Below are 109,922 nucleotides of genomic sequence, written 5' to 3'. Positions count from 1 at the left end.
AGCTTTTCGTCGGTGCGTGACAGCTCGGCGCCACCCTTGCGTATCAGTGCGGCATCGATGTTCACATCGCTCATGTCGTTGACGATCACCGCGACTCGCCGGCCTTCGCGGTTGTTCAGAATATGGTTGAGCAAGGTAGTCTTGCCGGCTCCGAGGAAGCCGGAAAGTACAGTGACGGGCAGCCGCGCGGCTTCGTTGGTATGGGGGGCAGGTGTGCTCATCGGGAAGCTTCATGATAAAGGGTGGTGCGCATGCGTGCGGCTCTGCTCAGTCCTCGCCTGCATCACGGCGAGTACAGGCGGCGCATTTACCGTGCAGCTCATCCTGGAGGCATTGATGGCGTTCAAACGTGCGGGGATCCAGCCAGCCATGATTGATCGCTGCCTTGAGCATCGAGTATTCACCGCTGACCTGGTAGGCGAATGTCGGCACGGCAAAGGTTGCCTTGACCCTTTGAATGATGTCCAGATAGGGCATGCCGGGCTTGACCATCACCATGTCGGCGCCTTCTTGCAGGTCCAGCGCTACTTCGCGCAGGGCTTCGTCGCTGTTGGCCGGGTCCATCTGGTACGTGCGCTTGTCGCATTTGAGCGCGGCCGCCGAACCCAGCGCGTCGCGGAACGGGCCGTAGAAGCCGGACGCGTACTTGGCGGCGTAGGACATCAGACGCACATCGCTGAACCCGGCCAGGTCCAGCGCGGACCTGAGCGCGCCAATGCGCCCGTCCATCATGTCCGAAGGTGCCAAGGTGTCGATGCCGGCCTGGGCCTGGACCACAGCCTGGGCCGCCAGTACCTGCAAGGTCTCGTCATTGGCCACGCGGCCTTGGCGCAGCACGCCGTCGTGGCCATGGTCGGTGTAGGGGTCCAGTGCGACGTCGCCGATCAAGCCAAGGTTGGGGAACGTGGCCTTGAGCAACCTGGCGGCGCGGCAGATCAGGTTGTCCGCGTCGAGGGCGTGGGTGCCCTCACTGTCTTTGCGCTGCACTGGAGTGGCGGGAAACAGGGCAATGGCCGGAATGCCCAGTTCGACCGCCCGGCCTACGTGATCCGGCAGTTCGGCCAGGCTGACGCGTACCTGGCCCGGCATGGCGGTGATCGCCTCGCGTGTACCTGAGCCTTCCTTGAGAAAAACCGGCCAGATCAGGTCATCGCGAGACAGGCTGTTTTCAGCGACCAGACGACGCGTCCATTCGTCAGCGCGATTACGGCGCAAACGCGTGGCCGGGAACGCGCCCGTTGAGCTCGCGAAGTAGGTCATGCCTCTCATGCCTCGATGGAGGAATGGTGGCCAGTGATCAACCACTGCTGGTCGATCCGCTCGAAGGTGAACAGGAAGCGCGCTGGCACTACCCGCTGCTCGCCGTCGTCACGAAAGACGAAGGTGTACTGGCCTCCAACGACCACGGTCCCCAGCTTGCGGCTGACGCGCTTCTTGAACAACTGGATGTCACAGACCAGCCCGTCGTTAGCGAGGAAATTCTCGAAATAGTTGCGACGGCTGTCGTCGCAGTCACGCACTTGGTTGGACAGGGTCGGAACCAGGATCGCATCAGGTGCGTACAACGCCAGCACCTGATCCACATCGCGTGTGGCCACGGTCGCGGCCCAACGGTAGAGCGCCGCTTTGGCACCTGCCAGGCAGGCCAGTTCGGTGTCGGCGTAGGTTTCGATGGTCGGGTTCTGGCATGTTTCGGTCATGGCGTCTCTCCTGCGCAAGTGGAAAAGATGAACAGTAGCGGCGTAATCTGCTAAGTTGTAAGTGTTATAACATAACATCTATCGCAGGTTGCAAATCATGTTCCTTACCCTTGAGCAGGCACAGGCGGGAAGCCGCTTCGCCTTGACCGATGTGCTTCGCCACATACCCTGGAACCCCCTGGGGCTGATCCCCGCCATCACCCAGTAGCATGACAGCGGCGAAGTCCTGATGCTGGCCTGGATGAACGAAAAGGCGCTGCTTCAGTACATTGCTGGTGCTCAGCAACTCTGGGCGCTTGTTACGTTATGACGAGCGGGATATGGAGAAGAGGGAAATGTCAGCATATTGTGCTGGCATCCAACGCTGACGCCTATAACGCGGGCATGCAGGTGGGGGCTGCCCCCAACTGTCACAGCGCCGGCAACGATGGGCATCGCTTACAAAGCAGCACGAAAATATCAACCCGGCGAGCCGAGGACATCACCATGGCGGTGGACTAGTCGGCCAAGAAAGTCCTGAGCGCCTCATGCGACATGGGTCTCGCAAAGTAATAGCCTTGGAGAATATCGCAGCGCTCCCTTTCCAGGAAGTTCACCTGAGGCGCAGTTTCCACACCTTCAGCGACTACTGACAGGCTGAGATGATGGGCCATCGAAATGATGCCTTGAGTGATTGCTGCATCGTGTGGGTTCGTCGAGATGTCCTGGATAAAGGAGCGGTCAATCTTGATTTTGTCTATTGGCAAGCACTTGAGATAACTCAGGCTGGAGAACCCCGTACCGAAATCATCCAGCGCAATGCGTACACCCAAGTCTTTGAGGCGGTGCAAGGTTGCGATTGCTTGTTCAACGTTATGCAGCAAGAGTGACTCGGTTATCTCCAGCTCCAATTGTCCGGCGCTGAGCCCATGCTTGCTCAACACTGCCTGGATACATTCAACGAACTGACCGCACTGGAAATGCATCGGCGAAATATTCACGGCCATCGAGATACCGTTGAAGCCCTGATCACATAGGTTGCGCAACTGCGCGCACGCCGTATCGAGTACCCAAAGGCTCAGAGGGATAATTTGACCACTGTCCTCTGCCACCGGTATGAAAACCGCTGGAGAGATCAACCCTCTAACCGGATGCTCCCAGCGCAACAACGCTTCGATCCCGACCACCCGACGCGTGCGCGCTTCTATTTGCGGTTGATAATGCAGGCTGAACGATTGAGTTTTGATAGCCTTTTGCAGGTCATTACGTAGGCTTCTGTGCTCGCAAACGCGGTGGTTAAGATCGCTGGTGTACCATTGAAAGTTGTTCCGACCTTGTTGCTTGGCTTTGTACATGGCCATGTCAGCCTGCTGGATCAACTTCATCGGCTGCTCGATGTGACCATCGCTTACCGTAATACCGATACTGGTACTCACGTGCAGGTCAATACCCTGGATACAGTAGGGTTTGCCAATGCTGGCCAGCAGTCGCTCGGCCACCGGGACAGCGTCTTCGTCACGAAGCAGGTCCGTCAGCAGAACGACAAACTCATCGCCGCCCATACGCACGACGGTATCAGCCGGACGGACCTGCTGGGTCAAGCGCTGTGCCACCTCGATCAGCACTTGATCGCCGAAGTAGTGCCCGATGGAGTCGTTGATGGATTTGAATCCATCCAGGTCGATGTACATGACCGCCTGGACAAGCCGGTCTTCCAGAGACAGGCGGTTAAGCAAACCCGTCAGCCCGTCATGGCTGGCATTGATACTCAACTGGCGCTCGTAATGCTTCTGTTTGCTGATATCCCGCGCGATGCCGAATACCCCGACGATCTCGCCATTGACCATGATTGGCAGGTTAGCGATATCCATGATCAACTGCTTGTCGTCGCTCTCGTCGCGCACCCTTGCCTCGAATCGCTGCGGCTCACCGGCGCGGGCCGCGAAAAAATGCTGATTCACTTTCGGCAGGTCTTCTTCGAACACGAGGTGGGAGAAATGATGGCCGACAAGATCAGTTGCCGCGCCAGCTTTAAGCTTCAGGCCAGCTGGGTTCACACTCTGGATGTTGCCCGCCCTGTCAAGGGCGAAAACCGGGTTGGGGTTGTAGGTAAACAATGAGCGAAACCGTTGTTCGCTTTCCTCCAGACGTTGGCCGTCACGCTCATGCCGGATCGCAATGGCAGCCAGTTGCGCCGCGCAGGTCAGCCGATGGATCTGCACCTCGCTTGGCGCAATCGCTTGATCCTGGTATAGCGCAAATGTCCCAAGAACGGAGCCCTCATGCGAGAGTAATGGCAACGACCAGCAGGAGCGTAGATTGTACCCTAGCGCCAGACTGCGAAAACGCTCCCAGCTCGGATCCCGGGCTATATCCGCTGTCACCACCAGCTCGCGGCGGAATGCAGCTGTGCCACACGTACCTTCCTGAGGCCCGATGGGCAAGCCATGGATTGCATCGCTGTAGGCAGGCGGCAGGCCAGGCGCGGCGCCCTTCAGCAAATGCTTGCCTTGCGCATCGGTGAGCAGTATCGAACACAGCGTGCCGGGATCCTGGGCGTCGATCATCAAGCAGATGGCGGTGAGGATGTCGTGCAGTTGATGATTGGTCGCAATCATACCGAGTATGTCGCGCTGAGACTCGGAAAGCGCCATGCTGTGATAGCTCGTGCAGGAGGTGTTCATGGGAGTTCCTGAGTACTTGCGAGGCCTTCCGGTTCCCTGAACGGCTGGAGAATTGAGTGCCCGGGTACAGTCCGATCGCACCCCGATCGCGAAAACTTATAAAGCAGTGGGCCTTCCACGAAAAAGACTCAGGTGGATGATAAAAGAACGTATCAGATGGAGCGCGTGCGCCTAAACTCGGCTCGCCTCGGCCTGCCCGCTGACTGTTTCTGAACCGATCGCAGATACTGCTTGACTTTCGGACTACCAGGCGCAGACTTTAGCCAGCATTGCGAAAGTTCCTTGGGCCTGGGCGCATCTGTTTTCGTCGCTCGCCAACCCGCGCTTGCCTACCAGGCGTGCTGAAGCTGGCGCTGGACATCACGGATGCAGTACTGGCTTTCCTTCGAATGGCCCCATCTCAAGGAAAGAACATCCCGATCACGCCCGACTGCTGCGAGAGCAGCAGAAGTGCGCCTTCCCTCGTGCCGAACGCTCTACGGCTGTTGCCCGCCACCCTTGAACCTGCCTGACGATGCCGATCAGGTTTTGATCAAGCGCCCATTCGACAATGGGCTGTTGACGATCATCCTCGAGGAGCGCGAAGCGGGTGCATCGAAGCACAGCCGTTCGACTCCGAATTGAAGCTGACTCGGAGATTTCGTTGAAGTCGTCACGAAGGCCCACCAGCAGACGAGGTGCTGCGGCAGGCTCCATCTCGTCATCTCAATGACTCAAGGAGCGCCCGCATGGCCAGCAAACAATGCCAGGTCTGTGGCCAACCCGCCACGACACGGGTGGAGGCCAAGGTCAATGGCCGCCACAGCATCATGCTGTTGTGTGATGATCACTACCGCCAATTGGTGCGCCAGCAAAAACGCACCCTTTCCCCACTGGAAGCCCTTTTCGGCTCGCGCAGCGGTTTGTTCGAAGAGTTCATGGGCAGCGATTTGCTGCGCATCGGAGAAGACTCGGCATCCGTTGCCACGGATGCCGATGAAGTGGCTGAAGCGTCGTCTGGGGAACCTGGCCGCGCAGCGTCCGGCACGCCACGCCGCCGCAGCAGCGGGCTGGCCAGCCGCATCAGCGAACACTCCGAGGCCCTGTTGCAGGAAGCCGCCAAGCGTGCCACGGAGTTCGGTCGGTCCGAAGTCGATACCGAACACCTGCTATTGGCGCTGGCCGACAGCGACGTTGTGAAGACCATCCTTAGCCAGTTCAAGATCAAGGTTGATGAGCTCAAGCGCCAGATCGAAGCCGAAGCCAAGCGCGGCGACAAGCCATTTGAAGGCGAAGTCGGCGTGTCGCCTCGGGTCAAGGATGCGCTCAGTCGCGCCTTCGTCGCCTCCAATGAGTTGGGGCACGCATACGTAGGCCCCGAGCACTTCTTGATCGGGCTGGCCGAAGAGGGCGAAGGGCTGGCCGCCAACTTGCTGCGCCGCTATGGCCTTATGCCGCAGGCCCTGCGCCAGTGCGTCAGCAAGGTGGTTGGCAAGGGTGCAGAGGATGGCCGCGCCGAGGCACCGACCGAAACGCCGGAGCTCGACAAGTACTCGCGCGATCTCACCAGGATGGCGCGCGATGGCAAGCTGGACCCGGTCATCGGGCGGGCACAGGAAATCGAAACCACCATTGAGGTACTGGCGCGGCGCAAGAAGAACAACCCGGTGTTGATCGGCGAGCCTGGCGTGGGCAAGACGGCTATCGTCGAGGGGCTGGCGCAGCGCATGGTGGCCGGCGAGGTGCCCGAGACGCTGCGCGACAAACGCCTGGTCGAACTGAACATCAATTCCTTGGTGGCTGGCGCGAAGTACCGAGGCGAGTTCGAGGAGCGCGTGCAGAAGGTGCTGAAGGAAATCGCCGAGCATCAGGGCGAGCTGATTCTCTTCATCGACGAAGTGCACACCATCGTCGGGGCAGGCCAGGGCGGTGGAGAAGGCGGCTTGGACGTGGCCAACGTCTTCAAGCCGATGATGGCGCGTGGTGAGCTGAACCTGATTGGCGCGACGACGCTCAACGAGTACCAGAAGTACATCGAGCAGGACGCTGCGCTGGAGCGGCGTTTCCAACCGGTCGTGGTGCCCGAGCCAACGGTGGCGCAGACCATCATGATCCTGCGCGGCCTGCGCGACACCTTCGAAGCGCACCACAAGGTCAGCATCACCGAGGAGGCGATCATCGCTGCCGCCGAACTGTCCGACCGCTACGTCAGCGCGCGCTTTCTGCCGGACAAGGCCATCGATCTGCTCGATCAGGCTGCCGCCCGCGTCAAGTTATCGGCGACGGCGCGTCCGGTTGCGGTGCAGGAAATGGAGTCGGAGTTGCACCAGTTGCGCCGCGAGCAGGACTACGCGGCTTCGCGCAAGCAATATGACAATGCGGCGCAGATCAGCAAGCGCGTCGAAACCACGGAGGCCGAACTCAAGCAGCGGGTCGAGGAGTGGGAGCGCGAGCGCGGCTCGGGCAGCACCGAGGTCAAGGCGGAACATGTGGCGCAAATCGTCTCGCGGCTAACCGGCATTCCGGTCAATGAACTGACGGTGGAGGAGCGCGAGAAGCTGTTGCACCTGGAGCAGCGGCTGCATGAGCGCCTGGTGGGGCAGGACGAGGCGGTGCGTGCGGTGGCGGACGCGGTTCGGCTGTCGCGCGCTGGGCTGCGCGAAGGCAGCAAGCCCGTTGCCACGTTCCTGTTCCTGGGCTCCACCGGTGTCGGCAAGACCGAGCTGGCCAAGGCGCTGGCCGAAACCATCTACGGCGACGAGAGCGCCCTGTTGCGTATCGACATGTCAGAGTATGGCGAGCGCCATTCCGTGGCTCGGCTGGTGGGCGCGCCTCCGGGTTACGTTGGTTATGACGAAGGCGGCCAGCTTACCGAAAAGGTCCGGCGCAAGCCCTATAGCGTGCTGCTGCTCGACGAAATCGAGAAGGCCCACGCCGACGTCTACAACATCCTGCTGCAGGTGTTCGACGACGGGCGACTGACCGATGGCAAGGGGCGCGTGGTGGACTTCACCAACACCATTATCATCGCCACGTCCAACCTGGGCTCCGACATTATTCAGCGGCGGCTGAAGGCGCCTGGAGCGGCTGGTGAGGAGTACGAGAAGACCAAGGTCGAGGTGATGGAAGTGCTGCGCGGGCACTTTCGCCCCGAGTTCCTCAACCGAATCGATGAGATCATCGTCTTCCATGCGCTGGGCAAGCAGGAGATCCGCCACATTGTTGGCCTGCAACTCGAGCGCGTAGCCCGCAATGCCGCGAGCCAGGGCGTGACGCTGACGTTCGACGAGACACTGGTCGATCACTTGGCGCAAGTCGGCTACAAGCCCGAATTCGGTGCCCGCGAGCTCAAGCGACTGATCCGCAGCGAGCTGGAGACGGCACTGGCACGTGAAATGCTCGGCGGCGGCATTGGCAAGGGTGATCACGCCCATGTGCGCTGGGACGACAAGGCGGAGCGGGTCGGGTTCGACCGCCGGCAAGCCGCGCCGGCCAAAGAGCTCGACAGTGAAAATGCGTGAAGCGCAGGCCGAAGGCTGCGGTTTCTCGTTGCAATGATCTTGCTGCTGAAGAGGTGAGGCATGAAGGACAGCGATGAGCCCGAGACCACGCGCATGCGACTGCGTCGCGAGTGGGCGGTGTTGACGTTTTACGAGCGTTTCGAGCAGATCGTCGCTCACATTCTTTCGCTGGTGATCGCGGTGGTTATCGTGGTGTCGCTGGTACAGCTGATCCAGATAGTCTTCAGCCTGCTGATCATCGATGCGTTCAATCCGCTGGACCACCGGATCTTCCAGAATGTGTTCGGTATGGTCATGACGCTGCTGATCGCGATGGAATTCAAGCATTCCATCGTGCGCGTTGTCTTGCGCCATGGCAGCATCATTCAGGTCAAGACGGTCCTCTTGATCGGGTTGATCGCGCTGTCGCGCAAGATCGTGATCCTTGATCCCGATGTCGGCCCGGCCAAAGTCGCGGCGCTCGCTGGCGCCACCCTGGCCCTGGGGCTGACCTACTGGCTGTTGCGTGAGCGAGATGATCGAGTTGCCTAGGCCCTGTGTGAATGGCGCCAAGGCAAAGATTGAACGGGAAAAAGAGCGCGGATGTGTAATTCCATATCCGTTCAAACCGGGGCTTGAAAACCTCCAGATTGCTCACATAATTCCGTCATCAGGGGCCGAAACCCGGCGCTTCGCGCCTCCTGTTCGAGATCATTTCAGTCAGCTGGAAGGAGGATTGTCATGTACGAGTCCCTTCTTAATCTGTCGAGCGATCCGATTGCCGAGTTCGAGAAGCTCCAGCGCGAACTGCAACATGTGCTGGGAACGGGGCTCGGGCGCCCAGGCAGCATTCGTGCCTTGGCCAGTGGTGCTTTTCCTGCCATCAATGTCGCGAGCACGCCATCGAGCATGGAGGTCTACGCCTTCGTTCCCGGCGTTGACCCGAGCGACATCGATCTGCAGATTCACCGAGGCCTGCTATCGATTTCCGGCGAGCGCCGGCCCGCGCGCAGCACGCAGGAGGGCAATTGCTCCGTGTACGCCAACGAGCGCTATGCAGGTCCCTTCAAGCGTACCGTGAGCCTCAATGATCAGGTCGATACCGACAAGGTCGAGGCCCACTACCGCGACGGCGTCCTGCGCATTTCCCTGCCGCGGCGGGAAGCGCTGCAGCCCAAGCGTATAGTCATCCAGTAACAGCAAAGGTTTGAAGGAGGAATCACCATGAACGACAAGCAAGCAGTCGTGCGCGGCGAAACTGAAACCCAAACACTGCTGCCGCGCGTCGATGTCTTCGAAGACGAAAACGGAATCCAGCTGTTTGCCGACTTTCCCGGGGTGCCCAAGGATCATCTCGTGGTCAATGTGGAGGGTGACACGCTGGTGCTGGAAGGGGAGATCATGCCGCAGTTGTCCGAACAGCTGGAGGCCGTCTACGCTGAAGTCCAGCTGTCGCGATTCAGACGAGCCTTCACCTTGAGCTCCGAGCTGGATACGACCCGAATCGACGCTGAGCTACGGGACGGCGTGCTGAACGTGCGTGTTCCCAAACATGCACATGCCCAGCCGCGCAAGATCGTCGTGAAAAGCGCGTAGGGCCTTGAGCGTGTGGAGGACGACCCATGGACAAACTAGCTGAACTCAGACATGGCCTGGAGGAAACCTGGCATTCGCTGGGCGAGGGCTGGCGTCAGCTTCGCGATCGCACCAGCGAGGCCTTGACGCGCTTCACGCCAGTGAAGCGGAGCAGGGGCGAGTCGCAGGATGCGACCTCATCACCGGCGCTTGCCTCGAACTGGGGGCTGCTGGCCGGCGATCTTTACGAGGATGGTGAGCGGATCGTCGTTCGCCTTGAGATACCTGGAATGGTCAAGGAGGACCTGAACCTGGAGGTGCGGGGCGATACGCTGATCATTCGCGGTGAAAAGCGCATCGAGCAGGAGCAGGGCAATGGGCATTATCGCGTCCGGCAATGCACCTTTGGCAGTTTCCGGCGCACCTTCCGGCTTCCTGCCGAGGTCATTGCCGAGCAGGCCAGCGCCAGATGCAACAACGGTGTGCTGCGTATCGAATTGCCCAAGCAAGCGCGTGCGAGTGGCAGGCGCATCGAGGTTCGCGAAGGCTAGGGGACAGCCCCTCGTCACCAGTATTACCCGCCCGCGACCTACCTGCGGGCGGGTGTTTCTTCAGTTGCTCCACCGGAAGCTGCCGCTTCCCATGCAGTGGATATTGCACATCCCAGGCGAACTGAGACGCCCAGCGATAATTCGTCCGGTACTTTCTCCATAACCGGTCCTGACAGGGGCTGAGGGTCGAAGCCATGGCCGCTGAAGGCAACGCAGGACTGTTGTTGGGTGTCATCACGTTGCTCAGCGCTGCCGTGGTGGCCGTGCCACTGCTCAAGCGCATCGGTTTCGGCTCGGTGCTGGGTTACCTGCTGGCGGGGATGATGATCGGGCCCTTCGGGCTGCAACTGGTCAATGACCCTCACACCATCATCGATGTGGGCGAATTGGGCGTGGTTATGTTTCTCTTCGTGATTGGCCTGGAGCTCAATCCCTCGCATCTGTGGGCGCTGCGGGCGCAGATCTTTGGGCTGGGCAGCCTGCAGGTGTTGATCTGTGCCGTTCTGCTCACCGTCGTCGGCAAGGCCTTTGGTTTCCCTTGGCAGGTGTCATTCGTCTGCGCGGCCGGTTTTGTACTCACATCCACTGCCATCGTCATGCAAGTTCTCTCGGAGCGGGGTGACTTGACCGAGCCGAGGGGCCAACGCATCGTGTCCATTCTGCTGTTTGAAGATCTGCTGATAGTGCCCTTGCTGGCGGTGGTGGCATTTCTGGCGCCGACTGCAGCGGTGCCCGAACCCACCTCACCCCTGTGGCAGCGCATGGCTATCGCAGCCGTGTCCCTCAGCGCACTGGTAATCATCGGGTTGTGGTTGCTCAACCCCCTGTTTCGGGTACTGGCCCAAGCCAGGGCGCGCGAGGTGATGACTGCTGCGGCGCTGCTGGTGGTGCTAGGAGCAGCGCTGCTGATGGAAATCGGCGGCCTGTCGATGGCGATGGGAGCTTTTGTTGCCGGTGTGCTGCTGTCGGAGTCCACCTTCCGCCACCAGCTGGAGGTTGACATAGAACCGTTTCGCGGACTGTTACTGGGGCTGTTCTTTCTCGGCGTCGGCATGGCGCTGGACCTGCAGGTGGTGGCCAGGAACTGGCTGCTCATCAGCTCTGGCGTGCTGGCGCTGATGGTGGTCAAGGCGCTGTGCATCTATGGGGTCGCGCGCCTAGCGAAAAGCCAGCATGGCGATGCGCTGGACCGCGCCGTGCTGATGGCGCAGGGGGGCGAATTTGCGTTTGTGCTGTTTACCGAAGCGCTGAAACTCAAGGTCGTCAGTGCCGAAATCAACGCCAACATGACGGCTATCGTGGTGCTGTCCATGGCCCTCACGCCGGTGAACCTTCTGTTGCTCAAGCGTTTCGCGCGGCCCCGGGCGGTTTCCATGGACGGTGTGGAGCCGGCACAGAATCTCCAAGGCCATGTACTCATCATAGGGTTTGGCCGTGTCGGCCAGATCGCTTGTCAGGCACCGCTCGCTCATGGCGCCAAGCTTTCAATCATCGACATGGACCCCGAGGTGATCCGCGCCGTGGAGCCTTATGGTTTCAAGGTCTATTACGGTGATGGTGCCCGGCATGACCTGTTGCATGCTGCCGGGGCCCGTCACGCCCGCACCATCATTGTGTGCGTGAATGACAAGAAGGCCGCGACACGCATCGTCGAAAGCACGCGGCAGTATTGCCCGCATGTGAAGGTGCTGGTACGCGCCTTTGACCGCGAGCACGCGCTGGAACTGGTCAAGCACGATGCCGACTACATCGTGCGGGAAACCTTTGAATCCTCCTTGCTGCTTGGCCGCCAGGCCGTGCTGACCTTGGGAGCCTCGAGCGTTGAAGCTGACGCGGTGACCGACGAGGTGCGCACACGCGATGCCGCACGTTTTGCCCTGGAAACATCCGGCGGTCTATTTGCCGGGCGAGCGTTGGTTCTGGGAAATATCGAGCGCATTGATCCGCCTGCGCCTGAAGCCACCGACGCCCAGTGAGCGGGAATCCGACGGCGATGCAGGCGCAAACCTCATGCACAGATATTACTCATACCTGACTGTTGTCTTTCAGCAGTTTGTCGAGCGTGATCGGAAACTCCCTCACACGCTTGCCCGTGGCATGGTAGACCGCGTTGGCCACCGCGGCTGCCACCCCGACGACGCCGATTTCGCCCACGCCCTTGGACCCCAGCTCGTTGACGATGTCGTCGTGCTCTTCAACGAAGATGACTTCGATATCCCCGCTGTCTGCGTTCACCGGGATGTGGTATTCCGCGAGGTTGTGGTTGACGATGCGGCCCAACCGATGGTCGGTCAGCGCGGCTTCGTGGAGGGCCATACCCACCCCCCACACCACGCCTCCCAAAATCTGGCTGCGCGCGGTTTTCGGGTTGATTACTCGTCCCGCCGCAACAGCGCTGACTACCCGTACTACCTTGATTGTGCCAAGGTCCTCGTCGACGTGGACTTCCGCGAATACTGCCGAATGGGTAGCGGTGGAGAACGGTTGGCGTCTGGCGCCGGGCTCGGCGTCGATTTGCACTTCGAACTCACCTTCGGGGGCGCTGGCGATGATGTCCGCCAAGGCCAGGCGATGGCTGCCCGCGTGCAGGTAGCCATCGGCGAAAATGATCTGCTCCCGGGCCGTGCTGGCCACTTGGGGGTACATCCTGCGCGCATGTTCCAGCACTTTGGTACGCAGTACCTGGCAGGCCTGGCGCACGGCCGAACCGACCGACGACACCGTAAACGATCCGCCCTGAAGCGGTGCGGTGGGCAGTGAAGAGTCTCCCAGGACGAAGGTGACATCCTGCACCCTGGCGCCAGCCGCGTCGGCTGCGATCTGCGTCATGACGGTATAGGTGCCGGTCCCGATATCGGTGGTGGCACTGCTGACGGTGAGGTGGCCTTGGGCATCGAAGCGTGCTTTGGCGCTGGCCTTCATCTGCATGGCTTCCCAGACGCCGCCGGCCATCCCCCAGCCGACCAGCTGGTTGCCATGGCGCATGCTGCGCGGTAGCGGATTACGGTTTTGCCAGCCAAAACGTTCGGCACCTTGCCGGTAGCACGCCAGCAGTTCCTTGCTGGAGTAGGGCTTGCCCTCGTTGGCATTGCTGGCGGCGAAATTGCGTCGGCGCAGTTCGAGCGGGTCAATCTGCGCTGCACAGGCAAGCTCATCCATGGCGCATTCCAGGGCAATCATCCCCGACGCGGCGCCAGGCGCACGCATGTCCAGCGGGGTGTACACATCGAGCGAGGCCAGGCGATAGCTGAGGGCAACGTTGTCGCACTGGTAGAGCATGCCACTCCATTCCACCACGTGCTCGGTGAAGTCCTCGAAGCGGGAGGTCTGGCCGAGCGCATCGTGGGCGATCGCCAGCAACTGCCCGTTTGCGTCAGCACCCAGGCGCAGGCGCTGCTCGGTGCGGGGCCGGTAGCCAAAGGTGAACATCTGCTGGCGAGTCAGCGTGACGCGCACCGAGCGCTGCAGGTGCAACGCCGCCATCACTGCCAGTGGCAACTGGTACTGCGGGCGCAAGCCCGAGCCGAAGGCACCGCCGACGAATGCCGCGCGCACGCGGATGTTTGCCTTGGGCAGGCCAAACACCTTGTGCAAGTAGTCCTGGCAGTTTTGCGTGCCTTGGGTCTTGTCGTGGATTTCCAGCGTGCCGTCGGCCTTGTAGAGCACGGTCGATGCATGCGGCTCCATGGGGTTGTGGTACTCGTTGGCAGTCAGGTAGGTGGCATCCACCTGCACCGGGGCCCTGGCAAACTGCGCGGCAAAGTCGCCACGCGGCGCCGGTGTTTCGGCGGGTGCCGCATGCGACTGCTGGCATGCGCCCAGGTCGGTCTGGTGGGCCTCCTCGGCATACTCGATCCTGATCAGCGAACCTGCATACCGGGCCAGTTCGAGAGTTTGGGCAACCACCAGCGCCAACGGTTGACCGTTATAGAGCACTCGATCATCGAACAAGGGCCTAAACGGCGCCCCCTGCGCGGCGTCGGCGTCGCTGTAGTCGTCGTCATAACTGGAAATATGTGGACGATGGCCATGATCAAGCACGGCGATCACCCCGGGCACGCGCATCGCTTGCGTACTGTCGATGTTGAGTACTAGACCTCGGGCGATGGTACTGGACACGACACTGCCATGGAGCAGGCCCACTTCGGGGTATTCGCCCGCGTAACGCGCCTGCCCGGTGACCTTCGCCACGCCGTCTACGCGGTCCAGGGACGTACCGGCTACCGGTGTTGGTTTGATCATGGTCGTGGCCCCCCGTCAGCGGCGCCGCGCGCCGCGTCATCCAATGCCCGCACAATTGCACGTTGGGCGAGCGTGACCTTGAAGCCGTTGTGGCTCAGAGGTTTTGCACCTTGCAGCAACGTTTTTGCAGCCCGGGTGAACAGCGCTTCGCAAGGCGCCTGGCCGGCCAGCATGCGCTCCACAACCGGGTCTCGCCACGGCTTGTGAGCAACGCCGCCCAGCGCCAGGCGAGCTTGCCGGATCACCTGGCCATCGAAGCTCAAGGCTGCGGCGACCGATACCAGCGCAAACGCGTAGGAGGCGCGGTCGCGAATTTTCAGATAACGGTAATGTTTTTCGAACACCGGGGGCGGCAGCTCGATGGCGACCACCAGTTCATCGATTGCCAGCTGATTGTCTCGCTCCGGGGTGTCCTCGGGGAGGCGATGGAATGCCGCAAAAGGTATTTGGCGCTCTCCGCGCGGCCCCTGCACATGCACCACTGCTTCGAGCGCAGCCAATGCCACGCACATATCCGAGGGATGGGTCGCGACACAGGCATCACTGGCGCCGAGAATCGCGTGGATACGGTTCGAGCCTGTACGCGCCGGGCATCCGCTGCCGGGTTCACGTTTGTTGCAGGGGGTGCCGGTGTCGTAGAAGTAGTAGCAACGGGTACGTTGCAGCAAGTTGCCACCGGTGCTGGCCATGTTCCTCAACTGCGGTGATGCCCCAGCCAGGATGGCGTCCGACAGCAATGGATAGTGCTGCTCGATCATCGGGTGCCAGGCCAGGTCGGCATTGCTCACCAATGCGCCGATCAACAAGCCACCGTTCAACGTGGGGTGGATGCCGTTCAGCCCAAGGCCGGAAATGTCGATCAGGCGCTTGGGGCGAACCACGTTTTCTTTCATCAGGTCGACGAGGTTGGTGCCGCCGGCAATGAAGTGTGAGCTGGCGTCAGCCAGGCTCACGGCTTCGCTGATTGATGCGGGCTTGTGGTAGCTGAAAGGCGTCATGGATTCGGCCCTCGTTGTGGCGGGGCCAGGTCCGTCATCAACGGTAGGGCTTCTTCCACCGCAGCGACGATGTTGCTATATGCACCACACCTGCAAAGGTTGCCGCTCATCTGTTCGCGAATGGCCTCGCGGGTATAGGCGCGCCCTTCGCGGGCAAGCCCGACTGCGGAGCAGATCTGCCCCGGGGTGCAGTAACCGCACTGGAAAGCATCGTGGGTGATGAATGCACGCTGCATGGGGTGCAGAACGTCGCCGCTGGCCAGCCCTTCGATGGTCACCAGTTCGGCCCCGTCGCACATGATGGCCAAGGTCAGGCAGGCATTGACGCGCTTGCCATCGCGCAGCACTGTGCAGGCCCCGCACTGGCCATGGTCGCAACCCTTCTTGGTGCCGACCAGGTCCAACTGCTCGCGCAAAAGGTCGAGGAGGGTGGTCCAGGGATTCACCTGCAGTGTCAGGCGCTGACCATTCAGGGTCAGGCCGATGGGGTGTTCTTCAGCCCCATTGGGAGAGATCGCGCTCATGGTAGGTCCTCACGGTCAGGGTTCGCGCAGCCGGCTGCGTCTCTGTTGTGCGACCGGGCCGGTTGAGCAAACGTTCAGCCGGCTTGCCAAGTTGCCGATCACATCTGGCCGTCACCCGTGTTTTTGCAGGGCTTCAATCAACTGGGCCTTGGTCATGGTCGAGCGCCCCTTGATGTCTTTGCTGCGTGCCTCTTTCATAAGGCTTTCCTTGCTTTGCGATTCCAGCGACGCGTGCGACGTCCGCGAATGCCCCTGGCGAGATTCAGCGGCGCGCTTGGCCGAATCCGAGCGTGCGGTCTTCTTCACGTGCGACGGTGTCCGGCTTCCCGAGCCTGCGTGTTTTTCACCGCCACCGGATTGTTTGTTGACGGTGGCCCAGGCGCGAGCTTCGGCTTCATCCTTGCCCACGCCTTTGTCCTCGTAAGATTGCTCGATGTGCTCGGCCTTACGTTTCTGCTTGTCCGTGTACTTGTCTTTGTCGCCGCGTGGCATGGTATTTCCTCCTGCATGGGTTGCATGAACGGTTGAAAACCAGGGCAGAACTGAGGCCCTTTCAGCTAACTGCCGGAACCTGCGCCATATCCACTTCCGGCTGAGCCACTGCCACCACCGCCCGCGCCTGTGCCGCTACTACCAGAGCCATGACTGCCGGTTCCCGAGCCGCTGTCGGTACCGTCACCCCCGGTATTGTCCGTCCCATTGTCGTCAGTGCCGCCATCACCCGTACCCATGCCATCGCCGGGTGTTCCAGAGCCAGTCGCTGCGCCTTGGCCGTTCATTTGTCCATTGTCGTTCGATTGCATGCCTGGGGCGCGCTGATGGTTCAGGTCTGTGGCGGCCGAAGCTAGTGCTGAAGCGCAGCCCAGGCAAAGTGCAAGCAGTAACGTAAAAGGTTTTGCTGGTGTCATGGTGAAACGCCTTTTTGGATTGTTCACCCTATGTTCGGCATGGCGTGCGGGGGAGGGTGCCTTCTGACCGACGGAAGGCGCTGCATCAGATCAACGCGAGCGAGCGGCGCTTTGCTCCAATGAAGGCGTTGATAACGTGCGGGGCACCCATGAGGCTGGTGCAATCAGGTGTGCGTAGTTAGTTTTTCACTGCAAGCGTTTTAGCTTGTCATGGACAAGATTTGTAAATGTTTTCTACTTGCAGCCTACTCGCGCTCGATAAATTCTTTATTCGTGACGCCGGGCCCCTCTGACGGTTATACCGCCATGTCGGAGTCATAGTTGTTCAACTACGACTATACAGGAGGGGCTCATGTCTGCCCTTAGTACGTATCTCTACCAAGACGTTCTTGGTACTGACCTCTGGCTTTGGCTTTCCTTTTTCGCTGTTGTGCTAACACTGTTGGCGCTTGACTTAGGTGTGCTCCACCGCGGGAATCGGGAGATTGGAGTAAAAGAGAGCTTGTTGCTGTCCGCGGGCTACATCAGTATGGGCCTTCTGTTCGCGGTCTGGGTGTACTTCCAGAAAGGCAGCGATGCCAGCATGGACTATGTGACGGGTTTCTTGATTGAAAAATCCCTGTCGATGGATAACGTTTTCGTTATTGCCCTGATATTCAGTTTTCTGGCCATTCCTCGGGAGTTCCAGCACCGAGTATTGTTTTGGGGGATCATGGGGGTTATCGTCCTGAGGGCTATCATGATCGGCCTTGGGGCTGCGCTCATCGCCCAGTTCAGTTGGATACTTTACTGCTTCGGCGCGTTCCTGGTCTTCACCGGGGTCAAGATGCTATTCGCTCGCGTCGATCATGCGCCTGACTTGGAAAACAACCGTTTCGTCAACTACCTGCGCACACACCTACGCATCACCAAAGAATTGCACGCTCAAAGCTTTGTGGTTCGCTTTCCCGATGCGTCAGGAAAAAGAATTCTATGGGTGACACCGCTCTTCCTTGCACTTATTTTGATTGAGTGTGCAGACTTGGTATTTGCTGTTGACAGCGTGCCTGCGATTTTTGCTATCACACAGGATCCGTTCATCGTTTATACGTCGAACATCTTTGCCATTCTCGGTTTGCGAGCGCTCTATTTTGCATTGGCTGCCATGATCAGTCGCTTTGTTTACCTTAAATATGCGCTGGCTCTGGTGCTTGTCTTTATCGGCTCGAAAATTTTCCTTCATGACATTGTGGGTAAAGTGCCAGCCGAAATATCGTTGAGCATTACAATCGGCCTGCTGATTGGCGGCGTGTTGCTTTCGCTTTGGAAAACCCGAGCGTCCGCTAATGCTTCTTGAATAATTACGGCCGCTGGCTGCTGCGTGAGCGCGATGACCGGATCGCCTAGGATTCAAGGCGTGAAAGCGGTCGCCTCCGCTGCTGCTCGGGCGATGCAGTTGATTTGGCACATCCCAGGCAAAGCAGGAGCAAACCTCATGCAGAGATACTCCTACCTGACAATTGCCTTACGTTTGACATACCAAGCGAAAAGCACCATTGCCAGAAAGCACACCGAGGTTTGAGTGGCACCCAGTACGGCAATCGTGGGGAACTTCGGCGTGGAAACCATCCAGGTCGACACTGCTCCGATCGCCATGGTCAGGAAGCCCAAAAGGGCTGACGCCAGTCCTGCTTCTTTCCCGAACGGTGTCATTGTCAAGGCCGTTCCCAGCGGATTGGCAATACCCATACCCCATAGGAAAAGCACCATCGACAATGAGTACCAGCCCAAGCTTGGATTGCTTGGGCCGACCAGCAGCAATGCACCTGCCGTACACGCAGTCGCGAGGCCTGACAAGGTGATGGCGCGGCTACCCCAACGGTGAGCCAGGCGAGGAGCAGCCAAGCCAGCGGCAAAGACCACGAAGACAGTAGCCGCGAAATACAGGCCCACCTGGAGCGAGTTGAGCCCCATGCCTTCCATCAAGATTGACGGCGCAGCGGCGAACGAGGCGAATAAGCCGCTCATCAGCAGGCTGGTCGCGAGTGCGGGCAAGATGAAGAGGCGGTTGGACGCCAATTTGCCGTATGCGATCAGGATCGCAGGTACTGATTGAGTCACCCGACGATGGGCAGGAAGGGTTTCACCTATCCCTCTGAGGTAGAACAGCGCGATAAGGATTGCCGACATGCCGACGGCTATGAAAAGTGCGCGCCACCCCAAAGTGGTGTTCAGCATACTGCCGATCAAAGGTGAGAAGCCTGGAGCTGTGGCGGCAGCGATCATCGTCAGCGATAACGCGCGTGCCAGGTTCTCACCCTCATAAAGATCGCGAGCGATGGCTCTGGCCAGCACCGCGGCGGCACACACGCCAATGGCCTGGATTACCCGTCCGAGGATCAGCATGTCGAGTGTGGCGGCGTTAGCCGCCCAAAACGTACCCACCACGAAAATCATCAACCCACCTACTACCAGCCGCTTGCGGCCATAGCGATCGGCAAGCGGCCCTACCAGTAATTGGGCGAAGGCGAACGTAATGAAAAAGCTGGAGAGCGTCAGCCCGAGTTCCTGGGATGAGACGTTGAGCTGTCGAGCCATTTCAGGAAAAGCGGGCAGAATGATATTGGTGGACAAGTTGCTGATGGCAGCGAGTGCTGCCAGTAACAGGATGACCTTGGCCGTCAGGACGTTGGCCCTCTGAGCATCGTCATCAGCTTCGTTGGCGTGTGTTTCGAGTTGGGTGTTCATACGTTGGCCTCCCAGCGGCGGAACAGCACGCTGGCGTTCACACCACCGAATCCGAAACCATTGGACAAGGCATATTCGATGGGCATTTCACGGGCTATTCGTGCAACCAGGTCAAGGCCAAGCGCAGCATCATCGACCTGAGTCAGGTTGAGCGTGGGTGGAACGATCTGATCTTGCAGCGCCAACACCGTGAAAATGGCTTCGACACCGCCTGCCGCCCCCAGGAGGTGGCCGGTGGCCGATTTGGTCGATGTAATCGCCACGCCGCTGCCGCTACCGAATACGGCGCGAATTGCTGCAAGTTCACCCTTGTCGCCAACCTGGGTCGAAGTCGCATGCGCATTGATATGGTCCACGTCCCCAGGCGCTATCGACGCCTGTTGCAGCGCGAGTTGCATGGCGCGCCTGGCACCGCTTCCGTCTTCGGGGCCAGCGGTCAGATGATAGGCATCAGCGCTCGTTCCGTAGCCGACCAGCTCGGCCAGCGGCTTGGCGCCACGGGCCAGCGCATGTTCCAGCGACTCGATCACCAGCAAGCCAGCCCCTTCAGCCATGACAAACCCGTCCCGTTGGCTATCGAAAGGACGGGAGGCTTGCTCAGGGCTATCCGAAAAGCCCGTGCTGAGCGCTCGTGCAGCCGCAAAGCAGCCAAGCGTCACACGATCGATGGCCGCCTCGGCGCCACCGCAGATCGCGATATCCGCTTCGCCGCTTCTGATGAGCCGAGCGGCGTCGCCAATGGCCTGCACCCCCGCAGCGCAGGCTGTGACGGGTGCCCCAAGTGGGCCTTCGAACCCGTAGCGTATGGAGACATGACCTGCTGCCATATTGGCCAGGAACGATGGCGCCGTGAAGGGCGACAACTTGCGAGGGCCACGTGCGTCAGTGGTGCGCACCGCCTCTGCGATGGCGCCGAAGCCACCGACGCCTGATGCGATGATGGTGGCGGTGCGCGCGCGTTCAGCCTGACGCTCGGGACGCCAGCCGGCTTGCTGCAATGCTTCATCCGCTGCTACCAGCGCAAACTCGATGAACCGATCCATCTTCTTGCGTTCCTTGGCGTGGATGACCCGCTCGGGTTGATAGCCTGCCACTGCATCCTCGGCCAATGTGGGCACGCTGCCGCCCACTGACACGCCAGTGCCTTCGACGACATCGCCAGCAAGCGCGCGAATCCCGGACTGCCCAGCCAGCAATCGCCGCCAGACTTCCTTTACGCCGCAGCCCAGCGGGCTGACAACGCCGGTGCCGGTCACCACGATGCGCTTTTGATTAACGTTGTGAGTCATTTCGACCTCTCGTTGGATCATGAGCGCGCCTCGAATTGCATCGGGCGCGCAAGGGTTGAAGGCAATGTCTACTCAGGCGCGGTGTGCAGCTTCTGGCTTGGCAATGCGGCTATTGGGGCGGATCTTGAACCAGATGGAATACATTGCCGGCAGGAACACCAAGGTCATGATCGTGCCCACGAACGTGCCTCCGATCAGGGTGTAGGCCAAGGTGCCCCAGAACACCGAGTGGGTGAGGGGGATGAAGGCCAGGATGGCTGCCAATGCCGTGAGCAAGACTGGGCGTGCGCGTTGCACTGTGGCCTCGACCACGGCGTCGAAGGGCGCAAGTCCTTCAAGCTGGTTGTGGTCAATCTGCCCGATCAGGATGAGGGTGTTGCGCATCAGAATCCCGGAGAGCGCGATCAAGCCGACTAACGCGTTGATGCCGAACGGTTGGCCGAACAGCAGTAATACGGGTACTACGCCGATCAACCCCAGCGGTGAAGTCAGAAACACCATGACCATCGCCGAGATAGAGCGCACCTGCAGGATGATGATCAACAAAGTCAGGGCGATCATGATAGGCAGGAGAGGGACGATAGCCTGGCTGGCCTTGGCCGACTCCTCGATAGAGCCTGCCATTTCGATTTTGTAGCCCGCAGGCAGCTGCGTGACGATGGGCTGGAGGTCTTTCCAGATCGCCGTGGATACATCAGGCGGCTGCAGCCCTTCCGCGATGTCACCCCGCACTGTCATGGTGGGCGTTCGGTCGCGGCGACGGAGGATGGGGTCCTCCATGCGAATGCTCACATCACCGATCTGCGAAACCGGAACGCGCTGACCGTTCGAGCCTACCAGGGTGAAATTCTCGATCTGGGCAGGATCGAGTCTGATCTGGCCAGCGGCACGCCCTACAACCTGCACAGAGCGGATATCTTCCCTGACCGACGTGATCGGCACACCGGTGAGCAGGAACTGAAGCTGCTGCGACACCGAGGCGGACGTCAGGCCAACCGACTGCAGGCGATCTTGATTCAGGGAGAAGTGAAGCGTGGGAACAAGCGGGCCCCAGTCGGTATTGACGGTCTTCATCATGGGGCTCGCCTGCAGCACGCTTTGGACGCGTGCTGCAATCTGACGCAGTTGCGAGGCATCCGGGCCCATCACCCGATAGGCGACCGGGTAGGGGGAGTAGGGCCCGAATACCAGTTGTGTTACCCGCACTTGAGCGCCGGGCGCCAGACCTTCGGAGGCTGCCTCCCGAAGACGATGCTTGAGGGCCTCACGAGCGCCCTGGTTTTCGGTCAGGACGACAATCTTGGCAAAGGACGGGTCGGGCAACTCAGGGGCCATTGCCAGGAAGAAGCGGGGCGGGCCTTGGCCGATGTAAGTGGTGACAATCTTTGCCTCTTCTTGCTGACGTAGCCAGGACTCTACCTTGATCGCAGTGGCATTTGTCTGTTCGATGGAGGTGCCATAAGGCATCTGCAGCTCCACAAGCACTTCGGGCCGGTCTGAGGTCGGGAAGAACTGCTTCTTTACCAATCCCATGCCAAGCACGGCGGCCACAAATGTCGAAACCACGGTGCCTGCCACGAGCCATTTATGTGCGATCACCCAGCCCAACAAAGCGCGGAATCGGTTGTAATGACGGGTGTTGTAAATAGCGGCATGACCACCTTCAATCGTCTTGATTCGAGGCAACAACTTCACGCCCAGGTAGGGGGTGAACGCGACCGCCACCACCCAGGATGCGATCAGGGCGATGCCGACAATCCAGAACATGTTGCTGGTGTATTCGCCGGCAGTGGACTGGGCGAAACCGTTAGGCATGAATCCGATGGCGGTAACCAGTGTGCCGGACAGCATGGGGGCTGCCGTGTGGCTCCAGGCATATGCCGAAGCCTTGATGCGGTCGTAACCTTCTTCCATCTTCACGACCATCATTTCGATGGCGATGATTGCGTCGTCGACCAGCAACCCTAAGGCCAGGATGAGCGAACCCAGCGTAATCCGGTCGAAATTCTTGCCTGTTGCGGCCATCACCACGAATACGATCGCCAGTGTCAATGGCACCGCGGCTGCGACGACAACGCCGACACGCCAGCCCATGCTGAGGAAGCAGACAAGCATCACGACCAGCAGGGCAACGAAAAACTTGATCATGAACTCGTCGACGGAGGACGTGATGTTCACCGCCTGATCGGTGACCTTGCTGAGCGTCATGCCCAAGGGCATGCCTTCGTTGATTTTGGCTGTTTCGGCCTCCAGGGCTTTGCCAAGGTCGAGGCCGTTCCAGCCTTCACGCATGACAATGCCAAGCAGCAAGGCTGGCTCGCCATCGTTACGCACCAGGAACGTCGCGGGGTCTTCATAGCCGCGTTCAACGTCGGCCACATCCGACAGTTTCAGGGGGCGGCCCTGGGCGACCACAGGGGTTTCGCGAATCTTTGCCAGTTGATCGAAGGCGCCGTCAACCCTGACCACCACTTGTGGCCCCTGCGTTTCGACCGAGCCCGACGGTGACAGGGCGTTCTGGTTGTCAAGGGCCGAGAAAATGTCCTGTGGCGTGATTCCGAGCGTGGCCAGGCGGTCATGGGAAAAGGACACGAATATCCGTTCAGCCTGTTCCCCGATGATGTTGACCTTCTTGACGCCCGGTACGTGCAGCAACTGCTGGCGCAGTGTTTCGGCGTCGCGTACCAACTGGCGCTGCGGTTCGCCTTTGGCTTTGAGCGCGTAGACCGCGAATGTCACGTCCGAGAACTCATCATTGAGCATTGGGCCAATGACGCCTGCTGGCATCAGCTTGGCCTGATCACCCGCTTTCTTGCGTGCCTGGTAGAACTCCTCCTGAACCGCCGAAGGTGGTGTCTTGTCTTGCAGTGACACCATCGTGAACGCCAACCCAGGTCGGGTGTAGGTTTCGGTACGGTCATACCAACGCAGCTCTTGCATGCGTTTTTCCAACGGTTCGGCCACCAGATCCTGCATTTCCTGCGCAGTGGCGCCGGGCCAGGCAGTGATAATCGTCATCTGCTTGACGGTGAAGGGCGGATCTTCCGCACGGCCCAGCTTGAAGAAGGCCAGCGTGCCGGCGAAGGCGATCAGCACAATCAGGAAGAGGGTGATTGATCGCTCGCGTACTGCGAGCGCGGATAAGTTGAAACGCAGCTGGCTCATGGTTGCTGCCCCATGACCTGAGCTGTTTGAGCCTGTTCCATGACCTCGACGCCATCGCGCAGCAGATGCGCACCCAGTGCCACGATCCGATCGCCAGCGTGCAGGTCACTCTTCACGACCGCTTTTTCGTCACTGACACTTAGCACTTCCACAGCGCGCCATGACACCTTGGCCGGCTGGCCTGCTATCACCCAAACCCCAGCTCCGTTACCCGGGTCAAAGAGTGCGCCGATGGGTATCTGCTTCGCTTCGAAATCCGTATCGGTATCCGGAATCTCAAGCGTAATGGTTGCACCCAATGGCGCGCTCGCCAGAGGCCCAGTGAGCACGTACCTGGCCTCGAATGTGCGCGTGATGGGGTCTGCTGCATCTGAAAGCAAGCGCAGTTTGGCGGGTACGGCCTGCGCAGGCTTGCCAAATAGCGTGGCCAGCGCAGTCGAGCCAGGCGCAGGTCGAAGTGTTTCTGGCAAGTAGACGACAGCTTCTCGTTGCCCGGCCCTGGCCAGCCTTACAACCGCTTGACCAGCACTGACGACCTGGCCCGGTTCGGCCAGCGTGTCCATCACCACACCATCGGCGTCGGCTAGCAATACCGCATATTCGGTGGCGTTCCTGGCAACGTCAGCCTGAGCTTGCGCGGCACTGAGTTGCGCCTTCGCAGCATCAGCCGCAGCTTTGATCTGGTCGTAGGACGAGGCCGAGACCGCGCCCTCGGCAACCAGCCCTCGATATCGAGCTTCGTCGTCACCGGTCTGCTTGGCCCGCGCCCGAGCGGCAGTTACGGCCTCTTGCTGTGCGCGTGCCTGTAGATTCAGATCCACCGGATCCATGCGCATCAAGGTCTGACCGCGTTTGACTGTTTGCCCGGTATCGACCAGGCGCTGCAGGATTTTTCCGGATACTCGGAAGCCGAGGTCACTCTGTGTGCGAGCGACCACTACTCCGGAAAACGAACGTGCAAGGGCTGACGCGTCCTGTACCGAGACCGCTTTCACGACCGGCGGTGTGTCTCTCGGGTCTTTTCCAGGTGAAGAGTCCCCGCAAGCGACAAGGGCGAGTGGGAGTAAGCAACCGACTATGGCGGCAGGACGCAGGCGCATGGGATCCCTTTCTCAAAAGGCGATATAGGAATCCCATTTTTCTACCAGTGACCAATATTGTCAATGGTCACACTCTGCTAAGGGGCGAGACTTCTGAGTATCAAAGCCGGCAGTTGGACGACCGCATCCTGAAGCGTGTCCAGGTTGTGCTGAAGGAGCGCGGCATTTACGTATGGTCTCATGATCAGAAAAATCGCCAGCGTCAGTTCGTCCAGGGGTGTCTTGCGTTCAAATTCTCCTGCGTCGCGGCCTTGTGTCAGGATCTCCAGAATGACCTTACTGATATTGGCCTCATGAGACTTGACCGACGACCATTGGTCGCGAGATGCCACTGCCGCTATGTCATAGAGCTTCCGGTCGTGGAAGAAAAGGTCAGCTCCGCCCTCAGCGATCGCTCGGAATAGACGTCTCAGCTTTTCCGATGCAGTCGGGGCGTCGCTGGTGGCCGTCGCAATGCGCTGCATGATCAGCGCAAGCCGACTGGAGCAAATCACCTCTCCGATCGCTTGTTTGGATTCGAAGAATTTGTAGATGTAGGCCTTTGAAAAGCCAATCGATTTGGCTAAGTCAGAAACAGTGGTCTTGTCGTACCCATAATGGGCGAAGTGCTCCATGGCAGCCTGGATGATCTGATCCCTCACGTCGTGGTCGGCTGGCCCGCGCGCCGGCGAGGGTGGAGAAGATTTACTCATTTTTGAAGCATCCTGGAACTGATTGACAGAGTGTGACCAAAATATAATATGGTCACACCTCCTCTTGGTCTATGAGAATCATCATGCTTCCCTACCGAACGATTGCTCTGCTGTTGAGCGCCAGTCTCACTGCAGGGTGCATGGTTGGCCCGGATTATAAACAGCCAGAGGTTGCGCTGGCCGATCATTACGTCGCGGATGCACTGCCGTTGACTGCAAGCGACACATCGGTCGGCAGCCTCGATGTCTGGTGGGAAGGATTTGGAGATCCTTTGTTGAGCAGGCTTGTGACCGAGGCGCTGGGGCAAAACCTGCAGTTGGCGCAGGCACAGGCCCGCGTAGCTCAGGCTCGCGCAGCACTGGGCTCAGCGACCGCGGCGCTTGTGCCGTCCGCGGGTATAAATGGTCAAGCTGCACGCTCACGGCAATCCGTTGAAACGCCATTGGGCCAGCTGCTGAACTCAACGCCTGACTATGACCGCTACGGCAACAGCTATGAACTCAATCTGCAAGCAAGCTGGGAAATCGACTTGTTTGGTGGGCTGCGGCGTGATCGGCAAGCCGCCGTCGGTGAGTACCAGGCTTCCGAGGCGGGGGCAATCGCGACGCGTCTTGCCGTTGCCGCGCAAACAGCCGATATCTACACCACCGTGAGGGGGCTGCAGGCGCGCCTGGCCATTGCTCAGAACCAGGTGCAGACACAGCAAGACCTTCTGGCCAAAGTCAACCTGCTCAACCGCAAAGGTCTGGCGCCTGACTACGAGGTTCGTCAAACCGAAGGCGAACTGTCTCAAGTCGAGGCAACCGTGCCAGTTTTGCGTGCGGGCCTGGATGCGGCTCTCAACGCTTTGGATGTCATGCTTGGCAGTACGCCAGGTACCCACCGCGCCCAGATGGCAATTGCCTCGTCAATCCCTCAGGTGCCTGCGTTTGCGCAAATCGGCAAACCTTCCGATCTGCTCCGCCGTCGGCCCGACCTGATCGCCGCTGAGCGGAGGCTCATGGCTGCCAATGCCATGATCGGCAGTGCGATCAGTGAGTATTACCCAAAATTCTCGATAGGCGGGCTGATCGGCAGTGCGTCTACCTCTGGCGGAACATTTTTCACGGGCGATGCCAACCAATCAGCCGTATTGCTCGGTTTGAGGTGGAGACTCTTTGATTTTGGCCGCATCAACGCGCAGATAGACCAGGCCAAAGGACGTGAAGCCGAAGCCCTGGCCATCTATCGGCAGTCTGTGCTGGAGGCTTCGGAAGATGTTGAAACAGCTTTGTCTGCATTGATCAATCGGCAAGCGCAGGCACAGTCGCTCAAACGCGGTGAGGTATCCCTGGAGCGAGCACGACGTTCGTCCTTCGTAGCATTCCAGAACGGTGTAGCCAGTTTGATAGACGTTCTGAACGCAGATCAGCAGCTTCTCAGGACATCGCATTTCCGAGCAGTTGCGCAAACTGAAGCAGCGCGTGCTGCTATTGCTGCCTACCTCGCCCTGGGTGGCGGGTGGTCAACTGACTCAGATGTGGCACAGCGATGATGGGACTGCGTAAATGCCTTGGTGCAGAAGACGTACTCACCTTCGTTGAGGATTGGGCTCATACCGCGTAATCCAAGTGCTCACGCAAAGGGTGGAGGAGGGTAGTCGAGGGGGTCGCCTGCAGTATTCGATGTCGAAAGTCGCCTTCTTGCCTGTCATTACCTGCCCCTTCAAGCGCGCTCCCCACGAAGCCAGCGCTCGTGATAATGGATCAGGCGCGTCAGTCCATAGACGGCGCCGTCATGCATGACTTGCGCTCGCTCACCAAAAAAACGCTGGGTACGGGTAAACACGGCTGTCGGTTCGCCGGCAAAAGCCCAAGCAAAGCAAAGCGTGCCGGGTAGAACCCCAGATGCTGGGTCAGGCCCGGCTAAACCTGTAGTTGCGATAACGACATTGGCATCGCTGTCCTTCAACGCCCCTAGGGCCATCTCCCATGCGACTGGTTCGCTGGTCAGCCCGTACCGTTCGATGGTTTCCGCGCTTACACCTAGCAGACGCTTCTTGGCGGAGGGCGAATACACGACGTAGCCGCTTTCCAGTACCTCGCCTGTGCCTGGGAATGCCGCTAGCAGAGCGACCATGCAGCCTGCTGTGCAGGACTCGGCGGTGGTAAGGACCAGATGGTGGTCTTTGAGATAGCCGAGCACGGCCAATACGGGATCCCTTGCCATTTATCTGTCGACTCGTTGTTCTTTTGCGGTGGACGTGTCGGCTATGTAAATGGTTCACCGGTTTAGCGCAGCTTCGCCTTCTGTTTTCAACTGAACTTTATTTCCCTCGTAGAACATCACTGCCGAGCACAGTGACATCGGCGGGAATCTTCAGGCCGGATCATTGGCAGCCACCTCAATCTGAACTGTGACCGGCATCCATAGATGCCGGTCACACGAATCTGCAGCCTAGGGAGCGCACGAACATCTATGACATAGCACGATATTTAACATAATATGCATTATGAGCACCTTGGTATGGAGCTACCGGGGCCGTGGGTGGGCAGATTTAAAGCCAGGCCACGGGCCTCGATTACTGGGCCGCAGATCAAGCTTGGACCTCAGCGATGTAACACAGCACGAACGGATCCTGCGAGCCTCGTTCCTTGTAGTAACCAACCACGTTGGCCAACGTCCACCGCAGCAACCCATCAGCACTGGATCGGCAAATTTCCAGCTGGCCGACTCGTACTGATACCGGCTGTTGGTGAACACATCGCGATACCGCTCGAATGAGTGTTCCTGGCTGTTCAGGGCCAGGCTCTCGCGAATAGCTGCAGGCATCGCGTGAAACAGTGTCAGCAGATCGTGAGCGTCACGCTTTTGTTTGGGTGGAATCTTGCCGATTGACTGCAGGTATTGGTGAGCCGTTTTGAGTGCTTCGACATCAAGCTTATAGGTTTCGCCGGACGTACCTTCGTGCTGATCTGGCACGGAAATAAAGCTTTTCAGCAGGATTTCCATACCGATCGCTGCATTGACCATGGCGACATGCAGGAGGTTTTGGGCGTCTAAAAGCTCAGCGGCGTTGAGGTAGTAACGGGCGCTTTCAAGCATCCAGCCCGGAAAGTAAGTCATTAAATGGTGGTCGTTGGTGGTGACTGCCGCCGGAGGTAGCTCATTCTTGAACGCTAGCGTGCAAACGTGGCGTTAGCGATAACGCATGAGCTACCCTGCCCTTATAATATGAACACAAGAAATAACTACGCTAAATATTCATTTAGTAGAGTTACACTCAATAAGTGCCTTATTCTGATGTCGACCAGAACTAAGTTGTGTACCGTCAAACCCTGCCCTGATGACGGCTGCGAAACGCTTCCGCAACATTAAACACTCCCATACCGGCAAGCATCGCGAGCACGAATAGCCAGGCTTGCCAGTACCCCCCGGCGAGTAACACCAGCACCGGCCCCGGACATACGCCGGCAAGCCCCCAGCCTATGCCGAAAACCAGGCTCCCCCCGACGAGTCGACGGTCGATGTCGCGCCTGGCAGGCAGCTGTATCTTACCTCCCAGCAAGGCCGTGGTATGACGTCGCGCCCAAGTCATCGGCAACAGTGCGGCACCTATCGCACCCACCATGACCAGTCCCAGCGACGGGTCCCACTGCCCGGCAATGTCGAGAAACCCCAGCACCTTGGCGGGGTTTGCCATGCCGGATAGCAATATTCCCATGCCGAACAGCAACCCTGCGATAAAGCCACTGATCCGCTTCATTTCATGCTCCTGAAAGTATATGCCTGACCACGAAGACCGTGGCAAAACCTGCTGCCATGAAGCACAGCGTCGCCACTGCAGAGCGAGGCGACAGGCGTGACAAGCCACAAACGCCATGGCCACTGGTGCAGCCACTGCCATAGCGGGTACCGAGGCCTACCAGAATTCCCGAGACCATAAGCAGCCAAGGCGCCACACTGAAATGAACGGGAGGCATTTCTGAGAACAGTTGCCAGGAAAGTGGCGCGGCAAGGAGTCCCAGCAAAAAGCACACTTTTTCGCCCCGCCCTTCCCCGCCACTTTGCAGCATCGAACCGAGCAAACCGCTGATGCCCGCGATGCGCCCGTTCGCAACGGCGAACAGCCCAGCGGCCAAACCGATCAATGCCCCGCCTGCCAATGCCGACCACGGCGTGAAGGCAGCCATATCAACAAACATCTCAGCGCTCCATTGTCGAATCAGAGACAAAAAAGATGCCATCTTAATGAAGTCAGCTGGCGGGCGCAGACCTGATCGTCAGGATGCTGCACGGTGCATGGCTGACAAGCCGCTCGGTGGTATCGCCGATCACCTTGGCCCAATGCCTGGGCTGCACGGTGCCGACCACCACTGCATCAATTTTCAGCGTGGCGATGTAGGACTTGATCACGCGCAGGGGCGCACCTTCGCTGAAATGCCGGTGCGTGTGGGCGATGCCATGTGCATCGGCCAACGCATCGAAAGGCAGCTGCAGTGACTCGCGTAATTGGTTTACCCAAGGGCCGGCAAGGTCAGGGTTGGCCAGCATGGCGATGGGCAGGTCGTAAGCCGAGAGCAGGTGCAACTGCCCCTTGCATTGAGTCGCCAGTTGCTGACCTGCCGCGACCAGGGCATGGTTGAGGGCGTCGTTGTGTGGCGACGGGTTGGCGACATCCACTGCGACCAGAATGTTCTGGGGGATGGCTGGGGCATCCGCCGGTACGAACAACAATGGCGTCTCACTCCCATGCAGCAGCGCCTGGTCGAGCGAGGTCCGAGCGATCTGCTCGAGCAGGGAGTGACCCGGGCAGCCCTTGATCACCAAATCAGGTGCGTAGCGGGCAATGCACGCTGGCAGCTGATCACGCGGATTGGAGGTTTCAACTGCCTCGAAACCTGGCCGAGCCCCAACGAATGACTGCTCATCCAGCAGTGCTTTGAGTTCGGTACTGAAATGCATGAACGAGGCCGAATGAAGTGGGGCTTCCTGCAATTCGTGAGGCAGGCGCAGTACACCAGATTCATGGATGCCCAGTACATGCAAACTCGCACCGGACGCCGCAGACAAGGCCATGGCCCGGGACAGCGCGGCATTGGCTTGGGCCTCGGTCATGATAAGCAGAATCCGGCGATACGGCGTCATGGGTACCTCCCGGCGCGTTGCCTGGGTTGCATGCGATGTCATTATCGAAGCAGGTGCTGGTTCGTTCTTGATAAATATCAATGCCCCCCAGGTGCCACTTTGCACCTGCTAGTGAAGAAATCCTACCGTTGCTGCCGCAGGCCAATGAGCTACCATCCATGCGTTGGTCGACAACTTGAAATGAACCGCCCATCAGGGCAAGAGTGCAGGCGATGCTCACTGTCACGCTGATCAACATGCTGGTCGTGATCCTGGTGGTGATCATTCACTACGAATGCTTGTTGCGCCTGAATGACTGGCTACCCCGCCTGAAGCTCTGGAGCCGGTTTCGCATCGTGGCGGGTGTGTTCGGCGCACTGCTGGCCCATGCCATTGAGGTCTGGTGCTTTGCCCTGGTGTATTACCTGATGGCCCATGCCGACGGCTGGGGCACACTCAGCGGCAATTTCGACGGGAGTTTCCTGGACTGCGTGTACTTTTCCTTCACCACCTATACCACCATCGGTTTCGGCGACATCACCCCGAGCGGGCACCTGAAATACCTGACCGGCCTGCAGGCATTGACCGGCCTGGTGCTGATCACCTGGACCGCTTCGTTTCTCTTCCTGGAAATGCAGAAGTACTGGAAAGCCAAATAGCGGCGGTTCAGTCGTCCGGCTGCGGCGTCCAGCACCAGGGCACCCACAGGCGGGCCGGCTCAAGGCGCGGTTGCCTGGGGCTCCTCGGGCAGCAGGTCGAACTGTTCAAGACAGCGCTGCTCATCATCCGCGGTGAGCACCTTCAAGCCGCTCACTTCCTGCATGGGGGTTTCGAACAAGGCCATGCGCAGCACCCCGTTGCGCTCCATGAAGGTCTGCGCCAGGCACGTGCACACCGGTTTGCCGAGAAGCGCGGTGAGTTTTTCATCTTCGGGTATATCCACTTGAGCCTGCAGGTTGGCCTCGCAGTTCGCCACGATCTGCGTCACTGAGCGCCCTGCCAGCCACAAGGTGCCTGTGCCCAGCAGGGCCAGGCACAACAGCACCACCAGCAGGATGTTCGATTCCCGAGCCACTGAGCGAAGGAACGCCAGTCTGGCCTGCCAGCCTGTCTCCTGGCCGTTGAAAATGGCTTTGCCAACGGTGCGCTTCACGCCCCGCTGCACCGCCCAGCCTAGCGCCACGCTCAAGGTCAGCAAGGCCAGCATCACGACCGGATTGTGCAGGGGCAGGCGCCAGGTCGGGCTCAGCCCGCGGTAGGCCGATGCGGCGAGCAGTAACACAAGGATCGCTACGATCCAACCCAGGCTGCCCTTGGGGCGATGCAACCACGCTCTGAGTTTCGCCCTAGCTTGTGTGTTCATGAATACCTCCCGTGCCAGCCTGGGCTGTATGAAAAGCCTTGATACTCGGTGATGTTGCGTGGAAAACAGCCTCTAGCGAACAGGGTCAATGGCAACCGTTTCCTGATATTCAGGCACGCACACTTGCCAGCCGAGTTCGAGGCTGATCCGCCGCCGCAAGGTGTCGGCAGCGTGTGGCTCGCCATGAATCACATAGGTCTGACGGGGTGGCCGGGTGAACCCGCGCAACCATTCCATGATTTCATCAGCATCGGCGTGCGCAGAAAGATTCTCCATCGCATGCACCTGTGCACGGATAGGCACATCCTCGCCGTGCAACCGCACACTGTGGGCGCCCGCGACGATATCGGCACCCCGCGTCCCCCCGGCTTGAAAGCCGGAGAACAGAATGCTGTTGCGCGGGTTTGGGGCCAGTGCCTTCAGGTGGTGAAGCACCCGTCCGCCGGTCGCCATGCCGCTGGCGGCGATGATCACTGCGGGCTCGCGCAGCTGGTCCAGGTGCCTGGACTCATCGACCGTCCGGACGATGTGCGTGCCTCTGCACATGGCGGCGCACTCGGCTGCGGTCAGCCGATGCTCACTGCGGTACTGCTGGTACAGGGCGGTGGCGTCGGTGGCCATCGGACTGTTCAGGTAGATCGGGATATCAGGGATCAGCCGGTCGCGCTTGAGCGTGTACAGGTAATACATGAGCAGTTGGGCGCGGCCAACGGCGAACGAGGGTACGAGGGTAATGCCATGACGCAGGAGCGTTTCGTTGATGACCTTGGCAAGGTACTGCTCGGTCGATTCGGCGGGATGCTGGCGATCGCCATAGGTAGATTCGATCAACAGCACGTCCGCCGTCCTGACCAGCTCAGGCGCACGCATGATCGGATCCTGAGGGCGGCCGAGGTCACCCGAAAACAGCACGGTCTGCCCTTCGGCGCTGATCTGGACCGTGGCCGCCCCCAGAATATGTCCGGCGGTACGCAACAGCAACTCCATGCCCTCGGCGATCATGGTCACCTGGTGTAACGCTACGGGCCGAAACAGTGCCAGGGCACGTTTGGCATCCTGCTCGGTATAGAGCGGTTGCGCCGGCGCATGCTTGGAGTAACCGTGGCGATTGGCATGTTCGGCCTGCTCTTCCTGCAGCCGCGCACTGTCGAGCAAGAGGATTTCCGCCAAGGCGCAAGTCGCCGGCGTGGCGTAGATCGGCCCGCGGTAGCCTTCCCGAACCAGCACAGGTAAATAACCACTGTGGTCAAGGTGGGCGTGGGTCAGCACCACCGCATCAAGCGCCCGCAACGCCGGGGGCAGCGGCTGCCAGTTGCGCAGGCGCAGTTGCTTGAAACCCTGGAAGAGCCCGCAGTCGACCAATACCCGCGTGCTGTCACGGGTCAACAGGAATTTGCTGCCGGTCACGGTGCCGGTGCCGCCAAGAAATGTCAGTTGCATGGCCAAGGCTCCCAACTTTCGGCTATTTGGGGATGAACGGCGAGCACGCTGCACGGTGGGCGGCTGACGATACGCTCGGTGGTGTCTCCCAATAGTTTGTCCAGGCCTTTGGGCTGCACCACGCCCATCACCACCGCGTCGATGTCCAGGGACGCGACCTGTTCCCGGATCACCTGTACCGGGCCTCCTTCCATGAAATGTCGGCGGTCCGGCGCGACGCCTTCGGCATCGGCCAGCGCTTCGAAAGGCTCCTGCAGTGCCTCGCGCATCTCGTCGATCCACGCCTGGGTGACATTCATGTCCGAGGCAAATACCCCTGCCAGGTTGTAGGCCGATAGCAGATGCAGGTGCGCGTCACACTGTAACGCCAGCGCCTGGCCAGCACGAATCAGTCCACGATTGAAGCACGCCTGGACGGCAGGGGTCTCGCTGAACGCAGTATCCACGGCGACCAGCACACGCCGCGGCAATGAAACGGCCGCCGCCGGCACGAAATGGCTGACGCCTTTGAAACCTCGCATCAGCGCACAATCCAGTGGGGTGCCGAACATGCGCACCAGGGCCGACGCAGCTTCGCTGTCCTTGATGACCATATCGGGCTGCAGTTCGCTGATGTAATCGATCGCCTGGCTGCGGATATCCTCCGCATTCAGGCTGTCGACCGTCAGCGTTGTACCGCTGCCGCGATGCCGCTCGACCAGTCCCGTCAACTGAGCGCGATAATGCTGGTACTGGCGCTTGATATCGGCCTCGTTCAGCCGCTCTTCGCGCAGAAGGTGCTCCTCGCTTGGCTCGAACAAGCCCAGCACATGCACGCTGGCGCCGCTGACTTGCGCCAAGGCAAGGGCTCGGCGCAAAGCGGCGGAATGCGGATCGACCTCGGTCAGCAGCACCAGCAATTGTCGATATTGCCCCATGGTGAACCTCCGCGCTTTCGTCAGTGGGTGTGATGCTGACGATATTCCGCGCGCAGGATCGCTGCTGCTTGATGCAGATCAGAAAACCGCTACCCAGCCTGAACTTGATGATTGTCAGAACCGAACCGGCCCGCCACGTTAAAACAGCTGCACCAGACACTGATCAGGCAACGGGAGGCGTCATGAACGGGCAGCAGACAGCACAGCCACAGACCTGCGAACACTGGGTCGAAAACCTAAAGGACGGTTCGGCGGTGCTGATCCGCCCACTGCGCGAGGAGGACCGCGAACGGGACAAGCGTTTTCTGAGCACAATCGCATATGAATCACGGCGCTTTCGCTTCATTGCCGGACTCAGCGGCGGCTTGCCTAGCTTGGACACGCAAGACATGCCCGTGGACTACCACCAACGCATGGCCTATGTCGCCTTGGTTCATGTAGACGGTCAATTGCAACAGATCGGCGTCAGCCGCTATGCGGGCATACCAGGCAGTCAACGTTGCGAATGTGCAGTGGCGGTCAGCGAAGACTGGCAGCGCAAGGGGTTGGGCAAGCGCCTGATGCAACACCTGATTGCAGCCGCACGACGCAATGGCTTTCAGTGCATGGTCTCCAGGGACCTGGCCAGCAACTACGCGATGCACCGGCTGGTCAAGGCACTGGGCTTCACCTCCCGCTACCCCGGCGGCGATGTGAGCGAGATTCTGCACGAACTTGACCTGCGGCCTTGAAAAGACAAGGCCCTTGCGGGCCTTGTGCTTCAGCCTTGGGAGCGCTCTGGAGAAATCACCAGCACACTGCTGGACAACCGATGCATAACGCGCTCGGCAGTACTGCCGATGAACCAGCCGATGCCACGGTGGTTATAACTGCCCATGACCAGTACGTCGATATCATTGTTATCCATGAACATCGCCAGGGCCTTTGCCGGGTCGCCTATGCGCATATGGCGGTGTTCGACGGCGATGCCGTTGCGTTCGGCAAGCTCCTGGAAGGCAGCGCTTTGAGCGTCATGCAAGGTCTGGGCATCGTTTGAATCGAACAGGAACGAATGTTCCCGGCTGCCGCCGGCGTCCAGGTACATGGAACCCAAATCGTAGGCGTACAGCAACTCGATCTGGGCATTGCACTGCAATGTCAGCTTCAGCGCTTCGCTGATGATCTGGTCGTTGAAGCCTTCAAACTGATCCTCCGGCCTGGACAGGTCCACCGCCGCCAGAACCCTGCGTGGCAACGCATGGCTGGCCTTGTGTACCAGGTGCAAGGGTATTCGCGTTTCGCGCAGCAACTGGATATCCAGCGAGGTGAACATTGCGCGCATCCACCAAGGCTCATGCTCGAGCTCTTTGATCAGCATGGCAAACGGTTGCTCACGCAAGTGTATCAGGATCTCATTCAAGGGCTGCTGCACCCACACCACCTCGGTTGTGACGGTGACACCATTGCGCCGCATCGGCAACGCCTGGGTTTCCAGCCATTCACGGTGCTGCTGCACGTAACCCTCGCGCATGACTGCCAGCGCCTGGTCATTCACCAGGCCCGCCGTGGCAAGCCCTTCCACGTAGTCGAAAGCGACGATGTGCAGCGCCATTCCCTTGGCCTTGGCCAGCGCAGCAGCCCGGTCATAGACCGGGGTTCGGCGCATCAGGGGGGAGGCGATCAGCAGCAGTCTTTGCGGAGTTTCCATGGCACACCTCTGAGGTTGCGATACGTAGGTAGAGCATCTGCCAGCTACACGTTGCGAACTTGATGTTTATCAACTCAAGGCACCTACCGACCAATGGCATTGCCCATGGCGCAAGAACTTGACGCCGATCAATGTCTCGACACTGCGCTGGCGCACCCTGTAGCCATATCAACATTCACCTCAGGCGCCGCAGGCGTGCCATGGCGTTAACGCCCTGAGCTTCACCTGCGCTGCCGGCAGGGACGCCTTCATTCTGCATTGTCTACCGATACATGCTTTGGAGGCCCTGATGAACGTTTACGTCGAGAAGAATACTGAGCAGGGACGCTGTTGGGTGCGCATGGATGACTGGCGGGTGGGTTTCAGTACGGCTGCCGAAGCCGAGCGGTTTGTCGAACGGCTTACAAGCCGCCTCAATGCCCCCCACTCGCGGGACATGCTTGCTGATTGGTCGCCCGTCGGGCTCGGTGCGCGTAATGGGGCGGGGGCCCAAAGCGGCCTCCAAAATGCGAAGGAGGCCTGAAAATGCCTGGCCAGCTGAAGGTCACCCTGCTCGACTCCCCCAACCCTTTGTCCAAGGCAAACCCTATTCACCTGAAACCGCTGGTGAACCACTGCATGGATTGCCGGGTAAGCGGCCTGTGCCTCCCCACTGGCCTGCCGGTTGACGAAAACAGCTGCCTGGGCGCGTTGATAGGCCCACGCATGCGCATTCGCAAGGGCGCCGCGCTGTTCAATGCCAACGATCCGCTGACCATGCTCTATGCCTTACGCTGCGGCAGTTTCAAGACCAGCCTGAACACCGCCGAGGGGCAAGGCGTGGTGATCAACTTCTGGATGCCGGGCGATGTAATCGGCCTCGATGCCATCGCCACAGAGCACCATGTCTGTGACGCCATTGCCCTGGAAGACAGCGAAGTCTGCCCTGTCCCCTATCGCCGCTTGCAAACCCTGGCGCGTGAGTTTCCGGACCTGCAGCAAAGCCTGAATCGCCTGATGAGCCGGGAGATCGTGCGTGAGCACGGGCGTGTGCTGATGCTGTGCAACCTGACTGCAGAACAGCGGCTGGCCAGCTTCCTGGTGGGGCTCTCCAGGCGCTTCGTCAGCCGCGGTTACTCTGCCCATGGCTTCATGTTGCGGATGTCTCGTGAAGACATGGCTTCGTACCTGGGTTTACGCCTGGAAACCGTGTGCCGATCCGTCGCCCGTCTGCGCGCGCTGGGTATCGTCGACCTGCATGGCAGGTTGGTAGAAATTCTTGATATGCCTGCACTCATGGCGCTCGAACAAGGTGGCGGTGAATGTGAGGCCAAGGGCCCCTGAAGGCACCCTGCTCGACGCCGTGAATGTTGGCCGCGGCGCTGTGAGGCGAGCACTCCCCTCAAGCCAACCCGCCAAAACGCTTGTAAAAACTCTCGTTCACGTCCGGCAATGGGCCATCTGCTGTTTCCAGCGCTGCATTCAACCATTCTTCGGCTTTGGCAAACACCAGTCGGTAGAGGTTACGGCACAACTGTCGCGCAGCCCTTCCCTCCCAGTCCCCTGGCAGCAGCTCATCGGGTAGTTGCGGGTCGCGCAGCAGCAGGCGGCGGTACTCGTGAATCAGCAGCGTGCGCGCCAGGAAGCAATCTTGGGCATCCAGCAACGGCTGCTCTTTCAAACCTTGCCACAGCGGCCTGAACAGCTGGATAAACTCGCTGTATTGCTGCCCCAGTTCGTCGATACGCCAGCTTTCCCGCACCTGGGCGCGCATCGCCTTGGACGCGAGTACCTCTTGGGTGTGGGTTTCGAAGACGATACTGTCGTCGCCCGCCTCAAGATCACGCAACGTGGCCACCAGGTCGGCACGGTCTGCCCGTGGGCAACCCAGCAGGTTCGGCGCCATGACACCAAACCCCTGCCACTCCAGCTCTTCACGCACGGCCTTGCGTTTACCCGCCTCGAGTTGCGACAGCAACACCAGTGTCCAGGCCCCGTCCCAGGCTGGCTGGCTCGGGCTATAGACGCGCTTGAAGGCTTTTTCGAAACGCCGACGGCCAGTGCCTGTCAGGCTGTAATAACTGCGTCGGCCCACCTTTTCTGCAGTGAGCCAACCTTCTTTGGTCAGGCGAAAGATCGACGTGCGTATCAGCCGTTCATTGATGCCGATCGGCTCCAGCAGGTTGATCAGGCTACCGAGCCAGACTGTACCGCCGTGCGGCTCGATGGCATCGCCGTACAACGTGATGATCAGGGAACTGGCGCGGATTGGCGTCTGCTCCTGAAAGCGGGTGATCAAGTGGTTCAGTGGTGCGAGATTGCTCATGGGCGAACTGTGCGCGGATAAAGCACCGACTATACCTGTGCGGCGGGCCGCCTGGCCATTGCGTGTCGCTGCCAGGCTCATGCGCTTGCCTGGCCCTTGGGCCTGACCCCGGTGTCTTCCATGCGCGGGCGCCCCGGCTCTGCCTCGGCCAGCGGTGGGCATTCGACCATGCTGTTCATGCAGCGCTGCGCCAGGTGCTGGTACTCCGCCGTCCCGCGCTGTTTCCAGGCCAGCTCCTGCTCGCTCAGTGGGCGTTTGACCTGGGCTGGCGACCCCATCACCAGGCTCTGCGCCGCACATTCGAAGCCAGCTTTGACGAAGGCGGTGGCCGCGACGATGCAGCGAGGTGCTACATGGGCGCCATCCATCACCACGGCGTTCATGCCGATCAATGAATCTTCGCCGACGCGACAGCCGTGCAGCACGGCGCCATGGCCGACATGCCCGTTACGTTCCACTACGGTGTCGCCCCCCGGGAAACCATGCATTACGCAGGTGTCCTGCACGTTGGCGCCCTCCTCCAGCACGATGCGGCCGAAATCGCCCCTGAGCGATGCCAGCGGGCCAATGTAGCAGCGAGGGCCGACGATGACGTCACCGATCAGGACTGCGCTGGGGTGCACGTAGGCTGTCGGGTGAACCACAGGCGTCAGGCCGTCCAGTCGATAGCAAGGCATGGCAACACTCTCGAAATGATTTGGAATGTCAGTCGATCTTGTATCAGATGCTGTTTGGTCGTCAATCGTGTATCACTTGTGTTGAATTAATGCTGCAAGGCAAAAACCCGCTGTAAGTACTAGAAAATGCAAAGGTTAAACGATTCTTCAGCAAGCATTGCACTGGAGCTGTGATCATAGAAAAGTAAAAAAGAGATACGCGAAAACATTTTGCGCCTTGCATTGTTGTATCGCATAGAGCATATACTGACCACACCTGGTCGTGATCCCGCATTACGTCCCTGCAAACAATTCCAAAAAATGCCGGCCAAGCGATGTGCCGTGCGTGCAGCCAGAGGAACCCGAGATGCCGCGATATATCGATGTGCAGGCGCCCGAACATGGCGTTCAGCTCATTACCCTGCAACGGCCCGAGGCCTTGAATGCCCTGTGCACCGAGCTACTGGCAGAACTGGCCGCTGCGCTGCAGGCTGCCGGGAACGACGAGCATGTCCGTGCCACAGTGATTACCGGCAGCGCCAAGGCATTCGCCGCAGGCGCCGACATCCGCGAGATGGCCGATCGCGACCTGGTCGGCATCCTCAATGACCCGCGCGTAGCGCATTGGCAAAGCATCGCCGCATTCGCCAAACCGCTGATTGCTGCAGTCAACGGCTATGCCCTGGGTGGCGGTTGCGAACTGGCAATGTGCGCCGACATCGTCATCGCCAGTACCGACGCCCGTTTCGGCCAGCCGGAAATCAACCTTGGCATCATCCCCGGTGCTGGCGGCACCCAGCGCCTGTTACGTGCCGTCGGTAAGCCGTTGGCCATGCAGATGGTGCTGACGGGGGAAGCCATCACTGCCCTCCGCGCCCAGCAGGCCGGCCTGGTCAGCGAAATCACCCAGCCCGAACTCACCGTAGAACGCGCCATGCAGGTTGCCCGCAGCATCGCCGCCAAAGCGCCGCTGGCTGTGCGCCTGGCCAAGGAGGCGTTACTGAAGGCCGGTGATACCGACCTGGCCAGCGGCCTGCGCTTCGAACGCCATGCCTTCACCCTGCTGGCGGGCACCGCCGACCGCGATGAAGGCATCCGCGCCTTCCAGGAAAAGCGCCAGGCCCGCTTCCAAGGGCGCTGAACTTCATTCTCTCGACTGACGGAGCGAGTCTGTCATGACTTTCCAGCACATCCTGTTTTCCATCGAGGACGGCGTTGCCTTCCTTTCATTGAACCGCCCCGAGCAGCTGAACAGCTTCAATACGGCCATGCACCTGGAGGTGCGCGAAGCGCTCAGACAAGTGCGCCAGAGCAGTGTCGCGCGGGTGCTGCTGCTGACGGCTGAAGGCCGCGGCTTCTGCGCCGGCCAGGACCTGTCTGACCGCAACGTTGCCCCAGGCGCCGAGATGCCAGACCTGGGCCAGTCGATCGACAAGTTCTACAACCCGCTGGTGCGCACCCTGCGCGACCTGCCTTTGCCGGTGATCTGTGCGGTCAACGGCGTGGCGGCCGGTGCCGGTGCCAACATTCCCTTGGCCTGCGACCTGGTGCTGGCCGCCCGCTCGGCCAGTTTCATCCAGGCCTTCTGCAAGATCGGCCTGGTGCCGGACTCCGGCGGTACCTGGCTGCTGCCGCGCTTGGTCGGCATGGCCCGGGCCAAGGCGCTGGCCATGCTGGGCGAGCGCCTTGGCGCCGAACAGGCCGAGCAATGGGGGCTGATCTACCGCGTGGTGGATGATACCGCGCTGCGTGATGAAGCCCTCACCCTCGCCCGCCACCTCGCCGCCCAGCCCACCTACGGTCTGACACTGATCAAGCGCAGCCTCAATGCCAGTTTCGACAACGGTTTTGAGGCGCAGCTGGAGCTGGAGCGCGACCTGCAGCGCCTGGCAGGGCGCAGCGAGGACTACCGCGAAGGCGTGAACGCCTTCATGAACAAACGCACGCCAGCCTTCAAGGGGCGCTGAACATGGGCGCACTCGCAAGCAATGTGCAGGTGGCGGTGATCGGTGCCGGCGCCATGGGCGCCGGTATCGCCCAGGTCGCGGCCCAGGCCGGCCACTCCGTCAAGCTCTACGACAACCGCCCGGGTGCTGCCGCCCAGGCGGTGACGGGTATCGATCGCCAACTCGCCCGGCTGGTGGACAAAGGAAAGTTACTGGCCGCTGAACGCGAAACGATCAATGCCCGCCTGTGCCCGGTCGATACACTCGAAGCCTTGGCAGATGCCGGCCTGGTGATTGAAGCCATCGTCGAAAACCTGCAGGTGAAGCAGGCGCTGTTCAGTCAGCTCGAAACCCTGTGCGCGGCCGACTGTATCCTTGCCAGCAATACTTCGTCACTGTCCATCACCAGCCTCGCCGCTGGCCTTGAACGCCCGCAGCACGTGGTCGGTATGCACTTCTTCAACCCGGCACCGCTGATGGCGCTTGTCGAGGTGGTGTCGGGCCTGGCAACCGACCCTGCAGTCGCCGCATGCATCTACGCCACTGCCCAGGCCTGGGGCAAGCAGCCGGTCCATGCGCGCTCTACACCGGGCTTCATCGTCAACCGGGTAGCGCGGCCGTTCTATGCCGAAAGCCTGCGCCTGCTGCAGGAAGGTGCCGCCGATTGCGCCAGCCTGGATGCGCTGATGCGTGACTCGGGTGGCTTCCGCATGGGGGCGTTCGAGCTGACCGACCTGATTGGCCATGACGTCAATTACGCTGTCACCTGTTCCGTATTCGATGCTTTCTATGGCGATTTCCGCTTCCAGCCTTCGCTGGTGCAGAAGGAACTGGTAGACGCCGGTCACCTGGGGCGCAAGACCGGCCAAGGCTTCTATCGCTATGCCGAAGGCGTCGAGCGCCCGCAGCCGGCCGAACTGCACAGCTCCGCCTGCGCAGAGGCCTGCGTTGTCGAGGGCAACCTGGGGGTGATGCAGCCGCTGGTCGAGCGCCTTTGCCAAAGCGGCATTGCCGTGACCCAGCGCGCCGGTAGTGGCCTGATCCAGGTGGGCGACGCCACCCTGGCCCTGTCCGACGGCCGCCTGGCCAGCCAACGTGCCCGTGAGGACGGGCTGCGCAACCTGGTGCTGCTCGACCTTGCGCTGGACTACAGCAGCGCCACGCGCATTGCCATCAGCTGGTCAGCGGATACCAGCGACAGCGCCCGTGACCAGGCCGTAGCCCTGCTGCAGCGTGCCGGCCTGAAAGTGACCGGTGTCGCCGACCTGCCCGGCCTGGTGGTACTGCGCACCGTGGCAATGCTTGCCAACGAGGCCGCCGATGCGGTGCTTCAGGGCGTCGGCAGCGCCGCCGACATCGACCTGGCCATGCGCGCCGGCGTCAATTACCCCTGCGGCCCGCTGGCCTGGGCGGCGAACATCGGTATTGCCCATACCCTGCGCGTGCTCGACAACCTGCAGTGCAGCTATGGCGAGAGCCGCTACCGCCCTTCCCTGTTGTTACGCCGCTGTGAAGCCAAAGGAGGCACCCTACATGACTGAAGAGCAACTGGCACAAGCCTGTGCCGACGCCATGTACGCCCGCGACCCGGCCACCCAGGGCCTGGGTATCAGCCTGCTGGATGCCGGCCCGGGCCGGGCCAGCCTGCGCATGGCGGTACGTGCCGACATGATCCAGGGGCATGGCACCTGCCATGGCGGTTTCCTGTTCGCGTTGGCCGATTCGGCGTTCGCCTTCGCCTGCAATAGCTACGACCAGGCCACGGTGGCGCTGGGCTGCACCATCGACTACCTGGCCCCGGCGCTGCGCGATGACGTGCTCACCGCCCACGCCAGCGAAGTCAGCCGCAAAGGCCGCACCGGCCTGTACGACGTGCGCATCGACAACCAGCGCGGTGAGCTGGTGGCGATGTTCCATGGCAAATCCTACAAAGTGCGCGGCACCGTGCTGGCGCAGGAGACGCAAGATGAATGAACCGACCCACGCCGATGCCTTGATCATCGACGCCGTGCGCACCCCCATTGGCCGCTATGCCGGGGCCCTGAGCAGCGTGCGCGCCGACGACCTGGCGGCCATCCCGCTCAAAGCCTTGATCCAGCGTCACCCCGAACTGGACTGGAAAGCCATTGATGACGTTATCTTCGGCTGTGCCAACCAGGCCGGCGAAGACAACCGCAACGTGGCCCACATGGCGAGCCTGCTGGCCGGGCTGCCACTCGAAGTACCAGGGACCACGATCAACCGCCTGTGCGGTTCCGGCCTGGATGCCATCGGCAATGCGGCACGTGCCCTGCGCTGTGGTGAAGCGGGGCTCATGCTGGCCGGCGGTGTGGAATCCATGTCGCGTGCGCCGTTTGTGATGGGTAAGTCGGAGCAGGCATTCGGGCGTGCGGCCGAGCTGTTCGACACCACGATCGGCTGGCGTTTCGTCAACCCGCTGATGATGGCCGCCTACGGCATTGATTCGATGCCGGAAACGGCCGAAAACGTGGCTGAACAGTTCGGCATCTCGCGCGCCGATCAGGATGCCTTTGCCCTGCGCAGCCAGCACAAGGCTGCAGCCGCTCAGGCCCGCGGCCGCCTGGCGCGGGAAATCGTGCCGGTCGAAATCCCGCAGCGTAAAGGTCCGTCCAAAGTGGTCGAGCATGACGAGCACCCGCGCGGCGACACCACGCTGGAGCAGTTGGCTCGGCTCGGCACGCCGTTTCGTGAAGGCGGCAGCGTAACGGCCGGTAATGCCTCCGGCGTGAATGACGGCGCTTGCGCCCTGCTGCTGGCCAGCAGCGCCGCGGCCCGCCGCCACGGCCTGAAGGCGCGCGGGCGCATCGTCGGCATGGCTGTGGCCGGGGTTGAGCCCAGGCTGATGGGCATCGGACCGGTGCCTGCGACCCGTAAGGTGCTGGCGCTCACCGGCCTGGCACTGGCTGACATGGATGTCATCGAACTCAACGAGGCCTTTGCCGCCCAGGGGCTGGCCGTGTTGCGCGAGCTGGGCCTGGCCGACGACGACCCGCGAGTCAACCGCAACGGCGGCGCCATCGCCCTGGGCCATCCCCTGGGCATGAGCGGTGCCCGGTTGGTGACCACTGCCTTGCACGAGCTTGAAGAAACGGCCGGCCGCTACGCCCTGTGCACCATGTGCATCGGCGTAGGCCAAGGCATTGCCATGATCATCGAGCGCCTCTGAGCGGTTCAGACCCTGCGCTTGTTACCGAACTGAACGCAGCCGTATATGCTGCCTCCATGACACTCACCGCGTGGCCTGCAACCGCTGGCGCGCGGCGTACAAGAACAATTCGAGTGAAGCCATGAACATGTACCATGATGCCGATCGTGCCCTGCTGGACCCGATGGAAACCGCCAGCGTCGATGCCCTGCGCCAGCACCAGCTGGAGCGTCTGCGCTGGAGCCTGAAGCACGCCTACGACAATGTGCCATTGTACCGCCAGCGCTTTGCCGAGTACGGCATCCACCCTGATGACCTCAAGTGCCTGGAAGACCTGGCGAAGTTCCCCTTCACCGGCAAGAACGACCTGCGCGACAACTACCCCTACGGCATGTTTGCCGTGCCCCAGGAAGAAGTGGTGCGCCTGCATGCCTCCAGTGGCACCACCGGAAAGCCGACGGTGGTCGGCTACACCCAGAACGATATCGACACCTGGGCCAATGTGGTTGCCCGTTCGATTCGTGCGGCCGGCGGGCGCAAAGGTGACAAGGTGCATGTGTCCTACGGCTACGGGCTGTTCACCGGCGGGCTCGGCGCGCACTACGGTGCCGAACGCCTGGGCTGCACCGTGATCCCCATGTCCGGTGGCCAGACCGAAAAGCAGGTGCAGCTGATTCGCGACTTCCACCCCGACATCATCATGGTCACCCCGTCCTACATGCTCAACCTGGCTGATGAAATCGAGCGCCAGGGCATCGACCCGCACGACCTCAAGCTGCGCCTGGGCATTTTTGGTGCCGAGCCGTGGACCGATGAGCTGCGCCGCTCGATTGAGCAGCGTATGGGCATCAATGCCCTCGATATCTACGGCCTTTCGGAAATCATGGGGCCCGGGGTGGCAATGGAGTGCATAGAGACCAAGGACGGCCCGACCATCTGGGAAGACCACTTCTATCCCGAAATCATCGACCCTGCCACCGGCGAAGTGCTGCCGGATGACCAACTGGGCGAGCTGGTATTCACCTCGCTGAGCAAGGAGGCATTGCCGATGGTGCGCTACCGCACCCGCGACCTCACCCGGCTGCTGCCAGGCACCGCTCGGCCGATGCGGCGGATCGGCAAGATCACCGGCCGCAGTGACGACATGCTGATCATTCGCGGGGTCAATGTGTTCCCGACTCAGATCGAGGAACAGGTGCTAAAAATAAAACAGCTTTCTGAGCTTTATGAGATTCATCTGTATCGCAATGGAAATCTGGACAGTGTCCAGGTGCACGTGGAGCTGCGTGCAGAGTGCCAGCACCTTGACGAGGGCCAGCGCAAGCTGGTTGTCGGGGAGTTGAGCAAGCAGATCAAGACTTACATCGGTATCAGCACCCAGGTGCACCTGCAGCCCTGCGGCACGCTCAAGCGCTCCGAGGGCAAGGCGTGCCACGTGTTCGACAGACGGTTGGCCAGCTGACACATTCGGCTGCCATTTCGGCCCCGGCATTGTCCGGGGCCTTTTTTTGCCTGCGTTCTGCCGGGCATACGCTGCAGCCCGACAGCCCTCTTGGCTGTAAACGTGATACACAAATCTTACTTGATACACATAAATGTGTTTGACGTTATGTTTTGTATCGCTTACAAATGACTCATGCCTTAGCAGGAGTCGCAGCACATGTACGCACAGCTAGTGGAAACCGGAGTCAAGCGCATCAAGTCGCTGGAAGAGATGTCCCCCGAGGAACGCAACTTCCAGGAAAAGATCGACGCCGAAATCAAGATCGAAGCCAAGAACTGGATGCCCGAGGCCTACCGCCAGACCCTCATCCGGCAGATCTCCCAGCACGCCCACTCTGAAATCGTCGGCATGCTGCCCGAAGGCAACTGGGTCACCCGTGCCCCCAGCCTCAAGCGCAAACTGCAGCTGATGGCCAAGATTCAGGACGAAGCCGGCCACGGCCTTTACCTGTACAGCGCCATGGAAACCCTGGGGGCTGACCGCGACGAAGAAATCGCCAAACTGCACAGCGGCAAGGCCAAGTACTCGAGCATCTTCAACTACCCCACCCTCAGCTGGGCCGACATGGGCGCTGTGGGCTGGCTGGTGGACGGCGCCGCCATCGTCAACCAGGTGGTACTGCAGCGCACCTCTTACGGCCCCTACTCCCGCGCGATGATCCGTATCTGCAAGGAAGAGAGCTTCCACCAGCGCCAGGGCTACGAAATGCTCCTGACCATGATGCGCCAGGGCACCCAAGCCCAGCGCGACATGGTTCAGGACGCCATCAACCGCCTGTGGTGGCCGGCGCTGATGATGTTCGGCCCGAGCGATGAACACTCGCCCAACAGCGCCCAGTCGATGGCCTGGAAGATCAAGCGCCAGACCAACGACGAACTGCGCCAGCGCTTCATCGACCAGACCGTGCCGCAGCTGGAACTGCTTGGCTGCACTGCGCCTGACCCTGAGCTGAAGTGGAACGCCGAGCGCGGCCACTACGACTTTGGCGAAATCCAGTGGGACGAGTTCTACGAAGTGATCAAGGGCAATGGCCCATGCAACCTGGAGCGTGTCGCCACCCGGCGCAAGGCCATCGAGGACGGCGCCTGGGTACGCGAGGCCGCAGTGGCCTATGCGCGCAAGCAACAGAACAAGAACGCCGCCTGAGCGGCGATAGATGCGGAGATCGAAAATGTCTGTCTGGACCCTCTACGAAGTGTTCGTGCGCAGCAAGCACGGCCTTAACCACAAACATGTCGGCAGCGTGCACGCCGCCGATGCCGCCATGGCCATCGAGAACGCCCGCGAGCTCTACACCCGCCGTAGCGAAGGTGTGAGCCTGTGGGTGGTGCCTTCGGCGCTGATCACCGCCTCCTCTCCCGACGAGAAAGACCCGCTGTTCGCCCCCTCGGACGACAAGGTCTATCGCCATGCCAGCTTCTACGAGCTGCCCGACGAAGTCGGACACATGTGAGGTGGGCCATGCATAAAGAAGCCCTTATCCCCTATCTGCTGTTGCTCGGCGACAGCGCCCTGGTCCAGGGCCAGCGCCTCTGTGAGTGGTGTGGCCGCGCCCCGGCCATCGAGGAAGAGCTGGCCCTGATGAACGTCGGTCTCGATCTGGTCGGCCAGGCCCGCAACTGGCTGGAGTATGCCGCCGAGCTGCTCGACGATGGCCGAGATGCCGATGCCCTGGCGTTCCGCCGTGACGAGCGCGCCTACCGCAACCTGCTGCTGGTCGAGCAACCCAACGGTGATTTTGCCGTGACCATGACCAAGCAGTTCCTTTACGACGCGTGGCACTTCGCCGTGCTCCAGGGGCTGGTCGAGTCCAGCGATGCGCGAATCGCGGGGATTGCCGCCAAGGCCCTGAAGGAAGTCACCTACCACCTGCGCCGGTCCAGCGAATGGGTACAACGTCTGGGCGGTGGTACCGATGCCAGCCGCCAGCGCATGCTCGCCGCCGTCCCGGCACTGTGGCGCTTCACCGTCGAACTCGCTGCTGGCAGCGACAACGAAGTCCGTCTGGCGGAATGCGGTATCGCCGCCGACCCAGCGACCGTCGGCGCCACCTGGCTGAAGCAGGTCGCCGCGACGTTTGCTTCGGTCGAACTGCCGCTGCCCAAGGCCGCCAGCCACTTCTACCTGGATGGCCGCAAAGGCCTGCACACCGAGCATCTGGGCCTGCTGCTGGCCGAAATGCAGTTCCTGCCAAGGGCCTACCCCGATGCAACCTGGTGAACTGATTGCCGGCGACCGCGGCGCACGGGCACAGCAAGGCGACGACGTGGCCCGTGCCTGGGCGGTATTGGGCCAGGTCATGGACCCTGAAGTGCCGGTGGTCAGCGTGGTCGACCTGGGGATCGTGCGCGATGTCGATTGGCGCGCCGGCCACCTGCACCTGGTGGTCACCCCGACCTACTCTGGCTGCCCGGCCACCGAAGTCATCGAAGGGGATATCCGCCAGGCGCTGGAACAGGCCGGCTTCAGCGCGCCAGAGCTGGAGCGCCGGCTGACCCCGGCCTGGAGCACCGACTGGATCACCGAACTGGGCCGCGAGCGCCTGCGCGCTTATGGCATTGCGCCGCCGCAAGGCAGCGCCAGCAAGCGCAGCCTGCTCGGCGAAGCCCCCCAGGTGTGCTGCCCGCAATGCGGCAGCGCCCATACCGAATTGCTCAGCCAGTTCGGCTCCACGGCCTGCAAGGCGCTGTACCGCTGCCGCGAGTGCCTGGAGCCATTCGACTATTTCAAATGCATTTGAGCCGTGGAGACCACCATGAGCCAGTTTCACAGCCTGACCATCAAGCAAGTGCGCAATGAGACCCGTGATGCGGTATCGATTGCCTTCGATGTGCCCGAGCACCTGCAGGACCAGTTCCGCTTCACTCAGGGCCAGTACCTGGTCATGCGTACCCAGCTGGACAACGAAGAAGTCCGCCGCTCCTACTCCATCTGCAGCGCCGTGCAGGACTGCGAGCTGCGCGTGGCCGTCAAGCGCGTGCCGGGCGGGCGCTTCTCGGCGTTTGCCAATGAAGTGCTCAAGGCCGGTCAGCAGCTGGAAGTGATGCCGCCATCGGGTAGCTTCTTCGTGCCTTTGGACCCGGCTCGCCAGGGCAACTATCTGGGGGTAGCTGCCGGCAGCGGCATCACCCCGATACTGTCGATCATCGCCACTACGCTGGCCAGCGAGCCGCACAGCCGTTTCACCTTGCTGTACGGCAACCGCTCCAGTTCGGGGGCGCTGTTCCGCGACAAGCTCGAAGACCTGAAAAACCGTTACCTCGACCGCTTGAACCTGATTTTCGTGTTCAGCCGCGAACAGCAGGACGTCGACCTGTACAACGGCCGCATCGACGCCGACAAATGCGGCCAGCTGTTTTCGCGCTGGCTGGACGTTGCCGGCCTGGACGCGGCGTTCATCTGCGGCCCGCAGGCGATGACCGAGACCGTGCGTGACAGCCTGCAGGCCAACGGCATGGCCAAGGAACGCATTCACTTCGAGCTGTTCGCCGCCGCCGGCAGCGAGGCCCGCCGCGAAGCCCGTGAGGCGGCACGCCAGGTGGATTCGGCGCTTAGCCATATCACCGTGATCAGCGACGGCCGGGCACTGAGCTTCGACCTGCCGCGCAACACCCAGAACGTGCTGGACGCCGGCAATGCCATCGGCGCCGAGCTGCCCTACTCGTGCAAGGCCGGCGTGTGCTCCACCTGCAAGTGCCGAGTGATCGAGGGCGAAGTGGAGATGGACAGCAACCATGCCCTCGAAGACTACGAAGTGGCGGCCGGGTATGTGCTGTCGTGCCAGACCTACCCGGTGAGTGACAAGGTGGTGCTGGACTTTGACCAGCTGTAGACCGAGTCGGCTGCTTCGCGGGTAAACCCGCTCCTACAGGGCCTTGGGGCAGCATCCTTACCTGCGAAGAGGGCCTAAGCAACAACGCAATACCCCGCGTGACCTCAACACAACAATTACAAAACCAAGAGATCGCTTGCCATGACACCCGAACGCATAGAAAGCATCGCCAACCACCCCGATTTCCAGCACCTGGTGCGGCGCAAGCGCCGCCTCAACGGCAGCCTGACCCTGGCCATGCTGGTGGTCTACTACGGCTTCGTCCTGCTGGTTGCGTTTTCGCCCAGCACCCTCGGCCAGTCCCTCAGCGGCGGCGTAACCACGGTCGGCATGCTGGTGGGCGTGTTGATGGTGCTGCTGTCCTTTGCCCTGACCGGCATCTATGTGCACCGCGCCAACAACGTGCTCGACCCGCTCAACGACAAGGTCAAGCAGGAGTGCGCACAATGAACTGGACAGCCATTTCGATGTTCATGGTGTTTGTCTGCTTCACCCTGCTGGTCACCCGCTGGGCTGCCCTGCGCACCCGCTCGGCCAGCGACTTCTACACCGCCGGCGGCGGCTTGAGCGGCATGCAGAACGGCCTGGCGATCGCGGGCGACATGATCAGTGCCGCTTCGTTCCTGGGCATTTCCGCGATGATGTTCATGAACGGCTATGACGGCTTGTTGTATGCCCTCGGTGTCCTGGCGGGCTGGCCGATCATCCTGTTCCTGATTGCCGAGCGCCTGCGTAACCTGGGTAAGTACACCTTTGCCGACGTGGTCAGCTACCGGTTGGCGCAAACCCCAGTGCGCTTGACCTCGGCTTTCGGCACCCTGGTGGTGGCGCTGATGTACCTGGTGGCGCAAATGGTCGGCGCTGGCAAGCTGATCGAGCTGCTGTTCGGCATCAGCTACCTGTACGCCGTGATGCTGGTCGGGGTGCTGATGGTTTCCTATGTCACCTTCGGTGGCATGCTCGCCACCACCTGGGTGCAGATCATCAAGGCGGTAATGCTGCTATCAGGCACCAGTTTCATGGCCTTCATGGTGCTCAAGCACTTCGGCTTCAGCACCGAGGCCATGTTTGCCAGTGCGGTGGCCGTGCATGCCAAGGGCCAGGCGATCATGGCCCCAGGCGGCTTGTTGTCCAACCCGGTGGACGCCATTTCCCTCGGTTTGGGCATGATGTTCGGTACCGCTGGCCTGCCGCATATCCTGATGCGCTTCTTCACAGTCAGTGATGCCAAGGAAGCACGCAAGAGCGTGTTCTACGCCACCGGTTTCATTGGTTACTTCTACCTGTTGCTGATCGTTGTCGGCTTTGGCGCCATTGTCATGGTCGGCACCGAGCCGTCCTACCGCGACGCCACTGGCGCCATCATCGGTGGCGGCAACATGGTCGCCGTGCACCTGGCCCAGGCCGTGGGTGGCAACCTGTTCCTCGGCTTCATCTCAGCCGTCGCCTTCGCCACCATTCTGGCTGTGGTCGCTGGCCTTGCGCTGTCCGGGGCATCGGCGGTGTCCCACGACCTGTATGCCTGCGTGATGCGCAAAGGCAAGGCTACCGAGCAAGAGGAAATGCGCGTGTCACGCATAGCCACGCTGGTCATCGGCCTGCTGGCGGTGATCCTGGGCCTGATGTTCGAGTCGCAGAACATTGCCTTCCTCTCCGGCCTGGTGCTGGCGGTGGCCGCTTCGGTCAACTTCCCGGTGCTGCTCCTTTCCATGTTCTGGAAAGGCCTGACCACCCGCGGCGCGGTGTGCGGCAGCATGGCCGGGCTGGTCTCGGCGGTGCTGTTGGTGGTGCTGGGCCCGGCGGTGTGGGTCAACGTGCTGCACAACGAAACGGCGCTGTTCCCCTACAGCAACCCTGCGCTGTTCTCCATGAGCCTGGCCTTCCTCAGTGCCTGGGTGTTCTCGGTTACCGATACCTCCGAACGTGCCGTTGAAGAACGTGGTCGCTACCTGGGCCAGTTCATCCGCTCCATGACCGGTATCGGCGCGGCTGGCGCCAGCAAACACTGACTTCAAGGACGAACAGACATGTCGGGTAAAACAACAACAATGAACCGCACACACTTCCTGTCAGCCGCCTGGCTGGCCACCGTTGCCCTGCCGATGCCCGCGCTGGCCGACTTCATCGGCGACAGCCATGCACGCCTGGAGCTGCGCAACCACTACATCAACCGTGATTTCCGCCAGAGCAACGCCCCGCAGGCCAAGGCCGAGGAATGGGGCCAAGGCTTTACCGCCAAGCTCGAATCGGGCTTTACCGAGGGCCCGGTCGGCTTTGGCGTGGATGCCCTGGGCCAGTTGGGCATCAAGCTCGACTCCAGCCGCGACCGTCGCAACACCGGCCTGCTGCCTTTTGGCCCGAACAGTCACGAACCGGTCGACGACTACAGCGAGCTGGGCCTGACCGGCAAGGTACGTGTGTCCAAGAGCACCTTGCGGCTGGGCACCTTGCAGCCGATCCTGCCGGTGGTGGTGTACAACGACACCCGCCTACTGGCGTCCACCTTCCAGGGTGGCCTGCTCACCAGTCAGGACCTCGATGGCCTCACCTTCAATGCCGGACGCCTGACCAAGGCCAACCTGCGTGACTCCTCTGGCCGCGACGACATCGGCTATGGCGCTGCCAGCAGTGACCACTTGGACTTTGGTGGTGGCAGCTACGCCATCACCCCGCAAACCACGGTCAGCTATTACTACGCCAAGCTCCAGGACATCTACCGTCAGCAGTTCGTCGGGCTGATCGACACCCGCCCACTGGCAGAAGGTGTGAGCCTGCGCAGTGACCTGCGCTACTTCGACAGCCGCAATGACGGTGCCGAGCGTGCCGGCAACATCGACAACCGTAACTTCAACGCCATGTTCACCCTGGGCGTGCGGGCGCACAAGTTCACCGCCACCTGGCAGCAGATGTCCGGTGACAGCGCCTTCCCGTTCGTCAACGGCGGCGACCCGTTCACCGTCAACCTGGTCACCTACAACACCTTCACCCGCGCCGGGCTGGACGCTTGGCAAGTGCGCTACGACTACGACTTCGTTGCCATGGGCATCCCCGGCCTGAGTTTCATGACCCGCTATACCGACGGTCGCCACGCGGAAACTGCCACCGTGACCAATGGCCGTGAGCGCGAGCGCGACACCGACATCACGTATGTCATCCAGAGTGGCCCGTTCAAGGACGTCAGCCTGCGCTGGCGCAGTGTCACCTTCCGCTCCGGCAACGGCCTGACCAACGCCGTGGACGAAAACCGCCTGATCATCGGCTACACCCTGGCGCTGTGGTAACAGCGCCCCCCACTTTTTGAACAGCATGGAGAACAGCATGTCTGCCGCCCCTACTCTGCAAAGTTTCATCGCCGGCCGTTGGCTAGGCCAGCACGGCGCCCAGGCCTTGCGCAGCGCCCTCGACGGCCACGTACTGGCCTACAGCCATGAAGAGCGCCCGGACTTCGCCGAAGCTGTGGACTACGCGCGTGCACGCGGCCTTGCTTCGCTGATGGGCATGGATTTCCAACAACGTGCCCAACGCCTCAAAGCCCTGGCCCTGTACCTGGCCGAATGCAAGGAGCAGCTCTACGCCCTGTCGCACCACAGCGGCGCCACCCGGGCTGACAGCTGGATCGACATCGAAGGCGGCAACGCCACGCTGTTCTCCTATGCCGGTATCGGCAGCCGCGAGCTGCCGTCGGGTAACCTGGTGCACGAGGGCCCAGCCATACCGTTGGGCAAGCAAGGCCATTTCGCCGGTAGTCATATCCTGGTGCCACGGGCAGGCGTTGCGGTGCACATCAACGCGTTCAACTTCCCCATCTGGGGCATGCTGGAAAAGTTTGCCCCGACGTTCCTCGCCGGTATGCCCTGCATCGTCAAGCCGGCGACCTCGACCAGCTATTTGACCGAGGCCGTGGTACGCCTGATGAATGCCTCTGGCCTGCTACCCGAAGGCAGCCTGCAGCTGGTTATCGGCAGCACCGGCGACCTGCTCGACCGCCTGCAGGGGCAGGACGTGGTGACCTTCACCGGCTCCGCCGACACTGCCGCGAAACTGCGCGTGACGCCCAACCTGATTCGCAACTCGGTGCCGTTCACCGCCGAGGCCGACTCGCTCAACTGCGCCATCCTCGGCCCGGACGTGAGTCCGGACAGCGAAGAGTTTGACCTGTACATCAAGGAAGTGGTGCGTGAAATGACCACTAAAGCCGGGCAGAAGTGCACCGCCATACGCCGTGCGATCGTCCCGGCCAGGCACCTGGATGCCGTTGCCACCCGCCTGCGCGAGCGCCTGAGCAAGGTCGTGGTTGGCGACCCGTCGCTTGAAGGTGTGCGCATGGGCGCCCTGGCCTCCCATGACCAGCAGCGCGATGTCGGCGAGCGGGTGCGCAGCCTGCTGCAGAGTTGTGACCAGCTGTTCGGCGCCAGCGATGGCTTTGCCCCGCGGGGCGAAGGCGTGGCTGAAGGCGCGTTCTTTGCGCCAACCTTGTTGCAGGCCCGCGATCCGCATGCCGAGGGCGGCGCCCACGATATCGAAGCGTTCGGCCCGGTCAGTACGCTGATGGCCTATGACGACCTCGACGAAGCCTTGGCACTGGCTGCCCGTGGCAAAGGCAGCCTGGTGGCGACCCTGGTCACCGCCGACCGCAGCGTGGCCGCCAAGGCTATCCCGGTGGCTGCTGCCTGGCATGGCCGGCTGCTGGTGCTCGATAGCCAGGCTGCCAAGGAGTCCACCGGTCACGGCTCGCCGCTGCCGCAGCTCAAGCACGGTGGCCCGGGCCGCGCCGGCGGTGGTGAAGAGCTGGGAGGCCTGCGTGCGGTGAAGCACTACCTGCAGCGCGCTGCAGTACAAGGCTCGCCGAGCATGCTCACGGCGGTCACCGGCGAGTACGTGCGCGGCGGCGAAGTGATCGAAACCGAAGTACACCCGTTCCGTCGCTACTTCGAGCAGCTGCGTGTCGGCGAGTCGCTGCTCACCCATCGCCGCACCGTGACAGAAGCTGACTTGGTCAATTTCGGCTGCCTGTCAGGCGACCATTTCTACATGCACTTCGACGAAATCGCCGCCAAGGCGTCCCAGTTCGGTAAACGCATTGCCCACGGTTACTTCGTACTGTCGGCAGCGGCCGGGCTGTTCGTGTCGCCCGGCGCCGGACCGGTATTGGCCAACTATGGGCTGGACACCCTGCGCTTCATCAACCCGGTGGGCATTGGCGATACCATCCAGGCGCGCCTGACCTGCAAGCGCAAGATCGACCAGGGCAAGACCAGCCCGCTGGGGCAGCCGCAGGGGGTGGTGGCGTGGGATGTGGAAGTAACCAATCAGCTGGGTGAATTGGTGGCCAGCTATGACATCCTGACCTTGGTGCTGAAAAAACCAGCATGATGTGTAGAAGCCACTGGCCTCTTCTCGGGCAAGCCGTCTCTGACCGGCACTGCACAGCTCCCTCGTAGGAGCGGGTTCACCCGCGAAGAGGCCGGTAGGTGCTCAAGGCACTTGGGATCGATGCACGTACCTGGCTGCAGTGAAGAATTCAGGCATCTGAAACCGTTGGTCAGCGACTGCCAATGCTCAGTGGACCTCTGGCGTGCACCTGTCGCTCTTAATTCATAAGGATCATGAACGAGGACTGCACCATGAATTCCCTACTGCGAATGGGTGGCGGCAATGTTGAAGATGACTGGCCGGAGCTAGAGCCGGATCGACGCAATGATCGGGCAGACGACCCGGATACCGACCCTAATGTGACTGATGATGAGGAAAATCGTCCCGGCGTCCCGGCCAGCGACCCTGAGTCTGGCGCTTGACACTAGGAGTGTCAGCGTACACTGCAGGAGCGGGCACGTCCGTTCCTGCAGTTTCTTTTACCGGTTGCAGGCGAGCTGTTAAACCATCGCCGCCGGATCGCCCACCGACTGGTTGGGCTTGCTCCCCGAAATCCGCCAGCTCACGGCGGTAATGCCGTAACGCTCGGCCATCGGCCGACTGACCTTCCTGATTTTCTCGCGACCGAACTTGGGAATGATGCCAATGCCCGCATCACAACTTGCCCAATGCCAGGCCTCGGCATTGTCCAGGCGTTCCAGGCGGATGATGAAACTGCGCGGTTGGTCATGCAGTTTGTAATCGATTATGTACAGCTGTGGGCTAGGCATCGCAGGGGGCCTCCTCTTCTCCATGGATGACATTTTGATTGATCGGGCGGTGGCCAGAAGATTCAAAATTTTGTCTAACAAAATGTCATGGCGCGATTCCGGGGCGGCTACCCCGAAATCGCTGCTGGGCACCTATGGGGAGCTGTCGTTCAGCGAAAGCCCCCTCACTGGTTGCGGCCTGCGCCGTGGCTATTGCGCCCTCCCTTGCGACCGGCTTCCGATGCCCGTTGGCGGTCGTTGGCAAAGTTGCCGCCAGATGCCTGGCCACCCTTGTGGCCAGCGCGCGATGCCCTCTCGCGGTCATTGGCAAAGTTACCTGAGTTGGTTTCCTTGGTGCCGCCGCGCTGGCGGGTTCGCTCTTGGTCCTGCGCCATGTCGTTTCTCCTTGCGATGGATTGGCTGATCGCATGAATCGATGCCATGCCTAGCTTCCGAGCCCCCGATCGGTCGCTGTGCTCAATGGTTTTACAATCAGCTGACCGGTGGCACTAAAAACAGGCAGGCAGGCTCTTTGCGTGCTGGAAGTGACCGTTCGTCAGCTTCAACGCAACGTTTATTGCCAGCCAGGGCCGAAACTTCATGCAATGAAGGAATTGCCCAGGAGCCTGAATGAAGCCAGTCAAGCATCGCGCCACAATCATTTGCCGGCATGGCAAGCAGCGCCACAAATGGTTGTGGGTAAGAAAGCCCAACGCGCCCTGGACCCTTCCAGGCGGCAAGATCGAGCCCGGCGAGACACCTATGCAGGCCGCCGAGCGGGAGTTGCTTGAAGAGACTGGGCTAAAGGCTGAATCGCTGATTTTGTTGATGCGCCACGAAACGCCAGAGCGGATGCATTACGTGTTCGCAGCGGAGTTTGCCGACGCACCGCAGCCCAAGGCCCGGCATGAGATCTCCGACTGCCGCTTTGCCCACCTGGACCAGGTGGCTGTGGTGAAGGGCGAGATCAAGGCCCTGATCCGCTCCTTGCTGGCTTGTGACGCGAGCACTGCGGCGTCCGTTCGGTAAGCTAGGCGTGCACACTCCACTGCGTTGCGTCTGACGCGATCGGCATCTCGTCGATTTCATGGATCATCCCGTTTTCCAGCGCCTCCCGCGGCGCCAGTATCCTTGGATAGGCCATTAGATAACGCGGTACATCCAAAACCTCGGCCGCGCCTTTCGTGCGCTCCGCCACGATCTGCGCATACAGGCGCAGGTCGTAATCCAGGCTCATCGCATACTCGGACATCCGCGAATGGTCCACCGAACCATGCAAGGTCCAATGAAACGGGTGGAAAAGAAACTTGCTGAAACTGCAAGCCGTGCGTCGCTCTCCGGCAAGGAAGAGGATATTGCCCATGGATTCCACCGTGCCCAGGTTGTGGGTATGCACCTCCACGGGTAATGCCCGCAGAAAGTTGTACAGGGTAAACCCATAGCTGCATTCGCCGCCCATGGTGGCGATGTTCAGTTGCAGAAGCTCGGCACCCTGTTGCAATGCCCGCGAGCAGGTCGTGATCAGGTTGCCGCAGGTTGACGAATTGATCGGTCCGGTGAAGTGGATGATATGTCTGGCCATGCTTGCCTCCACGGGTGGCAGGTCATTGCTTGATCTTTTGCCCATCGTCGCCCAACCCGGCCCTCTGGCGGTGGGCGAAACGCTCGAATGTCATCCTGGCACCCTTCCATGAAACGGGTATGCGGTGGAGACGCCAACTGCCGCAAAGTTCAACTCGGCGTCAGCATTTCCGTTGGTCAAGCGTTGTGAACCCTCGCCGGCCTTTGCCGGTCGCACTTTCAGAGCGACCGAACAAGGAACCGGCAGTGAGGACGGCAGCGTGAGCGATATTCGCATCGGTATCTCCGGGTGGCGCTATGGCCCCTGGCGCAAGGACTTCTACCCCAAAGGCCTGAAACAGGACGATGAACTGGCATTCGCTTCACGGGCGGTGAACAGCATCGAGATCAATGGCTCGTTCTACAGCCTGCAGACGCCCGAGCGCTATCTGGGCTGGCGTGAAGCAACGCCGGAAGGCTTCGTGTTCGCAGTCAAGGGGCCGCGCTATATCACCCATGTCCGGCGGTTGAAGGAAATCGAAGAGCCCGTGGCCAATTTTTTCGCTTCCGGCCCGCTGCTGTTGGGCGAAAAACTCGGGCCGTTCCTGTGGCAGTTCCCCCCTAGCATGAAGTTCGATGAAGACCGTTTTGCCCGGTTCCTGGAGCTGCTGCCACACACACGCGAAGCGGCCCGTGAACGCGCCCAAGGCTGCGCCGAGCGCCTGAAGGGTAATGGCAGCCTTGCCATCAAGGGCAATGCTCGCTTGCGTCACGCCGTGGAAATCCGCCACGAGAGCTTCCTTTGCGAAGCGTTTGTCAAGCTGTTACGCAAGCACCGCGTGGCCTTGGTGGTTGCCGACAGCGCCGGCAAATGGCCCTATGTCGAAGACGTTACTGCCGACTTCGTCTACATGCGTCTGCACGGCGATGTAGAGCTGTACAGCAGCGGCTATACCGCACGCGCGCTGCGCCGCTGGAAGGAGCGTATCCAGCAATGGAGTGAAGGCCGCCAGGCCGACGATGCTCGCCTGATCGTGCCTGGGCCGCCGCCTCGGCGTGCGACACGCGATGTGTACTGCTACTTCGACAACGACCAGAAGGTTCACGCACCCTACGACGCCAGGCGCTTGCTGCAAAAGCTGTCGTTGGACCATGAGCTGATGACCGAGCCAGGCGTGGTGCCGGAGGTGGCCTTGTGAACCGGACCCTGCCCGCCCCACGCTGCATCATCGACAAGGTGACCGCTGTACGCCGGCTCAATGTGCTGACGCTGAATGTGCACAAGGGCTTCACCTTCTTCAACCGGCGCTTCATCTTGCCCGAGTTGCGTGAGGCTGTACGGGCCACCGGCGCCGACCTGGTGTTCTTGCAAGAGGTGCACGGCAGTCACCAGCAGCACGCCTTGCGCCACCCTGCCTGGCCCGAAACGCCGCAGTACGAGTTTCTGGCCGACAGCATGTGGCCGCAGTTCGCCTATGGCCGCAATGCGGTGTATCCCCATGGCGACCACGGCAACGCGCTGTTGTCGAAATTCCCCATCAGATGCTTCAACAACCTGGATGTTTCGGTGCAGGGCAATGAACAGCGTGGCCTGCTGCATTGCCAGCTGGAGGTGCCGGGCCATGACGAGGTGCATGCGGTATGCGTGCACCTGGGCCTGCGGGAATCCCACCGGCAGCGCCAGGTGAAGCTGATGCTCGACCTGCTGGCCAGCCTGCCGCCCAACGCGCCGGTCATCATCGCCGGCGATTTCAACGACTGGCGGCTGAAGGCGGACGCGGTGCTGAGCGAACACCTGACAGAGGCCTTCGGCACCCCGGCGCGCAGTTTCCCCGCGCGCCTGCCGTTATTGCGCCTGGACCGCATCTACCTGCGAAACGCGGTGCCGGGCGCAGCCCAGGTGCTGTCCAAATACCCGTGGTCGCATCTGTCCGACCACGTACCACTGGCTGCGGAGATCAACCTGTGAACCGACCTTGGGTAGACGGCAACAGCGTGCAGTTGCTGATCAATGGCGAGCAGTATTACCCCCGCGTGTTCGAGGCCATGGCCCAGGCGCGGGAAGAAATATTGCTGGAAACCTTCATCATCTTCGACGACAAAGTGGGCAAGCAATTGCAGCAGGTGTTGATCGAGGCTGCCCGGCGCGGAGTACGCGTGGAAGTGGTCGCGGATGGCTACGGCACAGCCGAGCTGCCGGCTGAATTCATTTCAGCGATGACCGACGCGGGTGTCAGCTTTCATGCCTTCGATCCACAACCCCGCTTGTTGGGCATGCGCACCAACCTGTTTCGCCGTTTGCACCGCAAGATCGTGGTGGTCGATGGTGAGCAGGCCTTCATCGGCGGTATCAACTACAGCGCCGACCATTTAGGCGACTTTGGTGCGATGGCCAAGCAGGACTATGCCGTGGAGGTCACTGGGCCGGTAGTGGCGCAGGTACATTCAGCCAGTAAGCGCCTGATGTCTCCCGTGCTGCAGCCACCCAGTGCGGTACGCCCCGTTACCGAGCCCGCCGGTAGCAGCAGTGCTGTGTTGATCGAGCGTGACAACGGCATGCGCAGCACCGATATCGAGGCACACTACCTTCAGGCGTTTCGTAAAGCCCGGCAACGCATTGTGGTCGCCAATGCGTATTTCTTTCCAGGCTACCGGCTGATGCGTGAGCTGCGCAACGCGGCCCGGCGTGGCGTGGAGGTTCGGTTGATTTTGCAGGGCCAGCCCGACATGCGCTGGGTACGCGCACTGTCGCGCCTGCTGTACAACTACCTGCTGCGCGACGGCGTGAAGATTCATGAGTACTGCCAGCGGCCGTTGCACGGCAAGGTGGCACTGGTGGACGACCAATGGGCCACCGTCGGCTCCAGCAACCTCGACCCCCTGAGCCTGTCGTTCAACCTGGAGGCCAACCTGTTCATTCGTGACCGGGCCTTCAACCAGCAACTGCACCAGCATCTGCAGACACTGGCCAGCGAGCAATGCAAACCGGTCACCCTGGAGCGCATGATTCGCGGCTACTGGTGGCGAGCACCGTTGATCTTCGTGTGCTTCCACGTGATCCGCCACTTCCCGCGCATTGCGGGCTGGTTCCCTGCGCACCGGCAGCGTTTGCGCTCGGTGCAGCCGGAAGCCGAACCCCAGGGCAACTTGCACGAGGGCAACTCCTGATGGCGCGCAAAAGCTGGCAAACGTGGGGCAAACGCCTGTTCACACTCGCGTTTCTGATCCTGATCCCTGTGCTGCTGTACCTGCTGGCGCGCAATCTGGACTGGAACGAAGTACGTCAGTCTTTGCTCGCCTACAAGCCTGGCACCCTTGCCATCGGCTTGGCGATCGCGTTGTGCAGCTACTTCACGTTTGCCAGTTACGACGTGTTGGCCCGGGCTTACACCGGCCATACGCTACCTGCCCGCCAGGTATTGCCCGTCGCGTTCGTGTGCTACGCCTTTAACCTCAATTTCACTACCTGGGTAGGCGGGGTTGCCTTGCGCTACCGCCTTTATGGGCGGCTGGGCTTGGATACCGCGACCATTACACGAATCCTCACCTTGGGGCTGTTGACCAACTGGATGGGCTATATGCTGCTGGCCGGCACCGTATTTGCCCTGGGCCTGGTCGAGATGCCCGGCAACTGGGCGGTGGGCACTACAGGCCTGCGCCTGATCGGCCTGCTGTTGCTGGCGATTGCGGGCGGCTACCTGCTGGCCTGTGGTTTTGCCAAGAAGCGCACCTGGTGCTGGCGCGACCACGAAGTGACGCTGCCCTCGCTGCGTCTGGCGCTGTGCCAGGTGGCGCTGGGTGCCAGCAACTGGGCACTGATGGCGCTGCTGATCTTCTGGCTGCTGCCGGGCGAAGCGTTCTACCCGTCGATTCTCGGCATTCTGCTGATCAGTTGTGTGGCCGGTGTGGTGGCGCATATCCCTGCGGGGCTGGGCGTGCTGGAAGCGGTGTTTCTGGCCCTGCTGCATGGTCAGATGGCCCAGGGCACGCTGGTGGCTGCCCTGCTCGGCTACCGCACGTTGTACTACCTGATTCCGCTGCTGTTGGCAGTGGTGACCTACCTGATCCTGGAAAAACGCGCCAAAGCCATGCGCCGGCGCGACAAGCCTGCTCAGACCTGACGAGGGCCTTGTGCCCTGGAGGTGGAAAATGCGTGTTCCTGCCTTGATGATGATGGTTGCCAGCCTGGCCAGCGGCCAGGTCTGGGCCGAAGCTTGCAATGTGCTGACTCGCTCCTCCAGCGACGCCGTGACGCCGGTGGAGCGGCACACCTGTTACAGCTACAGCAACATACCCGCCGAAGCGATCAACTGGTCATGCAGCAACGAAAGCAAGGACATGCTCAATAGCGAAAAGAGCAAAATAGCGCGGTGCGCCGATGGGAGTGTCGGCAGCTGCATCGCTCCACTGACCCCCGAGGCATTGGCCAATCCCAAGGCAATAGGTGGCGAGAAGCCGGCGTTGCCCAAGGATGCGCGGGTGATCACTTACTATTACGATACCCCGAGCCTCGGCCAGGCCCGTAGTGACTGTGAGCGAAATAACGGGGTCTGGCAGACCCACTAGGGCAAAAGGCTGGGAGCCAGCGCAAGCCCGCTCCCAGAATTAGATCAAAGGGCGGGGCGATCGCCTGCAAGGGCAGCCCGCCTATTCTGCTTCAGGGCGAGATCGGATCACTCGCTGGGAAGGTTTCATCCAACGCATTGTCCACCGCGCTCTCGCCCGGCTTCTCACCACAATGGCAGTCCTGCATCCGGCAGGGCTCACCCTTGCGGTGGCCGCTGGCGCAGGCCTCGCAGCAATAGGCCTTGCCGTCGCGCTGCAAGGCATTGGCATCCACAGTGCAGGAACAGTGCGTACACGCGCAGCGTTGATCGTTCATGGCTTGCTCTCCTCGTCGTCAATCACTTCATCGGTCCAGGGCACCCCGTCCAGCGGCGCGGATCGGGCCAGTTCGGCCTCGTCCAGGCCAATGCCGCCACCGATCTCATCGGCATCCACCTCGCGCAGACGCTGGTCTGCCGGGCCGCCACTGCCGCCCGGTTCGTGGGGGTCGCGGGCACCGGTTTCGTCCAGCAGGGTGTCCGGGCTCAAATCGTCGTAGGTGACATTGTCCTCATGCAGGCTGTCACTCAGCGCCTCGCCGCCGGTCATGCCACTTTGCGCCACGCGCCGGGGGGGAAACTCACGGTCGACCTCGGCGGCCGGTCGCTCGTCGCCCACACGCCCTTCGCGCTCTTCCAGGCGTTCATCGAAATCCAGCTCATGCACGCTGCCCATGCGGTCTTCGATGTCATCGATTTCGGTGGGAGTGTATGGCTTAGGTGCATCGGGTCGGGTCATGTGCGTTCTCCATCAGGTGGCTTCATTCGGTCGACTACACCAGCTCACGGAAGATTCAGAGTTTTTTGAACTACCGCCTCGGCCGGCGCCTCCCACCTTAGAGACCTTGATCTGCCCGGAGCCCGCCATGGCCAAGCCCCTGCAGGAATACGCGCGCAAGCGCGACTTCAACGCCACACCCGAGCCCAGCGGCAAACGCAAACGTGGCAAACGGGCCCATGCGCTGCAGTTCTGCATCCAGAAACACGACGCCAGTCATTTGCACTACGACTTCCGCCTGGAGCTCGATGGCACCCTGAAAAGCTGGGCGATCCCCAAAGGCCCGTCGTTGGACCCCAAGGTGCGCCGCCTGGCGGTGCATGTGGAGGATCACCCGCTGGACTACGCCGATTTCGAGGGCCATATCCCGGAAGGCCACTATGGTGCAGGGGACGTGATCGTCTGGGACCGCGGTATCTGGGAGCCTGAAGGCGACGCGCATGAAGCCTACGCCAAAGGCAAGCTGCGATTCCGCCTGCTGGGTGAGAAGCTAGGCGGCGTGTGGAACCTGTTTCGCACCCACCTGGCCGGCAAGAAAGAACAATGGATGCTGGTCAAGTCGCACGACGCCCAGGCGCGCAGCGAAACGGAGTACAGCATTGTCGAGGCCCTGCCCGACAGCGTGCTCAGCGAGCGCACGCTGGTGCCACGCAAATCCGCTGCAAAAAAAGCCACTGCCCCGCGCAGCAGCCGTAAACGCGCCGACAAAGTTCAGGCTGCACCCTTGCCAGCACAGTTACAGCCACAGCTGGCAACGTTGGTGGACTCTCCCCCCAGCGGCGACTGGCGCTACGAAGTCAAGTTCGATGGCTACCGTATTCTGGCCCGCATCGAGGGCCAGGACATCCGCTTGTTCACCCGCAACGGCCATGACTGGAGCAGCAAGATGCCCCGGCAGGTTGCCGCCCTGCGCGCGCTGGGCATCGACTCGGCCTGGCTCGATGGCGAAATGGTGGTGGCTGATGAGAATGGCATGGCTGACTTCCAGGCGTTGCAGAACGCCTTCGATACCGAGCACGACGAACGCATCACCTATTACCTGTTCGACCTGCCATTTCTGGGCGGTCAGGACATGCGACAGCTACCGCTGCAGAACCGCCGCGATACATTGCGCCAACTGCTTGAGCACAACCATTGCGACGTCATCAAGTATTCCGCCGACTTCGACGAACCTGTCCAGTCACTGCTCGACAGTGCCTGCCGGCTGAAGCTGGAAGGCCTGATCGGCAAGCGAGTTGACAGTGTCTACAGCGGCCGCCGTAGCCCGGACTGGATCAAGCTCAAGTGCAAGCAACGCCAGGAATTCGTGATCGTCGGCTACACCGACCCCAAAGGCAGCCGCAGCGGCTTCGGTGCCCTGCTGCTGGCCCTGCACGACAACGACAGTGGCGAGCTGCGCTATGCCGGTAAGGTCGGTACCGGCTTCAATGCCACGACACTGGCCAGCATCCACGCGCGGCTCAAGCCCCTGGAAATCGCCAGGCCAGCCCTGCCCTCGCCGCCTGCCGGAGCCGAAGCGCGTGGTGTGCACTGGCTGCGACCGCAGTTGTTGGCGGAAGTCGCCTTTGCCCAGATGACCCGTGACGGCATCGTGCGCCATTCGGTGTTCCACGGCCTGCGCGATGACAAGGCGGCAACCGCCATTGACCTGGAGCGCGCCATGCCCGCAAAAACTGTATCCAACCGCAACAAGCAGGCCAAGGCGTCTGAGAACCTGGGTGAACTGCGGCTGACCCACCCCGACCGGGTCATCGACCCCACCACGGGTGTGACCAAGCGCGAAGTCGCCGAGTATTACGCTGGCATCAGCCAGTGGATCCTGCCACAGCTCAAGCACCGCCCGGTGGCATTGGTGCGCGCCCCGGACGGCCTGGGCGGCGAGCTGTTCTTCCAGAAAAACGCGGGCCAAATGTACATACCCAACGTACTCAGCTACGAAAAGGCCGAGGCCGGCCAGGCAGCGATGGTCATCAATCGCGCCGATACGCTGCTGGGTGCGGTGCAGATGAACATGCTGGAGCTGCACACCTGGAACGCCACAGACAAGGATTTCGATAAACCGGACCGTTTTGTCCTCGACCTGGACCCTGACCCTGCGCTGCCCTGGAAGGCCATGGTGGAGGCGACCCAACTGACCCTCACCCTGCTGGACGAACTGGGCCTGAAGGTGTTCCTGAAAACCAGTGGTGGCAAGGGTATTCACGTGGTTGTGCCCTTGACCCGGCGAGCCGGGTGGGACGAGGTCAAGGACTTCAGCCACGCCATCGTCAATTACCTGGCCAAGCTGTTTCCGGACCGCCTGAGCGCGGTGTCGGGGCCGAAAAATCGCGTGGGACGCATTTTCATCGACTACCTGCGCAACGGCAAGGGCGCTACCACGGCGTGCGCCTATTCACTGCGAGCCCGTGACGGGCTGCCAGTATCGGTACCTATCTGGCGTGAGGAACTGGCGCAAATCAAGGCCGCCAACCAATGGAACATCACAAACCTGCACGAGCGTCTGGCGGAGGTCGACGACCCTTGGGCCGACATGGGCAAGGTACGCCAGTCGATCACCGCGCGCATGCGCAAGCAGCTAGGGCTCGAATGATGATGCCCCTGCGATTGGACACGACCCGGGAGCCACGCCCATGAGCATCGTTCAGGACTTCAACCTGACCACCCTTGACCGCCTTTTACGCACCTTTGGCGAACGCCAGCTACCGCTCAACCTCGATACCCAATTGCCGCAACTGATCCAGGCGCTGCAAGCTGATCACCTCGACCTGCTACCGTTGCCGGGGCAAGGCAACACCTTGCGTCGCTGGCAGACCTTGGCACGGGTGGCCGGCTGTGACCTGGCACTGGCCAAGCTCTATGAGGGCCATACCGATGCCTTGGCGATCCTGGCGGAATGCGGCGCAGCGCACCACGCCAACGACGGCATCTGGGGCGTGTGGGCGGCAGAGCCACCCGATGCGCGGGTCCACATCACAGCGCGCGACGGCGACCAGGTGCGTCTCAACGGCACCAAGGCCTGGTGTTCCGGTGCCTTGCAGATCGATCGCGCGCTGATTACTGCCTGGGATGAGGCCGAGCAGCCGCAATTGGTGGCAATCGAGCTGTCACAGCCAAGCCAGGGCCTGAACATTGAGCACTGGCAGGCCGTTGGCATGGCCACTACCGCCAGTGTCGAGGTGGCGTTCAACGATACCCCAGGCACGCTCATCGGCACGCCAGGCCAATACCTCTCGCGCCCTGGCTTCTGGCAAGGCGGTGCGGGTATCGCCGCCTGCTGGTACGGCGCAGCCGAGGCGCTGGCGGATTACCTGCGTGAACATTGCCGCAAACCTCGCCCAGACCCGCATGCCGATGCGCATCTGGGCGCTGTGGACGCTGCGTTGCATGGCGCCCGTGCGTCACTGCGTGAATGTGCTGCCTGGATCGATCAACAGCCCGGTGTGGATGCCAGTTTCGAAGTTCGCCGCACCCGCGCCCAGGTAGAACAGGCCGTAGAGCAGGTCATCAGCCACGTCGGGCGTGCCTTGGGGGCCACGCCGTTCTGTCGCAGCAGTCATTTTGCCCGGCTGAGCGCCGACCTGCCGGTGTTCCTGCGTCAGAGCCACGCCGAGCGTGATCTGGCGATGCTGGGCCAGCAACTGGCCCAGTTGCCAGCCGGGGTGTGGCAACTATGAGCCAGAACCTGATCCAGTCCGCGGGCGGCACGCCTTGGGCAGCCTGGCAGCAAAGCGCGCACCTGGCGCGTGCGACCTGGCTCGACTCACGCCAACTGTGCCCGCCGGGGCGCCGGCTGGTATTGATCGCGCCGCATCCGGATGACGAAATTCTCATGGCTGGCGGCCTGCTGGCGGGCTTCAAGGGGCGTGAGGATGAGCTGGTGCTGATCTCCGCCACCGACGGCGAAGGCAGCCACCCCGGCTCCAGTCACTGGACCGAACATCGATTGCGCCGCCAGCGCCCCCAGGAAAGCCGACTGGCCCTGCAACAGCTCGACCTGGACCTTGAACGCCTGGACTGGCGCAGGCTCCACCTGAAGGACGGCCAGTTGCCGCGCGAAGAAGCGTTTCTGACCCGTCACCTCACCCAGTTACTGCGCGCCGATGACCTGCTGATGGCCACCTGGCGCAGTGACGGCCATTGCGATCACGAGGCCGTCGGCCGCGCCGCTGCGCAGGCGGCGGCAACCCGTGGGGTGCACTTGGCTGAGGTACCGGTCTGGGCCTGGCACTGGGCTGAGCCTGACGACCCGCGCCTGCCATGGCCCCGTGCGCACCGCGTGCAGCTTGATGAAAGCCGTCTGGCACGCAAGCGCAAGGCCTTGGCCGCCCACGCCAGCCAGCTGCAGCCGGACGGCGAGCAGCCGCCGGTGCTACCGCCGCACCTGCTGGATTGCCTTCTGCAACCTTTCGAACTGGTGTTCCTTTGAATGGAGCTGTCATGAGCCTCGATCCACAGTATTTTGCCGAGCTATACGCCACCAATGAAGACCCTTGGGCCTTTCGCACCCGCTGGTACGAGAGGCGCAAACGCGAGCTGGTGATGGCCAGCCTGCCACGCCAGTGCTATCAGCGCGTGTTCGAGCCTGCTTGCGCAAATGGCGAGCTCAGCGCGCTGCTGGCCGAGCGTTGTGCCGAACTGCTGTGCCAGGACCTGGACCCGACGGCCGTAGGCCTGGCCCGTGAACGCCTGGCTCACGTGCACAATGCCTCGGTCGAACGGGCCCGGTTACCGGGGGACTGGCCCGGCGGCCGCTTTGACCTGATCGTGCTCAGCGAGGTGGGTTACTACCTTGATCCCACCGACTGGCTGCAGGTGATCGAACAATCGGTGGCCAGCCTCAGCTACGACGGTGCGCTGCTGGCCTGCCACTGGAAGCACCCTATCGCGGGTTGCCCGCAGGACGGTCGCGAAGTGCACCGCCTATTGACCCGACATTTGCCGTTGCATCAGCAGTTTCGGCATGAAGAGGCGGACTTTTTGCTGGAATACTGGTCATGCCAGCCAAGCGTCGTCGATCTCGACGAGACGTGCCCATGATTGCCGTTGTCATCCCTGCACATAACGAAGCCCGCCGCCTTGGGCGATGCCTGCGGGCGGTGCTGGTGGCTGCCCGGCAGGCGCAGCAAGCGGGACTGCACGTAGAAGTGCTGGTGGTACTGGACCGCTGCAGCGACGGCAGCGCCGCCGTGGCGCGGCGTTTCGGTGTACACACGCTGGAGGTGGATGCCGGTAATGTCGGCATGGCACGTCGTGTGGGGGCCGCGCACATGGTCGAGCGTGGCGCCACATGGCTGGCGTGCACCGATGCGGACAGCCGGGTCCCGGCGCACTGGCTGCTGTCGCAGCTGGCCTGTAGCGCCGAGGTGGTTTGCGGCACCGTGCATGTCGAGTACTGGCAACCCTGGCAGACAGCCGCGCTGCGCAAGCTGTACCAGAGCCGCTACCAGGCGTGTGAAGGGCATCGGCATGTGCACGGCGCAAACCTGGGGGTTTGTGCCGATGCCTATGAGCGTGTGGGTGGCTTTCAGCCCCTCGCGGCGCATGAAGATGTGCAGCTGGTCAGCGACCTACAGGCCAGCGGCGCCCAGATCGTCTGGACCGCCAGGCATAGTGTGGCCACCAGCAGTCGACGTGACAGCCGCGCCCGCGAGGGGTTTGGTGATTACCTGGCTGGGTTGCAGGCGCAGTCTTGAACTCAATGGCATTGGCCGTGTTCATGAAGCCTTTCGCGTCTTCTTCACCGGTTTCTTGCCACCCAGGCTGCGCTTGAGCAGTTCGGTCAGGTCGAGGATGTCCGCACCTTTCTCGGCCGCCCCTGTGTCGCCCTTCTCCACCGCCTCGATCTTGCCCTTGCTGGCCTTCTCTTCCACCAGGTCCATGATCGTCTGGCGGAAGGCGTCATGATAATCCTCAGGCTTCCAGGGCCCGCTCATGTCCTCTACCAGGCGCTTGGCCATCTCCAGCTCACGCTTCTCCACCTTGCTGTCGGTCACGCTGGCATCCAGCTCCAGCGTTTCCAGCCCGCGCACCTCTTCAGGCCAGCGCAAGGTGATCATCACCAGCGCATGGTCCAGAGGCCGCAGCAGCGCCAAGTGCTGCCGGGTATGCAATACCACGGTGGCCAGTGCCACCTTGCCGGTCTTTTCCAGCGTCTCGCGCAGCAAGGCATACACCTTGCCGCCACGGCGGTCCGGGGTCAGGTAGTACGGCGTATCGAAATGCTGCAGCGGAATATCGCCCGCTTCCACAAAGGAAAAGATGTCGATCGTCTGGGTCGCTTCGGGCCGGGCCTTGCGGATTTCCTCCTCACTGATCACCACATAGCGGCCCTTCTCGAACTCTACGCCCTTGACGATATTGTCCTTGTCGATTTCCTTGCCGGTCACCTTGTTCACCCGCTTGTAGCCGACCGGCTCCATGCTGCGCTTGTCCAGCCAGTCGAAGTCCACGCGCTCGGTGCGCACGGCGGTATTGAGTGCCACGGGGATGTGCACAAGGCCAAAACTGATGGCGCCTTTCCAGATTGCCCGAGCCATGAGGGTGCTCCCAGGGTTGCCTGCTGATACCAGAAGTGACTGCGTCGGGCGACAAAGGTTTAGCTGCCCTGCCCTGCGGCAACCGTCACGCCTGGCTGAACAGCACCCGCTTGAACGCTTCGGCCGCCAGGTGCACTTGTACCGCCCAATCCCCCGCGGCTTCGCTGCCGGCATCATCGGAAATGTATTTAAGGCACACGAACGGGATACCTTCACCCCGCGCGATCAATGCCAGCACGTAGGCTTCCATGTCGACCACGTCGTAAGGCGCGTCGCCATGGTTGATCTCGAAGCTGTCACCGCTGCCACAGGTTTCCACAGCCAGGCCGGGTATTGCCGCCCCGTGTTCGAGTACCACCGGGGTGTCGGACAAGGGTGTTTCATAACGGGCAAAGCCCAGCGCGGTCACATCCATGTCGCGTTGTACGAAGCGGTTACAGCACACGACTTCGCCCTTGCCATGACGCTGGCTGCCAGCCGAGCCCAGGTTGACGATAAGCTTGGGCCTGCGCGTGGCGATCGCCTTGGTCAGGGCGATTGCGGCATTGACCTTGCCAATGCCGGTGAACACGGTGTTCACCTCGGTAAAGACATCGCCAGCCTCGGCCTCAAGCGCAAAGACGAACAGCGTGTCATTCAGGGAAATGTCGGGGAATTGCTTGATAAGCATCATGGAGCAGGTGTTTCCGAGTGGCTGCAAAGGGCGCGGCCATTGTCGGTCAACCCGGGCTAAATGCAAGTCCCGGCAGCCACCACGGCGCGTAGCGCCTGCCCTTTGCCAAGCCCGTCTGCCCTGGCCTGTGCCAGGCAGCGCAATTGCTGATCGGCATGGGTACCATGGCGCAGCACGTGCAGGGCGTGCTGGCAGGCGCGCTCGGCGTCCGCGCTGTCTATGGGTAGCTGGGCCTGCAGTTGGGCGAGCCAGCCTTGCGCCGTGACCGGCTGCTGCTCGTGACAACCTATGAATTGTGCGTGGCGCCCATGGCGCATGGCACGCCAGTAGTTCTCCTGGGCGATCCAGCGCAATTCGCGGCTGCAGGGTAGCGGGTCATGGCGGTAGGCAATGCTGTGTTCAACCAGGTGGCGAAACAGTGCTGCAATGCACAGAACGTCTTCCAGATTCGGGCAGCCATCGCAGATGCGCAACTCCACTGTCGGATAGCGCCGCGAAGGCCGGAGTGCCCACCAAAGGTCGCCATCGGGAGCCAGTGCACCGGTTCGCTGCAACAGGGCACGGTAGCGCTCATAGGCGGCCCAGTCGGGCAATGCTTCGGGCAAGCCCATGTGTGGCCACTCACCGCAGATCACTCGGCGATAGCTCAAGTACCCGGTAGGCTGGCCAGCCCACAGGGGCGACGAAGTGCTCAACGCCAGTAACAACGGTAACCAGGGCAGAAGGCGGTTGATCAGTTGCATGCGGTCACAAGCTGGCGGCACGCCAACGTGCACATGCAGGCCATTGAGCAGGCTACGCCTTGCCACATGGCGGTAGTCGTCGAACAGCTGCTTATAGTGCCCTTGTGCCGCGGGCTTCTGCAGCAGCCACGCGGCGCAGGGGTGGCTTGCCGCAGCGTATGGCCCCATCCCCTCTTCGGCCAATGCCACGCGCAGCCGCTGACGGTTGCGCTGGAGAAACTCACGTGCTTCATACAGGTTGGTGAACACCGGCGACGCCAGCTCGATCTGGCTGCGGAACATTTCCTGGGCGAAATAGCGGCCCAGCGCTTCACGGCAGCGCCCCATCACCGCGGGTGACGGTGTGGCCGGAACCTGACCCGAGCCCAGGTTCACCAGTAGGTACTCTTCCTCGATGCCGAACGTACAGGGCCGGATCATGCTGCCTCAGCGGCTGCGGGTAACGGTGAGCGCCACGGCGGCGATGCGCTCGACCTGTTCGTAGCCTGGTTCAGCCAGTTGCTCGCCAAATACGTCGGGGTCGATTTCCCGATACACCCAAGCCCAATCCGGACCGGCCAGACGCAGGCGGATGGCTTCGAGCAAGGCATCGCGGCCTTCGACAATGGCCACCCCTGTGTATAGCAGCAACGTACCGTGGCGGCTCAGCCGATCGCGAGCCTGCTCCACGATACGTAGCGACAGGTCGACGCCTAGCGCGCCGCCACCGTGACGGTAGATGCGGGCGTTGGGGTCAAGCATGTAGGGCGGGTTGGCAACGATCAGGTCGAACGTACCGCTGATACCGTCCAGCAAGTCGCTGGGCTCGACCGACAGGTTACTCACACCCGCCAAGGCTGCATTGATTGCCGTATAGCGCAACGCCAGGGGGTTGATGTCAACGGCGCTGACCTGAGCGTGCTGGGCGGCGCGAGCAATCAGCAAGGCGCCCACCCCGCTGCCACAGCCGATATCCACTGCATGCTCGACCCGCGCGGGGCAGTGCTGAAGGTGCTCGTGAATGACTTGGGCAAAGCGGTAACTGTCCGGGCCGAAGAACACGGCATCGCTGGCGTCGGTTGGAAACGCCGAATGCAGCAACAGAAATTCATCCAGGCTGGACCAGCGTACCGTGCTGATCAGCCGTTCACCCTGGGCACCCAACGCCTGCGCACGTTCGAGCAACAGTAACTGATCTGCCGACAGCAAACCTGGCTCGAAAGGTCGGCTCCAGCCGAATATATCGCGCAGGGTGCTGGCCTGCCCGCAGCCCTCGCGGGCATTGACGCGCGCGTGGGTGGCGGGTGTCACGCAGGTAAAGCGGTATCCATCGGCGCGCAGGCGCTGTCCCAGTTGTAGCAACGCCTGGTCTGCCTCGATTTGCCTGTGAGTGAGCATCATCAACGCGGTTCCTCCTGGCGCAGCCCGGTTACGCGCATGTAGGCGCGCGTGGCACACAATCCGTCTGGGGTGGCGTGGCGGTTGCCGGCCATCCTCTGGATCAAGGCCTTGGGGTCCATATTCAAGGCGTCATAGGGTATATCTTCAGGCTCCTCAGGCAGCCCCCAACTGCCAGGTGATACGCGGCGGATGGACGGCTGCCAATCGTCGGCGATCCAGTCATGCCATAGCTGTTTTTCATAGGCGTTGAAAACTCCGAACATCGCCGCCGTCGGCCCGTCGATCAGCGTCCACCAGCGGCTGTTCGCTGGCGGCTGCCCTCTGCGGATCCAGCCATGAGACTGTAATGCGGCAACGAATGCGGGCATGGCGCCGGGTTCGGCCAGCCATTGATTGATCGTGCGCTGCTGCAGGCGGCAATGGTCGGCATGCATCAATTGGCCATAGACCCGCTTGCGTTCAAGGGCTGCAAACAGTTCGCCTTGCAGGTCGAACTGGCGGATGAGGTCTGGCGTGGCGATACCCCGGTCATTCAGGCGGTAGCCTAAGCGCGCCCTGGCGTAGAACGCCTGCGGATCATGCGCGGGGCTTAGCTGGTTCAGCGCCTGAATTGCCAGGCGGGCGTGGCCGCTGGCGGCATTGTCGATGGTCACATGCAGCTGAAAATACTGCCCGTCGATGCCCAGTTCGGCCAGCTCGTACGTGGTGATCAGCAGATGCAGCGGTGGCTGCTCATAACCGAGGTTGTAGCCAACCACCTCTGGCAGGTGAGTGTCGCAGTGCTGCCCCAGGGCAAGTTGCAGGGCCCCTTGCAGATACCGCGTGTCATCCAGGGGCATGGCCTCTACGCAACCCAGGCGAGCAAGCAGGCGCTGATAGATCAGCACATGGTTGCAGCGTGGATCACCGTTGCCGAGCTCTTCCAGATAGGTGCGAATCAGCCCGTGGTAACGCGGATCGCGCCAGTGATGCAGGGTGCCCTGTAGCCAGGCGCCATCCACGGCCTTGGTAGGCGCAACCTGTTGCAGGAACCACAATGCGTGGGCGCGGTTGGAAAAGTAACGCCGGGGCATACCTTGACGGCGTTGTGCCCGGTAAACGGTGTAGGCCTTGGCGACCTCGGCGGTATGCTTCTTGCTCCAGGCCGGCAACTCGGCCGGTGTGTCGGGCAAGTCGTCCGGCATGCTCGCGGCACCCGCCAGTTGTTCCTCCAGCCATGAGCCGCTGCCAGCATCCTGGCCTGCGAGCAGCGCTTGGTAGCGTTGTCGCAGGCTGGTCGATTCGGTGACCACTTGCGCAGCGCTTGCAGTATTGCGGTTCATCACCGTCATACCGTGCTCCTTGTCTTCTTACTGGCTCGGCTTCTGCCCCGGCATCGGCTCGGGGTCGGGCGCAGGCTGCGGTGCAGGCTTGGCATCAGGTTGCTGCATCTGCAGCGAAGGTTTACTGGGGTCGGAATCTTTACCAGGGTGGTCATTGTCGCGGTCGAAACAGCCGCCGACCAAGCTCAGCGAACCCATCAGGATGATCAGTGGAGTCAGGCGCATGGAGTACCCCCTTGGATAATTGCAGTGCCAGGTCGCCCCGGCACTGCGCCTCGGTCAGTTACGAACGGCCGCCCTTGTGGCCCGACTCGCGGTCGTGGGGCATGTTGCCGCCCAAGGACTGGCCGCCTTTGCGACCGGCTTCGGAGGCTTTTTCACGGTCATTGGCGAAATTGCCCGGGTTCTTGTTACCGCCTTGGCTGCCTTGTTGATTGCCGGTGCGGCTGTTGTCTTTAGTGGCCATGGTGTTCAAACCTCATATGACTTCGGAATGCACGGCAAGATGCCGTACACAGATTCGGAGTTCGGCGATATCGGCAGATTCGCTTTATTACGAGAGGTTCGGACCGGTGGCGTTAAATAAGCGGCATCGCCATATTTGGTGCGCGTGTCAGTGGTGCGGCGGGCTATCCATGCGCGCCTGCCGGCGGCCCAGCCAAGCGCCTGTCGCGCCCCAGCCCACGGCAAGCAACGCGCCGATGAGCATCGCCAATTGCGGGTGTTCGCCCATCACGTCCAGCGCACGCTTGACCCAGCCGCTCAGCGCATCGCCGCCACGGTAGACCACGGTGTCGATGAAGTTCTTGGCTTTGTACTTGTCCTCGGCGGACAGCACAGTGAACAGCATCTCCCGCCCTGGCCGCACCAATGCGTATTCACCTGCCCGCCGCACCACCATCACCACCACAAACAGGGCGAACACCGGGGCCAGTGCCAGCCACAAGAAGCCGGCAGCCATTATCAGCGGCACTGCAACCAGCAACACACCGACACCCAGCCGACGGGCCAGACGCCCGGTAAGAAAGACCTGGGTGAGGATGGCCAGGGCCTGCACAACCGTGTCGATCAGGCCGAACACCTGTGTCTGCCGGGTGCGGTCAGTGAAGGTTTCGCTGACAATACGCGCCTGCTCGAAGTACAGGAACGTGCTGACGCTGGCCAGCAATACCACGAACAAAGCGATGCCTAGCAGATAGGGCGAGCGCAGTACGGCGCCGGCGCCGGTAAACGGGTTGCCACCCAGTGGCCGCGAGCCCTGGTGTTCGGTTTGCATCGCAATGGGTTGGCGTGCTCGCCAGCGTTGCAGGAACAGTGTCGCGCCGATACTGCCCAGCAGAAGCACCGCCGCTAGCACCAACAACCCGGCATGGCCGAGCGGCGCCACCAGCAACGTGCCAAGCACGGGGCCACTGAGCCCGCCCAGGCTGGCCCCGGCTGCCAGCAGACCGAACAGCCGCTTGCCCTGGGCGGTGGAAAACAGATCGGCGAGCACGCTCCAGGCCAGCGAGATCGTCAGCAAATTGAACACCGACAGCCAGATATAGAACGCCCGGGCGGTCCAGAGATCGTCAGGGTTACCGGCCAACAGTGCCGCGAACAGCAACAGGTTGCTGGCGAAAAAACCATAAGTCCAAGGCAGGATATGCCTGCGCTGCACCCTGGAGGCCAGCCAGCCAAACAGCGGCAGGCACGCCAACGTGGCAATGAAGGTGCCGGTGAACAGCCACTGCAGGTTTTCCACGCCACCGGCAACGCCCATGGTTTCGCGTACCGGGCGCAGCATGAAGTAACCAGTGAACAGCAGGTAGAACAGCAACAAGCCGGCGATGACCGCCGGCCCCTCACCAGGCTGAATGTTCAGCCCTTGGTCCAGGCGCCGCCGCCAGGCTTGCATGATGTCAGGCAAACTGTGTGATCAGCGCCTGTTGCTGCGCTTGGGTGAGCATTGGCTCATGCCCGGCCTTGAGCTGATCGAGCTGGCGGTCAGGCCGACTGGTAGCGGGTATGACCGTGGTCACTGCCGGGTGGCTGATGGCGAACTTGAGAAACAGCTGTGCCCAGCTGCCGATGCCTGCTTCGGCGGCCCAGCCCGGCAAGGCCTGGCCTTTGACCCGGGCGAACAGCCGGCCATCGTCGAAGGCCCGATTGATCAACACCGCAACGCCCTTGTCCTGGCACAGCGGCAGCAGTTCCCGGGCAGCGTCCGGCGCATTGACCGAGTAGTTGATCTGGATGAAGTCCAGCGGCTCGCTGCGCACGATACGGGCGACTTCGTCGTGGCCACTGTTCAGGTAATGGGTGATGCCGACATAACGTGTCCCGCCCTGCTGCTTCAGCTCGCGGGCATAAGGCAGCTGCGTCTGCCAGTCACGCAGGTTGTGAATCTGCAGCAAGTCGACCTTGTCGGTGCGCAGGCTCTTGAGGCTGCCGGCCCACTGCGCTTGGGCTTCAGCCCGGCTATTGGCGGCGATCTTGGTGGCCAGGAAGCACTGGCGGTGCCAGCCGCCCTCTTCCAGCAACTGGCCGAGAATGCTGTCGGCGCCCCCGTAGTTGGGCGAGGTGTCGATCACCCGGCCGCCGCCTTCGAAAAATGCCTTGAGCACCGTTTTGAGCTGAAGGTACTGGGGCGAACCGTTTTCTACCTCGAAACTGCCCGAAGTACCGGCACCGATCACCGGCAACGCTTCACCGGTGGACGGGACTTTGCGCGCAAGCAAACCCGCCGGCGCGGCAGCGTGCAGCCAAGGGCTGGCGGCGGCCAGCAATCCCAATGTTGCACCTGCGCGTAGGACTTCACGACGTGCGTACATGGAAAATCTCCCGTCATGAATCGGAAATTTTCAAGCCTAGCCGCTCTGTCCCTCGCCTGCGGGTGTTTCTGTATCTGGATGTTTAGAGATCAGGCCCGCAGCAAGGGGCTTAGATCGACACCCGTCTCGCTCATTGGCGGGCACCAGTAGTAGCCCCCCGTCAGCGGGCGGCTGAAGCGGTACAGCCCGTCGATGATGCCGTCTTCCAGGCCACTCATGCGCCGCAGCTGCACCTCGAATGCCTCGAAACTCTTGCCCAGGGCGACGAAAGCCAGGCCGGCGCCGCGTTGGTCGGCCCAGGATACCGAGCGACGGACCATGAACGCCTCGGGTTCAAAGCTTTCCTGGGCGGTGCGCTTGACGTGCGCGGACGCGGGGGCGTCGTCGAGTTCTTCGTTATCGCTCAAGCGACGGCCGATGATGTTGTCCTGGTCTGCCTGGGGCAGCGACTTGAAGTATTGCAGGTCGTGCTTCCACAGCTGGAACGCGGCAAAGCTGGAGCCATCTGCGGCAATGGCCGCTTGCACCGCCTCTTCGTCTGTCGGGTTTTCGGTGCCGTCTTCATAACCGGTAAGGTCATGGCCGCCCCGGTGCAGGAAGCCATCAACGCTGTCGGCCAGGCTCAGGGCGGGTGCCAGCGCCTGCTCCAGGGCCTGGGTGCGCAGCAGCAGGTCGCCACGTTCGTCGCCACGCAGCCACAGCCACAGGGCGTGTTGGGTGCTGGGGTTCTCAACCGCGGCATCCAGTAGCGGGAACGGGCGCAGGCCTGGTATTTCCCGGCCCAGGGCCTTGGCCAAGGGGGCGCCTACGCCCAGCAGCAACTGTTTGCCATCGACCTGCGGCAGCAAGGCATCCAGCGCGGCAGGCAACGCCTCGGGCGACTGCAGGGTGAAGAACAGGTGACGGGCGTGGGCCGGCACCGGGGTGGCAAGCAGACCTTGCTGGAACGGCATATCAGGCTAATCCTAAGGTAAAAACGGAATGCTACTTCGCCAGCATGCCTGCTGCAATGCGGCATGCAGCCTCGCCAGCCGCTGCACGTGGTAACAAACGGTTACCAAGAGCTGGCCCTTTGCAATTAGCTATCAATCAAGGCCGACCTACACTGCTTCAGATCCTTCGCCCGAGAGACCACTCATGACCGCCTCGCCCCTGCTCACTGCGTTTCTGCCGCTTGCCCTGGGCATCATCATGCTTGGCCTTGGGTTGTCGTTGACCCTGGCTGACTTCGCGCGCGTGGTGAAGTATCCAAAGCCCGTGGTGGTGGGCCTGGTGTGCCAGATCCTGCTGTTGCCGCTGGTGTGCTTCCTGATCGCCAACGGCTTTGGCCTGGAATCTGCCCTGGCAGTGGGGTTGATGCTGCTGGCTGCTTCGCCGGGCGGTACCACGGCCAACCTGTTCAGCCATCTGGCCCACGGTGACGTGGCGTTGAACATCACCCTGACGGCGGTCAACTCACTGATCGCGATCCTGACCATGCCGTTGCTGGTGAACCTGTCGCTGAGCTGGTTCATGGCCTCGGACCAGGCTATTCCACTGCAGTTCGCCAAGGTCATGCAGGTGTTCGCCATCGTCTTGCTGCCGGTGGCGCTGGGCATGCTGATTCGCCATTTCGCCCCGGCGTTCGCTGCGCGCATGGAAAAACCGATGAAGCTGGTGGCTGCGCTGTTCCTGGCCTTCACCATCGTCCTGGCATTGGCCAAGGACTGGCAGACAGTGGTCGAGTACGCACCGGTGGTGGGCCTGGCGGCGCTGCTGTTCAACCTGCTGAGCCTGACGGTGGGCTATTGGGTGCCGCGGCTGTTGAACATTTCCAAGCGCCAGGCGATTGCCATTGGTATGGAAATTGGCATCCATAACGGGACCTTGGCGATTGCCCTGGCGTTGAGCCCTTCGCTGCTGAACAACGCGACCATGGCGGTGCCGGCTGCGTTGTACAGCTTGATCATGTTCTTTACCGCGGCCGGGTTTGGCTGGTGGGTGAGCCGCGGGCATGTGGCGGCTGAGCCCAAGGGTGAAACCGTGAACTGATTTCACCCGATGCCCGGCAGGTGCCGGGCGTGCCAGGGATGCGTCACGATTGGCTGCGCCTGCTGCGCAATTGCTGCTTCAACACCTTCAGCGGCGGCGCATAGAAGAACCCGAACGACACGCTCCCCGTGCGCCCCTTCACCGCATGGTGCAAGCGGTGCGCGCGGTGCAAGCGTTTCAGGTAGCGGTTGACCGGCCGCGGCTTGCGCGGCCAGTGCCGGTGAAAGAAACCGTCGTGGGCCAGTACATACAGTGCTCCATAGCCTGCCACACCACCGCCCACCCACTGCAAAGGCGCATAACCACTTTTGCCCAGCGCCACCAGCGCCGTGGCGATCAGCCCCAGGGCCACCAGGTACAGGTCGTTGGTTTCGAGCATGCCCAGGTGTGGCTCATGGTGCGATCGGTGCAGCCACCAGCCCCAGCCATGCATGATGTACTTGTGAGCCAGCGTACCAACGCCCTCCATGGCCACCAGGGTGCCGAACAATATGGCGAGATTGAACAGCATGGAACGGTCCGGGTGATGGCAAAGGAAGGCGCAAGGTTACCGGCTGCCCAGGGTTTTTTCCATGTGGGCGTGACCGGCAGCAGGCCGTTCCCGGATGAAGCCATTGTCATGTTTTTGCCCTTGACCTGCTCTGCCCTGCGGCGTATGGTCCGCGACGCAATTTTGCCTTCCTCAACAGGAGACCTGCCTTGGACAGTAGCCCCAGTCGCTTGCGACAGGCCCGCGTGGCGCGCTAGCCCGGCAGTGTTCTGCCCTGTCTGGCCGCTCTGGCAAGACGGTGGTTTCCTGTAACCCCCGCTTCTCCTTCCCTCCACGTGGTCCTGCGCAATTTCTGGTTATTTCAACCGCGCCAACTGATGGCGTTCATGCGGGCGTGTGCCTGCGGAAGAGGTTTGCTATGGATTGGAAAGTATTTCTGCTGCGCGTCAGCATTGCCCTGGTGCTGGGGGCGCTGATCGGTGCCGAACGGCAATTGCGCCAACGCCTGACCGGGCTGCGCACCAATGCGCTGGTCAGTACCGGTGCCTGCCTGTTCGTATTGATGACCCAGGCGGTGCCAGGCATGGCGCCTGCCGATGCGTCGCGGGTCGCAGCCTATGTGGTGTCGGGCATCGGCTTTCTCGGCGGTGGCGTCATCATGCGCGATGGTTTCAATGTACGTGGCCTGAACACCGCGGCCACCTTGTGGTGCACGGCTGCGGTCGGCGTGCTGTGCAGCCTTGGGCTGATGATGGAGGCGGCACTGGGTAGCCTGGTGGTGCTCTGCGCCAACATCCTGTTGCGTGATATCGCCCAGCGCCTGGACCGTCAGGACGTGGTGCCGGCCAGCGAGGTGGAACAGCACTTCGAAGTCCGTATCGTCTGCCGCGGCGAGGACGAGATCCAGGTGCGTAGCCTGATGCTGCACAGCCTGGGCGATCCACAGCTGCGCCTGCAGTCGTTGCAGAGCCAGGACCTGGACAACCCTGCGCGCCTGGAAGTGCGCGCTGAGCTATTGGGCACCGCGCAGGCGCCGGCGCAACTGGAGCGCCTGGTCAGCAGGGTCAGCCTGGAGAAAGGTGTAAGCTCGGTGCGCTGGCAATTACAGCCGCAGGTGCTGGCGACGGATTAGAACGACAGGAGTGATTCATGCTTATCCGCCCTACCCTTGAACCAGACATCACGTGGCTGCCGGACGTCGAGCGCTCGGCAGCCCAGGCTTTTGTCAGTTGGCCGGCACTGGCCTGGCTGGCGCAAGGCGACGTCATGGATTGCGCGGCGCACAGGGCTTTCGTCGAGGCAGGGGGTAGTTGGGTGGCGCAGGACGCGACTGGGCGCATTGTGGGTTTTGCCTGCGCCCGGCTGGCGGATCAGGCATTGCACCTTCATGAAATATCGGTGCGCCAGGAGGCCCAAGGGCAAGGTGTCGGGCGCCGGTTGCTGCAGCAAGTGGTCGATGCAGGGCGCTGCGCCGGTGTCCGCGAGCTGACGCTGACCACCTTTGTGGATGTGCCTTGGAATGCGCCGTTTTATGCCCGTTTCGGGTTTGAGATGCTTCAGGAAAGCCGGCTTTGCGAACGACTCCGTGGCATCCTGGCCAGCGAGCATGCTCACGGTCTTCTCGGGCGTTGTGCAATGCGTCTGAACGTGGGGCTCTAGTTTTCATCGCGCCGCATGGCGCCCCCGCGATCTCCAGCCAGGTCAGCAATTCTGCCCTGCCGCCACACTTCCGGCCACGCAATACCCATCTCGCCCCTGCTGTTTGGCCTGGTACAACGCCCCATCAGCCGCCGCGACCAGCGCCTCGACAGTGCCCCCCTCCCGCGCCAGGTCGACCACCGCGATCCCGGCACTGAAAGACACCCTTCCCAATGGGCTGGCGGCATGTTCCAGCGCCTGACGGCGCAACAGCTGCTGTAACTCCTGCACCAGCAGTTCCGCGCCACGGCCATCGGTATCTGGCAGCAACAGCGTGAATTCCTCCCCACCATAGCGCACCGCCAGATCGGCCGGCCGTTTCAAGGCCTGTTGCAGCACCTCGGCAAAGCGTCGCAAGCACTGGTCGCCAGCCGGGTGACCGTAGTGGTCGTTGTAGGCCTTGAAGTAGTCCAGGTCCAGCATCACCAGTGCCAGGGGATAGCCTTGGCGCCGTGCACGGCGCAGTTCAGGTTCGAACACGCCATCCAGCCGCCGACGGTTACCCAGCCCTGTAAGGCTGTCGGTCAAGGCCAACGCTTTCAGCGTCTGGTGAGCCTGGAGCAGCGCCCGCTCGATCACGATCCGCTCGCGCAGTTGGCGCAGCACCACACCGCCAAACGCTGCCAGCCCCACCAACAACAGCAGCAAGACCGCCACCGACTTGATCGCATCGTACCGCCAGGGCGCGACAATGGATTCACGCGACAGCCCCGCTTCCACGACCAACGGGTAGCTGGACAACGCGCGATAGCCATACAGCCGAGGGGTACCGTCGACGACCGCTACCGCCTCGGCTACCCCTTCTGTGGCATACGGCAAGTGGTTGCGGAAGATCTCACTGTTGGCAAGACTTCGGCCTATCACCTGTTCCACGAACGGGCGCCGTACCAGGAGGGTGCCGTCGCGCTTGGCGAGCACCAGCGCGCCGCGCTCGTCGATCTTGAAGTCGCCGTAGTAACGCACGAACCACGCCACTTTGATGGTGCCAAGCAATACGCCGGCGAAGCTGCCGTCGGCATGCTCCAGGCGCCTGGAAATAGGAATGATCAGGTCGCCGGTGGAACGGCTGCGCACCACCGAACCGATATGTACACCAGGGTCGTTATGGCTGCGGTGATAGGCGAAGTAGTCCCGGTCGGCGTTATTGGCCTTGGGCGGGATGGCCGCCTGATCAGTGACGATCCAGCTGCCGTCCGGGCCGTAAACGAAAAGCCCGTGCAACTGCGGCATGATGCGTTTTTGCTGGGCCAGCAAGGCATGCAGGCGGGGCCGGTCGATGTGATCGAAACCATCGCCTTCCAGGCGCTCGGCCAAGGCACCGGTAATGGCGTCGACCTGGCGGATAGCGTCCTCGGCGTGCTGCGCCGTGGCCCGGGCCAGGTTGCTGACCATGTTCTCGGCATTGTTATAGGCAAAGCGGTAGTCGCGCCAGATGCGCCAACCTTCCACCAGTACAAATGCCAGCATCACCACCAGCATGAATGCCAGTACCAGGCGGAACAGCGCCACGGCGCGGCCCTCGCCACTGATGGCGAAAAGCCCATCGTCGTCCTGTTTCCTGGCTGCGCACATTGGAATCCCTGGCCCTACGGCGTTCGCCGTCTTCACTATAGTTCAGCGTCGCACGGCCGGAACCGGCGACAAAAAAGATTAAACCTTTTCCCCGCCTTCACCCTCAACCGTACGCGACATTGAGGTCGCGCCACGGTTTAAAGGAGTGAAGCATGAATAGTCTCTTCATCAGACGCGTTGGTTTTTCCATGGTGTTGGGCCTGGCATCGGTGCACGCAATGGCCGCGACTTCCGATGATTTCGTCGATGCAGCCACCGAGGCCGGCATTGCCGAAGTGGTGACCGGCAAGCTGGCTCAGGAGAAAAGCCAGAACGCCGAGATCAAGTCATTCGCCCAGCAAATGGTCACTGACCACACCCAGGCCAACCAGAAACTCGGCGACATTGCCCGCAAACTGGACATTTCGGTTCCGGATGAGGCCGCGATGACCGACAAGATCAAGAAAGTGATCCTGGAGTGGCGCGATGAGTCCTTCGACAAGTCGTACCTCAACAACCAGGTCGACGCTCACGAAAAAGCGGTGGAGCTGTTCAAGAAAGAGGCTGCATCGTCCGACAAGGCCGAGCTGAAGGCCTTTGCCAGCGAAACGCTGCCCAAACTCGAACAGCACCTGGAACAGGCCAAAGCCCTTCAGTCCAAGCACGGCAAGTGAGGCCGCACATGAGTAACGATGCATTGAAGACCGAAGTACTTACCCGCCTGCTGCATGCCCACCCCGAAGGCCTAGGCAAGGAAGTGCTGGACAACTACCGCGGTGAAAAGGCGGTGGCCGGCATGCTCAAGACGTTGCAGGAAGCCGGTTTGATTCATGACGGTAGCGTGGCGGTAAGCAATGATCACCAGATCAGCGTGCACTACCCGATCAAGCTGTCGGCGGCGGGCGTAGAGGCCGCCAGGCGCGCTGAAGGCTGACAGTCGTCTGTGGTGACCGTCGCCGGCAAGCTGGTTCCCAAGGGATCGCACATGGTTTGCCGGCGACGAGACCAGTAATCAAGGCCGTGGTCTACTCCTTTTTCTCAATGTCTCTAGGCGGCTTGGCCGGCCCCTGAGGGTCGACTTGAGGGTCTTCGGCATCCGGGGAGTCGGGGTCGAAACCAAGGTCGGCCTTTTTATCGGCCTGCTCGGCCGAGTGAGGCCCCTCTTTGTGTGGTGGTTGAGATCCAGGCATGGCGTTGTCTCCGGTGAGTGTCTAAGGAAGAAACCACCCGCCAGGAAAAGTTTGATTAATCTGCAACCGAGGCCAATTGCGCCCGACACTGCGCCAGCGCCTCATCACGCGCCTTCAACTGCTCCTCAAGCCACTGCAACTGCCGCGCCTGCTCGGCGCACACGTCGCGCCTGGCTTCAAGGCTCTGGGCTTGCACATCCAGCTGCCGACGCATCTCTTCGCTGGCGCCTTGTGCCTGGGCCAGGATGGTGCGCAGGCCCTGGATCTGCGCATCGCGTTGTTCCAGCAACTCATCCTGCGCCCGGCATTCGCTGGCCGCCTGACGATGCTCTCCCAGCAGACGCTCATTGTCACGGTGCAAACGGGTAAGTTCGTCCTGCTTGACGATCATGCCCTGCTGCAACTGACGTAATTCCACCTGCATCTGCTGCAACTGCGCTTCGTGGCGGCGCTGTTCCTGCTCGCGCTGTTCACGGCTGGCATTGCGGTAGTGCTCCAAGGCGTCGCGGGCATGGCGGTGCTTGTCTTCCAACGATTTGACCTGCTCGTCCTTGTCAGCCAGGCGCACCTGCAACTCACCCAGCGACTGGTTGAGGCTGGCACTGCGCAGCTGTTCGGCCTGCAGCGTGCTTTGCGTGGACAGCAGTTTTTCGGTTTCCGCGGCCAATGCCGCTGCATCGATCTTGTGTTGCTGATGCGCTGCGGCCAGTGCCTGCCGGGCAATTTCCAGCTGCGCCTCAAGCTGCTCGCGCTGTTGAGTGAACGTGCTCTCGGCCTGCTCGATCTTCAGGTCGGCCTCGTCCTGCAGCTGCGTTGCCAGTTGCCCGACCAGGCGGCTCAGCACATCGCTCAGCGCGACCCCGCCTTCGGACGCCACCGGCTGCTGGCCGTTCAGTTCCTTCAGGTAGCGGTGAATCGTGGTTTTGGAGCCGGTGTTGCCCAACTCGATACGTATGGCATCGATGCTGGGGTTCTCACCCCGGGCGATCAGTGCCTGACGCGCCTGCTGCACTACCACCTTGTTGATACCGCCACGGGCCATGCTTGCTCCTACGATTTTGTACTGTGTTATGTAACATGTAATTACGTACCAATTATGACGATAGCAAACCCCTACTGCAAACATTTCCTCAGGTGGAATAATCACGGCTTATCGCATGTAATGCACAAAACGGGCTTGTTTTCGATTCGATCACTTGGCTTTTATCAAGCCCACCTCAAGGTGCCCGGGTAGGCTCCCGAACAGAGTGATATCCAATAAAGGAAAAACACCATGAATCGCCCCGCTCCATCGAGGGTTCGCCTGTATGACGAAGACGATCTGGACAGTGTGCTGCGCTCGATGGCCCGCCAGGCCATGGCCTGCTTGCCTACGTCTGAAGTCGCGCTGGTAGGCATTCAGCGGCGTGGTGAGCCGCTGGCGCAGCGCCTGCAACTGCACCTGCAAGCACTGAACGGTGCTGCGCCATTGCCGCTCTACCCGATCAAGGTCAAGCGCTATGCAGACGACCTGAGCCTCTTGCATGCGCATACTCAACTCACCGAAAACCCGGAACTCGCCAAGCTCGACCTTGCCGGAACCACCTTGCTGGTGGTCGATGACGTGCTCTACGAAGGGCACTCTCTGCTACGCACCTGCGCCTACCTCGCCGAACTGGGTGCGCGCCACCTCATCAGCGCGGTGCTCGTCGACCGCCACGTCTGCCGCCAACCGGTGCATGCCGATATCGTCGGCATTCATCTGCAGGTCGCGGCGCAGGATATCGTCGAATGCCATGTGCCCCCCTACGAAGGGCAATTCTGCGTGGAGGTGGTGCGCCACGGCCGAACAGGCGATACCGCCTGATTCAACGGCCGGGTGCGGGGCCTTCTCGTCAGGATTGAGAATCAAGGCCTCCAGGCGCTACCTTGCACCGGGTGGTGCTGAGCCACTGACTACCCGTCGCCACCCGTTCGTCGTTCTTGCAGTCGTCAGCCGCACAGCCCTACACCACCAGAATATTGCAAGGCACCTGGTACAACACATGCTCGGTGGTACTGCCGAACAGACGGTCCAGCCCCCGTGCAATTGGTCGCCCCATGACCAGTGCGTCCACCGGCTGTGATTCAACGTATTCGCTGAGCACCGGGACCGGGCGGCCGAGCACGAAGTGGCAGCGTTCCGGCGGTGCGCCGAAGCGTTCGGCCAGTTTCCTGAAATCATCCTCCAGCGCTTGGCGCATGGGCTCGGCAATGTCACCGATGGCCCAGGCGGCATAGCCCATGTCGCCCATGTAGGCCATCGACAGATCGCAGGCGTGCAGCAGGTCCAGTTGCGCCCCTGTCTGCAAGGCCAAGGCACTGGCCTGCTGGACGATGCTGTCATTTCGGGCTTGCCCCTCTTCCGAGGTGTCGGCCACGTCCACCGCCGCCACGACCTGGCGCGGCAACGTCGGCCGGTTGGCCCCGAGCAGGTAGACCGGGACCGGGCAGTGGCGCAACAGTTTCCAGTCAAGCGGGGTGAAGAAGGCGCGCTTGAGCGCGGGCTCATGCTCGACCTGCTTGAGCAGCAGGTCCGGTCGCATCTCCATGACGTGTTCCAGGATGTCATCCTGCAGGTCATTGCTCCACGCCACCTCGGTCGTCACCTGCACGCCGGAGGCACGCAGCGCGTTCGCCTGGGTTTCCAGCTGTTGCTGCTGAGTGTGCCGGTAAGCCTCCCGCTCCGTTTGGTGCTTACCGGACTCCAGTAGCCAGAGTTTGTCCAGTGCTTCGAGCAAGGCGACAATGTGCAAGCTGGCCGATGCTGATCGGGCCAGTGCACCGGCCTGCTCCAGGGCGACCGCCTGGTGCAGCATTGGGCGCATGATCAGCAACAGGCGTTGATAGTGGCTCATGATTACCTCCAACGGTGGGCCGGCCTGATCACTCAGGTCGCTCGGGTTGCATCGAGAGGGGGCTTTCGGCGGGCAGTGATTGACTGCTGCTGCCAGCATCCAGTTCATGCCGCCCTTGGCGCTTGGTTTTTATCAAGCGTGCGAACGCCTGCAGCGTGGCTCAATGTCTGGCCTGTTGGCGCAGTTGCCGCACCTCGTCCTGAGCCTGGGTTGCCCGCCTTAGGGCCTCGTTGGCGGTCTGCTCGACCAGATCGATGCGGTAACACACTTGATCGGCGCGCAACCTTGCGGTGGCGGCGTTGTTCTCCGCCGACTCCAGGCGCGCATCGTATTCCTCGGCGCGCCACGCCGTGCAGCCTGACGCGGTAACCAGCAACAGGCTTGCCCACCCGCAAAGCACATAACGTCGCATGTCCGTACCCTCTTGCATGCCAGGACACGCTGAGTATCGCTGGCGGCGTGCGCTGCAGCCTGACATTTGTCAACCGCGAGCGGCCTTTTCACCGGGGTTGACCTTTATCAATCGGGGATGCTGTTGCGACTGTTGCAGTACCATGAGGTCAACGACATTCACCACCCTCACACGCACGTCTGGAGCCTGCATTGCCAATCAGGTATCGGGCGCTGGGGCTGGGCCTGCCATGATGACGAGATGCCCGAGGTGGTGCTTGCCTGTGCGAGCGATGTGCCGACGGATATTGGCGCGCCGCATATTGAGGAAGACATCGAACAGGTCCTCGTTCTGGTTCGCGGTGATCAGAGGCCGGGGCAGTACATCGACCGCCTGCAGGTCCTCCTGATCCGGTGGGTTGCGCGCAATGATCCGCAACGCCAGGTCGCGATCGGTGATCAGGCCGATGGGCCGACAACGCTCGCCGTCGACATGTTCGGCCAGCACAAGATCGCCGACATGGTACTGATTCATCATGCGCGCCGCGGCATAGATGGAGATACCGGGTGGTGCGGTGACCACGTCCCGGTTGCAGTATTTGCCAATGGACATCATGTTCTACCTCCACGGGCGGAGCCTCCTTGCTCCTCGATGCAGTGAGGGTGGGTGATCATTTACCGCTCTTGATCGGAATCACCTTTTCCGGATGGATGGCTTCGGCACGCTTGGGCAGGTGCACCAGCAGCACGCCCTTGTCGAACTGGGCGTCGATTTTCTCGGCGTCGACCCCACGGGGCAGCTGGAAAACCCGTTCGAAGCTGCCGTAATGGCGCTCGGACAGGTGATATTCCTTGCGTTTTTCGTCCACTTCCTCCTTTTTCTCGCCCCGGATCAACAGGTTGCCATTGACGAGCTTGATCTCGATATCCTTGGCATCCACGCCAGGCAACTCGGCGCTGATGCGGTATTCCTCGGCCAGCTCGCTGATGTCCATGGCCGGCATGCCGTGGGTGAACAGGTCACGCCGCCAGAACGGTTCGACATCGAACGGTGTGTGGCTGAACGGCATGCGCATCGGCCGCCGTCCAAAATCCTCGAACAGGCTGTCGATCTGGCGGCGCAATTGCTGGAAGGGCCGCCACAGCTCTGAAGGTTCGACGCTGGGTGGCGAACCTTCGGTTGGCTGGCTGGCGACGGGGGTAACAGGCACTTTCTTGGCAACGTCTGACATGGCGCCCTCCTCGAATGAGTGAATGAGTGATGCCTCCCAGGGAGACGCCTCGATCATGCGCCGTGGAGCAGCACCCCATTTGATCTTTATCAACAAGGTGAAGTCCCTGCCGCCCGCTGGTTTGATCCTGGTCAAAGTGCCGGGTTGGCCACGGTCTAGGCTGATTACAGCAAGTCATCATTACCGTGCGAGGCAGTCATGGACCGGGAGGGTGCCAGCGTCCGCTTGCTCCAGACATTGCCCGGCCTGGGCATCCAGCAATTCGTGCGCCTGGCCCTTTGCAGCCCGTCATGCAGCGAGGCAATGGCTGGCCAGTACTGTGTGCTCAGCGGTCGAACCGAGTGCTGGCCATGCAGTTACGTGACCCTGCCTGGCGTGGCCGGGCAATTTATCGTCAGCACCCAGAGTGCGCAGCCCTTGGGACGGGCGGGGGAACTGTTCGACTATTCCGGGCCGCTTGGCAGCGCTTGGCCGTTGCCCATGCAAAGTACAAGGTTGCTGGCCATCAGTCGCGCCGATGGCCTGCTGCCCTTGCTGGGTGCGCTGGATGAGATTCGCTGTTGGCTGCCCTGGATACAATTGCAGCTGTCACATGACGGCATTGCAGCTGAACTGCTGCCAGACGATTGTCGAACCTGGCTGTCGCTACTGCCGCGTGACAGCAGCAGTGGCTGGTGGCAAACCAGGCGCTTGCTGATCACCTTTCACCCGGACACGGTGTACTGCTGCGCACCGTCACAGGTGGCGCGCCAGGTAGCCCAGCTGTGCTGGCAAACAGGCGTAGCACCCCAGCGCATCTGGATACGCACGGATCATGTGGCACGTCCGATCTGGGGGGGGCACTCCGCCGAAAGCTGGCCTGTGCAACGCTATGACCGGGTGCTTGCCGCGCTCAAGTGGGCTCCTCCAGGCGGGTCAGGTTGACCAGGCCTTGCATGTCGATGAGCCTGACCTCACGCCCGGCGCACAGCACGAGACCTGCATGGACGAAGCGGCTGAACAGTCGGCTGACCGTTTCCAGCGTAAGGTCCAGGTAGTTGGCGATATCACCACGGGACATGGGCAGGTTGAACACATCCGCCCGCAACCCCCGCGCCTGGTAACGCGCCGACATGCCCAGCAGGAAGATCGCCAGCCGCTGCTCGGCACGCCCATGGCAGCAGCGCAGGTGCTCGTCCTTGCCCTGGATCCCCAGGCTGAGCATGTGCAGCAACTGATAACGCAACCCCGGAATCTGGCCGGACAGGTCCACCAGCTGATCCAGCCTGATGGAGCAGACCAGCGAGAGTTCCAGGGCAACGGCAAAGCTTCGGTAATGACTGGCACCAATAGCGTCCAGCCCGAGCATTTCACCCGGCAGGAGGAAGCCGGTCACCCGCTCGGTGCCCTCGGCATCGAGCAGAAAATTCTTGATCGCCCCAGAGCGCAAGGCAAACACGTGCTCCATGGGTTCATTGGCCTTGAACAGGTACTCACCCCGCTTCAATGGCCGGTTACGGCGGACAATTCGCTCCAGTTTGTCCACTTCGTCGGCGCTGAGGCTGGCGGGCAGGCATAGCCGGCTCAACGAGCACGCAAGGCACTTCACATGGGGCCTTGCCCCCATTTCTGCAGAGCCTGACATGACGATGCCTCCGCTTTTTTCAGGCAGGCATCTAATCAAGTTAGCGGCCCCACAAAACGTTCGCGGGCTGTCCGACCAAGGGTTGGATGCCACGCGAGGCGACCTGATGAAGATCAAACCGCCCCTTGCCCGCGCGCGCGTGCTCAAGCGTCGAACGCTTCGTTAAAGCCTGATCGTTTGCCTGGGCGCTATCCGCCAAAAAGTGATAGATCATGAAAATCAGTAGCTTGCTTGTAATTGTGTCCGAAGAAGATCGATACGATCCGGCTATACCCGCTTTTTTCTATCGGCTCGACAGGTCATGTGGGAAGCATTTGACAACTGTCAAGTCAGGGCAAGGTCCGCTGCCGAAACTGAACTTCCTTGTTCATTCGACACAGAGGACATTGCCATGGCACCCGCCGAAACTTCCCGAGTACATACAACGCCTTCGTTTCCCAAGCCTTCCGGTGAACACTGGATCGAAGCCCTCGAAAACGGCGTTCACGTGTTGATCAGGCCCTTGCAAGCCCAGGACCGAGAACGCGAAAAAGCCTTCATCGAACGGCTGTCGCCCGAATCGCGGCATTTCCGCTTCCTGTGCCAGCTCAGGGAGCCCGGTGAGGCCATGCTCGACCAACTGATGAAGGTCGACCAGGATCGCCAGGCGGCCTACGTCGCCCTCGCCCACGTGGATGGCGAATTGCAGGAAGTGGGCATTTCCCGCTACGCCACCGCCAGCGGCAAGGACGAGTGCGAATGTGCCGTTACCGTCATGGACAGCTGGCAGCACCATGGCTTGGGTCGCCTGCTGCTCAAGCACCTGATCGACCATGCCCGGGCCAAGGGCTTGCGGCAGATGTATTCGGTCGACGCAGCAGCCAACCAAGCGATGCGCGAGCTGGCCAAAGCGGCAGGATTCACCACCGCCGCTGACCCGGATGATCCCAGCCAGGTCATCCACCGGCTCTCCCTGATCTGAACTCTGGGCCGCCGCGCACTGACGGGTCAATGCGCGGCGGCCCGATTACGGGAGGCTCCCCATGAACGGCTCTTCGAAGAAATTGATGGAAAAACTCTACGGCAAGCGGTATCAGGTCGATACTGCCGATATTGCCCCGGTGCTTCATCAGTACGCCGAACCTTTGCCGAACCTGGATACGCCGGCATTCGCAGCGCTGTTCGACCGCTACGCTGACGCGCGCGTCATCCTGCTGGGCGAGGCAAGCCACGGCAGCAGCGAGTTCTATCGCGCCCGAGTGGCGATCACCCGGCGCCTGATCGAACAGCATGGCTTCAACATCGTCGCCGTCGAGGCCGACTGGCCGGATGCCGGGCATGTCGATCAGTACGTCCGAGGCTTGGCGCACTCGGCGTGGAAACGCCATATTTTCAGCCGTTTTCCAACCTGGATGTGGCGCAATAGCGAAGTCAAAGCCTTCGCCCAATGGCTGCACGGGCACAACCGCCTGCTGCCCACCGACCACCGCGTGGAATTCCGCGGCCTGGATGTGTACAGCCTGCGCAATTCCATCCATGAAGTCCTGGCGTATCTGGACCGGGTCGACCCGCATCTGGCCCATGAAGCCCGTCGCCGCTACGGTTGCCTGACGCCTTGGCAGGACGACCCCGCGCTGTACGGGCACTTTGTCGAGCACAGTGGCGTCATGCCATGCGAGCAACCGGTGATCCAGCAACTGAATGCCATGCTCGCCGAGCAATTGTCAGGGCTTGTCCGCAATGATGAAGCTTTTTTCAACGCCACGCAGAATGCCCGTGTAATCATCGCCGCAGAGCAGTACTACCGCGCCATTTACCGAGGTTCGACGGCGTCCTGGAACCTGCGCGACCGGCACATGTTCGATACCTTGCTCGCGCTGCTGGAACACCGTGGCCCCCACGCCAAGGCGGTGGTCTGGGCTCACAACTCCCATATCGGCAATGCCGCAGCCACGGAAATGGGCTGGAAAGGCCAGTTCAACATCGGCCAGCTTTGCCGCAGCGCTTTCGGGCACGACGCGGTGTTGATCGGCATGGCCACCGACCGCGGCCAGGTGGCCGCCGCCGATGACTGGGACGGCGACATGCAGATCAAGGAAATCCGACCTTCGCGCAGCGACAGCTGGGAGCATCAGTTCCGCCTCGCAGGCGTGCCAGCCTGCCTGAGCGACTGGCGCGACCCACAGCGCAAGGAGCTGCGCCATGTGTTGTCCACGGTGCTACTCGAACGCGCCATCGGCGTCATCTATCGCCCAGAGAGTGAACGGCTGAGCCATTACTTCGAGGCGGTGCTGGCCGAGCAGTTCGATGCGCTGCTCTGGTTCGAGCAGACCCGGCCGGTGACTGCCCTGCCCTTGCCGAAACAACAGCATCTTGAGCCAGAGGACGAAACCTATCCATTTGGTGTATGAGCCTCGGCCAAGCCCCATCAGACGGATATGCGCTGCAGGTACTTCACGAACCAGTCACCGGCGAGCGCCGCGGCCTTCGCCAAGGTGCCAGGCTCTTCGAGCGGTCCACCTGACGATTGAGCTCAGCAGGTCGAAGAGTAGTGACCTTAGGCCACGTGCCGCGAGAGCGTCTGCTACGTATTGATTGCGGGCGATCAGACGCCCGCCACGAGTTCGACGCCTGCCAGCTTCATCGTCTGTGTGCGAACTTCAACCCTGTGCTCAGTCATGGGGCGCCCTCCGGCAAAGCGCTTGCTGATCGGCCTGCCCCATGAGCGTCATCACTTTCTCGTCTGATGTCTGCGGGAAGTCCTGATACCAATAGCCAACCGAAACCATCCGCTCAGGCACCAGCGGGCACACCAGCTCATCCACTTCACCGTACAGCGCTTCGAGCGTTTCTGGCGGTGCGACCGGGACGGCGACCACGATCCGCGCCGGTGATTGGGCTCGCACGGCCTGGATAGCCGCCCGCATCGTGGCGCCGGTCGCCAGGCCGTCATCGATGAGAATCACCACCTGATCCTTGAGTTGCAGGGGTGGCCGCCCTCCCCGGTAGCCCCGTTCGCGCCGGGCCAGCTCCTCGGTTTCCCTGGCAACCACGGCGTCGAACAACGCGGGTTCTACCGGATAGGCCCGTAGCGTGTCGTCATTGAGGAAAGTGACTCCGCCGCTGGCTATCGCCCCCATGGCGAACTCGGGGTGAAACGGCATGCCGAGCTTACGCACCACCAGCAGGTCCAGGCGGACGTTGAGGGCGGTCGCGACTTCGTAGGCCACAGGAACGCCACCACGCGGCAGTGCGAGCACGATCACGTCGGGCCTGCCAGCGTAGCGGGCCAGTGGCTCGATCAGGCATCGTCCTGCCTGGGTACGGTCGGCAAACAAGGTTGGCAACGCAAGGTCATGGGACATGAACATCTCCCGCGCCGCTACGGGCGCCTGTCACTGCGGTTTCCGATGGGGGCCGTTGGTTGCTTCAAGCCGTGACTGCACGCCCCTCCTCGGGCAACAGGTCGAACTGCGCGAGGCAACGCTGCTCATCTGCAGGGGGCAGCGCCCTCAGGCCGCTCACTTCCTGCATGGGCGTTTCGAACAGGGCCAGGCGGAACACCCCATTGCGCTTCAGAAAGGCCGCTGGGGTGCGATGCAGTCGATAATCCGCGCACACCCGCATCGGCATTTGATGCAGATCAGAAAACCGCTTATCGCATGTGAGCACCCAGATATTAGTTGCTAGGCGGCTGATACACGTCCACCGCGCTGGTATCCACCGCCTTGGGTAGCAACCCCTCGCGATAGAACGCGTCGGCAATCCGTTGCTGCTCGGCCAGGTTGTCCAGCTTCACCGGCTGCACATCGTAACTGCGCCGGGCGTTGGCCTGCTGCACCGTGGCGCTGTCCAGATTACCCCACAGCGGGCCAAGGATGCGGGCAGCGGCCTCGGGGTTGGCCTTGGTCCAGGCACCGGCTTCACGCAATGCCAGGTACACCTGCTGCAATACCTCAGGATGCGCCTTGGCATAATCGCTGCCGGCGAGGTAATAGCGCTGGTAACTGGCCAGTTCGCTGCCGTCGACCAGGATCCGTGCGTTCTGCTGACGCTGGGCGCTGGCCACGTAAGGGTCCCAGGTCACCCAGGCATCGACCTTGTGGTTCTCGAAGGCAGCGCGGCCGTCGGCGGGGATCAGGTAAGCCGGCGTGATGTCCTTGAAGGTCAGCCCAGCCTTGGCCAGGGCCTGGATCAACAGATAGTGGCTGCCAGCGGCTTTGGTCACCGCCACACGCTTGCCTTTGAGGTCGGCCAGGGTCTTGAGCGGTGAGTCCGCCGGCACCAGGATCGCCTGGGCGGTCGGCGAAGGTGCTTCCCGGGCGAAATAGGTCAACTTGGCGCCTGCCGCCTGAGTGAACACCGGCACGGTGTCGGCAACGTCCGCCGAGAGGTCGACATTGCCAAGGTTCAGGGCCTCCAGCAGCGGCAGGCCGCTGGGGAACTCGTGCCAGGTCACGCGAATGCCCTCGGCCTGCAGGCGCTGTTCGAGAGTGCCCCTGGCCTTCAGCAGGGTCAGCAGGGTCGAGGATTTCTGGTAGCCGATGCGCAGGGTCTGCTCGGCGCTGGCAAGGCTTGGCAGCAAGGCGCTGGCGAGCAGCGCCAGGCCCAGCTGGCGCAGGGGTTTAAAGGTCATGAATACGTCTCCGAGGTCAGGGTTGCGCTGCAAGCTTGGCGGCGGCAGGAAGGGTGAAGCCGGTGGCAAAGGTCGGGGCCACATCAAGGCGCTCGGTCATCAGGCCGTGGGTGTGGTAGAAGTCGGCGGTGTCCTGCTGCTCGGTCACGGTTTGCGTGTCGATCACCTGCCAGCGCAGCTGCCGACGCTCGAATTGCAGGCGGGCCGCCTCTACCGGGAAGCCAATGATCGCGGCCAAGGTTTTCGAGTAGGTATCCAGGTGTTGGTTGGCCCACACCTGCGCTGCGGCCAGGCGGTTGAGATAGTCCTGCAGCGCTGCACGACGCCCAGGCTCCTCCAACGCCTTGTCGGTGGCGGCAAGGAAACTGTTGCCGGTGGACAGGCCACGACCGTTGACCAACACACGGCCTTGCCCACTCAACTCGGCCAGCGCTGTGTAAGGCTCCCAGGTCGACCAGGCATCCACCGAGCCGTTGGCCAGGGCGATCTTGGCGTCCACCGGCCCAAGGAAACGGAACTCCACATCCTTCTCGGTCAGCCCTGCCTGGGCCAGCGCCTTGAGCGCCAGATGGTGCCCGATCGACCCTCGCCCGGTCGCGATGCGCTTGCCCTTGAGTTCGGCCGCACTGCGCAGCGGCGCCTCCGGCCGCACCAGCAACGCCGTGCCGTAAGGGTCGGACTTGTCCACTGCGATGGCCTTGACCGGTGCTCCGGAGGCCAGCACGAACAGCAGTGGCGCATCGCCGATGATGCCGGCATCGATCGCCCCAGCGTTGAGCGCCTCGGCCAGCGGCGCGGCGGCAGGGAACTCGGCCCAGCGGATGTCGTAGGGCAGGTCGCGCAGGGCGTCGGCGGCCTCCAGCTGGGCGCGCATGTTACCCTTCTGGTCGCCGATGCGCAGGGTCAGGCGCTCGCTGGCGCTGGCATGACCGGCCAGCAGCAGGGCAACGGCAACGGTCAGCAGCTTCGTTCGGATGGACATGATGTTCCTCGGTGTCTTGGCGGGCAGCATCGTGCGGCCCGGCTCAAGCGACTCTAGCGAGATCTTTTAAATAAATTAAATTGATTTTAGGAATAACCTAATATGCGTTTTTATCTTCTAGAATCGTCCCGATGGCACTACCCTCCAGTGCGATGATGCTGATGCCTGATTTTTTCCCGTTCGACCCAGAGAGCGCCGATTATGAAAATCGATGATATGGACGCCTTCGTCGCCGTCATTCGTTGCCAGTCCACCAACCTTGCCGCCGAGGCCCTGCAACTGACGCAGCCGGCCATTACCCGCCGGGTGCAGAATTTCGAGGAAGACCTCGGCGCCACCCTCCTCGACCGCAACACCAAGCCGCTCAAGCCCACCCCCATGGGCTTGCGGGTCTATGAGCAGTGCAAGGCGATCCTGCGCGAGATAGACTCGCTGCGTGAACTGGTAGCCAACGACGGCGCGCCGTCGGGCACCTTGCGCCTGGGTGTGCCGCAGACATTGGGCGACGTTGTGCTGCTCGACGCCCTGGCACAGATCCGTGAGGCCTACCCCCAACTGCGCACCCAGGTCACCAGCGGCTGGGGCAGCAGCCTGATAGCGCGCATGGAAAACGGTGAGCTGGACGCTGCCGCGGCCCTGTTCCCGCCTGGCAAGATTTTCCCCGAAGGGATCGCCAGCCAGTCGATCGCGCGCATGCCGCTGAGGGTGGTCACGGCCAAGGGCAGCGCCGGCAAGCGCAGCTACAAGCTCAAGGACTGCTACACCCGCGGCTGGGTGCTGAACCCGGATGGCTGTGGCTTCCGCGCTGGGCTGCAACGGGCACTGAGTGAGCAAGGGCTGAGCCTGTCGATCAACCTCGAAACCTTCGGCACCGAGTTGCAACTGGGGCTGGTCGCCAACGGCCAGGGCCTGGGACTGGTTCCCGAGCCGCTGTTACAGACCAGCCGCCACCGCAGTGCGCTGGATGTACTGAATATCAGCGATTTCAAGCCGCAGGTGGATCTGTGGCTGTTCCATCCGCGCTACCTGGGTAATTTACAGGAGCCGGTGGAGCTTTTTGGTGAGGTCGCGGGACATCGGTTGTTGGGTTGAGCTCACTGGCCTGTGGCGCCTTGCGTGGCGAAAGGGCTGCAACGCAGCCCAAGCTATAAATGCAAATTACGCATAACAAGCAAAACTCTAAATCATTAAAACTCATAATTAGCATATAGCTAAAAAGCCTTTTACAGCCTTCATCCATGCGAATACGGTCTTAGGCAACGCACCGTCATTCAGGGATGAGCCTCATGAGTCAACCGTCCGACAGCGCTCTCGCCGAGCTGACGCTGGCCCTCGCGGCAAACGCCGAGCGCTACGACCGCAGCGCCCAGTTCCCCCAGGACAACTTCCACTTGCTGCACCGCCACGGGCTGCTCGCCCTCACTGTACCCCGTGCCTTCGGCGGAGGCGGCGCGGACCTTGCCAGCGCCCGCCGGGTGATCGGCGCGGTCGGCAAAGGTGACCCGGCCACCGCGCTGATCCTGGTGATGCAATACCTGCAGCATTTTCGCCTGCAGGACGAAGCGCGCTGGCCCGAGCCCCTGCGCCAGCGCGTGGCTTACGATGCCGTGCGGCACGGCGCGCTGATCAACGCACTGCGCGTCGAACCTGAACTGGGTACTCCGGCCCGTGGTGGCCTGCCCGCCACCGTGGCGCGACGCACGGCCGAAGGCTGGCGCTTGAGCGGGCGAAAGATCTACTCCACCGGCAGCCACGGCCTGACCTGGTACCTGGTGTGGGGCCGCAGCGACGACAACGACCCGTTGGTCGGCGGCTTCCTTGTGCACTGCGACACGCCTGGCATCACGATCATCGATGACTGGGACCACTTGGGCATGCGCGCCACTTGCAGCCACGAAGTGCGCTTCGACGATGTGCTGATTCCCCTCGACCACGCCGTCAGCGTCAGCCCCGCCAGTGCCCCGAAGGCCGAACTCGACGGCGAGAGCCTACTGTGGATGGCGGTGTTACTGCCGGCCGTATACGACGGCGTGGCCCGCGCCGCGCGCGACTGGCTGGCGGGCTTTCTCAAGCAGCGCACACCTTCCAACCTGGGAGCGCCGCTGGCCAGCCTGCCACGCTTCCAGCATGTACTCGGCCGCATCGACACCCTGCTGTTCGCCAACCAGAGCCTGCTCGACGGTGCCGCCGCCGGGCACATCTCACCCCAGCATGCCGGGCAGCTCAAGCATCTGGTCAGCGCCAACGCCATCCAGGCCGTGGAACTGGCCATCGAGGCCGCCGGCAATCCCGGGCTGTCGCGGCGCAACCCGCTGGAGCGCCACTACCGCGATGTACTTTGCAGCCGGATCCACACCCCACAGGACGATGTGGTGTTCGGCCAGGTCGGCCGTGCCGCGCTGACGGAGGTACAGGCATGAACCACTCGATCATCGCCAGCCAGCTCGACGACCAGGCCAACCAGCACCTGCGCGAACACTTGCCAGGCCATGAAGTCATTGATATCGCACCCGACCAGCTGGCTGTCGAAGCCCCCGCCGATGTGTTAATCCTGCGCCCGATCAATGTGCGTGGGCGACGCGTAGGCACCCCGCCACCCGGGTGGCCCTGGGGCCTGAAGTGGGTGCAACTGGTGTCTTCGGGCATCGACTTCTACCCCGACTGGGTGTTCCAGGGGGCGACGGTAACCAGCGGCAAAGGCGCCAACGCCGAACAAGTGGCCGAGTTTGCCCTGGCTTTGGTGTTCGCCGCTGCCAAGCAACTGCCCGGTCTATGGGTCAAGGACGCCGACTGGCGCCTGACCCCGCTGGCCCCGTTGCGTGGTCGCACCCTGGGCATCCTCGGCTTCGGCAGTATCGGCCAGAGCCTGGCGCGCAAGGCCGTGGCCCTGGGGCTTCGGGTTCTGGCCCTGAGCCGCCCCGGCCAGGGCATCGCAGACATCCCTGGCGTAGAACCTGTGGCCGACCTGCGACAGCTGTTCGCCGGCAGCGACCATCTGGTGCTGGCCGCCCCGCTCACTGCGGCCACCCGTGGCCTGATCGACCGCCAGGTCCTGGCCTATGCCCGCCCCGGCCTGCACCTGATCAACATTGCCCGCGGCGGCTTGCTCGACCAACAGGCCCTGCTCGACGCCCTGGACAGCGGCTTGATCGGCCGGGCCAGCCTGGATGTCACCGAACCCGAGCCACTGCCGGCAGGCCACCCGTTGTACCACCACCCACGGGTGTTCCTGTCACCGCACACCTCGGCCATTTCCGAGGACGGTTACCCGGCCTTTCTCGATGCCTTCATCGCCAACTTCCACCGCTACCGCGAGCAGGCGCCCCTGGCCAACCTGGTCGACACGGCGCGCGGCTATTGATTACCGGAGAGTCCCATGAGTTCACTGTCTGCCTTCACCACCAGCACCTGCAACGTACGCGACCGGGTCAGCGCCGAAGAGTGGGAGGTGCGGGTCAAGCTGGCCGCCGCTTACCGTCTGGCTGCGCTGCTGCGCTGGACAGACCACATCTACACGCACTTCTCGGTCCGCGTGCCGGGGCCGCATGAGCATTTTCTGATAAACGCCTTCGGGCTGCTGTTCGACGAAATTACCGCCTCCAACCTGGTCAAGGTCGACGTCGACGGCGCGATCATCGACGACCCGCTGGGGCTGGGCATCAACCAGGCCGGGTACGTCATTCACAGCGCCATCCACCGCACACGGCCTGATCTCAAGGCTGTGCTGCACACCCATACTCGCGACGGCGCCGCGGTGTCCGCCCAGCGCGACGGGTTGCTGCCGATCTCGCAGCACGCCTTGGCCTACTACAGCCGCGTGGTTTACCACGACTACGAAGGCGTCGCCCTGGACCTGGACGAGCAAGCACGGCTGGTGGCCAATCTGGGCGACAGCAACATTCTTATTTTGCGCAACCACGGGCTGCTGACCGGAGGTGTCAGCGTGGAACACGCGTTCCGTGAGCTGCACGGGCTGGAGCGGGCCTGCAACATCCAGATCGCCGCCCAGGCCGGGGGCAACGACCAACTGTTACATGCCTCAAAGGCGGCGATTGCCAAGGTGCATGAGCAGTCCAAGCGGTTTTCCGATGGCCAGGGGGAAGGTATCCAACGGCATTGGGATGCGCTGATTCGGCAGTTGGATCGCGAGGGCCTCGATTACCAGGACTGACTCCAAGGCACCTTTTGCCTGTTCCGGCGAACTGGCCGGAACAGGAGAGCCCCATTCATTGAAGGATCAATCCCATGCCCCCACTGCACCAACTGCTCGCGATCGGCACCCTGGCCCTGGGCCTCACCGCTTGCTCGCCGGCCGACAACACCTCAACCAGCAAGACCCTCAACATCGCCTTCTGGGGTGACAACACCACGCTGGTCAGCGTCGACCCCTTTCAGGTCTACTGGCTCGAACACCGCGTGCTGCTGCGCAACGTCGTCGAGTCGCTCACTGACCAAGACCCGCAGACCGGTCGCATCATCCCGTGGCTGGCGAAAACCTGGGAGGTCGGTGCCGATGCCCTGAGCTATACCTTCCACCTGCGCGAGGACGTCACCTTCAGCAACGGCGAACGCTTCGATGCTCACGCCGTGAAAACTGCCTTCGACAGCAACAAAGCGTTCGCCAGCCAGTTGCCGGCCACCTTCGGTGCCACCTACCTGGCCGGCTACGACCACGCCGAGGTGATCGACGACTTCACCGTGCGCCTGGTCCTGGCAAAACCCAACGCGGGTTTCCTTCAGGCCACGTCCACCACCAACCTGGCCATTCTCGCCCCGGCCTCGTACCGGTTGAGCGCGCAGCAACGCTCGCTGGGCAAGATCATCGGTACCGGGCCATTCACCCTCGATCACTACACCCCGGAGGTCGGCGCACGCCTGCTCAAGCGTGCCGATTACGCCTGGCCCTCGGCCAACGTGCGCAACCAGGGCGCGGCGTACCTGGATGCCGTGGACATCAGCTACATCCCCGAAGAGAGTGTGCGCAACGGCCTGTTCCTGCAAGGCAAGGTCGACATCCTGTGGCCACGCAACCCGTTCTCGGAAGTTGACCTGCAGCTGTTTCAGTCCAAGGGCGCGACCATCCAGAGCCGTTCGCTGCCAGGCCCGGCGCTGAACCTCTACCCCAATACCCGCAACGACCGCCTGCTCGGTGACCGCCAAGTGCGCCTGGCGCTGCAGAAGGCCATCGACCGCACCAGCTACGCGCACACCGTCTACAACACTGCGTTCCCGGTGGTGAGTGGCGTATACGACGTCACCACACCGTTCTTCAAAGCCCAAACCGACAAGCTCGCCTACGACCCCAAAGGTGCCGAGCAACTGCTCGACGCCGCTGGCTGGCACAAAGGCGACGACGGCTACCGGCACAAGAACGGCCAGCGCCTGACGCTGCGCTACAACCTCACACCCGCCGAAAGCGCCGGTGACGTGCTGGTACAGGACCAACTGCGCAAAGTGGGCATCGACCTCAAACTGAACGTACTGACCCGCGCCGAATGGGTGACCGGCAATTCGACAGGCGCCTACGACCTCACCTCCACCTACATGACCCGCGCCGACCCGATCATCCTGCAGACCATCCTCGACCCGCGCGCCGCCAACAGCGCCACGCTCGCCACCAACACCTACGAGCCCGACACCCTGGCCAAAGCTCAGGCGCTGTTCGACAGCGGTATCACCGCCACTGCCGACACGCAACGGGCCCAGGCCTACGGCCAACTGCAGGACCTGCTGGTCGACGAAGCGTCGGCGTTCCCGCTGTACGAGCGCGTCTGGCAGGCCGCCACCGCGCCGCGGGTCAAGCACTTCCACTGGACCGCCGAAGGCTTCGCCCTGCTCAGTGACATCCAGGTCGGCCAGCCATGAGACGCTACCTGATCGGCCGCGTCGGCCAGGCCCTGCTGGTGTTGTGGGGGGCTTATACCATCACCTACTTCATCCTCTACCTGCTGCCCGGCGACACCTTGGCGATCATGCTGAGCGCCTCCGGCATGGAAGCCGACGGCCTGTCGCCCGAGGACCTGGCCAAAGCACGCACTTACTATGGGCTGGACAAAGGCTTGTTCGAACAGTATTTCGACCTGCTGTGGCGGGCCCTGCACGGCGACCTTGGCCAATCGCTGTCGCTGGGCCGACCGGTCACGGCACTGTTGGCCGAGCGCCTGCCGCAGACCCTGGCCCTGGCCGGTGCCGCCATTGCCCTGTCGCTGTTGGCGGGTGTCGGCCTTGCCTGTCTGACCGCCTACCTGCAATGGCGTCCACTGAAGACTGCACTGGCGCGCCTGCCCTCGCTGGGCTTCTCGGTGCCGGTGTTCTGGATGGGCCTGCTGCTGATCCAGGTGTTCGCCTTCGCGTTGGGCTGGTTTCCGGCCACGGGCAGCCAAGGCCTGGCCAGCCTGGTGCTGCCGGCCATCACCCTGGCGATCCCCAGCGCTGCGGTGTACGCCCAGGTGCTGCAACGCGGCTTTCAGGGCGTGTGGCAGGAGCCGTACATCACCACCGCCTTCGCCAAGGGCCTTAGCCGGGCCCAGGTTCAGGCACGCCATGGCCTGCGCAACGCGGCGCTGCCGCTATTGACGCTGGTCGGCCTGCAAGTCGGCAATACCGTGTCCGGGGCTGTATTGGTGGAAACCATCTTCTCGCGCAACGGCGTCGGCCGTCTGGCCCAGGAGGCCGTGCTGCGCCAGGACATACCCGTGGTGCTGGCGATCGTCGGGGCGTCGGCTGCGGCCTTCGTGGTGGTGAACCTGCTCGTCGATCTGTTCTATCCCTACCTCGACCCGCGTATCACCCACACCGCGAAGGTGAACTGAGATGACCCTCGACATACCCCTGTCACCCCTCGACACCGCGCCCTCCGAGCCCCGCCCTGCCGCCACCTGGAGGCGTCGCACACGTTGGCAGCGCGCATACCAGATGTTGGCCCCGCTGCTGCGCCGACCCGGTTTCAGCCTGGCGCTGCTGATCGTACTGTTCGCCCTGCTTTGCGCGCTGGCCCCGCACTGGCTCAGCAGCTTCGATCCCTACGCCACCGCACCCGCCGACAAGCTCAGTCCACCCAGCCTGGCGCACTGGTTCGGCACCGACGAACTGGGCCGCGACCTCTACACCCGGGTGGTGTATGGCGCGCGCCTGTCGGTGCTCGCCGCCCTGCTGGCGGTGGCCATCGCCTTGCTGGGCGGCTTGGGCCTGGGCGTGCTGGCCGGTTTTGCCGGCGGGCACGTCGACGCCGCGCTGATGCGCCTGATCGACGTATTGCTGGCCCTGCCCGGCCTGCTGTTGGCCCTGGCCATCGTCACCGCCATTGGCTTCGGCACCGTGCCGGTGGCCGTCGCCGTGGGCGTCGGCATCCTGCCCGGTTTTGCCCGCACCACCCGAGCCGAAGTGCTGCGCATCAAGACCCTGCCCTTTGTGGAAGCCGCACGCCTGTGCGGTGCCAGCTGGGCACGCACCCTGCTGCGCCATGTACTGCCCAATGCCTGGAGCCCGGTAGCGGTGCTCGCCACCCTGGACTTCGGCGCTGCCATCCTGGCCACGGCCGGGCTGAGTTTCCTCGGCTTTGGCGCGGCGCCACCCGCCGCGGAATGGGGCACGCTGATCGCCAACGGCCGTCACTTCCTCATCACCGCCCCTTGGCTATCCCTGCTACCGGGGCTGTTCGTGGTGGCCGTGGTGTTCAGCCTCAACCACCTGGCGCGCAGCGCCGAGGAGCATGCCCGATGAGCCAGTCACCCCTGATCGAGGTCCGCGACCTAAGCGTCAGCTACAGCTTCGCCGGGCAACGCAGCCAGGCCCTGCGCCAGCTGTCGTTCAGCCTGGTCCAGGGCGAGACCCTGGCGGTGGTGGGCGAGTCAGGCTCGGGCAAATCGACCCTGGCCAACGCCCTGCTTGGTCTGTTGCCGGGCAATGCACGCATCGACCAAGGCCAGTTATGGGTCGATGGTGTCGATATGGCGCAAGCCAGCGAACGCGCCAGGCGCCAGTTGCGCGGGCGCACCATCGGCCTGGTGCCGCAAGACCCAATGGTCAGCCTCAACCCCACCCAACGGATCGGCCAGCAAATCGCCGAGGCGCTGCAGCTGGCGCGTGGACGACGCTATCCAGGCCAAGAGGCCAAGGTGCTGGCGCTGCTGGACCAGGTCGGCCTCGACGAGCCGGCGCTGCGTGCGCGGCAGTACCCCCATGAGCTGTCCGGCGGCATGCGCCAGCGGGTGCTGATTGCCATCGCCCTGGCCGGCGAGCCACGGTTGATCATCGCCGACGAGCCCACCAGTGCGCTGGACGTGACTGTGCAGCGGCGTATTCTCGATCACCTGCAACTGCTGGTCGCCGAGCGCGGCATCTCGCTGCTGATCATCACCCATGATCTGGGCATGGCCTGTGACCGCGCCGACCGCCTGCTGGTGATGAAGCAGGGTGAGCAGGTCGAACACGGCTCGCCCCGGCAGATCCTCTGGGGCGCCCGGCAACCCTACACCCGCGCCCTGCTCGATGCCGCGCCGGCCTTCGTGCCACGGCGCAGGCCAGCCGCACCGCGGGGCCAGACGCCACTGCTGCGCCTGAGCCATGTCGGCAAACGGTTCGAGCTGCCCGGCAAAAACGAGCATTACACTGCCCTGCACGACCTGAGCCTTGAACTGCATGCCGGGCAGACCCTGGCGATTGTCGGCGAATCCGGCTCGGGCAAGAGCACCGCCCTGCGCATCGCCCTGGGCCTGGAGAAGCCCAGTCAAGGGCAGGTGGTGTTCGCCGGCGAGGACGTCACCGGTTACACCTGGAGCCAGTTCCGCCCCTTGCGCCGGCGTATCCAGCTGGTGCAGCAAAACCCGTTCGCCGCGCTCGACCCGCGCTTCACCGTGTTCGACAGCGTCGTCGAGCCGCTGGTCTCTTTCGGCCTGCTCCGGGGCGAGGCACTAGAGCGCAAGGCCCGCGAGCTGATCACACGGGTGCAATTGCCAGTGCAGTTCCTCGATCGCCTGCCCAGGGAATTGTCAGGTGGCCAGCGCCAACGCGTGGCGATTGCACGGGCGTTGGCACTGGAGCCAGAGGTGCTGCTGCTCGATGAGCCAGTCAGTGCACTGGACGTGTCTGTGCAGGCGCAGATCCTCGCCCTGCTGGACGAATTGCAGCGCGAGCTCGGCATGGCCTATGTGCTGGTCTCCCATGACCTGGCGGTGGTGGCGAGCATGGCAGACCAGGTGCTGGTGCTACGGCGCGGGCAGGTGGTCGAGCAAGGGCCGGCGCTGCAGGTGCTCAGCAAGTCGGCCAGCGCCTACACACGGGCGCTGATCGACGCGATACCAGGGCATTCACGCAGCGTGTTGCCCGTGGCGATTTAACGGTTGTGCCGTGCGGCACTGACGTGTCGCACGGATCGACCCTTGGTGCACATCTGAAAAGAGGTATTGACCATGAGTAAACGGCAGTTCCATCTCGGCGCCATGAACCACGGCGTCGGCCACAAAAGGAGTTCCATTGCATGAGCCTCGAATTCATTGGCCTGATCGGCCCCCATGAAAGCAGCGAATCACAGGCGCCGCGCGGACCGCAGGTTGACCTGGGCTTCATCAAGGCCTTCGCCCAGGCCCAGGAGTACGCCGGCTTCGACAAGGCCCTGCTGGCGGTGAATACCAGCGCGCCAGACTCGATGATTCTCGCCAGCTACGTGGCCGCGCTCACCGAGCGCATCGGCCTGCTGGTGGCACACCGCCCCGGCTTCCAGGCACCGACCTTCGCTGCCCGCCAATTCGCCACCCTCGACCAGCTCAGCCGCGGCCGTGCTTCGATCAACGTGATAACCGGTGGCGACAGCGGCGACCTGCAGCGCGACGGCGACTTTCTCGACAAAGATGCCCGCTACGCACGTACCGACGAATACCTCGATGTGCTGCGTAACACCTGGACCCAGACGTCGCCCTTCGACCACCACGGCGACCACTACCGGGTAGAGGACAACCTGACCTTGGTCAAACCCGTGGGCAAGCTGCCGGTGTACTTCTCCGGCGCCTCGGACGCGGCGGTAGAAGTCGCGGCCAAGCATGCCGACGTCTACATGATGTGGGGCGAGCCGCTGGAGCAGGTGCGCGAACGCATCGCCCAGGTGCGCAAGGCCGCCGCTCGCCATGGGCGTGAGCAGCACATTCGCTTCAGCCTGTCGCTGCGGCCGATCCTGGGGGCCACCGAGGAGGAAGCCTGGGCCCGCGCTGAACGCATCCTGGCCGATGCACAGCAGCGTATTGGCATCCGCCAGGGCAACCGCCGCGAGAAGAATTTCGGCAAGAGCAACGTGGGGTCCGAACGCCTGGTGCAACTGGCCAGTCAGCGCAAGGTCCACGACACTCGGCTGTGGACAGAGATTGCCGCACTGGGTGGCGGGGCCGGTAATTCCACCTCGCTGGTCGGTACCGCCGAACAGGTCGCCGAAGCGACGCTGGCGTACTACGACCTGGGCGTGAGCACGTTCCTGTTCCGTGGCTTCGATCAGTTGCGTGATGCCGTGGAGTATGGGCAGGCGTTGATTCCGCGGATTCGGGCGCTGGTAGCAGACCAGGAAGCCGGTCGCAGCACCCGCAGCGCCTGATCTGCACCGGCCTCTTCGCGACGAAGGACGTTCCTACAGGTGATTGAAGATTCCTGTAGGAACGGTTGTTAGCCGCGAAGAGGCCGGCCCAGGCGATCTAGCGGCCAGACCGCGGTAACGCCAATCCCAAGCTTTCCCGAAGGGTCGTGCCCTCATACGCCGTGCGATACACCCCACGTGCCTGCAGCAACGGTACCACTTCTTCGGTAAACCGCCGGAACTGGCCAGGATGACCAATGTAGATATTGAACCCATCCAGCGCCCGCGCTTCGAACCACTCGGCCATCTTCGCCGCCACGGTTTCGGCCGAACCAACGAAGGCCCCTGGCCGTAACTGACGGCCAAACTCAACAGCCTGACGCAGACTGAAGGCCTTGTCCCGCGCCTGGTCGGCAATACGCTTGGCATTCGTGAAAAAGCTGCTCCGTGCAAACTCCAGGCTCTCTTGCGGGAACGGGGCATCCAGGTCGTACTGGCTGAAATCATGCCAGCCGAAGTTGCGCCCGAATTCCTTCAACGCCAGTTCGAAACTGTGGTCGGCCTGATGGTAATGGCGCTCGATCTCACGGGCGTGGGCGTCGTTGTCACCCACGTAGATCTCCGCGCCGGGCAATACCAGCAACTGCTCCGGGTCGCGACCCAGGCGCGCGGCGCGGCGCTTGATGTCGCGGTAGAAGGCCTGGCCCTGCTCGATGCTGGCGGCGTGGGTGAACACCACATCAGCCGTAGCGGCCCCGAGCGCTCGGCCTTGTTCGGAATCGCCCGCCTGGAAGATCACCGGCTGCCCCTGGGGCGAGCGCTGGATGTTGAGCGGGCCGACGACCGAGAAATGCTTACCCTTGTGGTTGAGCGCATGCAGCTTGGTCGGGTCGAGGAACCGGCCACTGGCCCGATCACGGGGGAAAGCATCGTCTTCATACGACTGCCACAGCCCCTGCACGACTTGCACATGCTCCTCGGCACGGGCGTAACGGGTGTCGTAGTCATAATGCTCGTCGAGCCCGTAGTTACCGGCAGTGCCGGCATCGCCGCTGGTGACCACGTTCCACCCTGCACGGCCCTTGCTGATCAGGTCCAGCGAAGCCAGGCGGCGGGCGACGTTGAAGGGCGCGTTGTAAGAAGTGGTAAGGGTACCCACCAGGCCGATATGGCGGGTGCTGACCGCCAGAGCCGAGAGCAGGGTCAACGGCTCCAGCCGATTGAGATAGTGCGAAGGCGAGCCGGGGGTGATGAACTGGCTGTCGACGATGAACATCAGGTCGAACAACGCGGCTTCCGCCTGCCGGGCGATGGCGATGTACCAGTCGATGTTCACGCTGGCGTCGGCGGGCAGTTCGGGGTCGAGCCACAGGTTGTGCCGGCCCGGGCCGCCACTGCCCATGGTCAGGGCGCCAAGTTTGATCTGTCGTTTGCTCATGGGAGTTCCTGTTGGATGGTCCATATCTGAATGCCGCCGCGGTCCTTGCGCAGCGGCCTAGTTATTGCCGAATGCTGCGTTGAACGAGGTATCGAACAGGCTTTGCGCCGGGTATGCCTTGATCAGCCCGAGCCCGGAGAAGAAATCCACGGTTTTCTGCGCATCGGCGATCACCTGCGGGTCCAGCGGCGCGAGGTCGGTGCGTGCACGGGCGAACCAGGCACGGGCGATGTCGCGATCAGCACGGGTGAGCTTGGCCCACGCGTCGGCGTAGGCCTCGGTATTGGCGGGGGCGCTCAAGGTCCAGTCACGGGCCTTTTTCAGGCGCTGGAGGAAATCGGCGATCTGCGCTCGCTTGAGTTCCACCGCCTTGCTGTTGGCGACCACGAAGCTCTGCGCCGGGATCACCCCATCGGCGGTGGCCAGCACCCGGGCGCCTTGCCGCTCCTGCTGAGTGACGTAAGGCTCCCAGGTGGCGATCACATCCACCGAACCACCGTCCAAGGCGTGGGATGCATCCAGCGCACTGAGGTAACGCAGCTCCACGGCATCACGCGGCACCCCGGCCTTGTCCAGGGCACTGAACAGCAATTGCTGGCTCCACGAGCCTTTCCAGATGGCCGCGCGTTTGCCGCGCAGGTCCTGCAGGCTGTGGATCGGAGAATCCTTGCGCGCCAGGATGGCCACGCCTTCGAGGTTCTGCCGGCTGACCGCAATCACCTTGATCGGCGCCCCCAAGGCACCGAGGAACAGGGGCGGCGCGTCGCCCAGCAGGCCAATATCGAGACTGCCGACGTTGAGCGCTTCGGCCACCGGGGAGCCTGCGGTGAACTGCTTCCACTCCAGGGTGTAAGGCAGTTGTTCTAGCACGCCGGCGGCTTCCATCACGGCACGAGCGTTGTAACTCTGGTCACCGACCACCAGGGTCTGGGCGGCGGCGGCAAGGCTGAAAGTGGTGGCCAACACGGTGGCGGCCAGCTGTTTGAAGTAACGCACGTTCGTCTCCAGATACCCGCTTGGGGCATGCGAGGCGATCCGCGCGTGCGGTCTCGTCTGTTATTGTTTATAGCTCCGAGGTATTAACGGAGTATTCTTTATAATCTAATCAGTGTTACTCATCCTGTGAAATGCACGTTGGGTATATCCTCATGCTTTTCACTGCGGCAATTTCAAAACAAACGGTCCATCCTGTAAATGCATATTTTGCATATTAGCTTATGTTTATTTTGCATTTTGAGAATAGAAAAAAGGTTTGCTAGGGTTAACTGAAACCTGAGAGCAGAGCCTGAACCATGACCGAACCCCTGCACCCGCAGCGCTTGCGCCACTTCATCGACCACCTCGCCACGCTGCTTGACCGACAGCCTGACGAAGCCACCCTTCTCGACGCAGGCCAAGGCCTGCTGGCCGATCTGGTCGCCCATGACGACTGGCTGCCGAACGACCTCGCCCAGCCCGACCCGCAGCGCTATCAGCAATACCTGCTGCACTGCGACTCGCGCCAACGTTTCTCGGTGGTGAGCTTCGTCTGGGGCCCGGGGCAGCAAACACCGATCCACGACCACCGGGTCTGGGGGCTGATCGGCATGCTGCGCGGTGCCGAGCACGCTCAGGGATTCGTGCGTGACGCCAGAGGCGCTTTGTTGCAAGAGGGGGCCCCCATCCGTCTGGTGCCCGGCCAGGTGGAAGCGGTGTCGCCGCGCATCGGCGACATTCATCAGGTGAGCAATGCGTTCGCCGACCAGGTATCGATCAGCATTCACGTCTATGGCGGCAACATCGGCGGTGTCAAGCGCGCGGTGTACGCCTTGGATGGCAGCGAAAAACCGTTTGTCTCCGGCTATTCCAATACCCGCCTGCCAAACATCTGGGACCTGTCCAAAGAGAACCCTGCCCCATGAGCACCGTCACCACCCGCCGTTACCACGACATCCGCCGTGCTTTACTGGCCAAGGAGGAGCTGGCCCTGATCGACGTACGCGAAGAAGACCCTTTCGCCCAGGCCCATCCGCTGTTCGCGGCCAACATACCCCTGTCGAAACTGGAGCTGGAAATCTTCGCCCGCGTTCCCCGGCGGGACACCGCACTCACCGTCTACGATGACGGTGAGGGGCTCGCCGCAGTCGCCGCGCAGCGTTTACTGGCCTTGGGCTACGTCAATGTTGCCTTGCTTGATGGCGGCCTTGCCGGCTGGCGCGCTGCGGGCGGCGAGTTGTTTCGTGATGTCAACGTGCCAAGCAAAGCTTTCGGCGAACTGGTGGAGAGCGTGCGCCACACGCCTTCGCTGGCTGCCGAACAGGTCAAGGCGCTGCTTGATGGACAGGCCAATGTGGTGGTCCTCGATGCCCGCCGTTTCGACGAATACCAGACCATGAGCATCCCCGGCGGCATCAGCGTGCCCGGCGCCGAACTGGTGCTGCGCGTGGCCGAACTGGCGCCTGACCCGGCGACCCAGGTGATCGTCAACTGTGCCGGGCGCACCCGTAGCATCATCGGCACCCAGTCGCTGATCAATGCCGGCATTCCCAATCCGGTGGCGGCCCTGCGCAATGGCACCATCGGCTGGACCCTGGCGGGGCAGCAACTGGCTCATGGTCAGGACCGCCGCTTTGCCGAGGTCACCGCGGTTACCCGCGCCAACGCCGCCGGCCAGGCCCGGGCGGTAGCAGACCGCGCCGGCGTGCTGCGCCTGGACCGCGCCGGGCTGGGCCAGTGGCAGGCCGACACGCAGCGCACCCTCTACCTGTTCGATGTGCGTACGACCGAGGAATACAGCGCCGGTCATCTGCCGGGCAGCCGCCCGGTGCCCGGCGGGCAACTGGTTCAAGAGACCGACCACGTCGCCAGTGTGCGCGGGGCGCGCATCGCGCTGGTGGACGACGATGGCGTGCGCGCCAACATGAGCGCCTCGTGGCTGGCACAGATGGGCTGGCAGGTCGCTGTGGTCGACGGGCTGACTGCAGCGGACTTCAGCGACCGGGGCGAATGGCAACCGCCGCTGCCCGAATTGCCGGATGCCAGCGAAATAACCGTCGAGCAACTGGCCAGCTGGCTGCAGGAAGACGGCACAGTAGTGCTGGACTTCACCGCCAGTGCCAATTACGTCAAGCGCCATATCCCGGGCGCGTACTGGGCGATCCGTACCCAGCTGGCCGACGCCCTGGAACGGCCGCCCGAGGC

General features: G+C 62.1%; 110 protein-coding genes and 4 pseudogenes (2 of these 114 cut by a window edge). 60 read left to right on the top strand and 54 right to left on the bottom strand.

From position 1 onward, the window contains the following. From ACF8FB_RS17885 to ACF8FB_RS17870, 4 genes and pseudogenes are all read right to left on the bottom strand, one after another. Positions 1–221 (bottom strand): annotated as a pseudogene (locus ACF8FB_RS17885) (GTP-binding protein) (its annotated part extends 328 nt beyond the left edge of the window); the annotation flags it as partial. A 46-nt stretch (positions 222–267) separates the two neighbouring features. Then, positions 268–1,260 (bottom strand): porphobilinogen synthase, encoded by a 993-nt coding sequence (gene hemB, locus ACF8FB_RS17880; RefSeq protein WP_232014143.1) that lies wholly within the window; start codon positions 1,258–1,260, stop codon positions 268–270. A 5-nt stretch (positions 1,261–1,265) separates the two neighbouring features. After that, on the bottom strand, positions 1,266–1,700 hold the full coding sequence (locus tag ACF8FB_RS17875) for a DUF4440 domain-containing protein (RefSeq protein ID WP_049587855.1): 435 nt from the start codon (positions 1,698–1,700) through the stop codon (positions 1,266–1,268). Between the two features lie 497 nt (positions 1,701–2,197). Then, on the bottom strand, positions 2,198–4,363 hold the full coding sequence (locus tag ACF8FB_RS17870; RefSeq protein WP_392511619.1) for a putative bifunctional diguanylate cyclase/phosphodiesterase: 2,166 nt from the start codon (positions 4,361–4,363) through the stop codon (positions 2,198–2,200). A gap of 728 nt (positions 4,364–5,091) precedes the next feature. On the opposite strand from ACF8FB_RS17870, the gene clpK reads away from it, so the two are divergent. From clpK to ACF8FB_RS17840, 6 genes are all read left to right on the top strand, one after another. Further along, entirely contained in the window at positions 5,092–7,863 is a 2,772-nt protein-coding gene (gene clpK, locus ACF8FB_RS17865; protein ID WP_392511618.1) for a heat shock survival AAA family ATPase ClpK, read from the top strand. Positions 7,864–7,923: 60 nt separating this feature from the next. Then, positions 7,924–8,394: a phosphate-starvation-inducible PsiE family protein gene (locus tag ACF8FB_RS17860; RefSeq protein ID WP_392510233.1), complete on the top strand. Its 471-nt coding sequence runs from the start codon at positions 7,924–7,926 to the stop codon at positions 8,392–8,394. 189 nt (positions 8,395–8,583) lie between these two features. Continuing rightward, on the top strand, positions 8,584–9,039 hold the full coding sequence (locus ACF8FB_RS17855) for an Hsp20/alpha crystallin family protein (protein ID WP_010954193.1): 456 nt from the start codon (positions 8,584–8,586) through the stop codon (positions 9,037–9,039). Between the two features lie 27 nt (positions 9,040–9,066). Then, positions 9,067–9,438: an Hsp20/alpha crystallin family protein gene (locus ACF8FB_RS17850; RefSeq protein ID WP_020190681.1), complete on the top strand. Its 372-nt coding sequence runs from the start codon at positions 9,067–9,069 to the stop codon at positions 9,436–9,438. Between the two features lie 26 nt (positions 9,439–9,464). Then, positions 9,465–9,968, top strand: a complete 504-nt coding sequence (locus ACF8FB_RS17845) for an Hsp20/alpha crystallin family protein (protein WP_392510234.1) — start codon at positions 9,465–9,467, stop codon at positions 9,966–9,968. A 194-nt stretch (positions 9,969–10,162) separates the two neighbouring features. Next, complete coding sequence (locus tag ACF8FB_RS17840) at positions 10,163–11,944, top strand: monovalent cation:proton antiporter-2 (CPA2) family protein (RefSeq protein ID WP_392510235.1); 1,782 nt, start codon at positions 10,163–10,165, stop codon at positions 11,942–11,944. 49 nt (positions 11,945–11,993) lie between these two features. Here ACF8FB_RS17840 and ACF8FB_RS17835 read toward each other — a convergent pair whose 3' ends face one another. From ACF8FB_RS17835 to ACF8FB_RS17820, 4 genes are all read right to left on the bottom strand, one after another. Next, a complete protein-coding gene (locus tag ACF8FB_RS17835; protein WP_392511617.1) occupies positions 11,994–14,210 on the bottom strand; it encodes a xanthine dehydrogenase family protein molybdopterin-binding subunit in 2,217 nt (738 codons plus the stop codon). After that, positions 14,207–15,208: a xanthine dehydrogenase family protein subunit M gene (locus tag ACF8FB_RS17830; protein WP_010954188.1), complete on the bottom strand. Its 1,002-nt coding sequence runs from the start codon at positions 15,206–15,208 to the stop codon at positions 14,207–14,209. The genes ACF8FB_RS17835 and ACF8FB_RS17830 overlap by 4 nt, the downstream gene beginning before the upstream one ends. Continuing rightward, the gene (locus tag ACF8FB_RS17825; protein WP_010954187.1) at positions 15,205–15,732 is read right to left on the bottom strand and encodes a (2Fe-2S)-binding protein; all 528 of its coding nucleotides are present in this window, start codon (positions 15,730–15,732) and stop codon (positions 15,205–15,207) included. Before ACF8FB_RS17825 ends, ACF8FB_RS17830 begins: the two co-directional genes overlap by 4 nt. Before the next feature lie 111 nt (positions 15,733–15,843). Continuing rightward, on the bottom strand, positions 15,844–16,224 hold the full coding sequence (locus ACF8FB_RS17820; RefSeq protein ID WP_010954186.1) for a hypothetical protein: 381 nt from the start codon (positions 16,222–16,224) through the stop codon (positions 15,844–15,846). Positions 16,225–16,992: 768 nt separating this feature from the next. Between ACF8FB_RS17820 and ACF8FB_RS17815 the strand changes: the two genes are divergently transcribed. After that, positions 16,993–17,976: a TerC family protein gene (locus tag ACF8FB_RS17815; protein WP_392511616.1), complete on the top strand. Its 984-nt coding sequence runs from the start codon at positions 16,993–16,995 to the stop codon at positions 17,974–17,976. A gap of 152 nt (positions 17,977–18,128) precedes the next feature. Here the strand turns inward: ACF8FB_RS17815 and ACF8FB_RS17810 are convergent, their stop codons facing one another. The 5 genes from ACF8FB_RS17810 to ACF8FB_RS17790 all read right to left on the bottom strand — a co-directional run bounded on the left by ACF8FB_RS17810 (position 18,129) and on the right by ACF8FB_RS17790 (position 25,613). Next, positions 18,129–19,367, bottom strand: a complete 1,239-nt coding sequence (locus ACF8FB_RS17810) for a multidrug effflux MFS transporter (RefSeq protein WP_392511615.1) — start codon at positions 19,365–19,367, stop codon at positions 18,129–18,131. Next, positions 19,364–20,656 (bottom strand): beta-ketoacyl-ACP synthase II, encoded by a 1,293-nt coding sequence (fabF, locus tag ACF8FB_RS17805; RefSeq protein ID WP_392510244.1) that lies wholly within the window; start codon positions 20,654–20,656, stop codon positions 19,364–19,366. Before fabF ends, ACF8FB_RS17810 begins: the two co-directional genes overlap by 4 nt. Before the next feature lie 72 nt (positions 20,657–20,728). Further along, positions 20,729–23,821, bottom strand: coding sequence for an efflux RND transporter permease subunit (locus tag ACF8FB_RS17800; RefSeq protein ID WP_350297943.1), 3,093 nt, complete (start codon positions 23,819–23,821; stop codon positions 20,729–20,731). Beyond that, entirely contained in the window at positions 23,818–24,921 is a 1,104-nt protein-coding gene (locus tag ACF8FB_RS17795) for an efflux RND transporter periplasmic adaptor subunit (protein WP_392510241.1), read from the bottom strand. The genes ACF8FB_RS17800 and ACF8FB_RS17795 overlap by 4 nt, the downstream gene beginning before the upstream one ends. 77 nt (positions 24,922–24,998) lie before the next feature. Continuing rightward, positions 24,999–25,613 (bottom strand): TetR/AcrR family transcriptional regulator, encoded by a 615-nt coding sequence (locus ACF8FB_RS17790; protein ID WP_010954179.1) that lies wholly within the window; start codon positions 25,611–25,613, stop codon positions 24,999–25,001. An 83-nt stretch (positions 25,614–25,696) separates the two neighbouring features. On the opposite strand from ACF8FB_RS17790, the gene ACF8FB_RS17785 reads away from it, so the two are divergent. Then, positions 25,697–27,148 carry an efflux transporter outer membrane subunit gene (locus tag ACF8FB_RS17785; protein WP_392511614.1) on the top strand — a complete coding sequence of 484 codons (1,452 nt, stop codon included), beginning with the start codon at positions 25,697–25,699 and terminating at the stop codon, positions 27,146–27,148. Positions 27,149–27,318: 170 nt separating this feature from the next. Here ACF8FB_RS17785 and ACF8FB_RS17780 read toward each other — a convergent pair whose 3' ends face one another. The 5 genes from ACF8FB_RS17780 to ACF8FB_RS17760 all read right to left on the bottom strand — a co-directional run bounded on the left by ACF8FB_RS17780 (position 27,319) and on the right by ACF8FB_RS17760 (position 30,741). Next, on the bottom strand, positions 27,319–27,822 hold the full coding sequence (locus tag ACF8FB_RS17780; protein WP_350297941.1) for a CinA family protein: 504 nt from the start codon (positions 27,820–27,822) through the stop codon (positions 27,319–27,321). A 303-nt stretch (positions 27,823–28,125) separates the two neighbouring features. Continuing rightward, positions 28,126–28,719 (bottom strand): hypothetical protein, encoded by a 594-nt coding sequence (locus tag ACF8FB_RS17775; RefSeq protein ID WP_392511613.1) that lies wholly within the window; start codon positions 28,717–28,719, stop codon positions 28,126–28,128. Positions 28,720–28,924: 205 nt separating this feature from the next. Continuing rightward, on the bottom strand, positions 28,925–29,359 hold the full coding sequence (locus tag ACF8FB_RS17770; RefSeq protein ID WP_064492068.1) for a DUF6691 family protein: 435 nt from the start codon (positions 29,357–29,359) through the stop codon (positions 28,925–28,927). A gap of 1 nt (position 29,360) precedes the next feature. After that, complete coding sequence (locus ACF8FB_RS17765) at positions 29,361–29,798, bottom strand: YeeE/YedE family protein (RefSeq protein WP_350297894.1); 438 nt, start codon at positions 29,796–29,798, stop codon at positions 29,361–29,363. Positions 29,799–29,850: 52 nt separating this feature from the next. Beyond that, positions 29,851–30,741: a universal stress protein gene (locus ACF8FB_RS17760; protein ID WP_010954173.1), complete on the bottom strand. Its 891-nt coding sequence runs from the start codon at positions 30,739–30,741 to the stop codon at positions 29,851–29,853. A gap of 212 nt (positions 30,742–30,953) precedes the next feature. Here ACF8FB_RS17760 and ACF8FB_RS17755 point away from each other — a divergent pair, with 212 nt between their 5' ends. Next, positions 30,954–31,379, top strand: a complete 426-nt coding sequence (locus ACF8FB_RS17755; RefSeq protein WP_010954172.1) for a potassium channel family protein — start codon at positions 30,954–30,956, stop codon at positions 31,377–31,379. Positions 31,380–31,438: 59 nt separating this feature from the next. Here ACF8FB_RS17755 and ACF8FB_RS17750 read toward each other — a convergent pair whose 3' ends face one another. The 3 genes from ACF8FB_RS17750 to ACF8FB_RS17740 form a co-directional block, all read right to left on the bottom strand. Continuing rightward, on the bottom strand, positions 31,439–32,083 hold the full coding sequence (locus ACF8FB_RS17750; RefSeq protein ID WP_350297893.1) for a hypothetical protein: 645 nt from the start codon (positions 32,081–32,083) through the stop codon (positions 31,439–31,441). Positions 32,084–32,155: 72 nt separating this feature from the next. Next, complete coding sequence (locus ACF8FB_RS17745) at positions 32,156–33,523, bottom strand: MBL fold metallo-hydrolase RNA specificity domain-containing protein (protein WP_010954170.1); 1,368 nt, start codon at positions 33,521–33,523, stop codon at positions 32,156–32,158. Then, positions 33,514–34,440, bottom strand: coding sequence for a universal stress protein (locus ACF8FB_RS17740; protein ID WP_392510040.1), 927 nt, complete (start codon positions 34,438–34,440; stop codon positions 33,514–33,516). The genes ACF8FB_RS17745 and ACF8FB_RS17740 overlap by 10 nt, the downstream gene beginning before the upstream one ends. A 182-nt stretch (positions 34,441–34,622) precedes the next feature. Between ACF8FB_RS17740 and ACF8FB_RS17735 the strand changes: the two genes are divergently transcribed. After that, positions 34,623–35,171 (top strand): GNAT family N-acetyltransferase, encoded by a 549-nt coding sequence (locus ACF8FB_RS17735; protein ID WP_010954168.1) that lies wholly within the window; start codon positions 34,623–34,625, stop codon positions 35,169–35,171. A gap of 29 nt (positions 35,172–35,200) precedes the next feature. Here the strand turns inward: ACF8FB_RS17735 and ACF8FB_RS17730 are convergent, their stop codons facing one another. After that, entirely contained in the window at positions 35,201–36,127 is a 927-nt protein-coding gene (locus ACF8FB_RS17730; protein WP_350297891.1) for a universal stress protein, read from the bottom strand. A 289-nt stretch (positions 36,128–36,416) separates the two neighbouring features. Between ACF8FB_RS17730 and ACF8FB_RS17725 the strand changes: the two genes are divergently transcribed. Then, complete coding sequence (locus ACF8FB_RS17725) at positions 36,417–36,650, top strand: hypothetical protein (RefSeq protein ID WP_266021695.1); 234 nt, start codon at positions 36,417–36,419, stop codon at positions 36,648–36,650. 2 nt (positions 36,651–36,652) lie between these two features. Continuing rightward, on the top strand, positions 36,653–37,450 hold the full coding sequence (gene fnrC, locus ACF8FB_RS17720; RefSeq protein WP_010954166.1) for a Crp/Fnr family transcriptional regulator FnrC: 798 nt from the start codon (positions 36,653–36,655) through the stop codon (positions 37,448–37,450). Positions 37,451–37,508: 58 nt separating this feature from the next. Here fnrC and paaX read toward each other — a convergent pair whose 3' ends face one another. Further along, entirely contained in the window at positions 37,509–38,432 is a 924-nt protein-coding gene (gene paaX, locus ACF8FB_RS17715; protein WP_392511612.1) for a phenylacetic acid degradation operon negative regulatory protein PaaX, read from the bottom strand. A gap of 77 nt (positions 38,433–38,509) precedes the next feature. Then, positions 38,510–39,109, bottom strand: coding sequence for a phenylacetic acid degradation protein PaaY (gene paaY / locus ACF8FB_RS17710; RefSeq protein ID WP_274146211.1), 600 nt, complete (start codon positions 39,107–39,109; stop codon positions 38,510–38,512). A 346-nt stretch (positions 39,110–39,455) separates the two neighbouring features. On the opposite strand from paaY, the gene paaF reads away from it, so the two are divergent. From paaF to ACF8FB_RS17630, 16 genes and pseudogenes are all read left to right on the top strand, one after another. Beyond that, a complete protein-coding gene (gene paaF / locus ACF8FB_RS17705; RefSeq protein ID WP_010954163.1) occupies positions 39,456–40,229 on the top strand; it encodes a 2,3-dehydroadipyl-CoA hydratase PaaF in 774 nt (257 codons plus the stop codon). Positions 40,230–40,263: 34 nt separating this feature from the next. Next, positions 40,264–41,055, top strand: a complete 792-nt coding sequence (gene paaG / locus ACF8FB_RS17700; RefSeq protein WP_392510039.1) for a 2-(1,2-epoxy-1,2-dihydrophenyl)acetyl-CoA isomerase PaaG — start codon at positions 40,264–40,266, stop codon at positions 41,053–41,055. A gap of 2 nt (positions 41,056–41,057) precedes the next feature. Beyond that, the gene (paaH, locus tag ACF8FB_RS17695) at positions 41,058–42,575 is read left to right on the top strand and encodes a 3-hydroxyacyl-CoA dehydrogenase PaaH (protein ID WP_392510038.1); all 1,518 of its coding nucleotides are present in this window, start codon (positions 41,058–41,060) and stop codon (positions 42,573–42,575) included. Next, positions 42,568–43,008 carry a hydroxyphenylacetyl-CoA thioesterase PaaI gene (gene paaI / locus ACF8FB_RS17690; protein ID WP_010954160.1) on the top strand — a complete coding sequence of 147 codons (441 nt, stop codon included), beginning with the start codon at positions 42,568–42,570 and terminating at the stop codon, positions 43,006–43,008. The genes paaH and paaI overlap by 8 nt, the downstream gene beginning before the upstream one ends. Further along, positions 43,001–44,221 (top strand): 3-oxoadipyl-CoA thiolase, encoded by a 1,221-nt coding sequence (gene pcaF, locus ACF8FB_RS17685; protein ID WP_392510037.1) that lies wholly within the window; start codon positions 43,001–43,003, stop codon positions 44,219–44,221. The genes paaI and pcaF overlap by 8 nt, the downstream gene beginning before the upstream one ends. A gap of 121 nt (positions 44,222–44,342) precedes the next feature. Next, complete coding sequence (gene paaK, locus ACF8FB_RS17680) at positions 44,343–45,662, top strand: phenylacetate--CoA ligase PaaK (protein ID WP_392511611.1); 1,320 nt, start codon at positions 44,343–44,345, stop codon at positions 45,660–45,662. A gap of 198 nt (positions 45,663–45,860) precedes the next feature. Then, complete coding sequence (paaA, locus tag ACF8FB_RS17675) at positions 45,861–46,850, top strand: 1,2-phenylacetyl-CoA epoxidase subunit PaaA (protein ID WP_010954157.1); 990 nt, start codon at positions 45,861–45,863, stop codon at positions 46,848–46,850. Between the two features lie 25 nt (positions 46,851–46,875). Beyond that, positions 46,876–47,157 (top strand): 1,2-phenylacetyl-CoA epoxidase subunit PaaB, encoded by a 282-nt coding sequence (gene paaB, locus ACF8FB_RS17670; protein WP_004374528.1) that lies wholly within the window; start codon positions 46,876–46,878, stop codon positions 47,155–47,157. A gap of 8 nt (positions 47,158–47,165) precedes the next feature. Then, complete coding sequence (gene paaC, locus ACF8FB_RS17665) at positions 47,166–47,924, top strand: 1,2-phenylacetyl-CoA epoxidase subunit PaaC (RefSeq protein WP_010954156.1); 759 nt, start codon at positions 47,166–47,168, stop codon at positions 47,922–47,924. After that, complete coding sequence (gene paaD / locus ACF8FB_RS17660) at positions 47,911–48,444, top strand: 1,2-phenylacetyl-CoA epoxidase subunit PaaD (protein WP_010954155.1); 534 nt, start codon at positions 47,911–47,913, stop codon at positions 48,442–48,444. The genes paaC and paaD overlap by 14 nt, the downstream gene beginning before the upstream one ends. Positions 48,445–48,459: 15 nt before the next feature. After that, the gene (gene paaE, locus ACF8FB_RS17655) at positions 48,460–49,536 is read left to right on the top strand and encodes a 1,2-phenylacetyl-CoA epoxidase subunit PaaE (RefSeq protein ID WP_392511610.1); all 1,077 of its coding nucleotides are present in this window, start codon (positions 48,460–48,462) and stop codon (positions 49,534–49,536) included. Between the two features lie 141 nt (positions 49,537–49,677). After that, positions 49,678–49,986, top strand: a complete 309-nt coding sequence (locus ACF8FB_RS17650; protein WP_004374508.1) for a DUF485 domain-containing protein — start codon at positions 49,678–49,680, stop codon at positions 49,984–49,986. Beyond that, a pseudogene (locus tag ACF8FB_RS17645) lies at positions 49,977–51,545 on the top strand (cation acetate symporter); the annotation flags it as partial. The gene ACF8FB_RS17650 and the pseudogene ACF8FB_RS17645, both read left to right, overlap by 10 nt. 39 nt (positions 51,546–51,584) lie before the next feature. Then, positions 51,585–52,817 (top strand): OprD family porin, encoded by a 1,233-nt coding sequence (locus tag ACF8FB_RS17640; RefSeq protein WP_392511609.1) that lies wholly within the window; start codon positions 51,585–51,587, stop codon positions 52,815–52,817. 37 nt (positions 52,818–52,854) lie between these two features. Continuing rightward, on the top strand, positions 52,855–54,909 hold the full coding sequence (paaZ, locus tag ACF8FB_RS17635; protein WP_010954151.1) for a phenylacetic acid degradation bifunctional protein PaaZ: 2,055 nt from the start codon (positions 52,855–52,857) through the stop codon (positions 54,907–54,909). Positions 54,910–55,160: 251 nt separating this feature from the next. Further along, the gene (locus ACF8FB_RS17630; protein WP_061405658.1) at positions 55,161–55,331 is read left to right on the top strand and encodes a hypothetical protein; all 171 of its coding nucleotides are present in this window, start codon (positions 55,161–55,163) and stop codon (positions 55,329–55,331) included. A 78-nt stretch (positions 55,332–55,409) separates the two neighbouring features. On the opposite strand, the gene ACF8FB_RS17625 is transcribed toward ACF8FB_RS17630, so the two are convergent. Both ACF8FB_RS17625 and ACF8FB_RS17620 read right to left on the bottom strand, forming a co-directional pair. After that, positions 55,410–55,679 (bottom strand): DUF6555 family protein, encoded by a 270-nt coding sequence (locus ACF8FB_RS17625; RefSeq protein WP_004374494.1) that lies wholly within the window; start codon positions 55,677–55,679, stop codon positions 55,410–55,412. Between the two features lie 164 nt (positions 55,680–55,843). After that, positions 55,844–56,053 carry a general stress protein gene (locus ACF8FB_RS17620; protein ID WP_049587877.1) on the bottom strand — a complete coding sequence of 70 codons (210 nt, stop codon included), beginning with the start codon at positions 56,051–56,053 and terminating at the stop codon, positions 55,844–55,846. A gap of 235 nt (positions 56,054–56,288) precedes the next feature. Here ACF8FB_RS17620 and ACF8FB_RS17615 point away from each other — a divergent pair, with 235 nt between their 5' ends. After that, positions 56,289–56,687 (top strand): NUDIX hydrolase, encoded by a 399-nt coding sequence (locus ACF8FB_RS17615; RefSeq protein WP_010954149.1) that lies wholly within the window; start codon positions 56,289–56,291, stop codon positions 56,685–56,687. Between the two features lies 1 nt (position 56,688). Here the strand turns inward: ACF8FB_RS17615 and ACF8FB_RS17610 are convergent, their stop codons facing one another. Next, on the bottom strand, positions 56,689–57,240 hold the full coding sequence (locus ACF8FB_RS17610; protein ID WP_049587879.1) for an ATP-dependent Clp protease proteolytic subunit: 552 nt from the start codon (positions 57,238–57,240) through the stop codon (positions 56,689–56,691). A 259-nt stretch (positions 57,241–57,499) separates the two neighbouring features. On the opposite strand from ACF8FB_RS17610, the gene ACF8FB_RS17605 reads away from it, so the two are divergent. From ACF8FB_RS17605 to ACF8FB_RS17585, 5 genes are read left to right on the top strand one after another with little or no spacing between them, the layout of a single operon-like run. Continuing rightward, positions 57,500–58,417: a DUF72 domain-containing protein gene (locus ACF8FB_RS17605; protein WP_392511608.1), complete on the top strand. Its 918-nt coding sequence runs from the start codon at positions 57,500–57,502 to the stop codon at positions 58,415–58,417. Beyond that, positions 58,414–59,187, top strand: a complete 774-nt coding sequence (locus tag ACF8FB_RS17600) for an endonuclease/exonuclease/phosphatase family protein (protein WP_392511607.1) — start codon at positions 58,414–58,416, stop codon at positions 59,185–59,187. The genes ACF8FB_RS17605 and ACF8FB_RS17600 overlap by 4 nt, the downstream gene beginning before the upstream one ends. Further along, the gene (clsB, locus tag ACF8FB_RS17595; protein ID WP_010954145.1) at positions 59,184–60,386 is read left to right on the top strand and encodes a cardiolipin synthase ClsB; all 1,203 of its coding nucleotides are present in this window, start codon (positions 59,184–59,186) and stop codon (positions 60,384–60,386) included. The genes ACF8FB_RS17600 and clsB overlap by 4 nt, the downstream gene beginning before the upstream one ends. Then, the gene (locus tag ACF8FB_RS17590; RefSeq protein WP_392511606.1) at positions 60,386–61,339 is read left to right on the top strand and encodes a lysylphosphatidylglycerol synthase domain-containing protein; all 954 of its coding nucleotides are present in this window, start codon (positions 60,386–60,388) and stop codon (positions 61,337–61,339) included. The genes clsB and ACF8FB_RS17590 overlap by 1 nt, the downstream gene beginning before the upstream one ends. Positions 61,340–61,367: 28 nt before the next feature. Next, positions 61,368–61,784: a hypothetical protein gene (locus tag ACF8FB_RS17585; protein WP_049587883.1), complete on the top strand. Its 417-nt coding sequence runs from the start codon at positions 61,368–61,370 to the stop codon at positions 61,782–61,784. A 91-nt stretch (positions 61,785–61,875) separates the two neighbouring features. Here ACF8FB_RS17585 and ACF8FB_RS17580 read toward each other — a convergent pair whose 3' ends face one another. Both ACF8FB_RS17580 and ACF8FB_RS17575 read right to left on the bottom strand, forming a co-directional pair. Continuing rightward, positions 61,876–62,100, bottom strand: coding sequence for a metallothionein (locus ACF8FB_RS17580; protein ID WP_004576227.1), 225 nt, complete (start codon positions 62,098–62,100; stop codon positions 61,876–61,878). Continuing rightward, positions 62,097–62,561, bottom strand: a complete 465-nt coding sequence (locus tag ACF8FB_RS17575; RefSeq protein ID WP_049587885.1) for a hypothetical protein — start codon at positions 62,559–62,561, stop codon at positions 62,097–62,099. Before ACF8FB_RS17575 ends, ACF8FB_RS17580 begins: the two co-directional genes overlap by 4 nt. 127 nt (positions 62,562–62,688) lie before the next feature. Between ACF8FB_RS17575 and ligD the strand changes: the two genes are divergently transcribed. The 5 genes from ligD to ACF8FB_RS17550 are packed head-to-tail and all read left to right on the top strand — an operon-like array spanning position 62,689 to position 68,293. Further along, the gene (ligD, locus tag ACF8FB_RS17570; RefSeq protein WP_392511605.1) at positions 62,689–65,190 is read left to right on the top strand and encodes a DNA ligase D; all 2,502 of its coding nucleotides are present in this window, start codon (positions 62,689–62,691) and stop codon (positions 65,188–65,190) included. 40 nt (positions 65,191–65,230) lie between these two features. Beyond that, a complete protein-coding gene (locus tag ACF8FB_RS17565; protein ID WP_010954141.1) occupies positions 65,231–66,274 on the top strand; it encodes an acyl-CoA dehydrogenase family protein in 1,044 nt (347 codons plus the stop codon). Continuing rightward, positions 66,271–67,026 (top strand): PIG-L deacetylase family protein, encoded by a 756-nt coding sequence (locus ACF8FB_RS17560; protein WP_010954140.1) that lies wholly within the window; start codon positions 66,271–66,273, stop codon positions 67,024–67,026. The genes ACF8FB_RS17565 and ACF8FB_RS17560 overlap by 4 nt, the downstream gene beginning before the upstream one ends. A gap of 11 nt (positions 67,027–67,037) precedes the next feature. Next, positions 67,038–67,637: a bifunctional 2-polyprenyl-6-hydroxyphenol methylase/3-demethylubiquinol 3-O-methyltransferase UbiG gene (locus tag ACF8FB_RS17555; protein WP_010954139.1), complete on the top strand. Its 600-nt coding sequence runs from the start codon at positions 67,038–67,040 to the stop codon at positions 67,635–67,637. Further along, entirely contained in the window at positions 67,634–68,293 is a 660-nt protein-coding gene (locus ACF8FB_RS17550; protein ID WP_010954138.1) for a glycosyltransferase family 2 protein, read from the top strand. The genes ACF8FB_RS17555 and ACF8FB_RS17550 overlap by 4 nt, the downstream gene beginning before the upstream one ends. Positions 68,294–68,314: 21 nt before the next feature. Here the strand turns inward: ACF8FB_RS17550 and ACF8FB_RS17545 are convergent, their stop codons facing one another. The 10 genes from ACF8FB_RS17545 to ACF8FB_RS17500 all read right to left on the bottom strand — a co-directional run bounded on the left by ACF8FB_RS17545 (position 68,315) and on the right by ACF8FB_RS17500 (position 77,020). Further along, a complete protein-coding gene (locus tag ACF8FB_RS17545; RefSeq protein WP_392510030.1) occupies positions 68,315–69,136 on the bottom strand; it encodes a Ku protein in 822 nt (273 codons plus the stop codon). Between the two features lie 85 nt (positions 69,137–69,221). Continuing rightward, positions 69,222–69,809 (bottom strand): nucleosidase, encoded by a 588-nt coding sequence (locus ACF8FB_RS17540; RefSeq protein ID WP_012052320.1) that lies wholly within the window; start codon positions 69,807–69,809, stop codon positions 69,222–69,224. A gap of 56 nt (positions 69,810–69,865) precedes the next feature. Continuing rightward, positions 69,866–70,972 carry a carboxylate-amine ligase gene (locus tag ACF8FB_RS17535; protein WP_392511604.1) on the bottom strand — a complete coding sequence of 369 codons (1,107 nt, stop codon included), beginning with the start codon at positions 70,970–70,972 and terminating at the stop codon, positions 69,866–69,868. Between the two features lie 6 nt (positions 70,973–70,978). After that, complete coding sequence (locus tag ACF8FB_RS17530; protein WP_392510028.1) at positions 70,979–71,932, bottom strand: methyltransferase; 954 nt, start codon at positions 71,930–71,932, stop codon at positions 70,979–70,981. After that, complete coding sequence (locus ACF8FB_RS17525; protein WP_010954133.1) at positions 71,932–73,263, bottom strand: iron-containing redox enzyme family protein; 1,332 nt, start codon at positions 73,261–73,263, stop codon at positions 71,932–71,934. The genes ACF8FB_RS17530 and ACF8FB_RS17525 overlap by 1 nt, the downstream gene beginning before the upstream one ends. Positions 73,264–73,281: 18 nt before the next feature. Continuing rightward, on the bottom strand, positions 73,282–73,479 hold the full coding sequence (locus tag ACF8FB_RS17520; protein ID WP_049587889.1) for a hypothetical protein: 198 nt from the start codon (positions 73,477–73,479) through the stop codon (positions 73,282–73,284). Between the two features lie 58 nt (positions 73,480–73,537). Beyond that, entirely contained in the window at positions 73,538–73,720 is a 183-nt protein-coding gene (locus tag ACF8FB_RS17515; RefSeq protein WP_392511603.1) for a general stress protein, read from the bottom strand. A gap of 147 nt (positions 73,721–73,867) precedes the next feature. Next, on the bottom strand, positions 73,868–75,151 hold the full coding sequence (locus tag ACF8FB_RS17510) for an NTP/NDP exchange transporter (protein WP_392511602.1): 1,284 nt from the start codon (positions 75,149–75,151) through the stop codon (positions 73,868–73,870). Between the two features lie 4 nt (positions 75,152–75,155). Further along, positions 75,156–76,067 (bottom strand): aldo/keto reductase, encoded by a 912-nt coding sequence (locus tag ACF8FB_RS17505; RefSeq protein WP_049587890.1) that lies wholly within the window; start codon positions 76,065–76,067, stop codon positions 75,156–75,158. An 89-nt stretch (positions 76,068–76,156) separates the two neighbouring features. Beyond that, the gene (locus tag ACF8FB_RS17500) at positions 76,157–77,020 is read right to left on the bottom strand and encodes a Dyp-type peroxidase (RefSeq protein ID WP_010954130.1); all 864 of its coding nucleotides are present in this window, start codon (positions 77,018–77,020) and stop codon (positions 76,157–76,159) included. Positions 77,021–77,204: 184 nt separating this feature from the next. On the opposite strand from ACF8FB_RS17500, the gene ACF8FB_RS17495 reads away from it, so the two are divergent. Beyond that, the gene (locus ACF8FB_RS17495) at positions 77,205–78,098 is read left to right on the top strand and encodes a bile acid:sodium symporter family protein (protein ID WP_010954129.1); all 894 of its coding nucleotides are present in this window, start codon (positions 77,205–77,207) and stop codon (positions 78,096–78,098) included. Positions 78,099–78,141: 43 nt separating this feature from the next. Here the strand turns inward: ACF8FB_RS17495 and ACF8FB_RS17490 are convergent, their stop codons facing one another. Next, the gene (locus ACF8FB_RS17490; RefSeq protein ID WP_004374446.1) at positions 78,142–78,609 is read right to left on the bottom strand and encodes a sterol desaturase family protein; all 468 of its coding nucleotides are present in this window, start codon (positions 78,607–78,609) and stop codon (positions 78,142–78,144) included. 397 nt (positions 78,610–79,006) lie between these two features. Here ACF8FB_RS17490 and ACF8FB_RS17485 point away from each other — a divergent pair, with 397 nt between their 5' ends. Both ACF8FB_RS17485 and ACF8FB_RS17480 read left to right on the top strand, forming a co-directional pair. Further along, positions 79,007–79,720, top strand: coding sequence for an MgtC/SapB family protein (locus tag ACF8FB_RS17485; protein WP_004374444.1), 714 nt, complete (start codon positions 79,007–79,009; stop codon positions 79,718–79,720). Between the two features lie 17 nt (positions 79,721–79,737). Beyond that, the gene (locus ACF8FB_RS17480; RefSeq protein ID WP_010954127.1) at positions 79,738–80,247 is read left to right on the top strand and encodes a GNAT family N-acetyltransferase; all 510 of its coding nucleotides are present in this window, start codon (positions 79,738–79,740) and stop codon (positions 80,245–80,247) included. A gap of 42 nt (positions 80,248–80,289) precedes the next feature. Here ACF8FB_RS17480 and ACF8FB_RS17475 read toward each other — a convergent pair whose 3' ends face one another. Beyond that, positions 80,290–81,858: a sensor domain-containing diguanylate cyclase gene (locus ACF8FB_RS17475; RefSeq protein WP_350297875.1), complete on the bottom strand. Its 1,569-nt coding sequence runs from the start codon at positions 81,856–81,858 to the stop codon at positions 80,290–80,292. A 152-nt stretch (positions 81,859–82,010) separates the two neighbouring features. Here ACF8FB_RS17475 and ACF8FB_RS17470 point away from each other — a divergent pair, with 152 nt between their 5' ends. Beyond that, positions 82,011–82,511, top strand: coding sequence for a DUF4142 domain-containing protein (locus ACF8FB_RS17470; protein WP_010954125.1), 501 nt, complete (start codon positions 82,011–82,013; stop codon positions 82,509–82,511). Between the two features lie 8 nt (positions 82,512–82,519). Then, positions 82,520–82,771, top strand: coding sequence for a hypothetical protein (locus tag ACF8FB_RS17465; protein ID WP_049587893.1), 252 nt, complete (start codon positions 82,520–82,522; stop codon positions 82,769–82,771). Positions 82,772–82,862: 91 nt separating this feature from the next. Here ACF8FB_RS17465 and ACF8FB_RS17460 read toward each other — a convergent pair whose 3' ends face one another. Together ACF8FB_RS17460 and ACF8FB_RS17455 are read right to left on the bottom strand one after the other, a co-directional pair. Then, positions 82,863–83,027, bottom strand: coding sequence for a DUF6021 family protein (locus ACF8FB_RS17460; protein ID WP_010954124.1), 165 nt, complete (start codon positions 83,025–83,027; stop codon positions 82,863–82,865). A gap of 55 nt (positions 83,028–83,082) precedes the next feature. Continuing rightward, entirely contained in the window at positions 83,083–84,069 is a 987-nt protein-coding gene (locus ACF8FB_RS17455; protein WP_010954123.1) for a DNA-binding protein, read from the bottom strand. Positions 84,070–84,300: 231 nt separating this feature from the next. On the opposite strand from ACF8FB_RS17455, the gene ACF8FB_RS17450 reads away from it, so the two are divergent. Then, positions 84,301–84,873: a bifunctional pyr operon transcriptional regulator/uracil phosphoribosyltransferase gene (locus ACF8FB_RS17450; RefSeq protein WP_010954122.1), complete on the top strand. Its 573-nt coding sequence runs from the start codon at positions 84,301–84,303 to the stop codon at positions 84,871–84,873. 139 nt (positions 84,874–85,012) lie between these two features. On the opposite strand, the gene ACF8FB_RS17445 is transcribed toward ACF8FB_RS17450, so the two are convergent. From ACF8FB_RS17445 to ACF8FB_RS17435, 3 genes are all read right to left on the bottom strand, one after another. Further along, positions 85,013–85,903: a universal stress protein gene (locus ACF8FB_RS17445; RefSeq protein ID WP_010954121.1), complete on the bottom strand. Its 891-nt coding sequence runs from the start codon at positions 85,901–85,903 to the stop codon at positions 85,013–85,015. Positions 85,904–86,063: 160 nt separating this feature from the next. Continuing rightward, on the bottom strand, positions 86,064–86,315 hold the full coding sequence (locus ACF8FB_RS17440; RefSeq protein WP_010954120.1) for a hypothetical protein: 252 nt from the start codon (positions 86,313–86,315) through the stop codon (positions 86,064–86,066). A 69-nt stretch (positions 86,316–86,384) separates the two neighbouring features. Then, complete coding sequence (locus ACF8FB_RS17435; protein WP_079732527.1) at positions 86,385–86,507, bottom strand: hypothetical protein; 123 nt, start codon at positions 86,505–86,507, stop codon at positions 86,385–86,387. On the opposite strand from ACF8FB_RS17435, the pseudogene ACF8FB_RS17430 reads away from it, so the two are divergent. Next, positions 86,499–86,597 (top strand): annotated as a pseudogene (locus ACF8FB_RS17430) (hypothetical protein); the annotation flags it as partial. The gene ACF8FB_RS17435 and the pseudogene ACF8FB_RS17430 overlap by 9 nt on opposite strands. A gap of 141 nt (positions 86,598–86,738) precedes the next feature. Here ACF8FB_RS17430 and ACF8FB_RS17425 read toward each other — a convergent pair. Next, positions 86,739–86,906: pseudogene (locus tag ACF8FB_RS17425) on the bottom strand (CBS domain-containing protein); the annotation flags it as partial. Positions 86,907–86,964: 58 nt separating this feature from the next. Beyond that, complete coding sequence (locus ACF8FB_RS17420; RefSeq protein WP_049587895.1) at positions 86,965–87,525, bottom strand: Hsp20/alpha crystallin family protein; 561 nt, start codon at positions 87,523–87,525, stop codon at positions 86,965–86,967. 198 nt (positions 87,526–87,723) lie between these two features. Here ACF8FB_RS17420 and ACF8FB_RS17415 point away from each other — a divergent pair, with 198 nt between their 5' ends. After that, complete coding sequence (locus ACF8FB_RS17415; protein ID WP_060494848.1) at positions 87,724–88,449, top strand: hypothetical protein; 726 nt, start codon at positions 87,724–87,726, stop codon at positions 88,447–88,449. On the opposite strand, the gene fnrB is transcribed toward ACF8FB_RS17415, so the two are convergent. Beyond that, positions 88,418–89,149, bottom strand: coding sequence for a Crp/Fnr family transcriptional regulator FnrB (fnrB, locus tag ACF8FB_RS17410; protein ID WP_010954117.1), 732 nt, complete (start codon positions 89,147–89,149; stop codon positions 88,418–88,420). The genes ACF8FB_RS17415 and fnrB overlap by 32 nt on opposite strands. 391 nt (positions 89,150–89,540) lie before the next feature. Between fnrB and ACF8FB_RS17405 the strand changes: the two genes are divergently transcribed. Together ACF8FB_RS17405 and ACF8FB_RS17400 are read left to right on the top strand one after the other, a co-directional pair. Then, positions 89,541–90,110 (top strand): GNAT family N-acetyltransferase, encoded by a 570-nt coding sequence (locus ACF8FB_RS17405; protein ID WP_010954116.1) that lies wholly within the window; start codon positions 89,541–89,543, stop codon positions 90,108–90,110. A gap of 61 nt (positions 90,111–90,171) precedes the next feature. After that, entirely contained in the window at positions 90,172–91,539 is a 1,368-nt protein-coding gene (locus ACF8FB_RS17400; RefSeq protein ID WP_392510026.1) for an erythromycin esterase family protein, read from the top strand. 261 nt (positions 91,540–91,800) lie between these two features. Here ACF8FB_RS17400 and ACF8FB_RS17395 read toward each other — a convergent pair whose 3' ends face one another. From ACF8FB_RS17395 to ACF8FB_RS17385, 3 genes are all read right to left on the bottom strand, one after another. Then, complete coding sequence (locus tag ACF8FB_RS17395) at positions 91,801–92,493, bottom strand: phosphoribosyltransferase (protein WP_392510025.1); 693 nt, start codon at positions 92,491–92,493, stop codon at positions 91,801–91,803. Positions 92,494–92,807: 314 nt separating this feature from the next. Then, positions 92,808–93,764, bottom strand: coding sequence for an aliphatic sulfonate ABC transporter substrate-binding protein (locus ACF8FB_RS17390; protein ID WP_010954113.1), 957 nt, complete (start codon positions 93,762–93,764; stop codon positions 92,808–92,810). 16 nt (positions 93,765–93,780) lie between these two features. Next, on the bottom strand, positions 93,781–94,746 hold the full coding sequence (locus ACF8FB_RS17385; RefSeq protein WP_010954112.1) for an ABC transporter substrate-binding protein: 966 nt from the start codon (positions 94,744–94,746) through the stop codon (positions 93,781–93,783). 201 nt (positions 94,747–94,947) lie between these two features. Between ACF8FB_RS17385 and ACF8FB_RS17380 the strand changes: the two genes are divergently transcribed. The 9 genes from ACF8FB_RS17380 to ACF8FB_RS17340 all read left to right on the top strand — a co-directional run bounded on the left by ACF8FB_RS17380 (position 94,948) and on the right by ACF8FB_RS17340 (position 105,325). Then, complete coding sequence (locus ACF8FB_RS17380; RefSeq protein WP_010954111.1) at positions 94,948–95,838, top strand: LysR family transcriptional regulator; 891 nt, start codon at positions 94,948–94,950, stop codon at positions 95,836–95,838. A 194-nt stretch (positions 95,839–96,032) separates the two neighbouring features. Further along, positions 96,033–97,166 carry an acyl-CoA dehydrogenase family protein gene (locus ACF8FB_RS17375; protein WP_350297872.1) on the top strand — a complete coding sequence of 378 codons (1,134 nt, stop codon included), beginning with the start codon at positions 96,033–96,035 and terminating at the stop codon, positions 97,164–97,166. Then, positions 97,163–98,107 carry a D-isomer specific 2-hydroxyacid dehydrogenase family protein gene (locus ACF8FB_RS17370; RefSeq protein WP_010954109.1) on the top strand — a complete coding sequence of 315 codons (945 nt, stop codon included), beginning with the start codon at positions 97,163–97,165 and terminating at the stop codon, positions 98,105–98,107. Before ACF8FB_RS17375 ends, ACF8FB_RS17370 begins: the two co-directional genes overlap by 4 nt. A 15-nt stretch (positions 98,108–98,122) precedes the next feature. Then, positions 98,123–98,917: a class II aldolase/adducin family protein gene (locus ACF8FB_RS17365; RefSeq protein ID WP_392510024.1), complete on the top strand. Its 795-nt coding sequence runs from the start codon at positions 98,123–98,125 to the stop codon at positions 98,915–98,917. Positions 98,918–98,991: 74 nt separating this feature from the next. Further along, positions 98,992–100,611, top strand: coding sequence for an ABC transporter substrate-binding protein (locus ACF8FB_RS17360; protein ID WP_350297870.1), 1,620 nt, complete (start codon positions 98,992–98,994; stop codon positions 100,609–100,611). Continuing rightward, complete coding sequence (locus tag ACF8FB_RS17355) at positions 100,608–101,558, top strand: ABC transporter permease (RefSeq protein WP_010954106.1); 951 nt, start codon at positions 100,608–100,610, stop codon at positions 101,556–101,558. The genes ACF8FB_RS17360 and ACF8FB_RS17355 overlap by 4 nt, the downstream gene beginning before the upstream one ends. 1 nt (position 101,559) lies before the next feature. Further along, positions 101,560–102,468, top strand: a complete 909-nt coding sequence (locus tag ACF8FB_RS17350) for an ABC transporter permease (protein WP_010954105.1) — start codon at positions 101,560–101,562, stop codon at positions 102,466–102,468. Continuing rightward, positions 102,465–104,084 carry an ABC transporter ATP-binding protein gene (locus ACF8FB_RS17345; RefSeq protein ID WP_350297869.1) on the top strand — a complete coding sequence of 540 codons (1,620 nt, stop codon included), beginning with the start codon at positions 102,465–102,467 and terminating at the stop codon, positions 104,082–104,084. Before ACF8FB_RS17350 ends, ACF8FB_RS17345 begins: the two co-directional genes overlap by 4 nt. 140 nt (positions 104,085–104,224) lie before the next feature. Next, positions 104,225–105,325 (top strand): LLM class flavin-dependent oxidoreductase, encoded by a 1,101-nt coding sequence (locus ACF8FB_RS17340; RefSeq protein ID WP_010954103.1) that lies wholly within the window; start codon positions 104,225–104,227, stop codon positions 105,323–105,325. A gap of 97 nt (positions 105,326–105,422) precedes the next feature. Here the strand turns inward: ACF8FB_RS17340 and ACF8FB_RS17335 are convergent, their stop codons facing one another. Together ACF8FB_RS17335 and ACF8FB_RS17330 are read right to left on the bottom strand one after the other, a co-directional pair. Continuing rightward, positions 105,423–106,742: an LLM class flavin-dependent oxidoreductase gene (locus ACF8FB_RS17335; protein ID WP_392510022.1), complete on the bottom strand. Its 1,320-nt coding sequence runs from the start codon at positions 106,740–106,742 to the stop codon at positions 105,423–105,425. Between the two features lie 57 nt (positions 106,743–106,799). Beyond that, on the bottom strand, positions 106,800–107,738 hold the full coding sequence (locus ACF8FB_RS17330) for an ABC transporter substrate-binding protein (RefSeq protein WP_010954101.1): 939 nt from the start codon (positions 107,736–107,738) through the stop codon (positions 106,800–106,802). A 296-nt stretch (positions 107,739–108,034) separates the two neighbouring features. Here ACF8FB_RS17330 and ACF8FB_RS17325 point away from each other — a divergent pair, with 296 nt between their 5' ends. Continuing rightward, positions 108,035–108,643 (top strand): cysteine dioxygenase, encoded by a 609-nt coding sequence (locus tag ACF8FB_RS17325; protein WP_392510021.1) that lies wholly within the window; start codon positions 108,035–108,037, stop codon positions 108,641–108,643. Then, positions 108,640–109,922 carry the 5' portion of a rhodanese-related sulfurtransferase gene (locus ACF8FB_RS17320; protein WP_060489562.1) on the top strand. Its footprint extends 301 nt past the window's final position, so 1,283 of the gene's 1,584 nt are visible here — the first part of the coding sequence; it begins with the start codon at positions 108,640–108,642; its stop codon lies off the right edge, out of view. The genes ACF8FB_RS17325 and ACF8FB_RS17320 overlap by 4 nt, the downstream gene beginning before the upstream one ends.

The organism is Pseudomonas sp. yb_2 (genome assembly GCF_043103905.1).
Lineage (GTDB): Bacteria > Pseudomonadota > Gammaproteobacteria > Pseudomonadales > Pseudomonadaceae > Aquipseudomonas > Aquipseudomonas alloputida.
This window is presented reverse-complemented; position numbering and strand designations above follow the sequence as displayed.

What these genes read in the sequence shown, in the direction of transcription:
- ACF8FB_RS17725 (WP_266021695.1), top strand. Translation starts at nt 36,417, where the DNA reads ATGAACGTTTACGTCGAGAAGAATACTGAGCAGGGACGCTGTTGGGTG.
- ACF8FB_RS17800 (WP_350297943.1), bottom strand. Translation starts at nt 23,821, where the DNA reads ATGAGCCAGCTGCGTTTCAACTTATCCGCGCTCGCAGTACGCGAGCGA.
- ACF8FB_RS17460 (WP_010954124.1), bottom strand. Translation starts at nt 83,027, where the DNA reads ATGCCTGGATCTCAACCACCACACAAAGAGGGGCCTCACTCGGCCGAG.
- paaB (WP_004374528.1), top strand. Translation starts at nt 46,876, where the DNA reads ATGTCTGTCTGGACCCTCTACGAAGTGTTCGTGCGCAGCAAGCACGGC.
- ACF8FB_RS17340 (WP_010954103.1), top strand. Translation starts at nt 104,225, where the DNA reads ATGAGCCTCGAATTCATTGGCCTGATCGGCCCCCATGAAAGCAGCGAA.
- ACF8FB_RS17505 (WP_049587890.1), bottom strand. Translation starts at nt 76,067, where the DNA reads ATGTACGCACGTCGTGAAGTCCTACGCGCAGGTGCAACATTGGGATTG.
- fabF (WP_392510244.1), bottom strand. Translation starts at nt 20,656, where the DNA reads ATGACTCACAACGTTAATCAAAAGCGCATCGTGGTGACCGGCACCGGC.
- ACF8FB_RS17535 (WP_392511604.1), bottom strand. Translation starts at nt 70,972, where the DNA reads ATGATCCGGCCCTGTACGTTCGGCATCGAGGAAGAGTACCTACTGGTG.
- ACF8FB_RS17420 (WP_049587895.1), bottom strand. Translation starts at nt 87,525, where the DNA reads ATGTCAGACGTTGCCAAGAAAGTGCCTGTTACCCCCGTCGCCAGCCAG.
- ACF8FB_RS17750 (WP_350297893.1), bottom strand. Translation starts at nt 32,083, where the DNA reads ATGAACACACAAGCTAGGGCGAAACTCAGAGCGTGGTTGCATCGCCCC.
- ACF8FB_RS17875 (WP_049587855.1), bottom strand. Translation starts at nt 1,700, where the DNA reads ATGACCGAAACATGCCAGAACCCGACCATCGAAACCTACGCCGACACC.
- ACF8FB_RS17830 (WP_010954188.1), bottom strand. Translation starts at nt 15,208, where the DNA reads ATGACGCCTTTCAGCTACCACAAGCCCGCATCAATCAGCGAAGCCGTG.
- paaH (WP_392510038.1), top strand. Translation starts at nt 41,058, where the DNA reads ATGGGCGCACTCGCAAGCAATGTGCAGGTGGCGGTGATCGGTGCCGGC.
- paaD (WP_010954155.1), top strand. Translation starts at nt 47,911, where the DNA reads ATGCAACCTGGTGAACTGATTGCCGGCGACCGCGGCGCACGGGCACAG.
- ACF8FB_RS17355 (WP_010954106.1), top strand. Translation starts at nt 100,608, where the DNA reads ATGAGACGCTACCTGATCGGCCGCGTCGGCCAGGCCCTGCTGGTGTTG.
- ACF8FB_RS17455 (WP_010954123.1), bottom strand. Translation starts at nt 84,069, where the DNA reads ATGGCCCGTGGCGGTATCAACAAGGTGGTAGTGCAGCAGGCGCGTCAG.
- ACF8FB_RS17560 (WP_010954140.1), top strand. Translation starts at nt 66,271, where the DNA reads ATGAGCCAGAACCTGATCCAGTCCGCGGGCGGCACGCCTTGGGCAGCC.
- ACF8FB_RS17610 (WP_049587879.1), bottom strand. Translation starts at nt 57,240, where the DNA reads ATGGCCAGACATATCATCCACTTCACCGGACCGATCAATTCGTCAACC.
- ACF8FB_RS17840 (WP_392510235.1), top strand. Translation starts at nt 10,163, where the DNA reads ATGGCCGCTGAAGGCAACGCAGGACTGTTGTTGGGTGTCATCACGTTG.
- ACF8FB_RS17470 (WP_010954125.1), top strand. Translation starts at nt 82,011, where the DNA reads ATGAATAGTCTCTTCATCAGACGCGTTGGTTTTTCCATGGTGTTGGGC.
- ACF8FB_RS17825 (WP_010954187.1), bottom strand. Translation starts at nt 15,732, where the DNA reads ATGAGCGCGATCTCTCCCAATGGGGCTGAAGAACACCCCATCGGCCTG.
- ACF8FB_RS17565 (WP_010954141.1), top strand. Translation starts at nt 65,231, where the DNA reads ATGAGCATCGTTCAGGACTTCAACCTGACCACCCTTGACCGCCTTTTA.
- ACF8FB_RS17810 (WP_392511615.1), bottom strand. Translation starts at nt 19,367, where the DNA reads ATGAACACCCAACTCGAAACACACGCCAACGAAGCTGATGACGATGCT.
- ACF8FB_RS17615 (WP_010954149.1), top strand. Translation starts at nt 56,289, where the DNA reads ATGAAGCCAGTCAAGCATCGCGCCACAATCATTTGCCGGCATGGCAAG.
- fnrC (WP_010954166.1), top strand. Translation starts at nt 36,653, where the DNA reads ATGCCTGGCCAGCTGAAGGTCACCCTGCTCGACTCCCCCAACCCTTTG.
- ACF8FB_RS17775 (WP_392511613.1), bottom strand. Translation starts at nt 28,719, where the DNA reads ATGACTTACTTTCCGGGCTGGATGCTTGAAAGCGCCCGTTACTACCTC.
- paaX (WP_392511612.1), bottom strand. Translation starts at nt 38,432, where the DNA reads ATGAGCAATCTCGCACCACTGAACCACTTGATCACCCGCTTTCAGGAG.
- ACF8FB_RS17365 (WP_392510024.1), top strand. Translation starts at nt 98,123, where the DNA reads ATGAGTTCACTGTCTGCCTTCACCACCAGCACCTGCAACGTACGCGAC.
- ACF8FB_RS17820 (WP_010954186.1), bottom strand. Translation starts at nt 16,224, where the DNA reads ATGCCACGCGGCGACAAAGACAAGTACACGGACAAGCAGAAACGTAAG.
- ACF8FB_RS17765 (WP_350297894.1), bottom strand. Translation starts at nt 29,798, where the DNA reads ATGTTTGTTGATATGGCTGCCTTCACGCCGTGGTCGGCATTGGCAGGC.
- pcaF (WP_392510037.1), top strand. Translation starts at nt 43,001, where the DNA reads ATGAATGAACCGACCCACGCCGATGCCTTGATCATCGACGCCGTGCGC.
- ACF8FB_RS17640 (WP_392511609.1), top strand. Translation starts at nt 51,585, where the DNA reads ATGAACCGCACACACTTCCTGTCAGCCGCCTGGCTGGCCACCGTTGCC.
- ACF8FB_RS17465 (WP_049587893.1), top strand. Translation starts at nt 82,520, where the DNA reads ATGAGTAACGATGCATTGAAGACCGAAGTACTTACCCGCCTGCTGCAT.
- fnrB (WP_010954117.1), bottom strand. Translation starts at nt 89,149, where the DNA reads ATGTCAGGCTCTGCAGAAATGGGGGCAAGGCCCCATGTGAAGTGCCTT.
- ACF8FB_RS17755 (WP_010954172.1), top strand. Translation starts at nt 30,954, where the DNA reads ATGCTCACTGTCACGCTGATCAACATGCTGGTCGTGATCCTGGTGGTG.
- ACF8FB_RS17770 (WP_064492068.1), bottom strand. Translation starts at nt 29,359, where the DNA reads ATGAAGCGGATCAGTGGCTTTATCGCAGGGTTGCTGTTCGGCATGGGA.
- ACF8FB_RS17480 (WP_010954127.1), top strand. Translation starts at nt 79,738, where the DNA reads ATGCTTATCCGCCCTACCCTTGAACCAGACATCACGTGGCTGCCGGAC.
- ACF8FB_RS17360 (WP_350297870.1), top strand. Translation starts at nt 98,992, where the DNA reads ATGCCCCCACTGCACCAACTGCTCGCGATCGGCACCCTGGCCCTGGGC.
- paaZ (WP_010954151.1), top strand. Translation starts at nt 52,855, where the DNA reads ATGTCTGCCGCCCCTACTCTGCAAAGTTTCATCGCCGGCCGTTGGCTA.
- ACF8FB_RS17385 (WP_010954112.1), bottom strand. Translation starts at nt 94,746, where the DNA reads ATGTCCATCCGAACGAAGCTGCTGACCGTTGCCGTTGCCCTGCTGCTG.
- ACF8FB_RS17400 (WP_392510026.1), top strand. Translation starts at nt 90,172, where the DNA reads ATGAACGGCTCTTCGAAGAAATTGATGGAAAAACTCTACGGCAAGCGG.
- ACF8FB_RS17650 (WP_004374508.1), top strand. Translation starts at nt 49,678, where the DNA reads ATGACACCCGAACGCATAGAAAGCATCGCCAACCACCCCGATTTCCAG.
- ACF8FB_RS17850 (WP_020190681.1), top strand. Translation starts at nt 9,067, where the DNA reads ATGAACGACAAGCAAGCAGTCGTGCGCGGCGAAACTGAAACCCAAACA.
- ACF8FB_RS17500 (WP_010954130.1), bottom strand. Translation starts at nt 77,020, where the DNA reads ATGCCGTTCCAGCAAGGTCTGCTTGCCACCCCGGTGCCGGCCCACGCC.
- ACF8FB_RS17590 (WP_392511606.1), top strand. Translation starts at nt 60,386, where the DNA reads ATGGCGCGCAAAAGCTGGCAAACGTGGGGCAAACGCCTGTTCACACTC.
- ACF8FB_RS17375 (WP_350297872.1), top strand. Translation starts at nt 96,033, where the DNA reads ATGAGTCAACCGTCCGACAGCGCTCTCGCCGAGCTGACGCTGGCCCTC.
- ACF8FB_RS17450 (WP_010954122.1), top strand. Translation starts at nt 84,301, where the DNA reads ATGAATCGCCCCGCTCCATCGAGGGTTCGCCTGTATGACGAAGACGAT.
- paaK (WP_392511611.1), top strand. Translation starts at nt 44,343, where the DNA reads ATGAACATGTACCATGATGCCGATCGTGCCCTGCTGGACCCGATGGAA.
- ACF8FB_RS17575 (WP_049587885.1), bottom strand. Translation starts at nt 62,561, where the DNA reads ATGACCCGACCCGATGCACCTAAGCCATACACTCCCACCGAAATCGAT.
- ACF8FB_RS17490 (WP_004374446.1), bottom strand. Translation starts at nt 78,609, where the DNA reads ATGCTGTTCAATCTCGCCATATTGTTCGGCACCCTGGTGGCCATGGAG.
- paaE (WP_392511610.1), top strand. Translation starts at nt 48,460, where the DNA reads ATGAGCCAGTTTCACAGCCTGACCATCAAGCAAGTGCGCAATGAGACC.
- ACF8FB_RS17545 (WP_392510030.1), bottom strand. Translation starts at nt 69,136, where the DNA reads ATGGCTCGGGCAATCTGGAAAGGCGCCATCAGTTTTGGCCTTGTGCAC.
- ACF8FB_RS17835 (WP_392511617.1), bottom strand. Translation starts at nt 14,210, where the DNA reads ATGATCAAACCAACACCGGTAGCCGGTACGTCCCTGGACCGCGTAGAC.
- ACF8FB_RS17790 (WP_010954179.1), bottom strand. Translation starts at nt 25,613, where the DNA reads ATGAGTAAATCTTCTCCACCCTCGCCGGCGCGCGGGCCAGCCGACCAC.
- ACF8FB_RS17860 (WP_392510233.1), top strand. Translation starts at nt 7,924, where the DNA reads ATGAAGGACAGCGATGAGCCCGAGACCACGCGCATGCGACTGCGTCGC.
- hemB (WP_232014143.1), bottom strand. Translation starts at nt 1,260, where the DNA reads ATGACCTACTTCGCGAGCTCAACGGGCGCGTTCCCGGCCACGCGTTTG.
- ACF8FB_RS17745 (WP_010954170.1), bottom strand. Translation starts at nt 33,523, where the DNA reads ATGCAACTGACATTTCTTGGCGGCACCGGCACCGTGACCGGCAGCAAA.
- paaC (WP_010954156.1), top strand. Translation starts at nt 47,166, where the DNA reads ATGCATAAAGAAGCCCTTATCCCCTATCTGCTGTTGCTCGGCGACAGC.
- ACF8FB_RS17630 (WP_061405658.1), top strand. Translation starts at nt 55,161, where the DNA reads ATGAATTCCCTACTGCGAATGGGTGGCGGCAATGTTGAAGATGACTGG.
- ACF8FB_RS17325 (WP_392510021.1), top strand. Translation starts at nt 108,035, where the DNA reads ATGACCGAACCCCTGCACCCGCAGCGCTTGCGCCACTTCATCGACCAC.
- ACF8FB_RS17395 (WP_392510025.1), bottom strand. Translation starts at nt 92,493, where the DNA reads ATGTCCCATGACCTTGCGTTGCCAACCTTGTTTGCCGACCGTACCCAG.
- ACF8FB_RS17730 (WP_350297891.1), bottom strand. Translation starts at nt 36,127, where the DNA reads ATGGAAACTCCGCAAAGACTGCTGCTGATCGCCTCCCCCCTGATGCGC.
- ACF8FB_RS17740 (WP_392510040.1), bottom strand. Translation starts at nt 34,440, where the DNA reads ATGGGGCAATATCGACAATTGCTGGTGCTGCTGACCGAGGTCGATCCG.
- ACF8FB_RS17780 (WP_350297941.1), bottom strand. Translation starts at nt 27,822, where the DNA reads ATGGCAAGGGATCCCGTATTGGCCGTGCTCGGCTATCTCAAAGACCAC.
- ACF8FB_RS17620 (WP_049587877.1), bottom strand. Translation starts at nt 56,053, where the DNA reads ATGGCGCAGGACCAAGAGCGAACCCGCCAGCGCGGCGGCACCAAGGAA.
- ACF8FB_RS17345 (WP_350297869.1), top strand. Translation starts at nt 102,465, where the DNA reads ATGAGCCAGTCACCCCTGATCGAGGTCCGCGACCTAAGCGTCAGCTAC.
- ACF8FB_RS17795 (WP_392510241.1), bottom strand. Translation starts at nt 24,921, where the DNA reads ATGCGCCTGCGTCCTGCCGCCATAGTCGGTTGCTTACTCCCACTCGCC.
- paaF (WP_010954163.1), top strand. Translation starts at nt 39,456, where the DNA reads ATGCCGCGATATATCGATGTGCAGGCGCCCGAACATGGCGTTCAGCTC.
- ACF8FB_RS17785 (WP_392511614.1), top strand. Translation starts at nt 25,697, where the DNA reads ATGCTTCCCTACCGAACGATTGCTCTGCTGTTGAGCGCCAGTCTCACT.
- ACF8FB_RS17495 (WP_010954129.1), top strand. Translation starts at nt 77,205, where the DNA reads ATGACCGCCTCGCCCCTGCTCACTGCGTTTCTGCCGCTTGCCCTGGGC.
- ACF8FB_RS17510 (WP_392511602.1), bottom strand. Translation starts at nt 75,151, where the DNA reads ATGCAAGCCTGGCGGCGGCGCCTGGACCAAGGGCTGAACATTCAGCCT.
- ACF8FB_RS17485 (WP_004374444.1), top strand. Translation starts at nt 79,007, where the DNA reads ATGGATTGGAAAGTATTTCTGCTGCGCGTCAGCATTGCCCTGGTGCTG.
- paaA (WP_010954157.1), top strand. Translation starts at nt 45,861, where the DNA reads ATGTACGCACAGCTAGTGGAAACCGGAGTCAAGCGCATCAAGTCGCTG.
- ACF8FB_RS17350 (WP_010954105.1), top strand. Translation starts at nt 101,560, where the DNA reads ATGACCCTCGACATACCCCTGTCACCCCTCGACACCGCGCCCTCCGAG.
- ACF8FB_RS17515 (WP_392511603.1), bottom strand. Translation starts at nt 73,720, where the DNA reads ATGGCCACTAAAGACAACAGCCGCACCGGCAATCAACAAGGCAGCCAA.
- paaG (WP_392510039.1), top strand. Translation starts at nt 40,264, where the DNA reads ATGACTTTCCAGCACATCCTGTTTTCCATCGAGGACGGCGTTGCCTTC.
- ACF8FB_RS17435 (WP_079732527.1), bottom strand. Translation starts at nt 86,507, where the DNA reads ATGCAGGCTCCAGACGTGCGTGTGAGGGTGGTGAATGTCGTTGACCTC.
- ACF8FB_RS17550 (WP_010954138.1), top strand. Translation starts at nt 67,634, where the DNA reads ATGATTGCCGTTGTCATCCCTGCACATAACGAAGCCCGCCGCCTTGGG.
- ACF8FB_RS17580 (WP_004576227.1), bottom strand. Translation starts at nt 62,100, where the DNA reads ATGAACGATCAACGCTGCGCGTGTACGCACTGTTCCTGCACTGTGGAT.
- ACF8FB_RS17540 (WP_012052320.1), bottom strand. Translation starts at nt 69,809, where the DNA reads ATGATGCTTATCAAGCAATTCCCCGACATTTCCCTGAATGACACGCTG.
- ACF8FB_RS17445 (WP_010954121.1), bottom strand. Translation starts at nt 85,903, where the DNA reads ATGAGCCACTATCAACGCCTGTTGCTGATCATGCGCCCAATGCTGCAC.
- ACF8FB_RS17845 (WP_392510234.1), top strand. Translation starts at nt 9,465, where the DNA reads ATGGACAAACTAGCTGAACTCAGACATGGCCTGGAGGAAACCTGGCAT.
- paaY (WP_274146211.1), bottom strand. Translation starts at nt 39,109, where the DNA reads ATGCCTTGCTATCGACTGGACGGCCTGACGCCTGTGGTTCACCCGACA.
- ACF8FB_RS17440 (WP_010954120.1), bottom strand. Translation starts at nt 86,315, where the DNA reads ATGCGACGTTATGTGCTTTGCGGGTGGGCAAGCCTGTTGCTGGTTACC.
- ACF8FB_RS17530 (WP_392510028.1), bottom strand. Translation starts at nt 71,932, where the DNA reads ATGATGCTCACTCACAGGCAAATCGAGGCAGACCAGGCGTTGCTACAA.
- ACF8FB_RS17370 (WP_010954109.1), top strand. Translation starts at nt 97,163, where the DNA reads ATGAACCACTCGATCATCGCCAGCCAGCTCGACGACCAGGCCAACCAG.
- ACF8FB_RS17625 (WP_004374494.1), bottom strand. Translation starts at nt 55,679, where the DNA reads ATGCCTAGCCCACAGCTGTACATAATCGATTACAAACTGCATGACCAA.
- ACF8FB_RS17335 (WP_392510022.1), bottom strand. Translation starts at nt 106,742, where the DNA reads ATGAGCAAACGACAGATCAAACTTGGCGCCCTGACCATGGGCAGTGGC.
- ACF8FB_RS17870 (WP_392511619.1), bottom strand. Translation starts at nt 4,363, where the DNA reads ATGAACACCTCCTGCACGAGCTATCACAGCATGGCGCTTTCCGAGTCT.
- ACF8FB_RS17815 (WP_392511616.1), top strand. Translation starts at nt 16,993, where the DNA reads ATGTCTGCCCTTAGTACGTATCTCTACCAAGACGTTCTTGGTACTGAC.
- ACF8FB_RS17525 (WP_010954133.1), bottom strand. Translation starts at nt 73,263, where the DNA reads ATGACGGTGATGAACCGCAATACTGCAAGCGCTGCGCAAGTGGTCACC.
- ACF8FB_RS17735 (WP_010954168.1), top strand. Translation starts at nt 34,623, where the DNA reads ATGAACGGGCAGCAGACAGCACAGCCACAGACCTGCGAACACTGGGTC.
- ACF8FB_RS17415 (WP_060494848.1), top strand. Translation starts at nt 87,724, where the DNA reads ATGGACCGGGAGGGTGCCAGCGTCCGCTTGCTCCAGACATTGCCCGGC.
- ACF8FB_RS17475 (WP_350297875.1), bottom strand. Translation starts at nt 81,858, where the DNA reads ATGTGCGCAGCCAGGAAACAGGACGACGATGGGCTTTTCGCCATCAGT.
- ACF8FB_RS17585 (WP_049587883.1), top strand. Translation starts at nt 61,368, where the DNA reads ATGCGTGTTCCTGCCTTGATGATGATGGTTGCCAGCCTGGCCAGCGGC.
- ACF8FB_RS17555 (WP_010954139.1), top strand. Translation starts at nt 67,038, where the DNA reads ATGAGCCTCGATCCACAGTATTTTGCCGAGCTATACGCCACCAATGAA.
- ACF8FB_RS17390 (WP_010954113.1), bottom strand. Translation starts at nt 93,764, where the DNA reads ATGACCTTTAAACCCCTGCGCCAGCTGGGCCTGGCGCTGCTCGCCAGC.
- ACF8FB_RS17520 (WP_049587889.1), bottom strand. Translation starts at nt 73,479, where the DNA reads ATGCGCCTGACTCCACTGATCATCCTGATGGGTTCGCTGAGCTTGGTC.
- clpK (WP_392511618.1), top strand. Translation starts at nt 5,092, where the DNA reads ATGGCCAGCAAACAATGCCAGGTCTGTGGCCAACCCGCCACGACACGG.
- ACF8FB_RS17855 (WP_010954193.1), top strand. Translation starts at nt 8,584, where the DNA reads ATGTACGAGTCCCTTCTTAATCTGTCGAGCGATCCGATTGCCGAGTTC.
- ACF8FB_RS17760 (WP_010954173.1), bottom strand. Translation starts at nt 30,741, where the DNA reads ATGACGCCGTATCGCCGGATTCTGCTTATCATGACCGAGGCCCAAGCC.
- ACF8FB_RS17405 (WP_010954116.1), top strand. Translation starts at nt 89,541, where the DNA reads ATGGCACCCGCCGAAACTTCCCGAGTACATACAACGCCTTCGTTTCCC.
- ACF8FB_RS17380 (WP_010954111.1), top strand. Translation starts at nt 94,948, where the DNA reads ATGAAAATCGATGATATGGACGCCTTCGTCGCCGTCATTCGTTGCCAG.
- paaI (WP_010954160.1), top strand. Translation starts at nt 42,568, where the DNA reads ATGACTGAAGAGCAACTGGCACAAGCCTGTGCCGACGCCATGTACGCC.
- ligD (WP_392511605.1), top strand. Translation starts at nt 62,689, where the DNA reads ATGGCCAAGCCCCTGCAGGAATACGCGCGCAAGCGCGACTTCAACGCC.